This is a genomic window from Rhodobacter sp. JA431, assembly GCF_900217725.1.
Taxonomy (GTDB): Bacteria; Pseudomonadota; Alphaproteobacteria; order Rhodobacterales; family Rhodobacteraceae; genus Rhodobacter; species Rhodobacter aestuarii.
This window is the reverse complement of record NZ_OBMP01000002.1, coordinates 447,304-560,507: the sequence shown is the minus strand read 5'-3', so window position 1 is coordinate 560,507 and position 113,204 is coordinate 447,304. Positions and strand designations below refer to the sequence as shown.

General features: G+C 61.3%; 104 protein-coding genes, 1 tRNA gene and 1 riboswitch (2 of these 106 only partly in view). Of the genes, 65 read left to right on the top strand and 40 right to left on the bottom strand.

The genetic code is table 11. The features are described from left to right. From CRO18_RS06390 to CRO18_RS06340, 11 genes are all read left to right on the top strand, one after another. Positions 1-210, top strand: partial view of a Fe(3+) ABC transporter substrate-binding protein gene (locus CRO18_RS06390; protein WP_097081467.1) — the 3' end only. The gene continues 804 nt to the left of window position 1, outside the view; 210 of the gene's 1,014 nt are visible here — the last part of the coding sequence; the start codon falls outside the window, past its left edge; the stop codon is at positions 208-210. A gap of 13 nt (positions 211-223) precedes the next feature. After that, entirely contained in the window at positions 224-1,924 is a 1,701-nt protein-coding gene (locus CRO18_RS06385; protein ID WP_097081466.1) for an iron ABC transporter permease, read from the top strand. Positions 1,925-2,121: 197 nt separating this feature from the next. Next, complete coding sequence (locus CRO18_RS06380) at positions 2,122-2,889, top strand: SDR family NAD(P)-dependent oxidoreductase (protein ID WP_097081582.1); 768 nt, start codon at positions 2,122-2,124, stop codon at positions 2,887-2,889. A 57-nt stretch (positions 2,890-2,946) separates the two neighbouring features. Then, positions 2,947-3,726 carry a crotonase/enoyl-CoA hydratase family protein gene (locus CRO18_RS06375; protein ID WP_245826402.1) on the top strand — a complete coding sequence of 260 codons (780 nt, stop codon included), beginning with the start codon at positions 2,947-2,949 and terminating at the stop codon, positions 3,724-3,726. Positions 3,727-3,801: 75 nt separating this feature from the next. Beyond that, on the top strand, positions 3,802-4,851 hold the full coding sequence (locus tag CRO18_RS06370) for a TRAP transporter substrate-binding protein (RefSeq protein WP_249275998.1): 1,050 nt from the start codon (positions 3,802-3,804) through the stop codon (positions 4,849-4,851). Next, entirely contained in the window at positions 4,848-5,381 is a 534-nt protein-coding gene (locus tag CRO18_RS06365) for a TRAP transporter small permease (RefSeq protein ID WP_097081465.1), read from the top strand. Before CRO18_RS06370 ends, CRO18_RS06365 begins: the two co-directional genes overlap by 4 nt. Next, entirely contained in the window at positions 5,381-6,700 is a 1,320-nt protein-coding gene (locus CRO18_RS06360; protein WP_097081464.1) for a TRAP transporter large permease, read from the top strand. Before CRO18_RS06365 ends, CRO18_RS06360 begins: the two co-directional genes overlap by 1 nt. A gap of 12 nt (positions 6,701-6,712) precedes the next feature. Then, positions 6,713-7,201 (top strand): MarR family winged helix-turn-helix transcriptional regulator, encoded by a 489-nt coding sequence (locus CRO18_RS06355; RefSeq protein WP_097081463.1) that lies wholly within the window; start codon positions 6,713-6,715, stop codon positions 7,199-7,201. Next, positions 7,198-9,027 (top strand): feruloyl-CoA synthase, encoded by a 1,830-nt coding sequence (locus tag CRO18_RS06350; RefSeq protein WP_249275997.1) that lies wholly within the window; start codon positions 7,198-7,200, stop codon positions 9,025-9,027. Before CRO18_RS06355 ends, CRO18_RS06350 begins: the two co-directional genes overlap by 4 nt. Before the next feature lie 7 nt (positions 9,028-9,034). Next, a complete protein-coding gene (locus tag CRO18_RS06345) occupies positions 9,035-9,910 on the top strand; it encodes an amidohydrolase family protein (protein ID WP_097081462.1) in 876 nt (291 codons plus the stop codon). Then, complete coding sequence (locus CRO18_RS06340) at positions 9,907-11,556, top strand: acyl-CoA dehydrogenase family protein (protein ID WP_097081461.1); 1,650 nt, start codon at positions 9,907-9,909, stop codon at positions 11,554-11,556. Before CRO18_RS06345 ends, CRO18_RS06340 begins: the two co-directional genes overlap by 4 nt. A gap of 22 nt (positions 11,557-11,578) precedes the next feature. On the opposite strand, the gene CRO18_RS06335 is transcribed toward CRO18_RS06340, so the two are convergent. Then, positions 11,579-12,013: a MarR family winged helix-turn-helix transcriptional regulator gene (locus tag CRO18_RS06335; RefSeq protein ID WP_097081460.1), complete on the bottom strand. Its 435-nt coding sequence runs from the start codon at positions 12,011-12,013 to the stop codon at positions 11,579-11,581. A gap of 149 nt (positions 12,014-12,162) precedes the next feature. On the opposite strand from CRO18_RS06335, the gene CRO18_RS06330 reads away from it, so the two are divergent. The 9 genes from CRO18_RS06330 (at position 12,163) to CRO18_RS06290 (ending at position 20,251) form a co-directional block, all read left to right on the top strand. Beyond that, positions 12,163-13,239, top strand: coding sequence for a cupin domain-containing protein (locus tag CRO18_RS06330; RefSeq protein ID WP_212710059.1), 1,077 nt, complete (start codon positions 12,163-12,165; stop codon positions 13,237-13,239). Positions 13,240-13,334: 95 nt separating this feature from the next. Continuing rightward, positions 13,335-13,808, top strand: a complete 474-nt coding sequence (locus CRO18_RS06325; protein ID WP_097081459.1) for a maleylpyruvate isomerase N-terminal domain-containing protein — start codon at positions 13,335-13,337, stop codon at positions 13,806-13,808. A 12-nt stretch (positions 13,809-13,820) separates the two neighbouring features. Further along, positions 13,821-14,516: a fumarylacetoacetate hydrolase family protein gene (locus CRO18_RS06320; RefSeq protein ID WP_097081458.1), complete on the top strand. Its 696-nt coding sequence runs from the start codon at positions 13,821-13,823 to the stop codon at positions 14,514-14,516. Continuing rightward, positions 14,513-15,160 (top strand): maleylacetoacetate isomerase, encoded by a 648-nt coding sequence (gene maiA / locus CRO18_RS06315; RefSeq protein ID WP_212710058.1) that lies wholly within the window; start codon positions 14,513-14,515, stop codon positions 15,158-15,160. Before CRO18_RS06320 ends, maiA begins: the two co-directional genes overlap by 4 nt. A 44-nt stretch (positions 15,161-15,204) precedes the next feature. Next, the gene (locus CRO18_RS06310; RefSeq protein WP_212710056.1) at positions 15,205-16,191 is read left to right on the top strand and encodes a TRAP transporter substrate-binding protein; all 987 of its coding nucleotides are present in this window, start codon (positions 15,205-15,207) and stop codon (positions 16,189-16,191) included. After that, positions 16,188-16,682 (top strand): TRAP transporter small permease, encoded by a 495-nt coding sequence (locus CRO18_RS06305; protein ID WP_097081457.1) that lies wholly within the window; start codon positions 16,188-16,190, stop codon positions 16,680-16,682. Before CRO18_RS06310 ends, CRO18_RS06305 begins: the two co-directional genes overlap by 4 nt. Further along, positions 16,679-17,941, top strand: a complete 1,263-nt coding sequence (locus tag CRO18_RS06300; RefSeq protein ID WP_097081456.1) for a TRAP transporter large permease — start codon at positions 16,679-16,681, stop codon at positions 17,939-17,941. Before CRO18_RS06305 ends, CRO18_RS06300 begins: the two co-directional genes overlap by 4 nt. 76 nt (positions 17,942-18,017) lie before the next feature. Beyond that, the gene (locus CRO18_RS06295; protein WP_097081455.1) at positions 18,018-19,229 is read left to right on the top strand and encodes a 3-hydroxybenzoate 6-monooxygenase; all 1,212 of its coding nucleotides are present in this window, start codon (positions 18,018-18,020) and stop codon (positions 19,227-19,229) included. Positions 19,230-19,510: 281 nt separating this feature from the next. Next, entirely contained in the window at positions 19,511-20,251 is a 741-nt protein-coding gene (locus tag CRO18_RS06290) for a hypothetical protein (RefSeq protein ID WP_143128604.1), read from the top strand. 64 nt (positions 20,252-20,315) lie between these two features. On the opposite strand, the gene CRO18_RS06285 is transcribed toward CRO18_RS06290, so the two are convergent. From CRO18_RS06285 to CRO18_RS06225, 12 genes are all read right to left on the bottom strand, one after another. Beyond that, on the bottom strand, positions 20,316-21,248 hold the full coding sequence (locus tag CRO18_RS06285) for a glycosyltransferase family 2 protein (protein WP_097081453.1): 933 nt from the start codon (positions 21,246-21,248) through the stop codon (positions 20,316-20,318). Positions 21,249-21,459: 211 nt separating this feature from the next. After that, entirely contained in the window at positions 21,460-21,876 is a 417-nt protein-coding gene (locus tag CRO18_RS06275; protein WP_249275996.1) for an acetyltransferase, read from the bottom strand. A 189-nt stretch (positions 21,877-22,065) separates the two neighbouring features. Continuing rightward, the gene (locus tag CRO18_RS06270) at positions 22,066-23,178 is read right to left on the bottom strand and encodes a glycosyltransferase (RefSeq protein WP_097081450.1); all 1,113 of its coding nucleotides are present in this window, start codon (positions 23,176-23,178) and stop codon (positions 22,066-22,068) included. Beyond that, positions 23,178-24,155 carry a glycosyltransferase family 1 protein gene (locus tag CRO18_RS06265; protein WP_170952571.1) on the bottom strand — a complete coding sequence of 326 codons (978 nt, stop codon included), beginning with the start codon at positions 24,153-24,155 and terminating at the stop codon, positions 23,178-23,180. The genes CRO18_RS06270 and CRO18_RS06265 overlap by 1 nt, the downstream gene beginning before the upstream one ends. 93 nt (positions 24,156-24,248) lie before the next feature. Then, complete coding sequence (locus CRO18_RS06260) at positions 24,249-26,174, bottom strand: acyltransferase family protein (RefSeq protein ID WP_097081448.1); 1,926 nt, start codon at positions 26,172-26,174, stop codon at positions 24,249-24,251. Further along, on the bottom strand, positions 26,171-26,785 hold the full coding sequence (locus tag CRO18_RS06255) for a hypothetical protein (RefSeq protein ID WP_143128603.1): 615 nt from the start codon (positions 26,783-26,785) through the stop codon (positions 26,171-26,173). The genes CRO18_RS06260 and CRO18_RS06255 overlap by 4 nt, the downstream gene beginning before the upstream one ends. A 97-nt stretch (positions 26,786-26,882) precedes the next feature. Beyond that, on the bottom strand, positions 26,883-27,722 hold the full coding sequence (locus CRO18_RS06250) for a sulfotransferase (RefSeq protein ID WP_097081446.1): 840 nt from the start codon (positions 27,720-27,722) through the stop codon (positions 26,883-26,885). Further along, the gene (locus tag CRO18_RS06245; RefSeq protein ID WP_097081445.1) at positions 27,719-28,765 is read right to left on the bottom strand and encodes a glycosyltransferase; all 1,047 of its coding nucleotides are present in this window, start codon (positions 28,763-28,765) and stop codon (positions 27,719-27,721) included. Before CRO18_RS06245 ends, CRO18_RS06250 begins: the two co-directional genes overlap by 4 nt. Beyond that, entirely contained in the window at positions 28,762-29,712 is a 951-nt protein-coding gene (locus CRO18_RS06240; protein ID WP_097081444.1) for a hypothetical protein, read from the bottom strand. The genes CRO18_RS06245 and CRO18_RS06240 overlap by 4 nt, the downstream gene beginning before the upstream one ends. Then, positions 29,709-31,220: a hypothetical protein gene (locus tag CRO18_RS06235; RefSeq protein WP_097081443.1), complete on the bottom strand. Its 1,512-nt coding sequence runs from the start codon at positions 31,218-31,220 to the stop codon at positions 29,709-29,711. Before CRO18_RS06235 ends, CRO18_RS06240 begins: the two co-directional genes overlap by 4 nt. A 141-nt stretch (positions 31,221-31,361) precedes the next feature. Continuing rightward, the gene (locus CRO18_RS06230; protein WP_170952569.1) at positions 31,362-32,291 is read right to left on the bottom strand and encodes a sulfotransferase; all 930 of its coding nucleotides are present in this window, start codon (positions 32,289-32,291) and stop codon (positions 31,362-31,364) included. Further along, positions 32,288-33,637, bottom strand: a complete 1,350-nt coding sequence (locus tag CRO18_RS06225) for an oligosaccharide flippase family protein (protein ID WP_097081441.1) — start codon at positions 33,635-33,637, stop codon at positions 32,288-32,290. Before CRO18_RS06225 ends, CRO18_RS06230 begins: the two co-directional genes overlap by 4 nt. Before the next feature lie 498 nt (positions 33,638-34,135). Here CRO18_RS06225 and CRO18_RS06220 point away from each other — a divergent pair, with 498 nt between their 5' ends. Both CRO18_RS06220 and CRO18_RS06215 read left to right on the top strand, forming a co-directional pair. Next, positions 34,136-35,008 (top strand): EamA family transporter, encoded by an 873-nt coding sequence (locus CRO18_RS06220; RefSeq protein ID WP_097081440.1) that lies wholly within the window; start codon positions 34,136-34,138, stop codon positions 35,006-35,008. Between the two features lie 92 nt (positions 35,009-35,100). Then, a complete protein-coding gene (locus CRO18_RS06215; protein ID WP_097081439.1) occupies positions 35,101-36,750 on the top strand; it encodes an FMN-binding glutamate synthase family protein in 1,650 nt (549 codons plus the stop codon). Positions 36,751-36,770: 20 nt separating this feature from the next. Here CRO18_RS06215 and CRO18_RS06210 read toward each other — a convergent pair whose 3' ends face one another. Further along, positions 36,771-37,649 carry a LysR family transcriptional regulator gene (locus CRO18_RS06210; RefSeq protein WP_097081438.1) on the bottom strand — a complete coding sequence of 293 codons (879 nt, stop codon included), beginning with the start codon at positions 37,647-37,649 and terminating at the stop codon, positions 36,771-36,773. Between the two features lie 103 nt (positions 37,650-37,752). On the opposite strand from CRO18_RS06210, the gene choX reads away from it, so the two are divergent. Then, positions 37,753-38,697, top strand: coding sequence for a choline ABC transporter substrate-binding protein (choX, locus tag CRO18_RS06205; RefSeq protein ID WP_212710055.1), 945 nt, complete (start codon positions 37,753-37,755; stop codon positions 38,695-38,697). A gap of 39 nt (positions 38,698-38,736) precedes the next feature. Further along, entirely contained in the window at positions 38,737-40,251 is a 1,515-nt protein-coding gene (gene betC, locus CRO18_RS06200; protein WP_097081437.1) for a choline-sulfatase, read from the top strand. 44 nt (positions 40,252-40,295) lie between these two features. Here the strand turns inward: betC and CRO18_RS06195 are convergent, their stop codons facing one another. The 4 genes from CRO18_RS06195 to CRO18_RS06180 all read right to left on the bottom strand — a co-directional run bounded on the left by CRO18_RS06195 (position 40,296) and on the right by CRO18_RS06180 (position 45,668). Beyond that, positions 40,296-42,218, bottom strand: a complete 1,923-nt coding sequence (locus tag CRO18_RS06195; RefSeq protein ID WP_097081436.1) for an alpha/beta hydrolase domain-containing protein — start codon at positions 42,216-42,218, stop codon at positions 40,296-40,298. Between the two features lie 299 nt (positions 42,219-42,517). Continuing rightward, positions 42,518-42,591, bottom strand: a tRNA-Gly gene (locus CRO18_RS06190). A 49-nt stretch (positions 42,592-42,640) separates the two neighbouring features. After that, positions 42,641-44,665, bottom strand: a complete 2,025-nt coding sequence (locus CRO18_RS06185; RefSeq protein WP_097081435.1) for an ASKHA domain-containing protein — start codon at positions 44,663-44,665, stop codon at positions 42,641-42,643. 160 nt (positions 44,666-44,825) lie between these two features. After that, the gene (locus CRO18_RS06180; RefSeq protein WP_097081575.1) at positions 44,826-45,668 is read right to left on the bottom strand and encodes a MoxR family ATPase; all 843 of its coding nucleotides are present in this window, start codon (positions 45,666-45,668) and stop codon (positions 44,826-44,828) included. Between the two features lie 238 nt (positions 45,669-45,906). On the opposite strand from CRO18_RS06180, the gene dksA reads away from it, so the two are divergent. Together dksA and CRO18_RS06170 are read left to right on the top strand one after the other, a co-directional pair. Further along, a complete protein-coding gene (gene dksA / locus CRO18_RS06175) occupies positions 45,907-46,329 on the top strand; it encodes an RNA polymerase-binding protein DksA (protein WP_076483174.1) in 423 nt (140 codons plus the stop codon). 136 nt (positions 46,330-46,465) lie between these two features. Further along, positions 46,466-47,608, top strand: coding sequence for an FAD-dependent monooxygenase (locus CRO18_RS06170; RefSeq protein ID WP_097081574.1), 1,143 nt, complete (start codon positions 46,466-46,468; stop codon positions 47,606-47,608). Between the two features lie 24 nt (positions 47,609-47,632). Here CRO18_RS06170 and CRO18_RS06165 read toward each other — a convergent pair whose 3' ends face one another. Further along, the gene (locus CRO18_RS06165; RefSeq protein ID WP_097081434.1) at positions 47,633-48,868 is read right to left on the bottom strand and encodes an Hsp70 family protein; all 1,236 of its coding nucleotides are present in this window, start codon (positions 48,866-48,868) and stop codon (positions 47,633-47,635) included. A gap of 79 nt (positions 48,869-48,947) precedes the next feature. After that, positions 48,948-49,043, top strand: a riboswitch (TPP riboswitch). A 52-nt stretch (positions 49,044-49,095) separates the two neighbouring features. Here CRO18_RS06165 and thiM point away from each other — a divergent pair. From thiM to CRO18_RS06135, 6 genes are read left to right on the top strand one after another with little or no spacing between them, the layout of a single operon-like run. Then, the gene (gene thiM, locus CRO18_RS06160) at positions 49,096-49,899 is read left to right on the top strand and encodes a hydroxyethylthiazole kinase (RefSeq protein WP_097081573.1); all 804 of its coding nucleotides are present in this window, start codon (positions 49,096-49,098) and stop codon (positions 49,897-49,899) included. Further along, entirely contained in the window at positions 49,896-50,504 is a 609-nt protein-coding gene (gene thiE, locus CRO18_RS06155) for a thiamine phosphate synthase (RefSeq protein ID WP_097081433.1), read from the top strand. Before thiM ends, thiE begins: the two co-directional genes overlap by 4 nt. Continuing rightward, positions 50,504-51,301: a bifunctional hydroxymethylpyrimidine kinase/phosphomethylpyrimidine kinase gene (gene thiD, locus CRO18_RS06150; protein ID WP_097081572.1), complete on the top strand. Its 798-nt coding sequence runs from the start codon at positions 50,504-50,506 to the stop codon at positions 51,299-51,301. The genes thiE and thiD overlap by 1 nt, the downstream gene beginning before the upstream one ends. A 1-nt stretch (position 51,302) precedes the next feature. Further along, positions 51,303-52,226 (top strand): ABC transporter substrate-binding protein, encoded by a 924-nt coding sequence (locus tag CRO18_RS06145; RefSeq protein ID WP_097081432.1) that lies wholly within the window; start codon positions 51,303-51,305, stop codon positions 52,224-52,226. Further along, positions 52,223-52,921 carry an ATP-binding cassette domain-containing protein gene (locus CRO18_RS06140; protein WP_097081431.1) on the top strand — a complete coding sequence of 233 codons (699 nt, stop codon included), beginning with the start codon at positions 52,223-52,225 and terminating at the stop codon, positions 52,919-52,921. The genes CRO18_RS06145 and CRO18_RS06140 overlap by 4 nt, the downstream gene beginning before the upstream one ends. Further along, on the top strand, positions 52,918-53,634 hold the full coding sequence (locus CRO18_RS06135) for an ABC transporter permease (protein WP_097081430.1): 717 nt from the start codon (positions 52,918-52,920) through the stop codon (positions 53,632-53,634). Before CRO18_RS06140 ends, CRO18_RS06135 begins: the two co-directional genes overlap by 4 nt. Here CRO18_RS06135 and xth read toward each other — a convergent pair whose 3' ends face one another. The 4 genes from xth to CRO18_RS06120 form a co-directional block, all read right to left on the bottom strand. Continuing rightward, the gene (gene xth, locus CRO18_RS06130; RefSeq protein ID WP_097081429.1) at positions 53,635-54,414 is read right to left on the bottom strand and encodes an exodeoxyribonuclease III; all 780 of its coding nucleotides are present in this window, start codon (positions 54,412-54,414) and stop codon (positions 53,635-53,637) included. Positions 54,415-54,474: 60 nt separating this feature from the next. Further along, the gene (locus tag CRO18_RS18580) at positions 54,475-54,711 is read right to left on the bottom strand and encodes a hypothetical protein (RefSeq protein ID WP_143128602.1); all 237 of its coding nucleotides are present in this window, start codon (positions 54,709-54,711) and stop codon (positions 54,475-54,477) included. 332 nt (positions 54,712-55,043) lie between these two features. Continuing rightward, positions 55,044-55,283 (bottom strand): hypothetical protein, encoded by a 240-nt coding sequence (locus CRO18_RS06125; RefSeq protein WP_076483183.1) that lies wholly within the window; start codon positions 55,281-55,283, stop codon positions 55,044-55,046. Positions 55,284-55,346: 63 nt separating this feature from the next. After that, positions 55,347-55,559, bottom strand: coding sequence for a hypothetical protein (locus CRO18_RS06120; RefSeq protein WP_076483184.1), 213 nt, complete (start codon positions 55,557-55,559; stop codon positions 55,347-55,349). A 179-nt stretch (positions 55,560-55,738) separates the two neighbouring features. Between CRO18_RS06120 and CRO18_RS06115 the strand changes: the two genes are divergently transcribed. Continuing rightward, the gene (locus CRO18_RS06115; protein WP_076483185.1) at positions 55,739-57,334 is read left to right on the top strand and encodes a peptide chain release factor 3; all 1,596 of its coding nucleotides are present in this window, start codon (positions 55,739-55,741) and stop codon (positions 57,332-57,334) included. A gap of 234 nt (positions 57,335-57,568) precedes the next feature. Continuing rightward, a complete protein-coding gene (locus tag CRO18_RS06110) occupies positions 57,569-58,099 on the top strand; it encodes a hypothetical protein (protein ID WP_076483186.1) in 531 nt (176 codons plus the stop codon). 40 nt (positions 58,100-58,139) lie between these two features. Here the strand turns inward: CRO18_RS06110 and CRO18_RS06105 are convergent, their stop codons facing one another. Further along, positions 58,140-59,300 carry a deoxyguanosinetriphosphate triphosphohydrolase gene (locus tag CRO18_RS06105; protein WP_097081428.1) on the bottom strand — a complete coding sequence of 387 codons (1,161 nt, stop codon included), beginning with the start codon at positions 59,298-59,300 and terminating at the stop codon, positions 58,140-58,142. Positions 59,301-59,372: 72 nt separating this feature from the next. Between CRO18_RS06105 and CRO18_RS06100 the strand changes: the two genes are divergently transcribed. Both CRO18_RS06100 and CRO18_RS18575 read left to right on the top strand, forming a co-directional pair. After that, the gene (locus tag CRO18_RS06100) at positions 59,373-59,714 is read left to right on the top strand and encodes an iron-sulfur cluster assembly accessory protein (RefSeq protein ID WP_097081427.1); all 342 of its coding nucleotides are present in this window, start codon (positions 59,373-59,375) and stop codon (positions 59,712-59,714) included. Between the two features lie 63 nt (positions 59,715-59,777). Then, positions 59,778-61,097, top strand: a complete 1,320-nt coding sequence (locus CRO18_RS18575; RefSeq protein WP_143128601.1) for a hypothetical protein — start codon at positions 59,778-59,780, stop codon at positions 61,095-61,097. A gap of 341 nt (positions 61,098-61,438) precedes the next feature. Here CRO18_RS18575 and CRO18_RS06090 read toward each other — a convergent pair whose 3' ends face one another. Beyond that, positions 61,439-62,434 (bottom strand): Hint domain-containing protein, encoded by a 996-nt coding sequence (locus tag CRO18_RS06090; protein ID WP_076483190.1) that lies wholly within the window; start codon positions 62,432-62,434, stop codon positions 61,439-61,441. Between the two features lie 148 nt (positions 62,435-62,582). On the opposite strand from CRO18_RS06090, the gene CRO18_RS06085 reads away from it, so the two are divergent. Further along, positions 62,583-63,362: an SDR family oxidoreductase gene (locus CRO18_RS06085; protein WP_097081426.1), complete on the top strand. Its 780-nt coding sequence runs from the start codon at positions 62,583-62,585 to the stop codon at positions 63,360-63,362. A gap of 136 nt (positions 63,363-63,498) precedes the next feature. Continuing rightward, entirely contained in the window at positions 63,499-65,022 is a 1,524-nt protein-coding gene (locus CRO18_RS06080) for a hypothetical protein (RefSeq protein ID WP_097081425.1), read from the top strand. 8 nt (positions 65,023-65,030) lie between these two features. On the opposite strand, the gene CRO18_RS06075 is transcribed toward CRO18_RS06080, so the two are convergent. The 3 genes from CRO18_RS06075 to ccmI are packed head-to-tail and all read right to left on the bottom strand — an operon-like array spanning position 65,031 to position 67,277. Further along, positions 65,031-65,261, bottom strand: coding sequence for a DUF1289 domain-containing protein (locus CRO18_RS06075; RefSeq protein ID WP_097081424.1), 231 nt, complete (start codon positions 65,259-65,261; stop codon positions 65,031-65,033). Continuing rightward, the gene (gene ruvX, locus CRO18_RS06070) at positions 65,251-65,736 is read right to left on the bottom strand and encodes a Holliday junction resolvase RuvX (protein WP_076483194.1); all 486 of its coding nucleotides are present in this window, start codon (positions 65,734-65,736) and stop codon (positions 65,251-65,253) included. Before ruvX ends, CRO18_RS06075 begins: the two co-directional genes overlap by 11 nt. After that, the gene (gene ccmI / locus CRO18_RS06065; RefSeq protein WP_097081423.1) at positions 65,733-67,277 is read right to left on the bottom strand and encodes a c-type cytochrome biogenesis protein CcmI; all 1,545 of its coding nucleotides are present in this window, start codon (positions 67,275-67,277) and stop codon (positions 65,733-65,735) included. Before ccmI ends, ruvX begins: the two co-directional genes overlap by 4 nt. 235 nt (positions 67,278-67,512) lie before the next feature. Between ccmI and CRO18_RS06060 the strand changes: the two genes are divergently transcribed. The 7 genes from CRO18_RS06060 (at position 67,513) to CRO18_RS06030 (ending at position 74,191) form a co-directional block, all read left to right on the top strand. Further along, positions 67,513-68,757, top strand: a complete 1,245-nt coding sequence (locus CRO18_RS06060) for a sarcosine oxidase subunit beta family protein (RefSeq protein ID WP_076483196.1) — start codon at positions 67,513-67,515, stop codon at positions 68,755-68,757. Between the two features lie 78 nt (positions 68,758-68,835). Then, positions 68,836-69,159 carry a sarcosine oxidase subunit delta gene (locus CRO18_RS06055; protein WP_076483197.1) on the top strand — a complete coding sequence of 108 codons (324 nt, stop codon included), beginning with the start codon at positions 68,836-68,838 and terminating at the stop codon, positions 69,157-69,159. Then, positions 69,156-72,110: a sarcosine oxidase subunit alpha family protein gene (locus CRO18_RS06050; RefSeq protein ID WP_097081422.1), complete on the top strand. Its 2,955-nt coding sequence runs from the start codon at positions 69,156-69,158 to the stop codon at positions 72,108-72,110. The genes CRO18_RS06055 and CRO18_RS06050 overlap by 4 nt, the downstream gene beginning before the upstream one ends. Then, complete coding sequence (locus tag CRO18_RS06045) at positions 72,103-72,654, top strand: sarcosine oxidase subunit gamma (RefSeq protein WP_097081421.1); 552 nt, start codon at positions 72,103-72,105, stop codon at positions 72,652-72,654. Before CRO18_RS06050 ends, CRO18_RS06045 begins: the two co-directional genes overlap by 8 nt. 265 nt (positions 72,655-72,919) lie before the next feature. Then, positions 72,920-73,240: a hypothetical protein gene (locus tag CRO18_RS06040; RefSeq protein ID WP_097081420.1), complete on the top strand. Its 321-nt coding sequence runs from the start codon at positions 72,920-72,922 to the stop codon at positions 73,238-73,240. 60 nt (positions 73,241-73,300) lie between these two features. After that, positions 73,301-73,480: a hypothetical protein gene (locus tag CRO18_RS06035; protein WP_097081419.1), complete on the top strand. Its 180-nt coding sequence runs from the start codon at positions 73,301-73,303 to the stop codon at positions 73,478-73,480. Between the two features lie 111 nt (positions 73,481-73,591). Then, a complete protein-coding gene (locus CRO18_RS06030) occupies positions 73,592-74,191 on the top strand; it encodes a superoxide dismutase (protein WP_097081418.1) in 600 nt (199 codons plus the stop codon). Positions 74,192-74,291: 100 nt separating this feature from the next. Here CRO18_RS06030 and CRO18_RS06025 read toward each other — a convergent pair whose 3' ends face one another. Then, entirely contained in the window at positions 74,292-75,656 is a 1,365-nt protein-coding gene (locus CRO18_RS06025) for a tryptophanase (protein ID WP_097081417.1), read from the bottom strand. A 210-nt stretch (positions 75,657-75,866) separates the two neighbouring features. Here CRO18_RS06025 and rarD point away from each other — a divergent pair, with 210 nt between their 5' ends. Next, positions 75,867-76,751: an EamA family transporter RarD gene (rarD, locus tag CRO18_RS06015; protein WP_097081415.1), complete on the top strand. Its 885-nt coding sequence runs from the start codon at positions 75,867-75,869 to the stop codon at positions 76,749-76,751. Between the two features lie 41 nt (positions 76,752-76,792). Here the strand turns inward: rarD and CRO18_RS06010 are convergent, their stop codons facing one another. Beyond that, positions 76,793-77,365, bottom strand: a complete 573-nt coding sequence (locus CRO18_RS06010; RefSeq protein ID WP_097081414.1) for a TIGR00730 family Rossman fold protein — start codon at positions 77,363-77,365, stop codon at positions 76,793-76,795. A gap of 117 nt (positions 77,366-77,482) precedes the next feature. Between CRO18_RS06010 and CRO18_RS06005 the strand changes: the two genes are divergently transcribed. The 6 genes from CRO18_RS06005 to CRO18_RS05980 all read left to right on the top strand — a co-directional run bounded on the left by CRO18_RS06005 (position 77,483) and on the right by CRO18_RS05980 (position 85,751). Next, on the top strand, positions 77,483-78,781 hold the full coding sequence (locus tag CRO18_RS06005; protein ID WP_170952567.1) for a LysM peptidoglycan-binding domain-containing protein: 1,299 nt from the start codon (positions 77,483-77,485) through the stop codon (positions 78,779-78,781). A 168-nt stretch (positions 78,782-78,949) separates the two neighbouring features. Further along, positions 78,950-80,794: an ABC transporter ATP-binding protein/permease gene (locus CRO18_RS06000; protein ID WP_097081571.1), complete on the top strand. Its 1,845-nt coding sequence runs from the start codon at positions 78,950-78,952 to the stop codon at positions 80,792-80,794. A gap of 112 nt (positions 80,795-80,906) precedes the next feature. Next, on the top strand, positions 80,907-81,551 hold the full coding sequence (locus tag CRO18_RS05995) for a tetratricopeptide repeat protein (protein WP_143128600.1): 645 nt from the start codon (positions 80,907-80,909) through the stop codon (positions 81,549-81,551). Positions 81,552-81,634: 83 nt separating this feature from the next. After that, positions 81,635-82,915, top strand: a complete 1,281-nt coding sequence (locus CRO18_RS05990; protein WP_097081570.1) for a PQQ-like beta-propeller repeat protein — start codon at positions 81,635-81,637, stop codon at positions 82,913-82,915. A 61-nt stretch (positions 82,916-82,976) separates the two neighbouring features. Continuing rightward, entirely contained in the window at positions 82,977-84,482 is a 1,506-nt protein-coding gene (gene der / locus CRO18_RS05985) for a ribosome biogenesis GTPase Der (protein ID WP_097081411.1), read from the top strand. A gap of 108 nt (positions 84,483-84,590) precedes the next feature. Beyond that, positions 84,591-85,751, top strand: coding sequence for an amidohydrolase (locus tag CRO18_RS05980; protein ID WP_097081410.1), 1,161 nt, complete (start codon positions 84,591-84,593; stop codon positions 85,749-85,751). Here the strand turns inward: CRO18_RS05980 and CRO18_RS05975 are convergent. From CRO18_RS05975 to CRO18_RS05965, 3 genes are all read right to left on the bottom strand, one after another. Next, positions 85,748-87,820, bottom strand: a complete 2,073-nt coding sequence (locus tag CRO18_RS05975; RefSeq protein WP_097081569.1) for a sensor histidine kinase — start codon at positions 87,818-87,820, stop codon at positions 85,748-85,750. The two genes, CRO18_RS05980 and CRO18_RS05975, sit on opposite strands and share 4 nt — an antisense overlap. A 185-nt stretch (positions 87,821-88,005) precedes the next feature. After that, entirely contained in the window at positions 88,006-88,725 is a 720-nt protein-coding gene (locus tag CRO18_RS05970) for a Bax inhibitor-1/YccA family protein (protein ID WP_076483211.1), read from the bottom strand. Between the two features lie 145 nt (positions 88,726-88,870). Next, complete coding sequence (locus CRO18_RS05965) at positions 88,871-89,830, bottom strand: NADPH:quinone oxidoreductase family protein (RefSeq protein ID WP_097081409.1); 960 nt, start codon at positions 89,828-89,830, stop codon at positions 88,871-88,873. Between the two features lie 372 nt (positions 89,831-90,202). Here CRO18_RS05965 and CRO18_RS05960 point away from each other — a divergent pair, with 372 nt between their 5' ends. From CRO18_RS05960 to CRO18_RS05950, 3 genes are all read left to right on the top strand, one after another. Next, positions 90,203-90,565: a helix-turn-helix domain-containing protein gene (locus CRO18_RS05960; RefSeq protein WP_076483213.1), complete on the top strand. Its 363-nt coding sequence runs from the start codon at positions 90,203-90,205 to the stop codon at positions 90,563-90,565. 82 nt (positions 90,566-90,647) lie between these two features. Then, positions 90,648-91,469, top strand: coding sequence for an inositol monophosphatase family protein (locus CRO18_RS05955; RefSeq protein WP_097081408.1), 822 nt, complete (start codon positions 90,648-90,650; stop codon positions 91,467-91,469). A gap of 28 nt (positions 91,470-91,497) precedes the next feature. Then, entirely contained in the window at positions 91,498-92,835 is a 1,338-nt protein-coding gene (locus tag CRO18_RS05950) for an 8-oxoguanine deaminase (protein ID WP_097081568.1), read from the top strand. A 62-nt stretch (positions 92,836-92,897) separates the two neighbouring features. Here CRO18_RS05950 and guaD read toward each other — a convergent pair whose 3' ends face one another. After that, a complete protein-coding gene (guaD, locus tag CRO18_RS05945) occupies positions 92,898-94,184 on the bottom strand; it encodes a guanine deaminase (RefSeq protein ID WP_097081407.1) in 1,287 nt (428 codons plus the stop codon). Between the two features lie 128 nt (positions 94,185-94,312). Between guaD and mgtE the strand changes: the two genes are divergently transcribed. From mgtE to CRO18_RS05915, 6 genes are all read left to right on the top strand, one after another. Continuing rightward, entirely contained in the window at positions 94,313-95,692 is a 1,380-nt protein-coding gene (mgtE, locus tag CRO18_RS05940) for a magnesium transporter (protein ID WP_097081406.1), read from the top strand. After that, positions 95,689-96,249, top strand: a complete 561-nt coding sequence (locus CRO18_RS05935; RefSeq protein ID WP_097081405.1) for a 5-formyltetrahydrofolate cyclo-ligase — start codon at positions 95,689-95,691, stop codon at positions 96,247-96,249. Before mgtE ends, CRO18_RS05935 begins: the two co-directional genes overlap by 4 nt. Before the next feature lie 57 nt (positions 96,250-96,306). Then, positions 96,307-97,122 carry a TIGR00282 family metallophosphoesterase gene (locus CRO18_RS05930; RefSeq protein WP_076483218.1) on the top strand — a complete coding sequence of 272 codons (816 nt, stop codon included), beginning with the start codon at positions 96,307-96,309 and terminating at the stop codon, positions 97,120-97,122. A 93-nt stretch (positions 97,123-97,215) separates the two neighbouring features. Next, positions 97,216-99,000, top strand: a complete 1,785-nt coding sequence (locus CRO18_RS05925; RefSeq protein WP_097081404.1) for an SLC13 family permease — start codon at positions 97,216-97,218, stop codon at positions 98,998-99,000. Positions 99,001-99,008: 8 nt separating this feature from the next. After that, positions 99,009-99,380 (top strand): hypothetical protein, encoded by a 372-nt coding sequence (locus CRO18_RS05920; RefSeq protein ID WP_097081403.1) that lies wholly within the window; start codon positions 99,009-99,011, stop codon positions 99,378-99,380. Positions 99,381-99,484: 104 nt separating this feature from the next. Beyond that, entirely contained in the window at positions 99,485-100,225 is a 741-nt protein-coding gene (locus CRO18_RS05915) for a YebC/PmpR family DNA-binding transcriptional regulator (RefSeq protein WP_076483221.1), read from the top strand. Between the two features lie 159 nt (positions 100,226-100,384). Here CRO18_RS05915 and CRO18_RS05910 read toward each other — a convergent pair whose 3' ends face one another. Then, on the bottom strand, positions 100,385-102,232 hold the full coding sequence (locus CRO18_RS05910; RefSeq protein ID WP_097081402.1) for a TRAP transporter large permease subunit: 1,848 nt from the start codon (positions 102,230-102,232) through the stop codon (positions 100,385-100,387). 1 nt (position 102,233) lies between these two features. Next, complete coding sequence (locus tag CRO18_RS05905; RefSeq protein WP_076483223.1) at positions 102,234-102,806, bottom strand: TRAP transporter small permease subunit; 573 nt, start codon at positions 102,804-102,806, stop codon at positions 102,234-102,236. A 558-nt stretch (positions 102,807-103,364) separates the two neighbouring features. Here CRO18_RS05905 and CRO18_RS05900 point away from each other — a divergent pair. Both CRO18_RS05900 and ilvN read left to right on the top strand, forming a co-directional pair. After that, the gene (locus CRO18_RS05900) at positions 103,365-105,110 is read left to right on the top strand and encodes an acetolactate synthase 3 large subunit (RefSeq protein ID WP_097081401.1); all 1,746 of its coding nucleotides are present in this window, start codon (positions 103,365-103,367) and stop codon (positions 105,108-105,110) included. A gap of 79 nt (positions 105,111-105,189) precedes the next feature. After that, a complete protein-coding gene (gene ilvN / locus CRO18_RS05895; RefSeq protein WP_076483225.1) occupies positions 105,190-105,759 on the top strand; it encodes an acetolactate synthase small subunit in 570 nt (189 codons plus the stop codon). Between the two features lie 47 nt (positions 105,760-105,806). Here ilvN and CRO18_RS05890 read toward each other — a convergent pair whose 3' ends face one another. Further along, positions 105,807-107,093, bottom strand: a complete 1,287-nt coding sequence (locus CRO18_RS05890; protein WP_097081400.1) for a DUF3422 family protein — start codon at positions 107,091-107,093, stop codon at positions 105,807-105,809. A gap of 200 nt (positions 107,094-107,293) precedes the next feature. Here CRO18_RS05890 and CRO18_RS05885 point away from each other — a divergent pair, with 200 nt between their 5' ends. Together CRO18_RS05885 and CRO18_RS05880 are read left to right on the top strand one after the other, a co-directional pair. Beyond that, positions 107,294-108,430, top strand: coding sequence for a metallophosphoesterase (locus CRO18_RS05885; protein WP_097081399.1), 1,137 nt, complete (start codon positions 107,294-107,296; stop codon positions 108,428-108,430). After that, positions 108,427-111,081 carry an ATP-binding protein gene (locus tag CRO18_RS05880; RefSeq protein WP_097081398.1) on the top strand — a complete coding sequence of 885 codons (2,655 nt, stop codon included), beginning with the start codon at positions 108,427-108,429 and terminating at the stop codon, positions 111,079-111,081. Before CRO18_RS05885 ends, CRO18_RS05880 begins: the two co-directional genes overlap by 4 nt. Positions 111,082-111,118: 37 nt before the next feature. Here CRO18_RS05880 and fghA read toward each other — a convergent pair whose 3' ends face one another. The 3 genes in view from fghA to CRO18_RS05865 are tightly spaced (at most 17 nt apart) and all read right to left on the bottom strand, a layout consistent with a single transcriptional unit that may run on beyond the window. Beyond that, complete coding sequence (gene fghA / locus CRO18_RS05875) at positions 111,119-111,949, bottom strand: S-formylglutathione hydrolase (protein WP_097081397.1); 831 nt, start codon at positions 111,947-111,949, stop codon at positions 111,119-111,121. 10 nt (positions 111,950-111,959) lie between these two features. Then, positions 111,960-113,069, bottom strand: a complete 1,110-nt coding sequence (locus CRO18_RS05870) for an S-(hydroxymethyl)glutathione dehydrogenase/class III alcohol dehydrogenase (RefSeq protein WP_097081396.1) — start codon at positions 113,067-113,069, stop codon at positions 111,960-111,962. A 17-nt stretch (positions 113,070-113,086) separates the two neighbouring features. After that, positions 113,087-113,204: the final stretch of a metal/formaldehyde-sensitive transcriptional repressor gene (locus tag CRO18_RS05865; RefSeq protein WP_097081395.1), read on the bottom strand. 149 nt of this gene lie beyond the right edge of the window; only the last 118 of its 267 coding nucleotides appear in the window; its start codon lies off the right edge, out of view — the gene reads right to left on this strand; its stop codon occupies positions 113,087-113,089.

The window sequence follows — 113,204 nt, the reverse complement described above, 5'->3', positions numbered from 1 at the left end:
GTGAAGCTGCTGGAATTCCTCACCTCCGACGCGGCGCAAAAAATCTATGCCGAGGCGAATTTCGAATACCCCGTGAATGCGGGGGCGGCAGTGTCGCCGGTGGTGGCGTCCTTTGGCCCGCTTGCGATTGATCCGTTGCCGTTGACCGAAGTTGTGGCCAACCGCAAGGCGGCCAGTGCCCTTGTGGAACGGGTCGGCTTCGACAACTGAGGTCGTTCAGATCATGGCCGCGACCGATCTGATGCAAAGCCTGCTCCCGCGCAGAAAATCCCGCCCATCACTGGGGGGCGGGCGCCATTGGGTCTGGGGCAGCGGGTTCGTCGCGGCTTTGGTTCTGGCCCCTGTTCTCGCGCTGATCTGGCAAGCGCTTCAGGGTTCTGACGGGCTTTGGGCGCATCTTTGGGCCTATGTGCTGCGGCCCGCGCTGGGGCAGACCACGGTCTTATTGCTCGGTGTCGGGCTGATTGTGATCGTGCTGGGCACCGCATTGGCATGGCTGGTTGCGGCGCATGACTTTCCGGGCCGCAAGGTGCTGGATTGGGCGCTTTTGCTGCCGCTTGCCGTGCCCAGTTACATCATCGCTTTTGTCTATCTCGAACTGCTGCATCCGCTTGGCCCGGTGCAAGAGCTGCTGCGCGCGATTCTTGGTTATGATAACCCGCGCGATTTTCGCCTACCCGATATCCGCTCCATGCCCGGGGCCATCTTGCTGCTGGGGTTGGTGCTTTATCCTTACGTCTATCTGCCGGTGCGGGCGATGTTTGCGATGCAAGCGGCGGGGCTTCTGGAGGCGGGGCGGATGCTGGGCTGCACGCGCACGCACCTGTTTGCGCGCCTTGCCTTGCCGCTGGCGCGCCCTGCCATCGCGGTGGGCGCCAGCCTTGCGCTGATGGAAGCGCTCAATGACATAGGGGCCTCTGAATTTCTGGGCGTGCGCACGCTCACCGTCTCGATCTACACCACATGGGTGACGCGGTCAGACCTGCCGGGGGCGGCACAGATCGCGCTGGTGATGCTGGTCGTGGTAGCCGCTTTGGTGGCGCTCGAACGCTTCGCGCGGCGCAAACAGCGCTTTGCGGGGGGCGCGCAGCGGATACGCCCGCTGGTGCCGGAACGGCTGACGGGTCTGCGCGGTTGGGCGGCACTGTTGCTTGGCGCGCTGCCGGTGGTTCTAGGCTTTGGCGCCCCGCTTTTTTGGCTGTTGTCAGAAGCGGTTGGGCGCATCGGGGAGGCGGGCATTTCCCCACAGCTTTGGGCCGAGATGCGCGCGACGCTTGGCTTGGCTGCGGCGGCGACGGCGGCGGTTCTGGCGGGCGGCATGGTTGTGGCCTTTGCCGCGCGGCTATGGCCGGGGGGCACCACCGCGACATTGGGCCGGTTGGCGAGCCTTGGCTATGCGATGCCGGGGACCGTGGTGGCCTTGGGCGTCTTGGTGCCCGTTGCGGGGCTGGATCGGATGATTGATCAGGGCGCGCAAATGCTTTTGGGCTTTGGCACCGGGCTTGTGCTGATCGGCTCCGGCGCGGCCTTGGTCTATGCGTATGTCGTGCGGTTTTTGGCGATGTCTGTGGGTGGGATCGACAGTGGCTTTGCGCAAATCCCCCGCGCGCTGGACCATGCCGCGCGCAGCCTTGGCGATGGGCCCGGGGCCAGCCTGCGGCATGTGCATTTGCCGCTTTTGCGGCCCGCGCTCGTGGCTGCCGCCCTTTTGGTCTTTGTCGATACGATGAAGGAGCTTCCCGCGACGCTGCTGTTGCGCCCGCTGGGGGTCGAGACGCTGGCCACCCATCTTTACAGCGAGGCCGCGCGCGGCACCTATGAAGATGGCGCGATCGCCGCGCTTGCCATTGTCGCTGCCGGGATTTTGCCGGTCATTGCACTGGCGCGCATCGGCCGCCGCAATGGTGCGGGGCGCAGGCCGTAGGCGTGCGGCCTCGGGCCCTCTACCAGTGCTGCCGGCGGGAAGTTCGATCCACAGCATCCATGCCTTTTGAGCCGTGCTGAGACGACATCCCTGTCCCTGATTGCCGCAAGACACCGCGCGAAAGCTCTTTCCAAAGTGTCTTGACATAAAGAGACGCATACTTATTGTTATTAACTGTAACAGTTTTGGTGGTGACGATGTTTGCAGGTTTCGAAACAGCACTGGTCACGGGCGGAGGCAGCGGCCTTGGGCGTGCGACGGCGCAACGGCTTGCCGCCTCAGGGTGCCGGGTCGCGGTTTTGGACCGATCCGAAGAACAAGCCGCTGCCGTGGCCGCCGAGATTGGCGGCGTGGGGCTGACGGCAGATGTGTCATCCTCGTCGAGTGTTGCGGACGCCTTCGCCGAAGTGACAAAGGCGTTTGGTGCTGCTCCTAGGATCGTTGTGAATTGCGCAGGGATCGGCACCGCTGCGCGGATTTTGCCGCGAGACGGAGCTCTGCCGATCGCGCTTTTTGAGCGCACGCTGAAGGTCAATTTGCTTGGCACCTATATCGTCATGAGCCATGCGGCGCAGGCGATGGCCCAGCTTGATCCCGTTGGGAGCGATGGCGCGCGCGGGGTGATCATCACAACCGCCTCGGTTGCTTGGCAAGATGGCCAGATCGGTCAAGCGGCCTATGCCGCGTCCAAAGGGGGGGTGGCGTCGCTGACCTTGCCCGCCGCACGAGAATTGGCCCGGCTTGGCATTCGCGTCATGTCCATCGCGCCGGGGCTTTTCGAAACCGCGATGACTGCAGGCCTGCCAGATGAGGCGCGCGCGGCGATCTCTGAATCCATCCCGTTTCCGCAACGCCTTGGCGCGCCAGAGGAATTTTCGCGCCTGGTCACGCAGATCGTTGAAAATCCATTTCTCAATGGCGAGGTGATCCGGCTTGATGGCGCAGTGCGCCTTGCCGCGCGCTGAATGCCGTTTGCGACCGTTTTCCGGCCGCAGCCTCAACACCCATAAGAAGGACAGACCATGAACCGCCCCATGACCCGCCCACTTCTGGACATCGCCCTTGAGGGGCCAATCGCCACGTTGACGATGAACCGCCCGGGCAAACGCAACGCGATGTGCGACGGGCTTTTGGCCGAGATTGAGGCGTTTTTTGCGACCCCGCCGAAGGGCTTGCGCGCGATCATCTTGACCGGAACCGAGGGCCATTTTTGTTCCGGGCTGGACCTTTCAGAGCATGTTCAGCGCGACGCCGAGGGAACGATGCGCCATTCGCGCAACTGGCATCGCGTCATGGATATGGTGCAATTCTCGGGTGTGCCGGTGGTTTCTGCACTGTTTGGCGCGGTGATCGGCGGCGGGCTTGAACTGGCGACCGCGACCCATGTGCGGGTGGCGGAACCCTCGACCCGGTTTCAGCTGCCCGAGGGGCGGCGGGGCATCTTTGTGGGCGGTGGTGCCACGGTCCGGGTGGGCCGGATCTTGGGGGCCGATCGGATGTGCGAAATGATGCTGACGGGGCGCAGCTATAGCGCCGAAGAGGGGCTGCGGCTTGGTCTTGCGCATTATCTGGTTGGTGAGGGAGAGGCTTTGGCCGAAGCGCGCCGCTTGGCCGAACGCATTGCCGAAAACGCCCAGCTTTCGAATTTCATGATGATCCAAGCGCTCTCGCGGATTGACGATATGCCGCGCCAAGACGGGCTTTTTGCCGAAAGTCTTTGCGCTGCGGTCTCGCAGACAAGCCTTGATGCCGAAGAGGGGCTGCGCGCCTTTCTCGAAAAACGGTCGCCGAAGTTTAGGTAGGTCCGGCCTCGGGGAGGGGCACGGCTACCGACCGCTCGGCTTGGGAGGGCCGGGCGTCATTGAAGGGAGGACAACATGACCACGGGAATGACCCGTCGCGGGATGCTCGCGACGTTTGGCGCGGCATTGGCCACGCCCGCCTTTCTCCGCCGCGCGGCCGCCGCGGAGGTGACGCTGCGGCTCCACCATTTCATGCCCGCGATGACCTCGACCCAGACCCAAGTGTTTGAACCTTGGGCAAAAGAGCTGGCCGAGGCCTCGGACGGGCGGATCGAGGTGCAGATTTTTCCCTCGATGCAGCTTGGCGGCAAGCCGCCGCAATTGGTCGATCAGGTCCGGGGGGGCACCTGCGACATGGCTTGGACGCTGACCGTCTATACGCCCGATCGCTATCTGGTGGCCGAGACCCTGTCTTTGCCCTTCATGGCCACGAGCGCCAAGCAAACCTCTGCGGCGATGCAGAGTTTGATGAGCGAATTTGGTCAAAACGAATATCGGGGCGTGAAGCCGCTGGCGTTCCATACCCATGCTGCGGGCAAGTTTCACATGTCGAAAGCGGCAGTTATGGGGGCGTCGGATATGAAGGGCTTGCGGGTGCGCAGCCCCAATAAGACGACGGGCGATCTCTTGGCGCGCCTTGGGGCGGAGCCCGTGTTCTTTCCGGTGACCGAAATGGTCGTGGGGCTTTCAAACGGGGTCATTGATGGCTGCTGTCTCCCCTATGAGGCTGTTCCCGCGCTCAAACTGCATGAGCTGACGCATGAACATTCGGCCGCCGCTTCCGGGGCGCGGGGGCTTTATACCAACACCTTTGCGCTGGTGATGAATGAGCGGGTCTATGAACGCCTGCCCGATGATCTGCGCGGCGTGATTGATGCCGCCTCGGGGCCGGTGTTGTCGGACCGGATGGGCAGCAATTTCGACACCTCCGAAGAGGTTGGGCGGCAAGCGGTGCTCACGGCGGGCAATGCTATCCACGAGATCCCCGCAGAAGAGATTGCTCGCTGGCGCGAGGCTGCCGCGCCGATCCATGAAGACTGGACCCGCAAGCTGGAACAAGCCGGGCTGGATGGCCCCGCCATCATGGCGCGTGCCAATGCGCTTTTGGACGGGTCCACGTTATGACGCAGGCAGACACAATCTATGACGTGCAGGCGCCGCCCTTGCGGCGCTCTCTTTGGCAGCTTTGCACCCTATCGGCGGGACTGGGTGGGGCGGCAATTTTTGCCGTTTCGCTCGGCGTCACGACTTCGGTCGTGATGCGCAATCTGGGGCTTGGCGGTTTGCGCGGTGATTTCGAGATGACAGAGATCGCCAGCGCGGCCTGCGCCAGCCTGTTTTTGCCTTTGTGCCAGTTGCGGCGCGGGCATGTGATGGTTGATCTGTTCACAGGCTGGTTGCCCCGCCGCGCGCGTTTGCCGCTGGATGGCGTTTGGACGCTGCTCTTTGCGCTGTTTTGGGCGGTTGTGGCCTGGCGGCTCTGCCTCGGGCTTGAAGATATGCGCGCCTATGGCGATCGCACCATGCTTTTGGGCGTGCCGGTCTGGTGGGTTTATTGTCCCGCCATCTTTGGCACCGGGCTTTCCGCGCTTGTGGCTTTTGATAGCGCGCTTTGCCTGCTGCGCGGGCGCGAGCCGCAAACGGAGTGCGCGTGATGGATCAGACCCTGATCGCGCTGGTGATGATTGCCGCGATGCTGACAGCCGTCTTTTTGCGTGCGCCGGTGGCGCTTGCGATGGGTGGAATTGGCGCGGCTGGCTATATGGCGCTCTCTAGCTCGCCCGCGCTTTTGAGTTATCTTTCATCGGCTTGGCCGGACAAGTTCATGTCCTATGAGCTCGCCATCGTGCCGCTTTTCATCCTGATGGGGAATATCGCCACGCGCACGGGCATTTCGGCACGTATCTTTGCCGCCTCAAACGCTTGGATTGGGCATTATCGCGGCGGGCTGGCCATGGCTTCGGTCGCGGGCTGTGCGATGTTCGGTTCGATCTCGGGTTCCTCGCTGGCGACGGCTTCAACCATGGCGCGGGTGGCTTTGCCCGAAATGAGCCGCAGCGGCTATTCGGGGGCGCTGGCGGCCGGTTCGCTCGCCGCAGGGGGAACGCTTGGCATCCTGATCCCGCCTTCGGTGGTGTTGATCATCTATGCGATGCTGACCCAGCAAAACATCGTCAAACTGTTTTTGGCCGCGACGATCCCGGGCACATTGGCGGTGATCGGCTTCACGCTGGCGATCATGGTCTGGGTGCGGCTTTTCCCCGAAGAAGGCCCGCGCCACGCGCGTGCCTCGTTCAAGACCCGGCTGCGGGCCTTGGCGGGCGTGTGGTATGTGGTGGCAATTTTCGGCGGTGTGCTGGGTGGTATCTATGGCGGGCTTTTTACCCCCGCCGAGGGCGCCTCGGTCGGGGTGGTGGTGATCGCTTTGGCCGGCGTTCTGACGCGCTCGCTTGGCCCCAAGGTGCTGCTCGACTGCCTGATCGACACAGCTGTTTCTTCCGCGATGATCTTCGCCATCGTCTTTGGCGCCGATCTGTTCAACGTCGCACTGACCTTGTCGCGCATGCCGGTCGCGCTCGCGGATTGGGTGGGGGCGATGGGGCTCGGTGCGATGACCGTGCTTATGCTGATGATCGTCTTTTATCTTGTGATGGGCTGCGTGATGGACAGTCTGTCGATGATTTTGCTCACGGTGCCGGTCTTCTTTCCGACCGTGATGTCGCTCGATTTTGGGCTGACGCCCGAGGCGCAGGCGATCTGGTTCGGCATTCTAACGCTCGTGGTGGTGGAACTGGGCATGATCACGCCCCCTGTTGGCATGAACCTTTTCGTCATTCGCGCCATGTCGCGCGAGATTTCTTTGGGCCAGATCTTCCGCGGCACGACCCCCTTCATCGTGTCAGAGTTCAGCCGGATTGCGCTTTTGGTGGCTTTCCCGGGGCTGAGCTACTGGCTCGTGCAAATTATGAATTGAAAGGACCGCTGAATGAAACGCATCAAAACAAGCCCCGCCTCGGCCCCCGCGCTAAAGGATGCGAACCTGCGCAGGTTCATGGGCTACAATATGAAGCGCGCCTATCTGACGATTGATGCCGGGCTGCGCCCTGTGCTGGAGGGGCTTGGCCTGCGACCGGCCACCTTTTCGGCCTTGGCGGTGATTGTCGATAACCCGGACATCACCCAGACCATGCTGGGCCAAGCGCTGCATATCGAGCGCTCGGGCGTGGTGCTGATCGTTGATGATCTGGAAGCCGCCGATCTGATCTCCCGCAACAAGGTGGAAGGCGATCGCCGCTCTTACGCTTTGCGACTGACCTTGAAGGGCCGCAAGCTTTGGGCGCGTGCGCGCCAAATGGTCGAAGATCATGACAATCTCATTCTCGCGGGCCTGAGCCCGCAAGAGCGGACTTTGCTCAAAGACCTGCTCAACCGCATCGAGACCGCCCCCCTCGCAGAACCCGGAGAAACGACATGAATATCGTCACTCAGAACTGCACGCTCTCTGACGCCCATCTGCCGCATAGTGTCCGGCTCGAGTACCGCGACGATGGCGCGATGATCTTGCGTTCCGCGCATGCGCTGGACCCGTCGGTGGCCTCAACCGGGGATTGGCTGCACCGCTGGGCCGCCGTGACGCCGGACCGGGTGTTTTTGTCTGAACGCGCGGGCGCGGGATGGCGCGAACTGACCTATGCGCAGGTCTTGGCGCATGTCCGGGCGATTGGTGCGGCGCTCTTGGCGCGTGGGCTTGATGCGAAAACCCCGATCGTGATCCTATCCGGCAATGGCATCGACCACGCGCTGATCGCCTTTGGGGCGCAATATGTAGGCGTGCCGGTCGTGCCGGTGGCCGAGCAATATTCCCTGATCCCCGAGGCCCATTCGCGGCTGAGCTATGTCTTGCGCAAGGTGCGCCCGGCGATGGCCTTTGTGGAAAATGCAAAAACCTTCGCCGCGGCCTTGGCGCTGCCCGATCTGGATGGGGTTGAGATCGTCGCCTCCCAAACCGAAGGCGCGGGGCGGGCCGTCACGCCCTTTGCCGATCTGCTGTCGGCGGAGCCGGATATTGGCCTTGATATCGCCCATTCAAAGGTTGGACCGGAGACGGTGGCCAAGATCCTTTTTACCTCGGGCTCATCTTCCGATCCGAAGGGGGTTTTGACCACACAGCGGATGATGTGCGCCAATCAGGCCCAGATTGCCTCGGTCTTGCCGTTCTTGAAGGCCCGCCCGCCGCGCATTCTGGATTGGCTGCCTTGGAACCATGTTTTTGGCGGATCGCACAATCTCAACATGATGCTGGCCAATGGCGGCACGCTTTGCATTGATCACGGCAAACCCACCTCTGCTGGCTTGCCGACCACGCTCGCCAATATCCGCGAGCGGATGGGCACGATGTCCTTCAATGTGCCGGTTGGCTATTCCATGCTGGTGCATGAGATGGAGCAAGACAAAGCCCTGCGTGAGGCGTTTTTCCAAGACCTCGATCTGATTTTCTACGCGGGCGCGTCGTTGCGGCAAGAAGTTTGGACCCGGTTGGAAGACTTCGCACGCGAGGTGAGCGGGCGTGTGCCGTTGATGATTTCAAGCTGGGGCCTGACCGAAACCGCCCCCGCTTGCGTCATGCTGCATGAGCCGGTCACGCGCTCGGGCCTGATTGGTGTGCCCTTGCCGGGGGTCGAGGTGAAGCTCTTGCCCGACCCGGATCTGCGCTGCGAAATTCGGGTGCGGGGCCCCAATATCATGCCCGGCTATTTCGAAGATGCCGAACGCTCTGCCGCCGCTTTCGATGATGAAGGGTTCTTTGTCACCGGCGATGCGGTGCGCTTTGTCGATCCACAGCACCCTGAGCGCGGGCTCGTCTTCGATGGACGCGTGTCAGAAGATTTCAAACTGACCACTGGCACGTGGGTGCAAGCGGGACGGCTGCGGATGGAGGCACTCGAACAGTTGCGCGACCTTGTGCAGGATGTCGTGATTTGCGGCCATGACCGGGGTGAGATCGGGCTCTTTATCTTCCCCAAGCCCGATCATGTTCATGGCGACAACACCTCGGAAGGGGCGGTCATTGACCCGGTTTTGCAAATCGAGATCGAGGCCGTGATGCGCGAAATGGCCCGAAAGGCGACGGGGTCGGCCAAGCGCATTTCACGCGCCCTGATCTTGGCCGAGCCGCCCTCTCTCAAGGATGGTGAGGTGACCGACAAGGGCTCGCTTAATGTGCGCAAGATCATCACCCGCCGCGCCGATCTGCTGGAGCGGCTTTATGACAACGAAGATCCCGGTCTGATCCGGGTGTGAGGCTGACATGCTCGATTTTACCAATATCCGCGCGATCGACTTTCATACCCATGCCGAAGAGCCCTGTGGCTGCCACGATGATGATGGCTATGACGATCTGCAATCTTCGATGGCGCAATACTTTGGTGCGCCTTGGAACCACCCGCCCACAATCCCGCAAACCGCCGCGCATTATCGTGCGCAAAACATCGCTGCGGTGATCTTCCCCGTCGATGCCGAACGCGAGACCGGCTATCGGCGATATCGCAATGAAGAGGTGGCCGAACTGGCGGCAGAGCATTCTGACGTGCTGATCCCCTTTGCCTCGATTGACCCGCATAAGGGCAAGCTTGGGGCGCGCGAAGCCCGTCGGCTGGTGGAAGAGTTCGGCGTGCAGGGTTTCAAATTCCATCCAACGATGCAGGGCTTCTTTCCCAATGATCGCTTGGCCTATCCGCTTTACGAGGCGATTGCCGAAACCGGCAAGCCCGCGCTGTTCCATACCGGGCAGACCGGCGTTGGCTCTGGGATGCGCGGCGGCAACGGGATGCGGCTGAAATATTCCAACCCGATGTATATCGACGATGTGGCGGTCGATTTCCCAGATATGCCGATCATCTTGGCGCATCCCTCTTTCCCGTGGCAGGAAGAGGCGCTTTCGGTGGCAACCCATAAGCCCAATGTTTGGATTGATCTTTCCGGTTGGTCGCCGAAGTATTTCCCCGAAATCCTTGTGCGGTATGCCAATACGCTTTTGAAGGATCGGATGCTTTTTGGCTCTGACTGGCCGATGATCGCGCCCGAAAAATGGCTTGATGCTTTTGAAAAGGCGGGCTTTCGCGATGATGTCCGGCCCCGCATCCTCAAGGATAATGCGCTCAAACTGCTGGGGGCCGCGCCATGACCTCGTTTTCAGCTCCGGTGGAAGATATTCTTTTCGCGCTAGAGGTGGCGGGCGCGCTGCAATTGCCCGAGTGGGATGGCGATCTTGCGCAAGCTGTGCTCGATCATTTCGCCGCTTTTGCGCAAGGCGAGATCGCGCCGCTCGATGCGCTCGGCGATGCGCAAGGGTGCCGCCTGGAGGCGGGGCAGGTGCGCATGCCCGATGGCTTTGGCCATGTCTACGCCAATTACGTGGACCAAGGCTGGCACGCTCTGTCTTTGCCAGAGGCGCTGGGCGGGCAGGCGGCGCCCGCGCCCCTCAGCGGCGCTGTGTCAGAGATTTTTGCGGGGGCCTGTCATGCGCTCGAAATGGTGACGGGCCTTGTGCCGGGGGCCGCGCGCGTGTTGCTGCGTTTCGGATCAGAGGCGCAGCAGGCCAAGCATCTGCCCGATCTCGCTTCAGGTGCAGCGCTGGCGACGATGTGCCTGACCGAACCCGGCGCGGGATCAGACCTTTCGACCATCCGCACCCGCGCCAAGCGCGAGGGGGAGGGCTGGCGGATCACTGGGGAGAAGATTTTCATCTCGGGCGGGGGGCAGGATATGTCTGAGAGCATCCTGCATCTGATTTTGGCCCGTACCGGTTCAGTCGAGGCGGGGGTGAAGGGATTATCGCTGTTTCTTGCGCGCTCTGGCGGGGCCTTTGGGGCGAATGGGATCGCGGTGGCCCGGCTTGAGGAAAAGCTTGGCCTGCATGCCTCTCCGACCTGCCATATGGTGTTTGACAACACGGCGGCGGAATTGATCGGGGAAGAGGGGGCGGGTCTTACCGCTATGTTCACGCTGATGAACCATGCTCGGTTGGACGTGGCCTTGCAGGGCGTGGCCCATGCGGCGCGGGCGCATCGGATCGCCTTGGCACATGCGTTGGAACGCCAGCAGGGCCGCTGCCCCGATGGCAGCCCCGCGCGGCTGGTAGATCATGCCGATGTGCGCCGCATGTTGGATCGACAACGGGCGCTTGAACTGTCTAGCCGGGCCATGTGCCAGTTGGCGCTGGTCGAAATGGCGCGTGGCACCCGGCCCGAATTGCTTGAGTTCTTGACGCCGCTTGTCAAAATTGCCGCGACCGAGGCTGGAATCGAGGCGGCCGATCTCGGCATCCAGATCCTCGGAGGCTATGGCTATTTGACCGAATATCGCGTGTCGCAAACGTGGCGTGATGCCCGGATCACCTCGATCTACGAGGGCGCGAATGGCGTGCATGCCGGTGCCTTGGCGGGACGATTGTTGCGATGGAAGGGTGGGGCTGCGGCCACCGCTTTCGCAGAACTTGTGTGTGACTTGGCGCCAGAGGTCCCGGAGGTCATGCAAAAGCTCGCGCAGTGGCGAGAGATGCGCTCCGAACTGCTGATTGCGTCAGATCCCGGGGCACAGGCGTGGGAATTTGCCCAGTTCTCCGCGCGGCTGCTCCAAACAGCCTTGTGGCATCGCATGGCGATGATGGCCGATCACGCTCACGATCCTGCGGAAATCCGCCGTCTGGCGGCGCAGCATCTGCCCACGTCTTCAAAAGGCGGGCGAGGTGTCGCGGTGGAACGTGCCCCGGAAACGGTCATGCTTTCCTGCCCCCATGCGACACGGGCGGTTTGGCCTGTGATCCTTTGACAAAACCGCGACGGTGCCGATTTTACGAGGCGTCGTCGCGGTGGATTGCTTTGGTTAAAAGCGCGTTCAGTTGCGCGCGCTCCGCCGCATCAAGATTGTCGAGCATCTGATCTTGTGCCCGCCGCACTGCGGGCCAAACCGTGCGCAAAAGCGCCGCCCCGCGTTCGGTGAGCTGTAGGTTGCGGGCGCGTCGGTCGGTTTTTGACACGCTGCGTTCAACCAGCCCGCGCGCTTCGAGCCGCGCAACCACGCCGCCGATCGTCACCCTGTCATAGGCAATTGCGGCCGCCAAGGTGGCCTGCTCGATCCCGGGTTTGCGCTCAAGCGTAGCCAGCGCCGCAAATTGCACCGGTGTCAGGTCGAACCCCGCTGCCTGCGTCTCTGCCGTAAAGGTCGCCACCGCCTGCTGTTGCATGCGGCGGATCAGGTGGCCGGGCAGGGTTTTGATCGTTTCCATCTTTTCCTTTTACGGCATGGGGTTGTGCGGCTCAAGCAAAGGCTGATGCGAGACAAATACGATGACTAAGATTCATCATTATTGACACGTATACTTATAATTAGCACACTTACAAATATCGAATCGTCTTGGTTTAGGGAGGACCGACGATGCAAAACGCCATGCAGCCGGCGGAAAGTCCGGCGCTGCGTCAGCTTTATTCTGATTTCAAAACACAGCATCTGAACCCGCTTTGGACCCAGCTTGGGGATCTGATGCCGCGCCATCCACGCCCAAAAGCGCAGGCCCATCTGTGGAAATGGGCCGATCTTTATCCGCTCGCACAGGCTTCGGGAGAGCTTGTGCCGGTGGGCCGGGGCGGGGAGCGGCGCGCCATTGGGCTCGCCAATCCGGGGCTGGGCGGGGAAGCGTATATTTCGCCAACCCTCTGGTGCGCGATTCAATATCTTGGCCCGAAAGAGACCGCGCCGGAACATCGCCATTCGCAAAATGCGTTCCGCTTCGTGGTGGAGGGCGAGGGGGTCTGGACGGTGGTCAATGGTGATCCGGTGCGGATGTCGCGCGGCGATTTTCTGCTCACTCCGGGGTGGAACTTCCACGGCCATCACAATGAGACCGATCAGCCGATGGCTTGGATCGACGGGCTCGATATTCCGTTTTCATTCCAAAATGATGTGGGGTTCTTTGAATTTGGCTCGGATCGGGTGACCGATTACGCCACGCCGCAATATTCACGGGGCGAGCGGCTTTGGTGTCATCCGGGGCTGCGCCCGCTTTCGCAGCTTGCCAATACGGTCTCGTCGCCGATTGGGGCCTACCGTTGGGACTATACCGATGCCGCGCTGAGCCAGCAGTTGCTTTTGGAAGAAGAGGGGCATCCGGCGACGGTGGAGCAAGGCCATGCAGCGGTGCGATATGTGAACCCGACCACCGGCGGCGATGTGATGCCAACGATCCGGGCCGAGTTCCATCGCCTGCGTCCGGGCATCGAAACGCCGACCCGGCGCGATGTGGGCTCGACGGTGTTCCAAGTCTTTGAAGGGCGTGGTGCCGTGGTTATGGGCGGGGTAACGCATCAACTTGAAAAGGGCGATATTTTCGTGATCCCGTCTTGGATCGCATGGTCGCTTCAGGCCGAGACGATGCTGGATCTCTTTCGCTTCTCGGATGCGCCGATCATGGAGCGGTTGAATTTTGACCGCAGCTTGATCGAAGAAACGCCTTGATCATGGCGGGCGATTTGGACATGGCCCGCGCCGCGTTGATCGCGCGGTAAGGGACAGGTGCGCGTTATCAGGCGGCCACGGCTCCCGCGCGGGCCTTGGAACTGGCCCGGTTTGGCACGGCCTATTTCGCGCGGCGGCTCAATGCGCTCGAAGATCGGGCATTGGGGCAAGCCTCAGCGCGCGCGGGGTGGAGCCGGGCGCGGGTGGTGGCTTCGGTGGCGCTACAGGCGCGCGAGATTGCGCAACTGGTTGAGGCCGCCAGCGGGCAGAGACCCGAGGATTGGGCCGAGACCGATCTCGCCGCGCTGGAACTGGCCGAGACCTTGCCGCCGCGCGCTCTGCGCCATCTCTTTGCCCATGCTGCGGTGCATCTGGAAGTGGTGTGGCGCGATCTGCCTGCGGATGCTTGGGCCGAAACGGTCCAGCTTTCCACCGGGGCGGTCGGGATCGCGCAGACACCTAAATTGCGCGCCGAGGTGCTTTGGCTTGGCGCGCTTGATCTCGCCAATGGCGCAAGGCTGCGCGACCTGCCCAAGGATCTTCAGGCCCAAGGCCTGCCCGAGCATTGAAAGGATACCACGATGACCAACCTGTTCCCGTCTCCCGAATGGCCCACTGTGCCGGTTTTGGGTGAAGGCGCCGCCTATCCGGTGCATCGGATCTTTTGTGTGGGGCGCAATTATGCCGCCCATGCCGCCGAGATGGGCGTGGCGGTGGACCGCGAGGCCCCATTTTACTTCACCAAATCCGCGCTCACCACCACGGCTTCGGGGGCCACCATCCCCTATCCGCCGGGGACCGAGAATTTTCATTATGAAATGGAACTGGTGATTGCCATCGGAGCGCCCCTTTTCAAAGGTGACAAAGCCGCCGCAGCGGGGGCGATTTATGGCTATGCCTGCGGGCTCGATATGACGCGGCGCGATTTGCAGCTTGAGGCAAGGGCGAAACAGCGGCCATGGGATTTGGGCAAAGATGTCGAACAATCGGCCGTTTTCGCCCCAATCACAAAGGCCGCCGCCGTCGGGCCGATTGGTGGCCAACGGATTCATCTCTCCGTCAATGACGAAATCCGGCAAGATGCGAAGCTCGACGATCTGATCTGGAAGGTCGAAGAGATCGTCTCCCATTTGTCCCACTACTATCACCTTGCGCCGGGCGATTTGATTATGACCGGCACACCCGCAGGCGTGGGTGCCGTGGTCGCGGGCGATGTGATCAAGGGCGGTATTGACGGGCTTACCCCCGTGGAACTGGTGATCGGAGCGGCAACATGATCAAGGTTCACGGCTATTTCCGCTCATCAAGCGCCTATCGGTTGCGGATCGCCTTGAACCTGAAGGGCGTGGAAACGGACTTCACTTCGGTGCATCTGCGCAAAGACGGCGGGCAACAGAAAACCCCGGCGTTTCGGGCGCTGAACCCACAGGCTTTGGTGCCGGTGGTGCAAGAGGGGGATTTCCGGCTGACGCAATCGCTCGCCATCATCGAATGGCTTGATGAAACGCAGCCCGGCCCCAAGCTTATGCCCGAGGACCCGAACCTGCGCGCACAGGTCCGTGCCTTTGCTCAGGTGATCGCTTGCGATGTGCATCCGCTACAAAATCTGCGCGTGCTGGACTATCTCAAAGCCAATTTTGAGGCCGATCAGGCCGCGCTCGATGCTTGGTGTGGGCGTTGGATTCGCGATGGATTGGCCGCATGTGAGGCGCTTTTAGAGCAAGGCCCCGAGCACCCGTTTTGCTTTGGCGATCACCCGAGCCTTGCCGATATCTGCCTTGTGCCACAGGTCTTTTCTGCGGCGCGCTTTGGTGTCGATATCGCCGATTTGCAGCGCATCAACCGTATTTCCAGCGCCTGCGAAGCGCTGCCGGCCTTTGCACAGGCCCATCCAAAAAATCAGCCGGACCGAGAGGATTAGGGAGAGCCCCTCGCTCCGCAGGCCGTCATACAGGGAGGAGAGCTATGACATTTGCCAAAGTAAGCCGCGCCACAATTTTGGCCGCGTTGATGAGCACGGTCGCGCTTGGCGCGCAGGCGCGTGAATTGCGCATGGGGGTGATCACGCCGCCAAGCCATGTCTGGACCAAGGTAGCCAATCGCATTGCGGAAAAACTGCCCGAAGCGACCGAGGGAGGTCTGACGCTCGCTGTCTTTCCGGCCGGGCAGCTTGGCTCGGAACAGGAGATGTTTCAGCAAATGTCAGCGGGGCTTTTGGATGCCGGTCTGATGACCGCCGCCATCACGAGCCTGCGCGCCCCGTCGATGCAGGGCTGGTTCACACCCTATCTTTTTGCCGATGTGGGCGAAGCGGTGCAGGCGTCAAGCCTGCCCGCCGCGCAAGCCATGCTTGATGAGCTTCAAGCCGCGAACCTGCATGGCATGGGCTATACGTTTGCCGGGATGCGCCAAATCCTGATGAAGGACGCCGCAGCCCAGTCAGTTGCGGATCTGAGCGGCCAGAAAATTCGCATCGTGCCCTTTCCGGCGATGAAAGTTTGGTGGGGGGCAATTGATGCGGTGCCGACACCTGTGAACCTGACCGAAGTCTATCAAGCCTTGCAAACTGGGCTGTTGGATGGGATCGACATCGACCTTGATGCGCTCGTCGGGCTGAAATTTGACGAGGTGGCAAAGGGGCTGACGGTCACCAATCACATGGCCTTTCCCTCGGTGATGATGGTCTCAAACCCGACTTGGATGAGCCTCTCGTCCGAAGAGCAGGCGGCTTTCACCGCAGTGGTGGACGAAGCGCTTGCTTGGGGCGCGGATCAGCAGGTGGAGGCCGAAAAGGCCAATTTGGCGGCGCTCGAAGGCAAGCTTGAGATCGTGCATTTGGCCGACGGTGCCGCGGTTTTTGCCGCAGCCAATGACGCCGTGGCGCAAAGCTTCGCGCAATATCCGCTGATCGCGCAGTTTCAGGCCGAAGTTACCGCGGAGCAAGGCAAGTGAGCCTCTTTGGCACGCTTTCTGACGTGCTGGTCCAGTTAGAACGCTGGGCCAGCCGCGGGCTTGTGGTGCTGTTCGTGGGGCTTATCGCCGTGAATGTGGCGATGCGCTATCTCGCGGGGCGGCCCCTTGTCTTTGCCGAAGAATTGGCGGCGATTTTGCTTGTTTGGCTGACCCTTGTCGCGGTGTCGATTTCGATCCGCGACAAGGCCCAGATTGGCGTCACGCTTTTGCTCAATATGCTGCCGCGTCGGGTGCAAATGTGGGTCGATCTGCAGATCTGGGCGCTGATCGCGATCATGCTGGCGCTGTTGCTGCAAGCGGGGCTTGGCTGGGTCACCTCGCCCTCGGTGGGGTTTGAGCAGGTGATCACCACAGGCTGGGCGAAGGCTCCGTTCTTTTGGATCTTTCCGATCTTCTGCCTGACGGCGCTGGTGCATGTTTTGGCGCATCTGAGCACGGCAGTCGCGGCCTTGCGGGGGGCATCCGCATGACCGGGGCTGTTTTTCTGGCACTGATGCTGACCGGAATGCCCATCGCTTTCGTGCTGATTGGCGCGACGCTGGCCTTTGTGGCCTTGACAGGTAACACACCGATCTTGAACGCGATCCCGCAGATCGCCTTTGGCTCGGTGGAAAATTTCGATCTGCTCGCGATCCCGCTTTTCGTTTTGTTGGGCGAGATCATGAATGAAAGTGGCCTGACCCGGCGGATTATCTTGGCGGTGCGGGTCTGGCTGACGCGCTTGCCGCATAACCTTGTGATCGTGAACCTGATCTCCAACCTTGCGCTGGCGGCAATCATGGGCTCGGCGACGGCACAGATGGCGGTGATGAGCCGCGTCGTGGTGCCGGAAATGGAGCGTGATGGCTATGATCGCGGCTATGCGGCGGCGCTCACGGCCTCGGCCGGGCTTTTGGGGCCGATCATCCCGCCCTCAATGGTGTTCATCATCTATGGGGTGATCGCGCAGGTTTCGATTGCCGATATGTTCACCGCGGGGATCGTGCCGGGGATCACCCTTTTCGTTCTGATGATCGGCATCGCGTTGTGGCAGGCGGGGCGCAACCATGTGCCGCCGCCCGCAGAGGCGGGGCAGGTGCCTGTGTCTCGCTGGAAGGCCACCTTGCCGGGGCTCGTAACGATGCTGATCCCGCTCAGCATTGTGGGCGGCATCACCGCTGGCGTCTTTACCCCCACAGAAAGTGCGGCAGCGGCAATTGTTTTGGCGCTGATCTTTGGTGCGCTCGTGTTTCGGGAATTGCCGCTGCGCGCGATCCCGAAAATTCTTGATCGCACCGTGTCCAACTCGGCCATCGTGCTGTTTTTGATCATGACCGCCAAGGTCTTTGGCTGGGTTCTGACCTATAATCAGGTGCCCCAAGCGGTGGCGGCCTTCATCACGGGGCTGTCCGATGATCCGACGATCTTCATGCTGTTGATCATGCTGGCGCTGACCGCTGTCGGGATGTTCCTCGACGGGATCGCGGCGCTGATCATCCTCACGCCCATCCTTTTGCCGGTTGCCGTTGGCCAATATGGGATCGACCCGATCCAGTTTGGCGTGATGATCTCGCTCACCTTGGTGCTGGGGCTGCTGACCCCGCCTGTCGGTACGGGGCTTTATATCGCGGCCGCGCTTTCCAAGGTCACGATCATGCGGCTTTCACGCTTGGTGCTGCCCTATGTCGGCGCGGCGGTCTTTGTGATCCTTGCCACGATCTTTTTGCCTTGGATGGTCCACCCGTTTTAAGGCGGGCCATCCTCACACCACCCATCCCATCATCATCAGGGCCCGACCCCGTCGTGGCCACAGGAGGAGACTTGCCATGACCAAAGACCTTCCCATTTTGATCGCCGGGGGCGGCATTGGCGGTTTGGCCGCCGCCATTGGCCTTGCGCAAAAGGGCATTGCCACGCTGGTGCTGGAAAAAGCGCATCAGCTTGGCGAAATTGGTGCGGGCATTCAGCTTGGCCCAAATGCCTTTCACGCGTTTGATTATCTGGGCGTGGGCGATGCCGCCCGGTCGCTTGCCGTCTATATTGATAATCTGCGGCTGATGGATGCAATCTCGGGCAGTGAGATCACCCGCATCCCGCTTGATGAAGCGTTTCGCACCCGCTTTCGCAACCCCTATGCGGTGATCCACCGGGGCGATCTGCACGCCGCCTTTCTGCACGCTTGCGAGGCGCATCCGCTGGTGAATTTGCGCACCTCGGCCGAGGTGGTGGATTACGACCAAGATACCACAAGCGTCACGGCAACGCTGGCCTCAGGCGAACGGCTGCGCGGTGCGGCACTGATCGGGGCAGATGGGCTTTGGTCCAAGGTGCGCCAAAAGCTGGTGGGCGATGGCGCGCCGCGCGTTTCGGGCCACACCACCTATCGCTCGGTGATCCCCACCGATGACATGCCCGAAGATCTGCGCTGGAACGCGGCGACGCTCTGGGCCGGCCCAAAGTGCCATATCGTGCACTATCCGCTCAAGGGCTGGAAGATGTTCAACCTTGTCGTCACCTATCACAATGATGCGCCAAGCCCCGAGGCCGCCGTGCCAGTGGACCATGACGAGGTACGCACTGGTTTTGCCCATGTCGCGCCCGTGGCACGCCAGATCATCGACCGCGGCCAGAATTGGAAGCGCTGGGTGCTGTGCGACCGTGACCCGGTGACAAACTGGATCGACGGGCGGGTGGTGCTTTTGGGCGATGCGGCGCATCCGATGCTGCAATATTTCGCGCAAGGGGCCTGTATGGCGATGGAAGATGCTGTCGCGCTGGCGCACTGCCTAGATCATCACGCCGGGTTGGATGCGGCTTTTGCCGAATATCAACGCCTGCGCGCCTTGCGCACCGCACGGGTGCAACTCCAGTCGCGCGAAATTGGCCAGCATGTCTACCACCCCGCGGGAGCCCACGCGGCGCTGCGCAACGCAGTTATGAGTTCGAAAACTCCTGAAAACTGGTATGACATCGTCGATTGGCTCTATGGCTCAACCGGGCTTGAAGGCGCGGTTTCCGCCGAAAGTCACGCCGCTTGAGCCGATGAAATCGGCCTGTCTCGACAGTAGCCCGTCTCGACAGTGGATTGAGAACAGGATTCACCCTGGCTGTGGTGAGAGCCAGGGTGATGATGCGCCTTACTGTTTGAGGCATAACCGCTCATTCTGTGTTCTTTGTTGTTCTCAAGGGGCTTCGCGCGTAGGTTGAATGCCGTTGGTGTTGCTAAAAACCGTGCACCACAGACTTTCCCTGCTTTGCCGCAGCTATCGCGGTCGTGCTGGAAGATTTTCCAATGACCTCAAGCATAAGGGCGCGAATGATGAGCGTTGATTTCATGGATCAAAAAGAGGCCGCCTTGGCGCTGGCCGAAACCGTGCGTGTCGACTTGGTCGGGGCGCTGACGGAAACGGCCTTGGCCCGTTTTGCGGATTTCGACCTAAGTGATGATGCAGCAAAAGCTGCGGCACAAGCCATGGCGAGTGCCGAGCTTTCGCTGGCACTGGGGGGCGGCGTTGCCGAGGCGCTTGTGGCGCCTGAGGATTTGGGGGCCGCTGAGGCTTGGAATGCTGAAATCGGGGCACAAATTGCCGCCTATGCCGCCGAGGAAGGCTTGGGTGAGGTCGCGCTTGAGAGTTTGGTGGTCGACGCGCTGGAAACCGGGCTGTTGGCGATTGGGAATGTGCCTGAGGGCGATGTTCCGCTTTGGGCGGGGCCAAGCGAAACCTGGCAAAATCTCGCCCGCCCGGTGGGCGACACAGACCCGCCCGGCGGCACTGGGATCAAGCCGGTATATGACGAGGCCGCCCACCCGGTGATTGGCGACACCAGCCTCGTTCTTGATGCGATGGCCGAGGATTTCTTCGTCTTTTTCGAAACCAGTCTGGCCGAAAGCGGGGGTGAGAGCGACTTTGTGGACTTTGAAGGGCTTAGGTCCGTCGCGGATCATTGGGCGCAAACCGTCTGGGTCGCTTGCGCGGAAGAGGGCGCGATTTCGGAAACCTTCTGGGCGGATTTGATTGAGCCGTTCTCAAGCGTCGTTTCCGGGGCACTTGAGGGGTAGTGTGCGGTCGAAAGTTGGTCTGGCGCCGCCGGCGACGAACAGTCTTCACTGCCTCGGTGCGTGTTCAGCACGCGGCTTTTGGGACCGCATCGCCGGAGGTTTCCAGGTCGATATTGAGGACATCGCGGATCGCGGTCACCGCATCGACCGCGTTTTCGCGCATGTAAAGCTCCACCTCATAGAGCTTGGTATCGACAAGATACCGATACCAAAACCCCTGAAGCACGTGGAACGCGGTCCCGGCGCGACCATCAAGGAACCCAAACCGCAGCACGTAGCGGTGCAAGAAATAGGCGAAGGCTCGCAACCCGCCCGGCAGTTGCGCATAAATATGCTCTTTGAACCAGCGTTTTAGCCCCGCCTGCTGACGCCCGCGTAGGTCTGCCATGGTTTCATGCGGCATGAAGTGGTATTTGAGGTTGAGCAGATCGACAACCTCGCGCCCGGCATAGGCGTTGTGTTTCTCGGTCCACCAGGTGAGTGAATTGCGGTTGTCGTCGATAATCTCGCCGCTGAAATTCGCTGTCTCTCCTTCGACGAGAATGTGCTCATCCATCCAGCGGTTCTCGCAGCGCCCCTTGCCGCGCCGAAACAGCCGCAACAGATGGACGGGGAACACGCCACCCCAGCGGATCGGCTGACCCATGAAATTCATTCGCCGCGCGACATAGACACCATTGACCGTGCTTTCGAGATTGGGAAGGTGTTGCGCGATTTGTGTCGCAAGGGGGGCGGTTACGAATTCATCGGCATCGAGCCGCATGATCCAATCCGTCTCCGGGGGCACATGGTCGATGGCCCAGTTCATCTGCGTCGCGTAATTGAGCCAAGGATTGGTCAAAACCTCCGCGCCTTTTGCCTGCGCAAGTGCAACCGTGCCATCGGTCGAACCGCAATCCACCACAAGGACGTGCTGCGCGATATCGGCTACCGAGGCAATGCAGCGTTCAATATGGCGCGCTTCATTCTTGGTCAGGATCACCACGGTTAGCCGCATGTCGCTGCCTCCTTCTTTGGGGAGCCCAAGAGGCGCCGGATGAGAAGGGGCACCCGACGGTCTGCGATATCCGAAATGAACTGTGCGGCGACATCCCCCGCAGCCAGCGTGCGGATCACATCCACTAGGATGCGCAGTTCCGGCGATAGGGACCGAGACAGCACAATCTGCGCGATGGCGTTTGTGGTTTGGGGCATCTAGACCGCTCCGCTCAAGGGACCGAGGGCTGCGTTCGGATCACGCGGGCCGGATTGCCCACAACGATCGTTCGGGGGGCGACATCGCGCATCGCCACGGCGCGTGCGCCGACGATAGCTCCAGCGCCGATGGTGACACCGGGGCCAACAAAAGCATCCGCGGCAATCCACGCATCTTGCTCAATCTTGATCGGCGGGCGGATCAATGGGCGGTCCGGTTTGGAAATGTCATGGCTGCCAGCGCAAAGATGGGCGCCTTGTGAAACGGTTGCGCGGGGGCCAATATAGATCGCTCCAAGCGCGTAAAGGATGGCGCGGTCCCCGATGGCGGCTGTTTCGCCAATCTCAATGTTCCAAGGCATGGTGATCCGCACAGTCGGGTAGATATGTACGCCTTCAGCGATCTTTGCGCCAAACAAGCGCAATATCATGCGCCGCCAGCCCCATAACGGGCGGGGCAGGAGGCAGGCGAGGGGCCAAACAACGGCCCAAAGCACGCGGGCGAGTTGGGCTCTTCGGCTCCATTTCCGGCTTTTTCGGTTGCCTGCGATGTCAAGCTTGGGGACGTTATCTATTCCGGTCATGATGTGTACCCCCAGCGTGCCAAGCTTTCTGCGCGATCATGTCGGACCTCGCACGGAAGCATAAAAACCGACCATATCTTGTGCGATGTGGTCCCAGCCAAAGGCGCTTCGTGCCCAGTCTCGGCCTGATTTTCCCATTTGGGCCAGTTGCTTTTCCGGCAACGAAAGCGCGGCGTGTAATGCCTCGGCCAGCGCATCTGGCGTCGGATCGACCCACCAACCACAGCCCCGTTGGGGAAGCTCTGCCCAAGGCGCCCCGGTGCTGGCCAGAACTGGGGTGGCACAAAGCAGCGCTTCGGGGACGGTGAGCGCGAAATTCTCCGTGAGAGAGGGCAGGGCGAAGAGCCTTGCATCAGCAATCGCCAGATCGCGCGCTTCGCCATATTTGGCGGTGCCGATTGATGCGCGTTGAAGCTTTAGGTCCTCAATCAGTTTGCGTAGAAACTTGCCATAACCGTCTGGGTCTGGTCCGGCGATCTCAAGCTGCCACCCCGGAAAGTGAGCCTCGACCTGGGCCCAAGCCTGCAGCAGCCGATCATACCCTTTCACGGGATGCAGCCGCCCGATTGCGATGACTTTATGGGCACGCGTCGCGAGATCAGGTAGCGTCACGCTTGTGTCTTCAACACCATTCGGCACCACGGCCACCGACACGTCTCCGCAAAAGGTGCGGATGTCTCTGGCCTCGGCTGCGGAGGTTGCGTGATAGCCCGCTGCATTTGCAAAGCACCGATCTTGATAGAGTGCCCGCACAACGCGTTTGCGTCGCTTGGAGTAGCTCAAAGCGGCCGGGGCCAGCATGCCATGCGGTGAGATCACAAGTGGCCGCTTTGTGCGTTCAGCCCAAGTGGCCGCAATGGCAGAAGAATACATCCATATGCCGTGCAAATGCAGCAGATCCGGTGCGAAGTTCATGAGCGCTTTGCCCAAGGCGGGGGTGAAGCCGAAATTACTGGGGCCATAGCACTCAAAAACTTCGGCAGGGGCGCCCTTCCAATGCGTCGCATCCGTCGCCCAGGTCGCATCGCTGATGCCAAATACCTTCACCTCATTGCCCTGTCGCGCAATCCCGCCCGACAGGCCTTCTATCACTTGTCGTACACCTGATCCCTGGCGTGACAACTGCCCCGCAAGAAAGGCCACGCGCATCACTTTGCCTCCTGTGCCACGCGGCGATAAATCGCGGCATAGGCCTCGGCGGCGCGTTGTGGGGTGAACCGGGTGACATTCTCGAACCCAGCCTCCACCAAACGCGCGCGCAGGGGGGCATCCGTGATCAGCTGCTCCACAGCGGCCCGGATCGCGGCGCGATCTTCTGGATTCACTGTCAGTGCTGCGTCCCCCGCGACATCTGACATCGGGGAGCGGTTCGATGTGATGACAGGGCGGCCAACCGCCTGTGCCTCAAGGATCGGTAGGCCAAACCCCTCAGACAGGGAGGGGAACACCAAAATATCTGCCTCTGCATAGGCCGCCGCCAGTTCCGCATCGGTTAGGTCATGTCGTGAGATCACCTCGACATACTGCCGCAAGCGCGCAAGCCGATCTTCGGGCAGGCGCCCAATCACCTCCAAGACCACTGGCAATCCCGCAACGGCTTCGGCGACGCGGTCAACGTTCTTATGCGGTGCGGTGCCAATCATCAGCAGGCGCGGTTTCGCGGCGAAGGGCTTCTCGACACGCGGCATGACTTTGGAGAGGGGGTTCTCAATCACTTCAACCTGCGCCGGATCGATTTTGAGCCAGCGCAAAAGCTGCGCCTTTCCCGCTTCGGAAACGGTGGTAATGGCCGCGGCCTTTTGCCCGGGGAGGCGGATCCAAATCAGCCAGAGAATGAAACGCTTCAGCCCACGACTACGGTCAAGAAATTCGCAATCATGGACCGTTAGAACCGTGCGTTTGCGGGGCAAGAGCAGCGTCAAAAAATGTGCATCCCCCGTCATATGAATGACCGCCGCTTTGCGGGTGGTGCGCCATGCGTGAATTATCGCCATAATTCGAGGCAAAACTCCTACGCTTGGGTAGGGAGACATTGCCAAGGTCGGGGAGATGTCCTTGGGCAGATGCGCGACGATCGTATCAAAAACCGCTTCAATCGAGAAGCCGCGCTCCTTCGATGCGCGCATCAACAATGTGACGGGAAGCGGGGAGGTCATAGGAAGCTGCCTTGCATCACGATGTGCATTGCATCGTTCCTTTCTTTGCGGTTTTCACACTTCTCATGGCGCACCTTCTTTGCGGGTTGCCCAAAGCGGTCCCAACCATTCGGTTTCGCGGATTTGGCGTCCTATCGCCATGGCGCCTTGAAGCGAGAGGTGCCCGTAATCGGTATAGATGGCGTGGCCGTCTTCGGTCAGGGCAGGGCATGCCATTTCCGAAATATCACAAAGCAAGGGGGTCTTATCTAAGTAAGGTATCCCTGCATTTTGCGCGACTTCTGCTAAACGGGCATTTGTTTCAAAGACTTGTGGTCGGCGGGCGGCCCAAAGCCGATGTGCAACATCTTCCGTGTCAAGGGCGCCGTGCTTGGCCATCCGCCGCAATAGCATTGGCGGTTCGGGTGCGTATTCTACCGTATTACCGGCGATCGCGACTGTTTTGCCCATCGTTTTGAGACGGGCGATGAAAACCGGCAAATAAACGGAGAACGTGCCGTCTTCTAAAACCCAGCGCTTGGTGAGTAAAACGGCATCTGCTTCTTTTAGCAACGGTCCGGCTCGTTTGACCAATTGGCGAAAGCATTGCTCCGGTGTGGTCGGCTCAAACCGAGCATTCACACGGTAAGTACAGGCCCCGCCCATGGTTACGCGCCGCACCGAAATATTTTCAGGGCCATCGGTAAGATACAACGCATTGAACAAGTCTTTTGCGTGGGAGTCTCCGACCAGCAATATCCGCTGCGCCGCATCTTTCGGAAAATGCGTCAAAGCCTGCGCCAGATCAGGGTTTTCTAGCACGGTGCTCCATGTCAAGGCGCGTTCTTGCTCGGTATTGATCAGCGCATCCGTGTAAAGGATCGGCGCGAGACGAGAGCGCCCCATGTTATATTCAATCGTGCCAAGGGTTCCGACCATAGACAGCGCCAGCGCTGTCGAGACCGTAAACGCGATAAAGGGCTTGAGCGGAAGCTGGCGTCGGAAGGGGCGCTCGACATAGCGCCAGCTTGCCCAAGCAAGGGCAAGACTTGCGCCCGAGAGCGCCAAGAAAATCGGTGTGCCGGAGGCCAAATCGAAGCGCAGGCGCGCAAGTGCGAAAAGTGGCTGGTGCCAAAGGTAGGCGGAATAACTGACGAGCCCAACCCAGACCGCCACGGGGTTGGCGAGCAGTGCACCAGAAAGCCCGGTCGCGGAACCAAAAAGCACCACCAGCGCGGCCCCTATAACGGGCGCCAGAGCGAATAGGGATGGAAAGGGCGTGCTTGCATCCAAGAAGACTATCGACCCAAGGATCAGGACGATCCCGACAACGACCAAGCTTTGGTTTTCGTGCCGCCTACCGTGCAGATGAGCAAACGCACATAGCGCGCCTGTGAGCAACTCCCACGCCCGAAAGGGAAGCAGATAGAAGACGCCAATCGGATGCCCTCGCACCATCATCTCTGTCAGCGTCAAGCTGACTGCGGTCAAGGCGGCAAAAACGATAAGACTGCCCCGCACCTTGAGCAAGCGCATCGCGCCCCAGAGCAACGGCGGGAAGAAGATGTAATATTGCTCCTCAATGGCGAGGCTCCATGTGTGGAGCATGGGCTTGAATTCGGCAGAAACATCGAAATAGCTGCTTTGTTGCCAAAAGAGGATGTTTGACACGAATCCCAGCACCGCAAGCAGGCTTTTGCTGAAATCTGCATAAAGCGGCGCGGTCATCCACGCCCAAGCAAAGGGCAGGGATGTCAACATCACGACGAAGAGGGCAGGCAAGATGCGGCGGGCGCGGCGTTCATAAAACCGTAGGATCGAAAAATTCTGCTCGGCGATTTCGCGCAGCAAGATGCCCGTAATGAGATAACCAGAGATCACGAAGAAGACATCGACCCCAATATATCCCCCTGAAAATACCGTGAAGCCTGCATGAAACAAGATCACTGGGATCACGGCGATGCTGCGTAGGCCGTCTATTTCGGGGCGATAGGCGAGGCGCGTGCTCATCTCTTGGCGCCCCCCGGCGGTGCATAGCCAAATTGCGAGACCATGAATGGGTCGCTGTCGGCCACCAGTTTGAGGGTTGCCTCATCATAGTAGCTTTCCGCCTTTCTGCGGCGGGAGGCGTTGATGCGGTCTCCGCGTAAAATGTCTGCGGTGATTTCCGGGCGTCCGATGCGCGCAAAGACATGCGCCAAATCTTCTTCCAGGCTTTCGGTGCGGATCAACATCGACACCGCGCAATTGCGCGCAAAAAACGGGGCAATGTCTTCGGGGCGGCGGATCGCGTCTGCATAGGCGCGCCATGTGGCGACCGGAGTGAAGACGGATAGGAAGCGGTAGGTGTAAAATCCCGCAAATTCTGCCAATGGCCGCGTGGCATAGTCTGCACCCAACAAGCGGCGGCCCTTGGCGGATAGCAAGGCTGTGAGCCAGCGCCGAAACCGCACTGGGTCATGTGGATCGGCATAGACGTCGTGCCAGAACGCTACATCACGCGTTGCATGGGCACGAAGGTCTTGAAGTGCGCGGCCCCAACCTGCAGGCCCGCGCCAAGCCGTACCAATGACCAGTCGCTCGCCGGATTCAAAATCAAGCGCGCTATGCTTGTCCTCCATTCGGCCCCTGAGATGCTCCATAAACAGAGCGGCAATATGGGTGCCCGCAGCCTTCTGCAGTTGAAGAAAAATCAGATCGTCAGAAATGGACATGATCTCAGCCTTCCCATGCCCATAGGTTTGGGGCGCGACCAACACGTTCCAAGAACGCCCGCGAAGAGGCTTCATACCGTGCGCGGAAATAGGCTTGGTCCTCGGTGCTCCAGACCGGGCGAGAGATTTCTTGCGTGGTGGAGAGTGCTTCGCGCAGCCGAGATTTGACGCTGTCAGGCAGCATCAAGCTCAGGTCCATGTAGAGTTCGAGTTCGCGCAGTTTCCCAAGCCCATACATGAACTTGCGCCCCCGTGCCGATTGACCGTGACGGGTGTCTGTGTCGAAGGCAAAGTGCTCATCAACGCCGAGGAAGGTGCAGATCTTGCTCAGGACGGTAGAGGGGTCTTTGCGCAAATCCTCATAGAACAGCACAAGAATATTCTCGGCACCGAACCGCGCGGCATAGCGCTCATAGCAGCGCAAATACATATTTTTGTCGGCATGTAGGGGGTCATTTCGGATGAACTCCGCGAAGGGCACTACCGTGAAATTACTGCGCTGCATCCAATCGCTTTCGGTGCGGGCGGCGGGATGGCGGGTGATATAAATAAGCTTGGGGTGGCCGAGCGTTGCCGCGATCCGTTCTATGGTCTGTGGATAGCTTTCGGTCGCGGAATAGGAGTTTGAGGCTTCACCGCGCACGCGCCGCCCCTCTTTGCCCGTATAAAGCTTGCGATACCAATCTAGGCCACGCCGAAATACATCGTCTTGCGAAAAGAACGAGGGTTCCTTGATCGCGGACATACCGATTTGCGGATGCTGGTTGAGGTAGGACCAAAGCGAGGTCGTGCCGCATTTCCCGGCGCCGATGATCAGAAAGTTGGGCAATCTGGGGTCGGTCATGCGATGGCTCCTTCGGTCGGGCTTAAGATGGCCTCATCCAACCAGTCGGTGATCCGGGCGAATTGTCTGGCGGTGGCGTAGCCTGACGATTGGCAACGGGCTTGGCCCGCCTGGGCGATAGCCTGACGGGCCGCATCATTTGCCAGATAGTGCACAATCTTTTCGGTCAGTTCGGAGGGGGTGGAAAAGAAAGCGGCCTCGCGCCCTTCTTCGAACAAAGCGGCATGGTCTTCGGTGCGTTCAGCCAAGAGCATCGTGCCCATCGCGGGGATTTCAAAGCTACGGGTCGTGGTTGTCTCTGGCACGCGTTTTGACAGAAGGCCGATGGCAATTTTTGCGCGCCCAAGCGTGCGTGCGTAATCAGGGCCGTACAGGCCGGGCCCCTTGACCACAGATCGTGCCCAAGCATGGCGTTTGGCGTAATCCGGCCATCCCGGCCCCCAAATCGCGAGCGGCGCCGCTTGTGCTGCCTCCTTCAACATGCGGGCGTAATGCGGTTGGCAATGCCCGAGAAAGACGACGTCCAAGTCGCGTTGATTGGTGGCTAGCTTTGGGTCGATGCGAGGGCCATAGCCTTGATGGATCAGCAAGGTCTGGCGCGCACCCTCGCGTGCATAATCTGACAGTTCAAAATTTTTCGTTGTCACGAGCAGGTCGTAGTCCGCGATCGCGCGATAGAATTCACGCGAACGGTTGTCCGCAAAACCGGCGTCGGGTGTGTAGTGAATGGCGATTTTTTTGCGCGATGCGGCTTTGAGGGCACGGAGAGTGGCCGCGTGAAGCACGGTGCCTTTGTCCACCACAACTACATCAAAGCCTCCTTGCATGGCGCGCATGCGTAGCGCCTGATTGAGCCCTGAAACCGCCGGTCCGATTTGCCAGCGCGCGGTGAGGCTTCGTAAGACGCGTGGTCCCGCTTCGCGCCAAGGCAAGGTGTTGAACCCTTCGACAGCGTAGCCCTGTGCCTCAAAAATCGCGATCCGGTCGCGCCCGTTGCCGCCCTCGCGAAGATTGCCGATATAGAGGATCTGCGCTTTGCTCATCTTGCGCTCCTTCCATGCGCGAGTGCCGCCTCGAACGCGCGTTCAAGCGCCTGAGCCGTCGCACCACCGGCCTCAAACAGGTCTTCCTCGATCCCCAGATCGCGTGCCGCGCGCAGCCATGCGGGATGGATGCGGCCATCGGCATTGCCGTGCGAACTGCGCGTTGCCGCGACATGGGATAGGTTTGGCGAGAGATCATGCCAGCCAGCCGCATCGAGCAGTCGCTGCACCTCGCGTGCCGGGGTGGTGCTAAATTCGGACAAGGTCACGATCAGGGGGCGAGAGGGGCCGTCGCGCAGAAATTGATAGGAGGCGAGGTTGCTGCCCCACCAAAACGCCAACAGCTTCACATAGGCTGGCGCGTGTTTTAGGTCTTCAATCGGTAGTGTGACGGCGCCCCAAAGGGGATGATTTTGTCTCAAGGCCTCGGCTATGATCGTTTCATAGTGGTAATTGTCGAACAGGCCTTTGCGAAAGAAGAAGCTCTGCTGGCGCCAGACATCCATCACGCGTTTGCGCCATGTGCCGCGCCCCGAAGGGCGCAGATGTGCCGTAACCCAACTAGCCGGGTCGCGGAGCAAAAGCACAAAAAGAATGTCCTGCGGATTGGCACAAAGGGCCGGTAACCGGTTCCAACAGCGCACCACATCCATTGCCACACGTGGCGCGGCTGCTTGCAGCGTTTGCATCCAGATGATTTCCGCTTCAGACGGGCTGGCTTCGAGTTCGCCTATCGGCGAAATGGCCACTGGCTGTGATCCCGATTGTTGTAAGAACGTGGCGATTTCTGGCCAAGTGCCTTTCGGGTTCTCGCGTGCTCCAGCCGCAAGCTGTGGGTGGAAGGGTTCGTCGAAGGCAGCGACCTCGGGGAGGTTGCGAAAGCTTTGCCAAAGGGCGGTTGTCCCCGAGCGCCGCAAGGCGGAGATTATGAGGGTTGATTTGCTCATGCCGCGACCCTCGGTGGCGGCGCACCGCGTCGCAGCGCCTGAGCTTTTCCGATATCACCCAAGATGCGATAGAGTAGGTAGACCACGAAGCAGTAGGCAAAATAGACGGGCAGCCCCGCGAGAAACCCGTTTTGGAAAAATGCCGTCATCGAGGTCGCCCCCATCTGCACCCCTAAGATAGCGGCGGGCAGGTAAAGATACCGACCCGCACCGAGCTGCATCAGGGTCATGCGGGTCATCACCGCGAAAATCACACCGACGCAGGCCGACCACAGAAACACCCCAAACCAGCCGAACTGCCAGTACCCGTCGGCAAAGACTGTGACACCGACCTTTGTTTGGTTGTCGGGGTTGCCGCTTACAATGGCGTTGAACGCTTGTCCGGGGCTTGGGAGGGGGGGGTTGTCCGGCCAAAGGATGCGCGGAACCAAGTAAACTAAAATGTTGGTGGTGAAGGTTGACGTATTGCCGCTGTCGTAAAGCTCCATTGCGGCAGCCTGCGGACCCGAATAATTCAGCCGCAACCACCATGTTTCAACGCCGATCTGGGCCTCAGGAAGCAGGTCGTCCACGTTTGTGGTCGAAATGCCGGAGGCCAACAATATCTGAAATCGATCTCGGAGTGTTAAAACCTCAGAATGCTCCTGAGCATCACTGGCTGCCCAACGGGAGATCGCATTAATATTTTGTAGCGAAGCAAACAAAAGCATTGCTGCCACAATCCAAAGGGCGAGCCTCCGGAAAGAGCGATGACCAATAAAGGCGCCAATGGCTGGCATGATTATGGTGAGCATTACCGCTTTTTTGGAAAATTCCGGGAAGGCGAGTAGTAAATGCCACGGCCAAATCATCCAGAATAAAAGTTTCCATCGGTTGCTGCCTTGGGCGGCCAGCATCGCGACCAAAGCAAAGCCAATATCGGGTAAATACCGCAGATTTCCTATCATGCCTGGGACTGAAAATTTCAACGTGCCGTAGACCGAAGGCATGATCACGAGGTGATTTAGAGCCAATCCCGTGATTAGGAGGATCATTGTCACTTTGCGTAGATTGATCACTGGGCGGTATCGGACCGCTTTTGCGTAGCGCGGAAGAAGCAAAACAATCGCGATGAGGGAAATAGCGATCCCGCTACTCGACAAAAGGCCAGTGCGCAGAACCTCTTCTGGTGTCGTGGCGTAGATTGAGTTGGCAAGAAAGCGGAGCGTCGCATCACTCGCAAGAAAGCTCGACATCGGGCCAAAGCCGAAAAAAAGTGCGCTCGCTGCCGCGTAAGCCACCAAGGGTGTAAAGAGGAGCTGTGTATCTGCGCGCATCAAGCTATGCGCCGCGCGCGCGCCGATGAAAGTAATTCCCCCCAACCCGATCAGGCTCATATTGCTGGCTGTCGCATCGTTACAGCCACCGGCCGCACAGGTGAAATTGGTCACCAAAAACCAGCCAAGCACCAGGAGCATGCCGATCAGCCACTGCTTGAGCGCACTGTTTATGATCGGCCAGTCGATCAAGAGACCGCCTCGAGTGATGCAATCGATTCATTGGCCCACGATTGATCGGCCTCGACGCCTCGCATTTCCAAGGCGGCTTGGGCATCGCGGGTACCCAATGCCACGATAATTTGTGCTTCACGCAAAGCTCGGGTCATGGAGTCAGGCTTCCTCTGTTTCAGCCCGATGGGCGCGGTGCAACTTGAAGTCAGGCCATGGGAGGGTCTCACGCCCTAGAAGGCGCGCAAGGTTCGAGACGTCTTCGGCAAAGGTTTTCGCGAGTTCTTTTCGTACGCTTGCGGCAGAATTGGTTTGAGCAATAGGCTTGCTGTTCAATGCCTCTAACATGCGCAGTATGCCCGTCCCTTGCGGCGTTATTCCGACCACTTCAAGTGCCCGATAGACGGAGCGTCTTGCCCGACTGCTGGCACTTTTCAGTCGCGCAGAGCGATAAGATTTGCGAATATTTTGGGGGGCATAGCTGTCCATACGGTGCGGCGCGAGACCGAGAAAAGACAAAACTTCCTCATGTGCTGCAGCTGGGTCGTTTTTCATGTTTTCTTCAAGGAGCTGAACATGGATGTCTTCTGCGGGGAAGGCATTACGCCAACGCGCCAAATGCACGCTGGGCTGCCCCCAAAAACGGTAATCAGTGAGGCGATCTCCAAGGGCCGCAGGGCCGCGTGACCAGGCGCGCTCAAAATTCGGTTCGCGTTCTCTGCCTTGGCGTAGGTTTTGTGCGTGCATGGCAATGGCCAGATCCACTGGGTTGCGCAGCATGACAATCAGTTTGATCCGTCCGGCATGGGGGGAGAGCGCGCGCAGGGCGGCCTCCGAATAAAGGTATTTCGGTGTCGATTCCCCGGTCATCTTCCCGGCGGCGTCTGGCGGGCACAGGCGATCAAGATATTGCTTTAATGTGCGAATTGCGCCGGGATGCCGACTCAATTCCAATATATCCGGCGAGAAGAACCCTGGTTCTTTCACCGGCAAGTATGTGTCGGGATGCGCTTGCAACCACGAAAACAAGCTCGTGGTTCCGCATTTGGGTGCGCCAAGAATGAAAAAATCCGGGAAGCGCTCTTGTGTCATGGCGTCATCCTTTGAAAGACATCGGTGCGCATCCCCAGCACGCGGCGGGCGATGAACCATTGTTGCGTTTGCATCGCAATGGTCGTGATCGCGGTTGCGATGGCTGCGCCCATCGCGCCCCAAAGCGGGATGAAGGCGAGGTTCAAGACCACGTTCACCACAGCCGAATACGCGGCTGCCCGCGCCGCCAGCTTGGCATGTTTCGTGACTTGTAGTGCCATACCAACCAAGCCGCAGGCGGAACTGAAAAGCGCGGCTAGCGAGAGCATCAGGCACGGCGCCCAGGAGCCTGTATAATCCGGCCCGAAAATCCGTATCAAAGCCGGTTTGCCGAAAGCTGCGAACACCAGCACAAAAATCGCTGAAGCCGCGAACATGACACGGCCCACCTTGATAAAGTGACGCTGCATCGCCGCTATATCCCCTTTGGCGAAGGCTGCGGCAATTCGGGGCGCGGAGAGTGACCGCAGGATTTGCATGATAAGCATTGAAATAACCGAGATCTGCGCCGCGATACGGTAAAGCCCCACCTCTGCCGGGGTTGCGATGATGCCGAGCATGAAGATGTCGGTGTTGTTTTTGAGGATCGTCGTGGTCGAAATCGCGGTGAGTGGGAGCAGGGCCATAAGCCATTCGCGATTATGGATTTCCGCACCGGTATTGATGCGCGCAGGCAGGTTGCGCCGCATCAGTGCAAAGCTCAGCAAGATGGCGGCTAAGGTCGCGCTCAGTTGTAGCCCAAGAACCCCCGGCGCGCCGTAAGGCCAGACCCATGCACCAAGCGTGATCACCAAAAATACCATCAGTGTCGGCCGGAACAATTGCTCGCCGAGCCCGCCCAATACGACCTTTTGATGCCCTGATAGGATGCCACGCTGCACCTGCTGCCAACTGAGCGCGGGGACCAGCAAAACGACCAAGGCGACAACGATACTTTCCTTTGGGTCCCACGGCCAAAGACCGGTTTTTTGCCCAAGCCACCACGCTGCCGCCGCCAAAAGAGCCAAGGTGAGGCTCACCAAGCCCATCAAACGATACCCCCACTGGCTCAGGCCAGCGCTCACGGCGGGTGTATTTTTTGCCTCTGCAATGGCGATCTCGCGCATCAATAAGGTAGGAAGGCCACCTGTAAGCGGGAGCGCCAAGAGCGTGGCGACACTGATCGCAAAAGCGAAAATCCCGAATTCCGTGACACCGAGCCCACGCGAAAGAAGCGCTGTTACGATCAGGCCCATCCCAACCGAGGCAAAGCGAAGTGCGGTCAATCCCACCGCCCCGCGCAGGTATTTCCCGCCGCGTCCCAGCAGGCCAATCGTATTATGTACCGTTGCTGGCGTTTGAAACATTCATATCCTGTGCGTCTGATCGATTGATCTGCGTCCTAGGCCACACAGGCTCGCACCCAAGCCAAGGCATAGAACCGCATCTCCGAAACATCTATTTGGATGGAATCGCGCACCACCTTTGCGATTCAATAGCTTAGATAAGTTCGCCTTCAGGTTGAATTTGAATTTATACCGATTTTCGACGATTTGTCACTAGAGCGCGGGGCCGAGAGGCTGGGCAGATCCACGGTTATTCCCGCGCGAATTGACGCATCATCCCCTCTGGGGGGCGCTTGCGGGGTCAGCACTCTGAGATTGAAGTTGCCCTTATCGGCCCTTCCCGCATAGGCTCCATTTATCGACTGAGTGGCAACTAGGGTTCCGGGCACAGTGCCGCTGGACCGAGCGTTGCAGAGACCGGGGTGTTCCCGGCTGCACCCAAGGGACAAAAGCCCAGGGGAGGAGACGTCGAGATCAACCGCGCCATCGCCGCAATGGTGGGCGCAAAAGGGGGTCTCTATGACGCTTACCTCATTGCTTCTTGTTGTGCTTGCCGCATTCATCCATGCCGGTTGGAACCTGCTCGCCAAACGCGCTGCCTCGGCGGGGCCGGTTTTTGTGCTCGCCTTTAGTTTGATTGCTTGGGTGATCTATACGCCTTGGGTGGTTTGGCTGATTTGGCGGGGCGGCTTTGCGCTCAGTTGGACGGGGGCGGGCGTTTTGCTCGCCAGTTCGGTGCTGCATCTGGGCTATAACCTATGCTTACAGCGCGGCTATCAGCGGGCCGATCTTTCGGTCGTGTACCCCGTGGCGCGCGGCACCGGGCCGATGCTGTCCACCCTTGCCGCCTTTGTGGTTTTTCGCGAGCCCCCAACCAGCGCGGGTGTGGCGGGGCTGATCGCTGTGGTGGGCGGCATTGTCCTGATTGCCACGCAAGGCAACATCGCCGCCTTTCGCCGCCCCGAGGGGCAAGCGGGCGTGCGCTGGGGCCTGGCGACGGGCGGCTTTATCGCCAGCTACACGGTGACAGATGCTATGGCGGTGAAGATGCTGGGCATTGCGCCTGTTGTGCTCGATTGGGTGTCGAACCTGCTGCGGGTTCTCATGCTGTTGCCAATGGTGCTTGCGAACCCCGCGCGGGCGCGCGCTGCGATGCGTGGGCATTGGATCACGGCGCTGGGCGTGGGGATTTTGTCGCCGCTGTCTTACATTTTGGTGCTGACTGCGCTCACCCAAGGCGCGCCGCTGAGCCTTGTGGCGCCAATGCGCGAAATGTCGATGATGGTGGGCGCATTGATGGGGATGCTGATCTTGCGCGAAACCGTGGGGCGCTGGCGGCTGATTGGCTGCGCGGTGTTGATTGGCGGGGTGATCTTGCTCTCTCAGGGCTGATCTTGCCACGCTCTGTGCTTGTTTCGAACCCAAAGCCGTGGTTCCAATGGGGCGAGCCGTTTCAACCGCCAAACGGGAGCCGCGCGCCTACCATGACCAACCTGCGCCTCAACGCCCGCTATATTCCCTTTGCCGCTGCGCTTTTGCTGACCCTGCTCTCTGCCGTGACCTTGCTGTTCACTGGGTCGGCTTGGGTGCTTTTGGTGTTTTTGCTCGCGGCTGGCTTCAGCGCGCTTGGGGTCTATGACCTGCGCCAGCCGCGCCATGCGATTTTGCGCAACTACCCGATCATCGGCCATTTGCGCTATATGATCGAAAGCGTCGGGCCGGAGTTTCGGCAGTATTTCTTTGAATCCGACCGTGACGAAGTGCCGTTCAGCCGGGAAATTCGCGGCCTTGTCTATCAGCGCGCCAAGGGGGTGGAAGATAAACGCCCCTTTGGGACGGTGGAATCCGTCTACGCCTCTGGTTTCAACTGGCTCACCCATTCGATTGTGCCGAAAACGATCAAGGATAGCAATTTCCGGGTGACGATTGGTGGGCCGGATTGCACGCAGCCCTATGAAGCCTCGATCTACAACATCTCGGCGATGAGCTTTGGGGCGCTGTCGGCCAATGCAATTTCCGCACTCAATCGCGGGGCGAAGGCGGGCGGTTTTGCCCATGACACGGGCGAGGGGGGCATTAGCCGATATCACCGTGAAGGCGGCGGCGATCTGATCTATCAAATCGCCTCGGGCTATTTTGGGTGCCGCAATGAGGATGGCAGCTTTTCAGCCGAAAAATTCGCGGCCCAAGCGCGCGATCCGCAGATCAAAATGATCGAGGTGAAACTGAGCCAAGGTGCAAAGCCCGGCCATGGCGGGATGCTGCCAGCCTCAAAAATCAGCCCCGAAATTGCCGAGGCGCGGGGCATTCCGATGGACCGAGATTGTGTCTCGCCCGCCGCGCATTCGGCCTTTTCCAGCCCCCGCGAATTTATGGGCTTTATCGCGCAATTGCGCGAACTCTCTGGCGGTAAGCCGGTGGGGTTCAAGCTGTGCATCGGCCATCGGCGCGAGTTTATGTGTTTGGTCAAAGCCATGCTGGCAACCGGTATCGCGCCCGATTTCATTGTGGTTGATGGCAAGGAAGGCGGCACCGGGGCGGCGCCGCTTGAGTTTGTGAACCGGGTCGGCATGCCGATGCTGGAGGGGTTGCATTTCGTCCACAACACCCTGCGCGGGGCGGGGCTGCGGCGGCGTATCCGCATTGGGGCAGCGGGCAAGATCGTCTCGGCCTATGATATTGCGCGCGCCATGGCCTTGGGCGCGGATTGGTGCAATTCCGCGCGCGGCTATATGTTTGCGATTGGCTGCATTCAGGCGCAGTCGTGCCATACCAACCGCTGCCCGGCGGGCATTGCGACGCAAGACCCGAAACGGATGCTGGCGCTGGATGTGGGTGATAAAACCGCCCGTGTGACGCGGTTTCACAAAAACACGTTGCATGCTTTGGGCGAATTGGTTGGGGCGGCGGGGCTGTCGCATCCATCGCAATTCCTGCCTTATCATTTTATGTTCCGTAGCAAGAACAATGAGTTCCTAGACGGAAATGAAGTCTTTGAAGACCTGCCGGAGGGGTTCTTGGTCGATGGCTCGGATCATCCAGATTTGCAGGTCTGGTTGGATCGCTGGACCCGCGCCAGCCCCGAGACCTTTGTGGCGGAGCGGATGCCGAAAAACCGCTATGCCCTCTCATAAAGCGTCTTGATCGGGGCGCTTTAACGGGCGCTTTCCTCAAGCAAAAACGTTCGCAAATGTGCGGCGGCAGGGTCGTGCGCGCCGTGCTGCACCAGCAGATAGCCTTGATCGGCATTGGTGAGCGAGGCTCCGGCTTCCACCAGCATCTTGCGGCTTAACATCGAGTCGATCAGCCCGCGCCAGCCCAAGGCCACACCTTGCCCCGCGAGCGTTGCCTCGATCACCAGCGAATAGGTGTTGAAATGAAGCCCGCGTTCTTGCGCATCTGGCCGCGTTTTGCCCGTTTCCGACAGATAGCGCGTCCAGTCGAACCATTTGGCCGGGGCGAGGGTGCTATCAAGATGGATCAACGGTGCACGTTCAAGCGCCGTGCCATGGGCCTTGGCAAAGGCGGGCGTGCAGACAGGGACCACGCATTCGCTCAGCAACAACTCACACGGGCCTTCGATCTGGTTGAGCGCGCCAAAAATAACCGCCGTATCGCCGGGGCATAGGTCGCGCAGTGCGGTGTGCTGGGTGGCAATGACCTGCAATTCAAGATCGGGGAACCGTTCCCGAAACCGATGCATCCGGGGAATGAGCCAAAGCGCCGAAAAGGCGAAATCGGTGTAAAGCCGCAGCACCCGCTTGGCCGGATTTTGGCGCAACTCCCGCGCCAGCATGTCGACCTGTGCCACCGCCGGGGTGAGAATTTCGGCCAAGCGGCGCCCCGCCTCGGTCAGCTCTGTGCCGCGATGTACCCGGCGCAAAAGCGGCACACCCAACTCGTTCTCGGCGCGGCGCATTTGGTAGCTGACAGCCGGTTGCGTGAGGCTAAGCTGCCGCGCCGCCGCCGACAGGCTGCCGCGCGCCGCCACCTCGACAAAAACCCGTATCCATCCAACGTCAACTGGCCGCATGATCTATAAAAGCCCTTTATGGCAGGCATGAAGAAAACCATGCTTCACAAGGTCGCACATCCTCCATTTTCTTAACGTCATAAATAGCCAACAGGGAACCCCAATGACCATGAAATTCCATGCGCACGGCCTTGCGGCCGCCTCTGTGCTGTGTGCGCTTACCGGCCTTGCCCATGCCGATGAACCCTCTTGCGCGGCGATCAGGCTCTCTGATCCGGGTTGGACCGATATCACCGCCACCAACGGCGTGGCCAGCGTGGTGACTGAGGCGCTGGGCTATGCGCCCGAGGTGCGCACGCTTTCGGTTCCAATCGGCTATGAGGCGATGAAAACCGGCGATCTTGATGTGTTCTTGGGCAATTGGATGCCTGCGCAACAGCATTTCATTGATGATCTGACGGCAGCGGGCGCGGTCGAGATTCTGGGCCAAAACCTTGCCGGGGCCAAATTCACCCTTGCCGTTCCAAGCTATATGGCCGCGCAAGGTGTTGCGGATTTCGCCGATCTGGCCGCGCATGGGGATGCGTTTGATCACAAGATTTACGGCATCGAATCTGGTGCGCCGGCCAATGCCAGCATCCAGAAGATGATCGACACCAATGACTTCGGGCTTTCGGGCTGGTCTTTGGTTGAATCGGGCGAACAGGCGATGCTGGCGCAGGTGGAACGTGCCGAAAAAGCAGGCGAGGGCATCGTTTTCCTTGCGTGGGCACCGCATCCGATGAACACCGCGCATGAATTGACCTATCTTTCGGGCGGGGACGCCTATTTCGGCCCCGATTACGGCGGGGCACAGGTTTACACGCTGGCCCGCAAAGGTTGGTCTGAGGCCTGCCCGAATGCAGCGAAACTGTTCACGCAGATGCAGTTCGAACTTGAGATGGAAAACACGCTGATGGGCGGAATCCTTGACGGGACGGATGCGAAAGTGGCGGCAACCGCGTGGTTGAAGGCGCATCCGGAAGCGATGGACCCTTGGCTTGAGGGTGTCACCACGCTTGAGGGCGCGCCCGGTGCGGATGCGGTGAAAGCGGCTTTGGGTCTTTGACCTTAGCAAATGCAAATCAGAAAACAGGCCAGACCAGATATGACCCAGCCGAATATTCTCATCTTGATGGTGGATCAGTGCAACGGAACGCTGTTTCCCGATGGTCCGGCCCCGTTTCTGCATGCCCCCAATCTGAGCGCGCTTGCCGCGCGCTCGGTGCGCTTTGCCAATACCTATACCGCGAGCCCGCTTTGCGCGCCGGGACGCGCCTCCTTCATGTCCGGTCAGTTGCCGTCGCGCACGCGGGTCTATGACAATGCTGCCGAATTCGCGTCTGACATCCCGACCTATGCGCATCATCTGCGCCGGGCGGGCTATCACACCGCGCTTTCGGGCAAGATGCATTTCGTCGGCCCCGATCAGTTGCACGGCTTTGAAGAACGGCTCACCACCGACATCTATCCCGCCGATTTCGGCTGGACGCCGGATTACACCAAACCCGGCGAGCGGATTGACTGGTGGTATCACAACCTCGGTTCGGTCACCGGGGCAGGGGTGGCCGAGATCTCCAACCAAATGGAATATGACGACGAGGTTGCCTACAATGCCACGCGCAAGCTTTATGACCTGTCGCGGCGGCTTGATGATCGGCCTTGGTGCCTGACCGTCAGCTTTACCCATCCGCATGACCCCTATGTCGCGCGGCGCAAGTTTTGGGATCTTTACGAAGATTGCCCGGAGCGCGACCCCGAACTGCCGCCGATCCCGTTTGAAGACATGGACCCGCATTCGCGCCGCTTGATGGAAGCCAGCGACTTCCGCGCTTTTGAGATTACGCCCGAACATGTGCGCCGCGCGCGCCAAGGCTATTTTGCCAATATCTCTTACATTGATGAGAAGATTGGCGAAATTCTCGATGTCCTGAAGCGCGGGCGGATGGAGGAAAACACCATCATTCTGTTCGTCTCTGACCACGGCGATATGCTGGGCGAGCGCGGCTTGTGGTTCAAAATGAACTTCTATGAGGGCTCGGCGCGCGTGCCGATGATGATCGCGGCACCGGGTTGGGCGCCCGCGCGGATTGAGGCGCCTGTTTCGACGCTGGATGTTGTGCCAACGCTTGCCGGGCTTGCGGGGCTCGATATTGCCGCGCTCGCGCGCTGGACCGATGGCGAAGATCTTGCGCCGCTTGTTGCAGGCACGGGCACACGCGGCCCGGTGCCGATGGAATATGCCGCAGAAGGCTCGATTGCGCCGCTGGTCGCTTTGCGCGACGGGCGTTGGAAGCTGACGCTGTGTGACGCTGACCCGCCGATGCTGCATGATCTGGACAGAGATCCGCAGGAGCGCAGCAATCTCGCCATGGATGCCGATCACGCCCCCGAGCTTGATCGTTTGACACGGATGGCGAAAGCGCGCTGGGATCTGGCCGCTTTCGATACCGCCGTGCGCGAAAGCCAAGCCCGGCGCTGGGTGGTCTATGAGGCGTTGCGCAATGGGGCCTATTTCCCGTGGGACTACCAGCCGCTGCAACGCGCATCAGAGCGTTACATGCGCAACCATATGGATCTGAACGTCTTGGAAGAAAACCAGCGCTACCCGCGCGGGGAGTAAGCATTCTGCGCGCGCCAAGTGGATGGCGCGCGCAGCTTTTGGGCTTAGTTGCCCGGATAGGCCGGGGCGGCGGAGATCACCATCTCCCGGTCGGCTTCCAGCAGAAGGCCCTGCGCGATCAACGCATCTGCGGCTTCTTTCAGTTGCGCGTGATAAGCGGCCGCATCAGCATAACGCGCGCTCACCGGCGCACGGCTATCAGCGTTCGAACCGGTTTCGGGGAAGGCCAGATAGCTGCCCGTCGTGCCGCAAAGTTCGCCCCCGGCAAAGCCTTCTTTGCGCAGGTTCCACCCCAGATAGCTGCCGAGCGGTACCGCCATCGGCAGCTCATGCACGCCGCCAATCGGCATGCCATCGGCATCGACTTTCGGCACCAGCACTTCATAGGCGCCACCGGCTTTCGGCGGTTGCACGCTATAGTCACGCACTTCCAAACCATTGACTGGCGGTTGTGGGCGGGTGCCGTTGATCATCGGCATTTCCGCGGCATCGGCGGCCACCAATTGATCGCGACCGGCCGGATAGACCGAGGCGGGCGGTTCTTTGCCCTCCAAGACCCAGTCCTTCATCGCCACCGTCAAAGCGCGCATCGTCGGCTCTGCGCTCAGCGGGTTGGTCGGATAGGCGCAAGTCGCGGCCTCTTTCGAAGCGGCCCCCCAAACGCTGAAATGCGGCGCGCCAGAGATCAAGAACAGCCGCACATTTTCCGGCATGGTCAGCGCCGTGCCATCGGGGGCGGTCGAAACGAGCGAGCCGCGCGCCTGCCAGAACTCGGTCGACGTGTCCGATTGGATTACTTTCGGGCAGGTGTTGGTTTCGGAGCAGGCCGTCAAGATGCTGCCGGTTTGCCCGCTCACCGGGTCGATCATATCGACATAGGTGAAGGGGAACTGATCGCCCGGCATGTCATGGTCTTCATGCTGGCGCGAATAGCGCCCCGGTTGCGCGAAGGAATAGTTCACGAAGGTTTTGCGCGCACCCGCGATATGCGCCATCACGCCATCAAAGACCGGCTTGCCATTCGCATCGGCGTTGAAGCCTTGATAGACGAAATCGCGCGAGAACCGCCCCGATTGCGAGATTCCCATATCAATCGTGTGCTCGATCGGCCCAACAGGCACCTCGATCCCCTCAGGTCCATTGCCGCGCAGGAAAGAGACTAGATCGGCCACCGCAACGAAGCCAAGCCCGTTGGGCAAGGAGCCTTTCGCGGGGTAAATGAACTCGTAGATCGCGCCCGCATCATAGCCCGCCGGACGGGTGATTTCGATCGTGTTCTCATCGACATAGCGGAACGTCAGCCCCTCGGGCGTGGTGCGTTCATCGCCCGCTTTGGCGCGCACGGTCAGCGTGGCTTTGGCCGGGTCCAGATCGGCGGCCGGATAGCTTAGCTTGCCGGTGCTGACAGCCTCATCCTTGTCAAAGATATATTCCTCACGCGAGGGGGCGGTGAAATCGGAAATCACCGGCGCGCTCATATGGGCGAGGTTTTCGGGAAGCCCCGCCTGCCAGCCGCTCCAGACCACGGTGAAGCCTTGCTGCATCAAGAACCCGTCGCCCGGATCGTCGATGGTGAAATCTTTGCCGATCTTTTGCACCGAGTTCAAAAGCCCGAACGACAGGTTCCGGCCACGGTTCGCGACCTCATAAAAGATCGTTTTGGCGCCTTTGTCGGCGTCAACGGGGGCGAGGATCGTCACGGTAGACGAAAATTCAACCAGGCCATCGGCGTTCACCGGCGCTTTGTCGAGATCGACGATCTTCGCGCCACGTTCCGATTTCGGGTCCAAGGTGAAATGGGCGATCGCATCGATACGCTCATAAGCGCCCACATCACCAAACACTCGGCCATCATAAGCCGGCGCGCGGCTGAGGATGTCGAGGCCACTCACCTCGGCCAATGCCGGGAGCGGCAAAACCGTTGAGGCGAGCGCAAGCCCTCCGAGAACTCGGGTTCGATACAGCATAGCTGTCTGTCCTACTATTATTTTGAGGGGAGACATGCCAAACCCTGAATTCGGGAATGTATTTTTATTTATCAGGGTATTAGGCGGCATGGTGCGACATTGCTACGCCTCGTTGCGACGCGAGCACCAGTCCGTTTTGCGACAAAAACGCCGCCCGGACATTATGTCGCAATCGGGCGAGGAGGGCGTTTTCTGCGCGGTAACTTGGGGCGGGGCACGCCGGACAAGCGCAGTCCTGCGCGCTCAAAGCGCCCTAAAAGCCAAAGCCGAAGGGGGTTTTCTATTATCATCGGATGAGATGGAGCGGGTGAAGGGAATCGAACCCTCGTCTTCAGCTTGGGAAGCTGCGGCTCTACCATTGAGCTACACCCGCATGAGCGCCCAGATATGCCAAGCATCCGGGCGCGTCAAGCATTGTTGCGCTATCCGCGACGCCGTCTGCGGCCACCGCCTTCGGGCGCGCCGCCTGCGTTAAAGCCGACATCGGGCAGGGTGACGACTTTGGCCAGTTCTTCAAACGGTGCGGTGGCGTGCGGGATCGCATTGGCGGCCACAAAATGCTCTTGGAAGCGCGGCTCAATCGCGGTTTCAATTTTCACGATGCGCTGCACCTGCGCCTCAATCGCTCGGCGTGATTTGCGCGAGCACAAAGCCATCCGCGCGCCTGTGCCGGCCGCATTGCCCGCCGAGGTGACGGCCTCAAGCGGCACATCGGGGATCATGCCCAGCACCATCGCGTGTTTGGGGCTGATATGTGCGCCAAAGGCCCCGGCCAGAACGACCCGGTCCACCTTATCAACGCCCATTTCATCCATCAGCAGCCGCGCACCCGCGTAAAGCGCTGATTTGGCGAGCTGAATCGCGCGGATATCGCCTTGGGTGACGGTGATGCGGGGCCCGTCTGGGCTGGCGTCATGGATCACATATTCATGTGTGCGCCCGGTTGCGCAGCAGCGTGCCGTGCCCACCTGTTCGGCCGAACCAATCAGACCCGATGGGTCCAAAATCCCGGCAATGCGCATTTCGGCCACGGCTTCGATGATGCCAGAGCCGCAAATGCCGGTGATGGTGGGCGTGCCAAAAGCCGGGTCATCGGACCAGAAGTCATTGCCGATGATGCGGAAGCGCGGTTCCTTCGTGGCGGGATCAATCTCGATACGCTCAATCGCGCCCGGTGCTGCGCGCTGACCCGAGGAGATTTGCGCCCCCTCAAAGGCAGGCCCGGTGGGCGAAGAACAGGCCAGCACGCGCTCTTTGTTGCCGAGCAGAATTTCGGCATTGGTGCCCACATCGACAATCAGCGACAAATCCTCGCGCGCCTCGGGCGCTTCGCACAAAGCCACGGCGGCGCAATCGGCCCCGACATGGCCCGCGATCAGCGGTAAAATATAGGCGCGCGCGCCGGGAGCGAGGGGGGCAAGTCCAATATCGGCGGCGTGCAGATCGAGCGCCTCATTGGTGGCCAGCGCAAAGGGCGCTTGGCCAAGCTCGACCGGATCAATGCCCAAGAGCAAATGGTGCATGACCGGGTTACAAACCACGACCGCTTCCACAATATCGCCACGCTCCACGCCCGCTTCGGTGGCGAGTGTCTCGGCTAGGCTTCCCATGGCCTCTTGCACGGCACGGGTCATTTCTTCCGCGCCGCCTTCGTTCATCATCGCATAGGAAACGCGGCTCATCAGGTCTTCGCCGAAGCGGATTTGCGGGTTCATTAGCCCCGAAGAGGCGAGCACCCGCCCATCATCCAGCGCCACCAAATGCCCCGCGATCGTGGTGGAGCCCAAATCAATCGCCAGCCCGTAAAGCGCCGCCTCGCGCAGGCCCGGATAAACCGCGACAAGCCGCGGCGGGGTGCCATTGCCGGCCTCGTTCACTGCCGCGCTGATTTGCCAATGACCCTTGCGCAGCACCTTTTGCAGTTGTGCCAAAACCGGCAGACCGGCTTGCAAGCCCGTCAGACCAAATTGCGCCGCAAGTGCCTCAGAAAGCCGCTCAAAATCGCCCTTCGGTTCATGCATCGAGGGTTCGGGCACTTCGATGAACAGGGTGCGCGTGGCCGGGTCCATCTCCATCACCCGTTCCGAGGCGCTTTTGCGGATCACCTGACGGTGCACTTGGCTCTCGGGGGGGACGTCAATCACTATATCGCCTTGGATGCAGGCCTGGCAGCCGAGCCGCCGCCCTTCTTTCAAGCCGCGAATACGGTCATAGCGCGCCTCGACGGCGTTGATCGGGCTCAGCGCATCTTCGCCCACATGCAGCCCGTGTTTGGGGAACTCGCCATAGCCCGGCGCGACTTGGCATTTCGAGCAAATACCGCGCCCGCCGCAGACGGAATCAAGGTCTACCCCCAAAGCGCGCGCTGCCGCCAAAACCGGCGTGCCTTTCGCCACGCGACCGCGCTTGCCCGAAGGCGTGAAAATCACCAATGCATCGTCCGACATCGCCGCACTCCCCGTTTGCCCCCTCGTTCTAGGGCAGGGCGCGGCGAAGGCAAAGCCCCGCTGCGACAGCGTGCCGCGGCTTTGCGGCATCTTTGCATGTGAAGCGCAGCGTTTGGGGAGGCTGCGCGCCCAAAATCGTTCGCCGAGCCCTGTGCTTGGCTTAGCGTCCTTGGCGGCGGGCCATGAAGGCGAGCCGTTCAAAAAGCTGCACGTCTTGTTCGTTTTTCAAAAGCGCGCCATGCAGCTTGGGCAGCATATTGGCCGGATCAGCTTTGAGATCTTCGGGCCCCAAATCCTCGGCCAAAAGCAGTTTCAGCCAATCCAAAACTTCTGAGGTGGAGGGCTTTTTCTTTAGTCCCGGCGTCTCGCGGATTTCGTAAAACTGGGTCAGCGCCGCGCTCAACAGCGCCTCTTTGATGCCGGGGAAATGCACACCCACAATCGCGCGCAGGGTCTCGGCATCCGGGAAGCGGATGTAGTGGAAAAAGCAGCGCCGCAAAAACGCGTCGGGCAGTTCTTTTTCGTTGTTTGAGGTGATGATCACGATCGGGCGATGCACCGCGCGGATGGTTTCGCCGGTCTCGTAGACGTGGAATTCCATCTTATCGAGTTCTTGCAACAGATCGTTCGGAAACTCGATATCGGCCTTGTCGATCTCGTCGATCAACAGCACCACTTTGCCTGTGGCTTCAAAGGCTTGCCACAGCTTTCCCTTGCGGATGTAGTTCTTTACATCATTGACGCGCGCATCGCCCAACTGGCTGTCGCGCAGCCGCGAGACGGCATCATATTCGTAAAGCCCTTGCTGCGCTTTGGTAGTGGATTTGATCGCCCATTCGAGCATCGGCAGGCCGAGCGCTTGTGCCACTTGCCGCGCCAGTTCCGTCTTGCCGGTGCCTGGTTCGCCCTTGACCAAAAGTGGCCGTTCCAGCGCCACGGCCGCATTCACCGCCACCACCAGATCGGGGGGCGCAACATAGCTGTCGGTCGAGGAAAATTGCACGGAACCGGTCTGCACGGGCGCCTCCTGAAGAATGAGCGCAAAGCCTAGCCGCGCCTTGAAAATGGCGCAAGCGTTCGGCGTCTGCTCGCTTTCTGGGCAATGCAGAAATCATGCCGCGCTTGCACAACTGACGGCAATGGGGGCGTGACAACCCGCCTCGTCTGGGGTATGGGAGCGGCCAAGCGGCGCCGGGGGGGTGACGCCCCCTACGACCGAGGGCAAAAAATTGAGTGAAGCGATGAAAGCCGAAACATTCCTTCCCGACGATTACCGGCCGGCGGAAGACGAGCCGTTTATGAATGACCGCCAGCTTGAGTATTTCCGCCGCAAGTTGCAGGCGTGGAAAGCCGAGCTTCTGGAGCAATCACAAGAAACGCTGGATGGCTTGGCCGAGTCGGCGCGCAACGTGCCTGATCTGGCCGATCGCGCCTCGGAAGAGACCGACCGGGCGCTTGAATTGCGCACCCGCGACCGCCAACGTAAGTTGGTCACCAAGATCGACGCGGCATTGCGCCGCATCGATAATGGCGAATATGGCTATTGCGAAATGACCGGAGAGCCTATCTCTCTGAGACGTCTCGATGCTCGGCCGATCGCCACGATGACGCTCGAAGCACAAGAAAAGCACGAGCGCCGCGAGCGCGTGCATCGCGACGACTGAAGCCGGACCAACGGGCCCGGGTGAGGGCCTGATACGGCAACACGAATTGCAGACAGGTCTCACCGGTGCCCGCAAGGTGCCGGTGTTTGCATTTGGGAGGGCGCGGGCGGTGCTGATCGGACGACGCGTAACAGTGATGGGGGCGGGGATCGCCGGGCTCGCCGTGGCGCGGGCCTTGGCTTTGCGCGGCGCGCAAGTCACCGTTTTGGAACAAGCCGATGCGATCCGCGAAGTGGGCGCTGGCATTCAGGTCTCGCCCAACGGCGCCAAAGTGTTGCGCGCTTTGGGGCTTGGCGATGCGCTGGAAACCACCGGGCCGCGCTGCGAGGCGGTGGAACTGCTGGATGGCGAAACCGGCAGCCGGGTGATCCGCATGGATCTGGCGAAGTTGCGGCCGGGGGCGGAATATCGCTTCGTGCACCGTGCGCGATTGATTGAAATTTTGGCTCAAGGCGCGCGCGAAGCGGGCGTAGAGATCAAACTTGGCTGCAAGATCGAAGATGTCGATCTGGCCTCGGGCAAGCCGAAACTGCTCACCGCACGCGGCGAAACGCTAGAACCTGATCTGCTGATTGGCGCGGATGGGCTGCATTCGCGGGTGCGCCGCGCGCTCAATGGCGAGTCGCGCCCGTTCTTCACGCATCAGGTGGCGTGGCGCGCTTTGGTGCCCAGCACGGATGATGAACCCAGAACCGCGCAAGTGTTCTTGGGGGCAGGCAAGCACCTTGTGACCTATCCGCTTGGGCGCGGTTTGCGCAACATCGTGGCGGTGGAAGAGCGCTGGCGCTGGGTCGAAGAAAGCTGGAACATGCGCGACGACCCGCTGACGATGCTTGCGGCGTTCGAGGAATTCTGCCCGCAGGTGCAAGACTGGCTTGAGGCGATCAAAGAGCCATGGCTCTGGGGGCTGTTTCGTCACCCGGTCGCGCGGGTCTGGCAAGGCCGGGGCGCGGTGATTTTGGGCGATGCGGCGCACCCAACGCTGCCGTTCCTCGCGCAAGGCGCGGTGATGGCGCTGGAAGATGCTTGGGTTTTGGCGCAGGCGCTTTCAAAGCATGACAGCGATGAGGTGGCCTTGGGCGTTTATCAATCCATGCGCGCGGGGCGCTGCAAGGCGATTGTCGAAGCCGCGAACCAAAACGCGCGCAACTATCACCTGTCGGGCTTCCAGCGCACTTTGGGCCATGCGGCCTTGCGCGCGGCTTCGCTGATTGCGCCGGGCCAAGTGCTCAACCGCTACGACTGGGTGCATGGCTACGACGTGACGACCGAGATCTAAGTCGGTTTGGGGGCCGCTTGGCCCTCAACCTTCCGCAATCGCGCGCGCAAGCCCATCAATCACTGCCGTAAAGGCGGCCCCACTTTCAAGTGTGGCGGCGGGGCAGAGCGCTTGCGCTTCTTCCCCCACCAGCCCCATCAGGCTTGAGCCGCCGACGAGGATGACCGCGCCGACTTGATCAGGCGTCACCCCGCCAAGGGTGAGCGTGTCGCGCAAAGCCTCGGCCAGTTGCGCGCGTGGGCGCGAAAGCGCTTCGGCCATCGAAGCGGCGCTGATATCGGCATAAAGCCCGCGCTCAATCTTACCCATGCGGATCATCGCGCCGGGCTTGCCCGCATTCGCCTCGATCTTGCCGCGCTCCACCGCAAAGGCCAGATCATGGCCCAACTCATCTTCCAACACGGTCGCAAGCCGCCCCACGGCGCGGGCATCCACGGCCAGCTTCACCATCTTCGCCACGGCGCTGCGCGTTTCGCGGGTGTATAGGAACGGGATCTTCGCCCAAGTCGCCAGATCGACAAAAATATCCGCGGGCATCGGCAGAAGCTCAGGGCCAAATTCGCGCCGCAATTGCCCGCCTTGACCAAGATGCACCATCGCATGGTCGAGCGAGATCGCCCGGTCAAAATCGGTGCCGCCGAGCCGGATGCCGTGGCTGGCCACAATTTCCACGCCTTCGGGCGCGCTACGAAACAGCGAAAAGTCAGAGGTCCCACCGCCAATATCGACGATCAGCCCCAGTTGACCTTCGGGCAGGGCGGGATTGGCGAGCGCTGCGGCCTCGGGCTCAAAGCGAAAGCGCACCTCTTCAAAACCCGCCGCAAGGTAACAGGCGCGCAGATCTTCCTCGGCTTGCGCATCGCGGGCGGGGTCGGCGTGAAAATGCACCGGGCGACCCGAAAGCGCGCGGGTGAAAGAGCGCCCGGTTTCCGCCTCGGCGCGTTTTTTCAGCGCGACCAGAAATTCGGTCACCACCTGCGCCAGCGTGCGCCGCTTGCCGCCCACAAGCCGCGATTCATGAAAAAGCCGCGTGCCCAGCACCGATTTCAGCGCCCGCATATAGCGGCCCTCTTCGCCCTCAATCAGCGCGGTCGCGGCGGCAGAACCAATTTGCATCGCGCTCTTATCGTCGGGAAAGAACACCGCCGTGGGCAGAACATCGCCGCCCGGTTCCAGCGCGATGCGGCGCGCCGCGCCCGCCTCCCAGACCGCAACGGCAGAGTTTGACGTGCCAAAGTCGATGGCGAGCGTGTGGTCCATGAAAGCCTCCCGAGCAAGCAGCCCCGGCGCGTAGCCTGTTTTCTGCCGCTGGACAAGCCTTGCGCGCCGTGCATAGTGGGCACCGCGACAGGGGCGTCCGGGCGACCGGGCTGAGAAGCACCCTTTGAACCTGAACCAGATCATGCTGGCGTAGGGAGTCCGCAAACCGGCTTGCGGCCTTTTGCGCTGCGCTGCCGGTTCGGTCTCCTGCGTCTGTGGAGACCAAAATGGCACAAAGCGAACATCAAGATTGGGGGCAGCACCTTGCCCAAATGCGGGCCACGGCACCGCTTGTTCATAACATCACCAATTTCGTGGCGATGAATGTGATGGCGAATGTGCAATTGGCGATTGGGGCCTCGCCCGCGATGGTGCATGCGCTCGAAGAGGTGGAAGAGTTCGCTGCGCTCGCCCCGGTGCTTACGGTCAATATCGGCACGGCTGATGGCGCTTGGGCGGCCGGAATGTTGCGCGCAGCCAAGGTGATGGCGCTGCACACGCGGCCTTGGGTGCTGGACCCGGTGGGGGTTGGGGCCACCGCGTTCCGGCAAGAGCTGTGCGCGGGGTTGCTCGCGCTCAAGCCCACGGTGATCCGGGGCAATGCGTCGGAAATTTTGGCGCTGGCCGGGCAGGGCGGGCAGGCGCGTGGGGTGGATGCGGGCGATGGCGTCGCTGCCGCAGAGGCCGCCGCGCGGGACCTCGCGACCCGCACTGGCGGTGTGGTCGCGGTCTCTGGCCCGGTTGACTTTGTGACCTCGCCCAAACGGGCGGCGCGGGTGGCAAACGGCCATGCGCTGATGCCCCGCGTCACCGCTTTTGGGTGTTCGCTGAACGGGGTGATTGGCGCGTTTTTGGCTGGCCAGCCCGCGTTTGAGGCGACGGTGGCGGCGCTTGCTTATTACGGGCTTGCCGGGGAGCAGGCGGGCGCCAAGGCGCAGGGGCCGGGCAGCTTTCAACCCGCGTTTCTTGATGCGCTTGCCGCACTCACACCCGAGGAGCTTACCACGGGCGCAAAGGTGCAAATGCTATGAGCGGGCCGATTTATGTGATCACCGACCCCGGAGCGCCCTTAGATCTGGCCACCCAAGCCCGCGCCGCCGCACTTGGTGGGGCCGCTTGGGTGCAGTTGCGCGACAAGACCGCGTCGGATGCAGATCTGTTGGCGCTTGCCCGCCAGCTTTTGCCCGAGATGCGCGCTTTGGGCGCGACGCTTGTGATCAATGACCGGGTCGAGGTCGCCATCGCCGCCGGGGCAGACGGGCTGCACATCGGGCAGGGCGATGGGGATGTGCAAGCAATTCGCGCCCAAATCGGCCCGGATATGATCTTGGGGCTTTCTATCGAAACGCTCGATCAGGCGCGCGCGCTGCCGCCGGGGGTGGATTACATCGGCGCGGGGCCTTTGCGCGCCACTGCCACCAAGCCCGATGCCGCCGCCCCGATTGGCTTTGATGGGCTGGCGCAGATCGCCCGCGCCGTTTCGGTGCCTTGCTACGCAATCGGCGGGCTGGGGTTGGCGGATATCCCCGCGCTTAAAGCGACAGAGGTGGCGGGGATGGCGGTGGTTTCTGCCGTCACCCGCGCGCCCGACCCGCAAGCCGCGACCCAAGCCCTTTTGCAAGAATGGAGCCTGTGATGATCCCCAATATTCTTTCCATCGCGGGCTCGGACCCCTCGGGCGGCGCGGGCGTTCAGGCCGATATAAAGGCGATTTCGGCCAATGGCGGCTACGCGATGGCCGCGCTGACCGCACTCACCGCGCAAAATACCCAAGGCGTGCGCGCGGTGGATTTGGTGCGCCCCGAAATGGTCGCGGCGCAAATCGCTGCGATCCGCGAAGATATCCGCATTGATGCGGTGAAAATCGGCATGCTCGGCACGGCAGAGCTGATCTCCGCCGTGGCTGAGGCGATCAAGGGGCTCAGCGTTCCCGTCGTGCTGGACCCGGTGATGGTGGCCAAAGGCGGGGACAGGCTCTTGGCGGCAGAGGCCGTGACCGCGCTGCGCGAAGTGATGTTACCGCGCGCCACGGTGATCACGCCGAACCTGCCCGAGGCAGCGGATCTTTTGGGCTGTGCGGTCGCGCAAAGCCGGTCCGAAATGCGCGATCAGGCGCGCGGGCTGCGGGTGATGGGGGCGCGGGCGGTTTACCTCAAGGGCGGGCATCTGGGCGGCGAGGCGAGCCCGGATTTGCTGCTTGATGGCTCTGGCGAGACATGGATCGAGGGCTTGCGCCTGCCCACCGCCAACACCCACGGCACGGGCTGCACGCTGTCTTCAGCGCTCGCCACCCAGCTTGTGCGCGCGCCCACGCTGATCACCGCCGCCCGCGCCGCGCGCGCCTATACCCACCGCGCGATTTGTGCGGCTGATGGGCTCTCAGTGGGCCACGGCCATGGCCCGCTAGATCATTTCTTTGCTGCAAGAGGCTGATATGAAAAACGTTTTAATCTTTGCGCTGGCCCTGTGTGCGGCGCTTCCGGCACGAGCGAATGAGCCGCTGACCGTGATGCTAGATTGGTTCGTGAACCCCGATCATGGGCCGATCATCGTGGCGAACGCGCGGGGCTATTTTGCTGAGGCTGGGCTGGATGTGACGATTATCCCGCCCGCAGACCCAGCCGACCCGCCCAAAATGGCCGCCGCCGGGCAGGTGGATATCGCGGTGAGCTACCAGCCGCAGCTTTATCTGGCGCATGATGTGGGGCTCACCCTCAAACGCGTCGGCACGCTGATCAATAGCCCGCTTTATTGCGTGATGATCGATGCGGCGGGGCCGGTGCAAAGCATGGCCGATTTGAAGGGCCGCAGCATTGGCTTTTCGCTCGCTGGCATTGAAGAGGCTTTGCTGCACCGGATGTTGCGGTTCAATGGTGTCGACCCGGCGCAGACCACGCAGATCAACGTCAATTTCGCGCTGACGCCGGCGCTCGTCGCGGGGCAGGTCGAGGCCGTTTCGGGCGCGTTTCGCAATTTTGAACTGCATCAAATGGCGGCAGCCGGGCATGAAGGGCGCTGCTTCTTGCCCGAGGAAAACGGCGTGCCGCCCTATGATGAGCTGATCTATGTCGCGCGCGCTGATCTGGCGGGAGATGCGCGCATCAGCCGGTTTTTGGCCGCCACCGCGCGCGCCGCGCAAGAGATTGCCGCCGATCCAGCGCAGGGCTGGGCGGATTTCAAAACCCACGCGTCTGAACTTGACGACCCGCTGAATGCCAAAGCCTGGGAAGATAGCTGGCCGCATTTTGCGCGCGATCCCGTGGCGCTCGATGCTGAACGCTATGCTGCGTTTGGGGCCTTTCTGGCGGACAGCGGTTTGATTGCGGCGGCCCCTGCGGTGGAGGCGATCGCGCAATGAGCCTTGCGGGGCTGCAAGGCCGGGTGATGCTGGGGGACCGGGTTTTGGTCGAGGCGCTTGACCTGCGCCTTGATCGGGGCTGGACCTGCCTCCTTGGGGCCTCTGGCGCGGGAAAATCGACGCTTTTGCGGCTTTTGGCGGGCCTGCCCACAGCGGCGCGGCTTGAGGGCACCCGTCACGCGCCCGCGCTGATTGGCTGGATGGCGCAAAGCGATCTGTTGCAGCCGAGGCTTAGTGTCTTGGGGAACTTGCGGCTGATGGCGCGGTTGCGCGGCGAAAGCCTGCCCCCGGTGCGGGCGAAGGCACTTTTGGCCGCGGTGGGGCTGGCCGGGCGCGGGGCGGCTTACCCGGCGGACCTTTCTGGCGGCGAGCGGCAGCGGCTTGCGCTTGCCCGCACGCTGGCCGAAGACGCGCCGCTGGTGGCGCTCGATGAGCCGTTTTCCGCGCTCGACGTTCCCACCCGTGCGATGATGCATGACCTCGCCCATGCGCGGCTGGCGGGCCGCGCCGTGGTGATGGTGACGCATGACCCGCAAGAGGCTTTGCGTCTGGGCGACCGGATTTTACTGGTGCGCGCCGGTCGGCTGGAGGAATTGCCCGCGCTTGCTGGCCCGCATCCGGTGGATTTGGGCGACCCGGCGCTTGCCCGCGCGGCGGCGGCTTTGGTGGGGCAGATGCGGGGGGCGGTGGCATGAGCCGGGTGTGGCCCGTTTTGCTGCCGCTGATCGCGTGGCAGGTGCTCACCAGCTTTGGCCTTGTGGCGCCCTTTATTCTGCCCGCGCCGCTGGCTGTCGTTCGCACCCTCTGGGCGGAGGTCGGGCTGATTGCTCCCCATGCATTGGTCACGCTGAGCGAGGTCATGGTGGGCTTGGTGCTGGGCCTTGCCCTTGGTGTCAGCCTTGCGCTTTCTATGGCGCTTTCGGATTTTCTTTCAAAGCTTTGCGGGCCGTTGCTCAGTGCCAGCCAAGCGCTGCCGGTCTTTGTGCTCGCCCCTATCCTCACGCTTTGGCTCGGCTATGGCGCGGGGCCAAAGGTGGCGATGGTGGTGCTGTTGGTGGTCTTCCCCGTCGCCTCAGGCCTTTATGACGGGCTTTGCGCCACGCCCGAACCGGTGCGCGATCTGGCCCGCATCACCAAGGCGCATCCGCTGCGTGCGCTGTGGTGGCTGCGGCTGCCGCACGCGCTGCCGCAGCTTGGGGCGGGGCTGCGCATTGCGGTGACCTATGCGCCCACCGGCGCGGTGATTGGCGAATGGGTCGGCGCCTCCAAGGGCCTTGGCTATCTGATGCTGATGGCCAATGCCCGGATGCGCACCGAATTGATGTTTGCGGCCCTTCTTGTGATCGTCGCGATGACGCTGGTTTTGAACCTTGCCACCAGCCGCATCTTGCGCCGTTTTGGGATGTGATCAGGCGTTCAGATCAATCCAGATCGGCACATGGTCAGAGGGTTTCTCGCCCCCGCGCACCTCTTTATCAATGCCGACTTCGCGCAGAAGGTCCGCCGCTTGCGGGCTCAGCAGCAGATGGTCGATACGGATGCCATTGTTGCGCTGCCATGCGCCCGCTTGGTAATCCCAAAAGGTGTAATGCCCCGGCCCTGCCACACGGGTGCGAAACGCATCGGTCAGCCCCAGATGCAAGAGCCGCCGAAAGGCTGCACGGGTCTGCGGCAAGGCCAGCGCATCTTCGCGCCACGCCTCGGGCTTGGCGGCATCTTCATCTTGCGGAATGACGTTGTAATCGCCCAAGAATACAAGCGGTTCTTCAGTGGCGAGCAGGGTTTGCACCCGCGCGCGCATCCGCGCCATCCACGCCAGCTTGTAGTCATATTTCGGCCCCGGCGCGGGGTTGCCATTGGGCAGGTAAAGCCCGCAAATCCGCACCGCGCGGTCGCCCACAACGGTGGCCTCAATCCAGCGGGCTTGCACATCCTCATCGTCACCGGGCAGGCCACAGACCACATCTTCAAGCGGGAAGCGGCTCAGAAGGGCGACGCCGTTGAAGCCCTTTTGCCCATGGGTGACGATTTGATAGCCCAGCCCATCCAGCACCTCATGCGGGAAGGCCTCATCAGTGGATTTGATCTCTTGGAGCGCCACCACATCGGGCTCGGCCGCTTTCAGCCACGCCGGAAGGGCCTCAGCGCGCGCTTTGATACCGTTGATGTTGAAGCTGGCGATCTTCATGCGGGCCTCCCTTTGCCCCTTGATAGGGGGCGGGGCCGCAGAAGGGAAGTGCGCGGCGGCTTAGAAGGCGCGGCGCGGGGTCGAACGGCGGGTGGGCGTGTTGGTGCGGCAGCAGCGATCATGCGGATCGGTCAGATCAGCGCAATCCCAGCTGCGGTTCTCCAAGCAGCAGGCGCGGCTGTCGAGATGATCGGCACGGTCTCGGGCGGAGAATAAGGGCACCCCGCAATAGGGGCATAATACGGTTTCACGGGCCGCAGTGGCGGCAGTGACAGTGGTCGTCTGAGCCCTTCCCATGGCGCACTCCTTTCACGGATGCGTGAGCATGCGCCCCGCATCCAAACGCCACAACGTGTTCCTCCAAGCACGCAGGGCTAACCTGTCTCAGTTTGAGCCATAAGTGTGAATAAATCTATGATCGGGATCAATAGGCCTTTTTCGCACGCGTCAATCCCGCGCGCGACATTCGCGCCCGGGGGCAAAAATACAATCATCGCGAAGGTTTAAAGGGGGCCGTCGCGCAAAGCGACGCCCCGTGCTGCGCACAACGCGCGCACAAAGAGCGATTCGCATTCCCTCAAGGCCTCGCAAATTGCGGGGCGCGCGTCAGGGGCGGTGCCTTTGCCGAGCTAGGCGCGCTCGTGGTCGTGGCGGGGCTCAAACGCCTCGTCATCCGCGCCCGGCCCATCAAACCCACGCGGATAGGGGTAGGGCCAAGGGTCTTTCCCCTCGGCCTGATGGCAGCAGACTTTCAAGGTGAGATGGTCGCGGAAATCCTTGCGGTAAATCAGCGGGGCCCCGCAATAGGGGCAGGTGTGTTCCTCAAACTTGCCAAAAGGTAATTCGCGGTCAGGCGAACGGCTTGTCATGGTCTCCTCCCTCAAACGGGGCGCATCCCGTCTGCCAGGATGCGCCCAATCTCGCGCAGCGGCTCAATCGCCGCGATAGCCTTTCTTATAGGCGGCCTTTTCTTCTGGGCTCATGTGGCCATAGCCGTCATCGCTTGGCATGCCGCCCTTGCCGTTTTGATAGCCCTCCCGGCGTTCACGGCCCTTACGTTCGGCATCTTTGACGTTTTGGCGCTTGGCGGTATCCTCCTGCATCACGCCCAGCCCACCGTATTCGCGATAGTCGTCGTCTTGCATGGCTTTGCCTCCTCCTGAAGCGCTGCCTGCGGAGCACTGCCCCTTAGGCAGCATCTTTCAATCTTAGCGCGAGTCGTTTCCCGCACTATGACGCGGATCAAGGCAAAGGCCCAATTGTGACAGCTTTTGCGAGAATCGGCCCCATTGCCCCGCGCGCGGCCTTGCGGTAAAGGCGCGCCATGAGCAACGCACCCGTCCTCCCGCCCGAAATCGCCCGCCGTCGGACCTTCGCGATCATCTCGCACCCCGACGCAGGCAAGACCACGCTGACCGAAAAGTTCCTGCTTTTCGGGGGCGCGATCCAAATGGCGGGTCAGGTGCGGGCCAAAGGCGAGGCGCGGCGCACGCGCTCGGACTTTATGAAGCTCGAACAAGACCGGGGTATCTCGGTTTCCGCCTCGGCGATGAGCTTTGAGTTCCGCAACTATCGCTTCAACCTTGTCGACACCCCCGGCCACAGCGACTTTTCCGAAGACACCTATCGTACGCTCACCGCCGTTGATGCCGCGATCATGGTGATTGACGGGGCGAAAGGGGTGGAAAGCCAGACGCGGAAGCTGTTTGAGGTCTGCCGTCTGCGCGATCTGCCGATCTTGACCTTCTGTAACAAGATGGACCGCGAAAGCCGCGACACGTTCGAGATCATCGACGAGATCCAAGAAAACCTCGCCATTGATGTGGCGCCCGCCAGCTGGCCGATCGGGCAGGGGCGTGACTTTCTGGGCTGCTACGATATTTTGCACGACCGTCTTGAATTGATGGACCGGGCGGACCGCAACAAGGTCGCCGAAAGCATCAAGATCGAGGGGTTGGACGACCCCAAACTGGCTGAGCATGTGCCCGCCGAACAACTCGCGCAATTGCGCGAAGAGTTGGAAATGGCGCGTGAGTTGCTGCCCAAATTCGACCGGCAAAGCTTCCTTGAAGGGCATCTGACGCCGATCTGGTTTGGTTCGGCGATCAACAGCTTTGGCGTGAAGGAATTGATGGACGGCATGGGGGAATATGGCCCCGAGCCGCAGCCGCAACGCGCCGCCGAACGCCAGATTTCGGCGGAGGAGAAAAAGGTCACCGGCTTCGTCTTTAAAGTGCAGGCGAATATGGACCCCAAGCACCGCGACCGGGTGGCTTTTGTGCGCCTTGCTTCGGGCCATTTTACCCGTGGCATGAAGGTGATGCATGTACGCACCGGCAAACCAATGGCCGTTTCCAACCCGGTGCTGTTTTTGGCTGCGGACCGCGAATTGGCTGAAGAGGCATGGGCCGGCGATATCATCGGCATCCCGAACCACGGGCAATTGCGCATCGGCGACGCGCTGACCGAGGGCGAGAAGCTGCGCTTCACCGGCATCCCGTCCTTTGCCCCGGAGCTCTTGCAATCGGTCCGCTCGACCGACCCGATGAAGGGCAAGCATCTTGAAAAGGCGCTGATGCAATTCGCCGAAGAAGGCGCGGCCAAGGTCTTCAAGCCCGCAATTGGCTCGGGCTTCATTGTCGGTGTGGTCGGCGCGCTGCAATTTGACGTGCTCGCCAGCCGGATCGAGATCGAATACGGCATCCCGGTGCGGTTTGAGCCTTCGCAATTCACCTCGGCGCGCTGGGTGCAGGGGCCAAAGGATCTGGTCGAAAAGCTCGTCAACGTGAACAAGCAGCACATCGCCCATGACCATGATGGCGACATTGTCTTCTTGACCCGCCTGCAATGGGACATCGACCGCGTGACCCGCGACTATGAAGGCGTGAAGCTGAGCGCGACGAAGGAAATGATGCAGTAGGGCAAGGCGTCACGGAAATTTTTCCTGACTGCCTTATTTTCTATATTTAGACCGTGCAAGAGTGGGGCCAATTAAAGGGGCGTCATATCGCCTTATTTTATTCATGGCGCTTCTGTGTATTGGTGCACGCGACGCGGTACTGTTTAGGGTGACAGATTTATGCTTAAGGCGTTACGGGATTTGGTTCATGCCTGTTTGTTGAGCGAAAGTATTCGGCGAGCGGATGTTGATGTGATGTTGTGTCTCGCGGAATCCGATCCAGAAGCCTTGCCGCCGCGCGTTTTGGCACTTTTGCATGAATTTGAGACACAGTTTGATCGCAATCCGGCGGAGCGGAGTGAATACCTCCTGCGATTGTCGCGGATGCTGGAAACGGCGCATGCGCTTTTGCGCCGCCACAGTGCGCTTTATCTGACGCCGCGCTTTTCCATGGTTGAACAGGTGCAAGCGCGCGCAAAAGACCTTTGTGAACAATTGCGCTTGCATGTTCAGCAGTTGCCGTGGCTGGATCAGCGCCATCGCCGTCGCCTGCTCGACCGGATCGCCGCTTGCGAGTTGGAGGTGATGCGCGACCTCGGCGTTCTGGATGTGATCCGGGGCGGCAGCGCCGATCTTGACGAGGTTTTCACCGCCCTGCATTGCGAAGATGCGCAACTGCGTGCGTTGATGAGCGAACTGGAAAGACTTGCGCGCGACGCGACCTTTGAGGTTGCGGTGCTGGACCCTGTCACGCTGCCGCCGCAAGACTTGCCATCCCTGGCTTGAGAAAGGCGCGGTTTTCGGACGCGCCTTTCGCTGGCGGGATTTAGGCGCTTTCCACCAGCCGCGTGTATTCCTGAATCGCGAACCGATCCGTCATGCCGGCGACGTAATCCAGCACCACGCGGGCAATCTCGGTTCGGCCTTCTTCATTGCCTTTGGCCAGTGCCTTCGCCACATCTTCTTGCCAATCATCTGGCAGCAGCTCGGGGCGCTCCAAAAACAGCGGGAAGAGCGCATTGACCATCCCCGTCACCCGTTTGCGTTCCACCACCACGGTGGGCGCGCGATACATGCGGGTGAAAAGGAAGCTCTTGATCGCTTTGATGTTTTGATAAAGCGGTTTGGAGAAGCGAATGATCGGCCCTTGCATGTTGCGGATGTCATCGACCGATTGCGGCTGCAACGCCTCCAACCGGTTGCGCGCCACCGCGATCACGTCTTCCACCATCACCCCAAAGACGCGCCGCAAAGCCTCGTGCCGCCGCCGCATTGGGTCCAGCCCGGGATAAAGCTTGTCGACCGTGGCGAAGCATTCCCCCAGCACCGGCAGTTCGCACAGATCGGCTTCGGTAAAGAGCCCCGCGCGCAGGCCATCATGCAGGTCGTGGTGGTTGTAGGCGCAATCATCGGCCACCGCCGCCACCTGTGCCTCCGCCGAAGCATTGGTGCCAAGCTCCAAATCCCACATCCCGTTCACGCCCGCCAAAGCATAGTTCCACGGCGGATCGACCGGGCCATTGTGCTTGGCGATGCCCTCCAGCGTTTCCCATGTCAGGTTCAGCCCGTCAAAATCGGCGTAATGGCGCTCCAGCTTTGTCACAATGCGTAAAGCTTGGGCATTGTGATCAAAACCGCCATAGGGCTCCATCAAAAGCGCCAAAGCATCTTCGCCGGTATGGCCAAAGGGCGGATGGCCCAAATCATGCGCCAAAGCCACCGCCTCGGCCAGATCGGTGTTGAGCCCCAACGCCCCCGCAATCGTGCGCGCCACCTGTGCGACCTCAATCGTATGGGTCAGCCGGGTGCGGTAATAATCGCCCTCATGTTCCACAAAGACTTGGGTTTTATGCTTGAGCCGACGAAACGCCGAGGAATGGATGATCCGGTCCCGGTCGCGCTGAAACGGCGTGCGAAAGGTCGAATAGCTTTCCTCATGAAGCCGCCCCCGGCTTGCTTGCGGTTGGCACGCATAGGGTTGCAGCATCCTTCACCTCGCCTTGTCGTGGGCCCATGTCCTTCCTATACTTATAGTCAGCCCAACGACAGGTTCCAGCCCATGCTTTTGCCCCCCAAAGTGACCCCCCGCGCCTTTGAACGCCTTGCTGCCATCAATGCCAAAGAGCCCGCGCCCAAAGCTTTGCGCGTGGCGGTGGAGGGCGGCGGCTGCTCTGGCTTTCAATATGATCTGAAACTAGAGGCGACAGCGGCCGCGGAAGATCTGGTGATTGTGGGCGAGGGCGATTTGGCCGCGCAAAAAGTGCTGATCGACCCTGTGAGCCTGCCGTTTTTGCAAGATGCGGTGATTGATTACACGCAAGAACTGATCGGCGCGCGGTTTGTGGTGCAAAACCCGAATGCGACGAGTTCTTGCGGCTGTGGCATTTCCTTCTCCATGTAACGCCCCGCTTGCCCCAAAGCCCAACCCCCGCCAAACTTGACCCAAGCGGCAAGGGGTGGGCGCATGGTGCAGGCGCGTGAGATTAAAGACAGAGAAACGCTGAGTGCGTGGCTGAAGGCGCGGCCCGAGGAAACGCGTCAGCTCGAGGCAGTAACGCTTGCCCATCGCGCGGCGATGCGCGTGTTGCCGCTGTTCGTCTTCCGATTGGGGGAGGATTGGGCGCGCAAACGTGATTTGACAGCCCTGCCAGTCTTGCGCTGTGCTTTGACCTCGGGGGCCTATATGGCGCACCCGGCCCCGGAGATCAAAAAGGCTGCCTCCGCCGCCGTCTCCGCCGCCGTCTCCGCCTTCTACTCCGCCGACTCCTTCTCCGCCGCCGCCGTCTCCGCCGCCGTCTCCGCCGTCTACTCCGCCGAATCTGCCGACTCCGCCGCCGACTCCGCCGCCGACTCCGCCGCCGACTCCGCCGACTCCGCCGCCGACTCCGCCGCCGTCTCCACCGCCGCATGGGAGGCGATGCTGCAGGATGTTGCTGCGATTGAGGCGGGGGACTTGCCGCGCTCCGCCCCTCTTTGGGCCGATCAAGAACCAGATTGGTTTGAGGAGGCATGGCAAGCTGCCCAAGGCTGGTTCTCTACAAACCTCGGCCATGATTTCTGGATCCGCTGGTATGAAGCCGCAGTCGCGGGCCGCCCGCTGACCGGCGATTGGGAAAGTCACGCGCAGCTTTTGACCGATCTTGCGCTGATTGCGGATGAGGATCTTGCGCTGATTGCGGATGAGGATTGGAAACAAGGCGCGGAGCATGTCGCGGCGCTGATTGCGGAGATTGAGGCGCGGTATCGCAACAAACGGGACATGGTTGTGCAGCCGGTTTCGCTCGAACTCTCTGTGGTCGAAGTTCAAAAAGCCATTAAGGTCAACCGCCTGACATTGCCGCCGACTTTTGATGCGATTTATGGCCAGATCGACCTAGAAATACGTCGCTTGCAGGGGATCAACTGCTGGTCCTCCGATGAAGAATGCGAGGAGGCGCGCGCCCTGATCCGCCGCTTGACCGCAATGGCAGAGGCAGTGCAAACGCTGCGCCAATCGGTTGAGGAGGCCGCGACGGAACCTTCTTTGCCAGAAGCCGAGCAAACCAAGTCTTTGTTGGAACTCTATGCGGGCCATTTGAAAAGCTGGCCGCGCGATAATGCCGCCGACATTACAGATAGCGTTTGGCGGCTTGGGCTTTCCGGTCTCTCTGTTGCGGGGTTGACCCTGTGTGGGGTGCCAATGGTTGCGGCAACCGGCTTGGCTGGCGTTCTCTTCGGCGGCAAGAAACTGGCAGATGCCGTGAAGGCGGCATCCGATGGGAAGTCGCTGATGGGCGGGAGTTGAAGCGAGACTTGGCGCGGGCGATCAGCCCGGGCCGCGCCCGACCCCGTGGGGCTTCGACCATTCGGTGCTGAAAACGCTCCACTGGAGCGTTTTCCGGGCGCACCTCACCCCACATGGGCGGGCGCATTGCACCGTTTCAAACAGAACTGACGGCCCAGTTATTGGCCCCATAAACTGCCCAGCACACCTGTTTTAAAGCGCCCACGCCGGGTCGGGCGCGGCCCTCTCTCCCCACACAAAAAAGTCCTTCCCATTCACCTTGGCACAAATATCTGCGGGGTGAATTGGGCGTAGCCCAAGAGGGGGCGGCGAGCCCCCTTCGCGCGGCCTCCCAAGCGCCGTCAGTCTTTTTTGCGAAACAGCGCCTCGCGGCCCACCATATCCAGCAGGTCTTTGCCCGCCTCGGTGCCAAAATGGGGCGTGTGGGTCAGATCGGGCAGACGGGCGCGGATTTCGGCGGTCAGCTCCTCGGGCATCAGGCTCAGCGTCGCCTCGCTCACCTGCAGGCTTTCGACCGGCACGCCCTCGGCGTAGACGATTTCATGATGGTCAAAGACCAGCGCATAGTAATCGACATAGCCGCCTTCGCGCCGCCAGACATGCTCGCCATCGACAAGGTGCTTTGCCTGCACCAGAATTTCGGCGGTGTCGCCCAGCCGCCGCTCGCCGCGCCGATACAGAAACACCCGGTGATGCGGGGCGACGACCAGATCGCTTTCATTGCCCAACGTGCCCGCCGAAATCACCACCGGTGCAAAGCTGCCCAAAGCGCGGAGCGTGGTTTTGGCCACGAGCCGCACCGGTTGCGGGCCGTTGTCGCGGGTGAGCACACGCTCACCGGGGGTGAGCGTCTCAATCGGGCGCTGCGCGCCGCCCGCCATGGTGATCAGCGTGCCGGTGGTAAAAGCAATGCAGACAAGGTCGGACAGCCGCACATCGCCCGGATCGTCGGTCGCCTCCAAGAGCGTGTAATCCACCCGCGGGATGATCGGCGAGAGCGGCAGCGCATAGAATTGATGCGCCTCTTCGTGGTGGATCAGCAAGATATCCACCGTGTCGCCCTCGGGCGTGATCATCACATGCCGCGCCACAAGGCGGATTTGCTCGCCCGCTTGGCCCACCTCGGAGCCCGGGCAGATGATCTGTCCGGCGTCAGGGTCGGCAGAGAGCAGCAGCCGCAGCGGTTTGGCATCGCGGTCGAGTTGATAAACGTCGCCCGGCTCGCTGAGTGCCGCAAGGTCCAGCGCATCGCCATGATTGGCGCCCGAGGTGACCCAGATCAGGTCCGCCTCATAAACATGGACAACCTGCGGCGGCAGGTGGGGCGAGGAAGTCATGGCTGCTCCAGCACGTCAGGCACGGTGCCTTTGGCGGTGTTTCTTCTGTTTCGGTTAATCAGCGCCTGCCCATAGGTCAAGATAAACCGACTTTCGGGGTGGACGCGGGGGCGCGGCGGCTTAGTTGGGGCGCAAACAGGAGGGATCAATGGATCTGGGATTGAGCGGAAAACGCGCGATTGTCTGCGCGGGCTCCAAAGGGCTGGGGCGCGGCTGCGCGGAGGCTTTGGCGGCAGCGGGTGTTGAGATCGTGCTCAATGCCCGTGGGGCAGAGGCGCTGGAGCAAACCGCCGCCGAGATTGCGGCGGCCTATGGCGTGACGGTCACGCCCGTGGCGGCCGATATCACCACGCCCGAGGGCCGCGCCAAGGTGCTTGAGGTCGCAGGTGCCGTGGACATTTTGGTCAACAATGCCGGCGGCCCGCCTGCCGGGGTCTGGACAGACTGGGATCACGCCGATTTTCTGGCCGCGATCGAGGCGAATATGCTCTCCCCCATCGCGCTGATGCAGGCGCTTGTGCCCGGCATGCAGGCGCGGGGCTGGGGGCGGGTGGTCAATATCACCTCGGCGGCGGTGAAAGCGCCAATTGCGCAGCTTGGCCTGTCCAATACCGCGCGCACGGGGCTCACGGGCTTTGTCGCGGGCATGGCGCGGCAGGTGGCGGGCTCGGGCGTGACGGTGAACAACCTGTTACCCGGCATTCACGCGACCGACCGGATGGTGACGCTCGATGGCCCTGTGGCGAAAGCCGAAGGGATAAGCCTTGAGGAAGCCGCCGCCAAACGCGCCGCCGCGATCCCGGCGGGGCGCTATGGATCGCCTGCGGATTTCGGCGCGGTTTGTGCCTTCCTGTGTTCCGCGCAGGCCGGCTTCATCGTTGGGCAAAACATTTTGGTCGATGGCGGGGCTTCAAATCAAACGATTTGAGACAGTTTGGGGCGGCAAAACCGCCCCTATGCCTTTCGTTTAACGCCGTCTTGGGGTTTCCTTTGGGGTGCGTTTCGCAGAAATATCCATAACCCGTCGCCCTATGCGCCTCAGTCCGGTTTCAAAAGATTTGGCAATGAAAACGTCTCGGCTTCTCTTCGTTGGCGCGTTTGGTGCGCTTCTGTCGCTCGCGCTGAGCATTGCCTATCTGCGCCTTGGATTTGCGCAGATTGACGGGCGCTTTTTGCCCGATGACACCTATTATACGCTCTCCATCGCGCGGAACCTGTTTGAAGGCCGGGGCCTTAGCACGGATGGGATTATTCAGACCTCGGGCTTGCAGCCACTGATCGTGTTGTTTGAACTGCCGCTGTTTTTGCTGTTTTCGGACCCGAAAACGCTGGTGCTCGGGGCGGTGGTTGTCTCGGCGGGCTTTGGTGCGCTGACGGCGGCCTTGGCGGGGATGCTGGCCGCACGCGAAAGCAGCACGCTTTGGCCGGGTCTCGTGACGGCGGCACTTGTTGCTGTTTCGCCCGGGCTTTCTGGCAACGCACTCAATGGGCTGGAAACCTCGCTCGCGGCTGCGCTGCTGCTCTGGGTGCTTTGGCTGGTGCAGGGAACGGACGGGCAGGGGTCTTTTGCGCGTGCCGCAGTCATTGGTGGCGTTGCGGGCGCGGCACTTTTGGCGCGGATTGACAGTGTGCTTTTCCTGCTGCCAGCCGGGCTATTGGGGCTTTCCCGGCTTGGGGTCTTGCGCACCGCAGTCGTGGCCTTGGTGGCGGCGGTCGTTGTGCTGCCTTGGGTGCTTTACTGCCTGCGCTTCGGCGCGCCAGTGCCCGAAAGTGGCGCCGCAGTGCGCCAAATCGTGGAGTTTCATCACACGATTGAAAAACTTGGCCCGATGATGGGGCTCAACCGGATTGGGATCGCCCTTGATACGCTGCTTTCGGATCGTGTTTTGGGGATTGGTGCCGTCATCGTTCTGGGCAGCTTGTTGGCGGGGCTGGCGCAGCTTTGGCGCGCACGGGCCATGAATCTCGCTGGCGTCCTTGCGCTTTCGGGGTTGCTTTATCTGGGGTTCTATCTGTTCTATTTGCCCGCCTTTTGGTTCTTTGATCGCTATTTGAACCCGGTTTTGCTGTTTTCGACGATCTTGCTGGTCCTCACCTTTGCCGCGCATGCAGAGGGCCGGGCAGGGCGGGTCGTTGCTGCACTTGCGCTTGGGGGTGTTTTGATCGCGATCAGCGCCTCAACCCATCTGCGCGTGCTTTCCGCCCCGATGATGTTGCGCACCGATCGGGGGTACACGCGGCAGGTGGAAGGCATTTTGGACCAGCTTCCCGCAAACGCGGTCTTGGCGGCGATGCAATCCGGGGCCTTAGGATGGTGGGCGGGAAGTGCGCCCTATGCGGAAAAGCACATCCGGGTCATCAATCTTGATGGCGTTGTGAACCGCGCCGCGAAAGAGGCTATTGGGGCGCATCGGTTGGGCGATTATCTCGCGCAGATTGAGGCGACCCATTTTGCCGATTGGCCCACAAACGTTTTGATGCTGAACACCTATCTGGGGGCCGCGCCAAAGGCGCGTCTGGGCGATAAGGTCTTCTCAGGCCATCTCGGCGAGAGCTTCGATCTCTATGCGGTGGTTCCGGGCGCGTAAGCGTTCTCTTACTCGCTTTGCCGGGCCGCACGCCCGCCGCGGCGTTTGGCAAGGCGGGGCGCGCGGGCGGGCAGTTCTGCCATGATCGCGCGGCGTTCTTCGGGAGAAAGCACCGACCATTGGCCGATTTCATCCAAACTGCGGTAGCAGCCGATGCAAATCCGTTCCTCGCGGTGGATTTGACACAGCTTCACGCAGGGGCTTTCAATCTCGTCACGTTTCCAGACGTCATCCGTCATTGGCCTGTCTCCGAAGGTGCCCGAGCCGGTCGAGCGCGCCTTGCAAGATAAAGCCCGCAGCCACATGGTCCACCAATTCGGCGCGACGTTTTCGAGATAAATCCGCCTCAAGCATCGCGCGTTCGGCCGCGACGGTCGACAAACGCTCATCCCAAAAGGCGATCGGCAGTGGCGTGAGCTTTTCAAGGTTGCGCGCAAAGGCGCGGGTGGATTGCGCGCGCGGGCCCTCGGAGCCATCCATATTCATTGGTAGGCCGAGCACCAGCCCGACAATTTCGCGCTCCTCCACGATCTTTAAAAGCTCCGCCGCATCAAGGGTGAACTTTTGCCGCCGGATGGTGCGCAGGGGCGTAGAGATTGAGCGCAACCCGTCAGAGATAGAGACCCCAAGCGTCTTGGTACCAAGGTCGAGCCCCGCCAAACCGCCAATGCGGGGCAGGGCGGTGGCGAACTCTTCGATGCTAGCACAGATCATTCGCTTACCCCGGCGGATTTGGCAGCGGCTTCAAGCGCGGCAAGGGCTTGCGCATCCTCGGCCAAAGCGGCACGGGCTTTGGCGAGCATCTCTTTCGCCTCATCCGTTTTGCCGATGGTGGAGAGCGCGCCAATCGCGCGGGTCCATTCCTCCACGCTGCCGCCTTCTTCGTTGAGGCGGGTCACGAGGCGCTCGACCATGCCTTCGATCATCGCTTGGCGATCCTCGGCGCTCATTTCGCCTGCGGCTTGCACCTGCTCGGCGCTTGGGCCAGGCATCATCGGCGCGGCAGGGGCGGGGTCTTCCACTTTTTCGCCCAAGGGCGTGGCAGCGGCGGCCTCAATCCGGGCAAGATCTTCGGTGCGGTTGACAAATTTCTCGCGCGCTTCCCCGGCAATCGCCTCGGCGCGTTCTGCCTCGCCAATGATCCGCAAAGACGAGATCAGTTTTTCCCAATCGTCGATCGTGCCGCCTTCATTCGCCATGCGCGCATTGAGCGCCTCGACCATGCCGCGCACCATTTGCGCGCGCTCTGCCGGGGGCATATCTTGCGCGGCGGCCAAATCTTCGGCGGTCGGGCCGCGCGGCACCGGCATCGGTGCGGTGTAATCATCCTCGCCCGCCAGCCATGCAAGCGCGTCGATATTTTGCATGATCAGCGGCACCCAAGGATCTTCGGGGGCCGAGACGCGCAAAGCTGCATCCCACAGCCGAAACGCACGGTCTGGGCGCTGGTTTTGCCCCATCATCAGACCAAGGTAGAAAAGCGCGCGCGCATTGGTGCGGTCTTTGTCGAGCGCGGTGGCAAAGGCGGCTTCGGTCTCGGGGGTAATGATGCCTTGGCCTGCCGCGATGAACATGAACTCGCCCAGACGCGCGTAATCTTCTGCGGTGGCGCTGTCGCCTTTGAGCGCGATCAACCGCCGTTGTGCCTCCCATCCGGCATGATAATTGCCGACCTGCATCTCGTTCACGGCGAGAAGGTCAAGCCCGCGAATATCGTTGGGGCGATCTTGCACGGCTTTGCGCAGGCGCTCCATAAGCTCTTGGAACTCTTGCGGAACCTCCGGCATCGGGCCGCGCTCGGCCAAGGCGACCTTTTCCGCCTCTTCTTGCGAGGGGCGGCTTGTGTAGCTGTCATTGGCCGCCGCAATGCGCTTCGCCATCGGCTCATCGGGCATGCCATTTGCCCCCAGCCAATCATAAAGGAAGAAGGTGCCCGCAAGGGCGGCAACCACAATCCCAGCCATCGCAACGGTCAACCCGCGCGGCGCTTGCCCGCCCGCTTGCACCATTGCGGCTTGCGCGGCGCGATCTGCTTCGAGCAGGCGGCGCGAGATTTCGATTTTCAGCCGATTGGCCTCTTCTGGCGCCAGCACGCCGCGCGCGCGGTCTTTCTCCACCTCGGCCAATTGCGTGCGATACACCTGCATATCTTGCACGGCGGCGGGCACCTCGGCCCCGCGTGGGCGCAAAAGTGTGATCGCAAGGGCAAAGGCGATGGCAGCCACCAAAGTGGCGCAGATGATCCAGAACAGCATCGGGTCTCCTCTTCTCCGCTTTCCCCTTAGCGGTTTCGAACCGTTCCAGAAAGAGCCAAGCGCGCGGGGCGCTCCTCACAGCCCCGTTCCTCACAGCCTCGTGTTCATGCTGCACGTGCAATGTCGCTTTTTTCTCTCGGATGCCGCTTGAGGGGGGCTTTCGGGGGGCAGGGAGGTTCATCTAAGAAAAAACATGCGACAGAGTCGCCACTGCTTCCCAACCCAGAGAGGGCCGATGAGACGTTATTCGATCTTCGCCGTTGCGCGCGAGGCGCTGCGCTACCATTCCGGATGGGAAAAGGCATGGGCATCGCCTGAACCGAAAAAACGCTATGACGTGATCATCGTCGGCGCGGGTGGCCACGGGCTGGCCACGGCTTACTACCTTGGCAAGGTGCATGGCATCACCAATGTGGCCATCATCGAAAAGGGCTGGCTTGGCGGCGGTAACACGGGCCGCAACACCACGATCATTCGCTCGAACTATCTGCAAGATCCGTCGGCGGCGATCTATGAAAAGGCGCGCTCGCTTTACGAAGAGCTGAGCGCTGACCTGAACTACAACGTCATGTTCAGCCCGCGCGGCCTTTTGATGCTGGCGCAGTCCGAACATGAGATGCGCGGCTATAAGCGCACCGTGTATGCCAACAACCTGCAAGGCGTCGAAACCCGCTGGATCGAACGCGATGAGGTCAAGAGCCTCGTGCCGATCCTGAACATCGACGGGCCGCGCTACCCGGTTCTGGGCGCGCTTTATCAAGAACGCGGCGGCACCGCGCGCCACGATGCGGTGGCGTGGGGCTACGCCCGCAAATGCTCCGCAATGGGCATGGATATCATCCAAAACTGCGAAGTGACCGGCGTGCGCACCGCGCGCGGCAAGGTTGTGGGCGTGAACACCACCAAAGGTGAGATCGACTGCAACAAGCTCGCCATGGTCGTTGCCGGCCATTCGAGCGTTCTGGCCGAAATGGCGGGCTTCCGTCTGCCGATCGAATCTGCCGCGTTGCAAGCTTGGGTGTCTGAGCCGATCAAACCGACCATTGATGTGGTGGTCATGGCGAACCTCGTGCACGGCTACATGTCGCAATCCGACAAGGGCGAATTGGTCATTGGCGGCGGCACCGACGGGTTCAACAACTACACCCAACGCGGCTCGTGGCACCATGTCGAGCAAACGACCCGTGCCTTGGTGGAAACCTTCCCGGTGATCTCGCGGCTCAAGATGCTGCGCCAATGGGGTGGCATTGTGGACATGACCGGTGACCGCTCGCCGATCCTGTCGAAAACCCCGGTCGAGGGCATCTATGTCAACTGCGGCTGGGGCACCGGCGGCTTCAAGGCGATCCCGGGTTCGGGCTATGCGATGGCGGAACTTGTCGCCAAAGAATACTCGCCCTTGGCCGCCGATTTCAGCCTCAAACGCTTCAAAGAAGGCCAGTTCATCGACGAGAGCGTTGCCGCCGGGGTGGCGCACTGATGCTGTGCTGCAACCCGACTTCTTTCCACTTTGCCGGGGCGCAAAACCCGGCGCGCGTCATCAAGAAGGCCCGCTGACATGCTGACACTCACCTGCCCCTGTTGCGGCGTGACCGTCGAGGAGACCGAATTGGCCCCCGGCGGCGAGGCGCATCTGAAACGCTTTGGCCCCGGCTCGTCGGACGAAGAGTTTGAAACCTATATGTTCGCCCGCAAAAACCCCAAAGGCGTGCATTTTGAACGCTGGCGCCATGCCTATGGCTGCGGCAAGTGGTTTTTGACCGCGCGCTGCACCGCCACGCTTGAGGTTTTTGGCTCCTATCCGGCGCAAACGACCGAACCCCCCGCCGAGCTGATTGCCAAAATCAAAGAAAAACGCCCCGGTTGGGAGGGCTACAAATGAGCCAACGTCTGAAAACGGGCGGCCGTCTGGTTGACCGCTCGAAGGAACTGACCTTCACCTTCAACCATTCCCGCTACAAAGGCTATGAGGGCGACACGCTCGCCTCGGCGCTGCTCGGGGCTGGCAAATCGCTGTTGGGCCGCTCGTTCAAATATCACCGTGCGCGTGGGCTTGTGGCCTCGGGCGTGGAAGAGCCGAACGTGCTGTTGAACCTCGGCAAAGGCGACCGGCTGGAGCCTGATCAGCGCGCCACCACCACCGAGCTGTTCAACGGTGCCGTGGCTTCGAGCCAAAACCACTGGCCGACGCTCGCTTTCGATGTGGGCGCGATCAACGATTACGCCTATCGGATGCTGCCCGCGGGCTTTTACTACAAGACCTTCATGGTCTCCACTTGGGCGTGGCACAAACTCTTTGAGCCGATCGTGCGGCAAGCGGCGGGTCTTGGCGCTGCGCCGACCAAAGCCGACGCGGACCGCTATGAACAAGCCTATGCCTATTGCGACGTGCTGGTTGCGGGCGGCGGTGTTGCAGGCCTGATGGCGGCGCTGAAAGCGGCGGCAGAGGGCAAACGCGTTCTCGTGGCCGAGCAAACCGCGCATTGGGGCGGGCGTGCACCCGTCGATGGCGGCGAGATCGAGGGCATGGACCCCGAGGCTTGGGTGAAGAAAGCCCTCGAAGCCCTTGGCAAGATGGACAATGTCCGTTTGATGACCCGCACGATGGTGGCGGGGCTTCATGACCACGGCTATGCGATCCTTTACGAACGTGTGGCTGACCACACCCCGGGAGATGGCCGTCCGCGCCACCGGTTGTGGCGTGTCCGTGCGGGCCTGACCAAAGTCGCTTCGGGTGCGATTGAACGCCCGCTGGCGTTTGCGGGCAACGATGTGCCGGGCGTGATGCTCGCCTCTGCCGTGCGCGATTATATCGTCAACTGGGCGGTTTCTCCGGGCAAGGAAATCGTGGTTGTGACCAACAACGACGACGCCTATCGCACCGCGCTTTGTGCGCTTGATGCCGGGCAAAAAGTCGTTGCCGTGATCGACGCGCGCGAAATGGCCAATGGCGCGCTCGTGCAAGCGGTCAAAGAGCGTGGCGTGAAAGTGCTTGAAGGCCATGCGATCTCCAAAGTGCGCGGCAAGTCGGGCGTTGTGGCGGTGGAAATCTGCCGTCAAAACGGCACCGGCAGCGTTGAAGATGTGCTGGGCTGCGATTGTGTGGCGATGTCGGGCGGTTGGTCGCCGGTCGTGCACCTTTATTCGCATTCGGGCGGCAAGGTGATGTGGGATGAAGCGGGCGCGATGTTCCGCCCCGATCCGGCCCGTCCGCCGGTGGGCGACAAAGGCCAGCCGATTGCCGAAGTGGTCGGTTCCGCCAATGGCGCGCTGACGCTTAACGCGCTTTGCGCCGAGGCTGGCATTGCAGGTGGTGCGGAAGAAGAACACCCGATCACCCCGGTTTGGATCATGCCCGCCAAGGCTGGCAATGATCTGAAGTTCAAATCCTTCCTCGACTTCCAAAACGACGTGAAGGTTTCGGACGTGCAATTGGCCGCCCGCGAAGGCTACGCCTCTGTTGAACATACCAAGCGCTATACCACGCTTGGGATGGCCACTGACCAGGGTAAGCTGAGCAATATCAACGGTCTGGCCGTGCTTTCTGATGCGCTTGGCCAAGCCATTCCGCAAACCGGCACCACCACCTTCCGTCCGCCCTACACGCCGATTTCCTTCGGCGCGGTCACCGGCGAAGCGCGCGGCGAAATTTTCCAACCGCTGCGCAAAACGCCGATGCATGGCTGGCACGAAGCGCATGGCGTGCATTGGGAGCCGGTGGGCCTGTGGCGCCGCCCCTATACCTACCCGCGTGCGGGCGAGGGGCATCGCGACAGCGTCAACCGCGAAATCGTCAACACCCGCACCAATGTGGGCCTGCTTGACGCCTCGACGCTTGGCAAAATCGTCGTCAAAGGGCCCGATGCCGGCAAGTTCCTCGACATGATGTATACCAACATGATGTCGACCCTGCCGGTCGGTAAATGCCGCTATGGTCTGATGTGCTCGGACAACGGCTTCCTGATCGACGATGGTGTTGTCGTGCGCTTGGCCGAAGACACTTGGCTGTGCCACACCACCTCGGGTGGGGCGGATCACATCCACGGCCATATGGAAGATTGGCTGCAATGCGAATGGTGGGATTGGAAGGTCTATACCGCCAACCTGACCGAGCAATATGCGCAAATCGCCGTGGTCGGCCCGAAAGCGCGCAAGCTGCTTGAGAAACTTGGCGGGATGGACGTCTCGAAAGAGGCGCTGCCCTTCATGACCTTCAAAGAAGGCGAGCTTGGTGGCTTCCCGGTGCGGATCTATCGGATTTCGTTCTCGGGCGAGCTGTCCTATGAAATCGCGGTCCCCGCGAATATGGGTCTCGCGCTTTGGGAAAAACTGAACGAGGCCGGGGCCGAGTTCAGCGCCATGCCTTACGGCACCGAAGCTCTGCACGTGATGCGCGCCGAAAAAGGCTTCATCATGATCGGCGACGAAACCGATGGCACGGTGATTCCGCAAGACCTCAACCTTGGCTGGGCGATTTCCAAGAAGAAGGAAGACTTCCTTGGCAAGCGCGCGCAACTGCGCACCCATATGGCCGACCCGGATCGGTGGCGGCTTGTGGGGCTTGAAACGCTTGATGGCACGGTGCTGCCCGATGGCGTTTATGCCGTGGATCAAGGCGTGAACGAGAACAACCAGCGCAACGTGCAAGGCCGCGTGACCTCCACCTACTATTCGCCGATGCTGAAAAAAGGCATCGCGATGGGGCTGGTGAAACACGGGCCGGAGCGGATGGGCGAAGTGCTTGATTTCCCCGCCGATAATGGCGTGGTGATCCAAGCGCGGATCGTCGATCCGGTGTTCTACGACAAAGCAGGGGAGAAAGCCGATGTCTAAGGCCGTTTCTGCACTGAACGGGCAATCCCACACCGGCTTTGCCACTGTCACCGAGGCGGGTCTGAAGGGCATGGTCACCTTGCGCGCTGATCTGGGCTCCAAGGCGCTTGCCAAAGGGCTCAAGGCGCTGGGGCTGAAGGTGCCCGCGCAACGCGCCATCGTGACCGAAGGCGCCCGCTCGGTGGCTTGGATGAGCCCGGATGAGCTTTTGGTGCTGTGCGGCTATGAAGAAGCCGCACAAGTCACCGCTGATCTGGAAAAGGCTTTGGCCAAGGAACATGCGCTTGTGACCAACGTGTCGGATGCCCGCGCGATGTTCACCGTTTCAGGCGCCAAAGGCGATGAAGTGCTGATGAAGCTCTGCCCCATCGACTTTGAAACCCTTGAAGCAGGCGAGATGCGCCGCTCGCGTGCGGCGCAAGTGCCCGCCGCCGTCTGGCGTTCTGGCCCCGAAGAACTCAGCGTGATCTGCTTCCGTTCGGTGGCCGGTTACATGATGGGCCTTTTGGAGGTTTCGTCGCGCAAAGGTGGCGAGATCTACTAAGCCGGGCAGGGGGTTTCCCCCTGTTTTCAAGCGAGTGTCGGGTGAAAATCGCTCGGGCACAGATTTGGGGGGCTTTGCCCCCCTTTTTGCTTGCGCGTCCCAAAGGCGGGTGGAACAAAGGCCGCGCACTTTGTTGGAGTATTCGATGTTTAAGCCCATTTTCGCGTGTGTTGCTGTACTTGCCTGCCTCGCGTCACCTGCATTTTCCAAATCACCGCGCCCGAGCTTCAAAGCACCACCCGGCGGCAAGCTGATCAGTTGTACGATGACCCAGCGCCCGCGCGGGAACTGGATTCAGCCTGAGATTTTTGTGGTGGTCGATAAGTCTGGCAAGACCGTGGCCTATGATCCCGTCATTGCGCATGTGCATGGGCAACCCGTCACTGCTCGCATCACCGTCGATAACGCCCGTCGGACAACCTATGCCTGGACCGTCAAGGGGGCGCGTGACAGCGGCAGCCAATATGCGCCCTACCTCGATTACAAGCTCACCATCGTCAAAGCGACGAACCGCGCCAGCCTGTCGATGATCCCCCGCGGCTTTTCCAATACCTTTCGCGGCGAAGGGGCCTGCCGCGAAGAATGAGGCTGCGACATTGCAACTCCCCCCGTTTCACGCGACACTATGTGAAACGGGAGACCACTCATGGACTATTCAAAATCAGGCGGCGTGAAGCCGGGCCAAAACGCGCCGCGTCACGCCGAGCACAATGCCAAAGGCTCGGCCAAGAACCCCTTTGGCAAGGGCGCGGACAAGGCGGATCTGCTGGCGCGGATGAAGGCGGCGGCTGCGGCGCGCAAGACCACAGAAGACGACATCGGCTAATGTGCACCTAAGGCCCGAGGGCTGTGCAGAATTTATCCGCTGCTTGCCCTTGACCTTGGCGCTTTCGGTGCTTCATTTAGTCGCAACAGAACCGAAAAAAGGATCAATCCAATGGCTTTTGAACTTCCCGATCTTCCCTATGCCCATGATGCGCTTGCTGGTCTGGGCATGTCGGCGGAAACGCTCGAATACCACCACGACCTGCACCACAAAGCCTATGTCGATAACGGCAACAAGCTGATCGCGGGCACCGAATGGGAAGGCAAATCGGTCGAAGAGATCGTCAAAGGCACCTATGCCGCGGGCGCCGTGGCGCAATCGGGCATTTTCAACAACGCGTCGCAGCATTGGAACCACGCCCAGTTTTGGGAAATGATGGGGCCGGGCGGCAAAGTGATGCCGGGCGAGCTGGAAAAAGCGCTGGTCGAAAGCTTTGGCTCGGTTGAGAAATTCAAAGAAGAGTTCGCCGCCGCCGGTGCCGCGCAATTCGGCTCGGGCTGGGCGTGGCTGGTGAAAGACACCGATGGCGCGCTGAAAGTCACCAAGACCGAAAACGGCGTGAACCCGCTGTGCTTTGGCCAAACCGCTTTGCTTGGCTGCGACGTGTGGGAGCACAGCTACTACATCGACTTCCGCAACAAGCGCCCGGCCTACCTTACCAACTTCCTCGACAAGCTGGTGAACTGGGAAAACGTCGCCTCGCGTCTCTGAGGCACCGAAATAACCTCCGGAAAGACGAAACCGGCCCCGTTTGGGGCCGGTTTTATTTTGCACGGGTTCGAATGCTTGGCCCGGGAACCGGTTCCCGCCCTTAAAGCTTTTCGAAACGGCAGGTGAAGTGGCGCATCAGTTTCGGCTCTTTCACGATCTTATAGCCGCGCAGGCTGTCTTTCGCGGCTGCCACCTCTTCAAAGGCCTCGACGATGTAATCGGCATGGCTTTGCGTATAGGTGCGGCGCGGGAAGGCAAGGCGCACCAAATCCATCGCGGCGGGCTTTTCTGACCCATCGGGCTGGCGGCCAAACATCGCGGTGCCAATCTCACAAGAGCGAATGCCCGCAATTTCATAAAGCGCCACGGCCAAAGCCTGACCGGGGTATTGCAGCGGCGGAATATGGTCGAGCCACGCGCGCGCATCAATAAAGACCGCATGCCCGCCCGCCGGTTTCACCACCGGAATGCCCATCGCATCAAGCCGTTCGACGATGTATTCATTGGTGCGGATACGGTAGCGCAGATAATCTTCTTCCACGATCTCGCTCAGACCTTGTGCGAGCGCATCCAAATCACGCCCCGCAAGCCCGCCATAGGTGACAAACCCTTCGGTGCGGATCAGGTGCCCGCGCGCTTGCTCGGCCAGATCATCATCATTGAGCGCGAGCCAGCCACCAATATTGCCGAACGCGTCTTTCTTGGCCGACATCGTCATGCCATCGGCCACGGCAAAGCAATCGCGCACGATCTCGGGGATGGTGCGATCGGCTTGCCCCTCTTCGCGGCATTTGATGAACCACGCGTTTTCGGCAAAGCGGCAGCCATCAATGATGAAGGGCTTGCCAAAGCGATGCGCAAGCGCAGCCACGCCGCGAATGTTTTCAAGGCTGACCGGCTGGCCGCCGCCCGCATTGTTGGTGATGGTCAGCATCACCACCGGCACGGCATCACCATGCTCTTGCAGGTAAGCTTCGAGCTTGCCCAGATCCATATTGCCTTTGAACGGGTGCAGGCTTTGCGGGTCTTTGCCCTCGGCAATCACAAGGTCATCGCCTTGCGCGCCCGAAGCCTCGATATTGCCGCGCGTGGTGTCAAAATGGGTGTTCGACGGGATGCATTTGCCCGCGCCCCCAAAGATCGAAAACATGATCGCTTCCGCCGCACGGCCTTGGTGGGTGGGGATCACATGTTTGAACGGCATCAGGTTCTTCACCGCCGCTTCAAAGCGGGTGAAGCTGGGCGAGCCGGCATAGCTTTCATCACCGCGCATCACCGCCGCCCATTGGTGCGAAGACATCGCGCCAGTGCCGGAATCGGTGAGTAGGTCAATCAGCACATCGTCGGAATGCAGACCAAACAGGTTATAGCCAACCTCCGCCAGCATCCGCTCACGCTCGGGGCGCGAGGTCAGGCGGATCGGCTCAACCGATTTGATGCGAAAGGGTTCGATGATCGTTTTCATCACGGGGCTCCTGAAATCGACCCCGTCAGACTCGTGGCAACCATTGCACGATGGGGCCGAAGCGCCGCGGTTGCCCGGATATAGCCGGACCGCGCTCAGCGCCCAAAGGGGTTGCGGGGTGAAAAATGCCACCCGGCGCAGCTTTGGTCAAGTCGCGCTTGACGGCGCCGCAAGGGCGGGCTCTTAAGCGTTTTGACGCAGGAGAAAGCGATGCAAGAGACCACCAAAGGCTTTTGGGCGATTGTTGCGGCCTGCGTGGTTTGGGGGCTGTCGGGCATCTATTATAAGGCGCTCTCTGAGGTGCCCCCGACCGAGGTCTTGGCGCATCGCACAATCTGGTCGGCGGTCTTTTTGGGGGCGGTGGTCGCGGCGCAGGGTCGGGGCGCGGTGCTTTGGGCGGCACTGAGAAGCCGCGCTGTGCGGGTGCTGCTGATCGCCGCCGTTGTTATTTCAATCAACTGGTTTGGTTTCATTTGGTCGGTGCAAAACGGACATGCGGTCGAAGCCTCGCTGGGCTATTACATCTTCCCGTTGGTCGCCGTGGCTTTGGGCATGGCGGTCTTTGGTGAAAAGATGGGGCGCGCCCAAGGGGTGGCTGTGGCCATTGCCGCCGTTGCGGTGGGTTACCTCACATGGGCCTTGGGCGCGGCACCGTGGATTGCGCTTCTGCTCGCGGGCACCTTTGGGCTTTATGGGCTGATCAAAAAGCGCATCGACGTGCCGCCGGTGATCTCGGTTTTGGCCGAGGTGGTGATTTTGGTGCCGCTTGCGGTGGGGCTCCTCGCGGCGAAGCATTTTGGCTGGTTTGGTCTGCCGCCCCATTCCGGGGCCTTTGGGCAAAGCCTCAGCCATTCGGTGATGCTGGCCTTTTCCGGCATTTTGACCGGCGGGCCTTTGATGCTCTTTTCCTATGCGGCGCGGCGGGTGCGCATGGCCACTTTGGGGCTGGTGCAATACCTTAACCCCACGCTGCAATTCCTTGTGGCGGTTGTGGTTTTTGCCGAACCCTTTACCGCGGCCCATGCGGTCGCCTTCCCGCTGATTTGGGGCGCTTTGGCGCTTTATTCCGCCGCCAGCCTGCGCCGCAAAGGCTGAGCTTGCGGGGGCAGCGCCCCAGCACCCTTTGCGAGAGGCGTTTAGCTAAAAGCGGTGTCTAGCGCGGTTTCCAGCGCCTCGACCGTGTCGATCACTTGCACCATGTCCAAAAGGCTCGCGCTGGCAAACCCCTCCGCCACCACATGGTCATTGAGCGCCAAAAGCGGGTTCCAATAGCCCCCGGTGTTGAGCAGATAGATCGGCTTTTCATGCAGCCCGATCTGGCGCCACGTGAGCACCTCGTAAAACTCATCCAAACTGCCCGCGCCGCCGGGCAGCACCACCACTGCGTCGGAATTCATATGCATGACCTTTTTGCGCTCATGCATGTTTTCGGTGACGATGAAAGTGTTCAGATCGCGCTTGCCGACCTCAAGGCGAAACAGATGTTCGGGGATCACGCCAAAGGTCTCGGCGCCAGCCTCTTGTGCGGCGCGCGCGACCTCGCCCATCAGCCCCACATCGCCTGCGCCATAAACCAGCCGCCAGCTGCGCCGTGCCAGCATTTGCCCGGTGGCTTGGGCGTCATTGGTATAGGCGGCGCGGGTGCCGTGGCGCGAGCCGCAGAACACACAGACCGAACGGGCGGGTTTGACGGGGGAGGAAGCACTCATCTGACGGTCCTTATGGGAAAATTCGACTTTGGCGGGAGTTGCTTTCCTTCGTGATACCGGGTCAGATGAGCGCACTCAAGCGGCGGGTGGCTGCCAAGACGAAGAAGGATGCGCGCGATGTCCGAAGGTGGAATTCGGGGCGGGGCTTGGCTCGGCGGGGCTAGCGCGCTTGTGCTGGCGCTCGCGGGCTATGGTTGGTGGAGTTTTTCCGGGCGCGATCTGACGCCCGCGCCCGCACCTGAACCCAAGCTGGCCATGCCGGAGGCGGTCACAGAACCCGCCGCCGTGCCCGCGCTTGCGGTGGAGCCTGCGCCAGAAATCGAGCAAGAGCCTGTCGTTGAAGCTGAGGCTGCGCGCGAGGCTGTGGCGCCCGCGCCCGCGCCCGTTGTGGCGGAAGATGTGCAGCCGGACCCAGAGCCCACCCCGGTGGCCCGCTATGATGCTTTGCGCGTCACACCCGAAGGGGCACTAACTTTGGCGGGCACCGTTGCCCCCGGTGCGCAGGTGGAATTGCTGCTTGAGGGCGCGGTGATTGAGACGGTGACCGCCAACGCCACCGGGGCCTTTGCCGCGCTTGTTGATATTGACCCTTCTGCCGAACCGCGTGCGCTGCAGATCCGAGTGACCGGGGCGAATGGCGTTGCGCAAGTGGCGGGGGAAAGCCTGACCGTTGCGCCAAGCCCGCTTGCCCTTGCGCAGGCGGCTACCGAGGCGGGCGCGGCCCCTGACGCCGTGGCCGAACAGGTGGAAGCCGCGCAGGTCTTGGCCGAAAAGCCGCTGGTCACCGATGCTGAGACCGGTACCACGCGGGTTCTGGCGGGCGCGGCCGTCGATTTGGTGATCGACACGCTGGCTTTCGCGCCCGACGGCACGATCACGCTTTCGGGCCGGGGCGCGCCCGAGGCGGCGCTATTGCGCGCCTATATCGACAATGCCGAGGTCGGGCTCTTGCAGGCGGGCAGCACGGGGGATTGGTCGATGCGCTTGCCTGCCGCCGCTGCCGGGCCGCATAGCCTGCGCGTCGATGCGCTGGATGCGGCTGGCAAAGTGCTCGCGCGTGCCGAACAAGCCTTTGAAGGTGTGGCCCCGCCGGTGTTGGAGGCGGCCCTTGCCCCGATGCCCGATCTGCCGCAAGCGAGCGCCATGCTCACCACCGGGCCGCCGCAACCCGAGACGGTTGCAACCGCCGCGCCGCAGCCTGAGACAGCCGAGGCCCCTGCGGCCCAAGCTTCGCCTGCCTCCGGGCCGCCGCGCACCCGTGCTGTGACGATCGCGGCGGGCAACACGCTTTGGGCGATTGCCGGGGCGACCTATGGCGACCCCTATCTTTACGTGCAGATATTTGAGGCGAACCGCGACCAAATCCGTGACCCCGACCGGATCTATCCCGGGCAGGTCTTTACGCTGCCCGAATAGGCGCGGCCTATGCGCGTTGGTTTTGCCTTGGGCAAACCGCGTGCCGTTGCGGGCTGTGGGCCGTGGCCGCGCCCACTTGGCACTGGACAATCCCGCCACGGCTTTTAGGTTGCCCCCCGCAGGGGCCTGACCCCGACTCCCTTAAAGATGTTTTGGAAGGAGGGGCTGATGCCGCCCTCTCAGATTACGCAAGCTGGCAAGATGGACAAATCCGAGCGCGCGCGCGGTTGGCGCACAATTCGCTCGGTCGCGCCGTATCTGTGGCCCGCCGATCACCCTTGGGTGAAGAAGCGCGTGATGATTGCGATGGCGTTTTTGATCACGGCCAAGATTGTCGCGGTCTGCACGCCCTTCCTTTACAAAGCGGCGGTGGACAGCCTTGCGGGCGAGGGCCGCTCGGAAGCCTGGCTCTTGCCGCTGGGCGCGATTGCGCTCACCGTGGCCTATGGCGTGGCACGGCTGATGTCGGTTGGCTTTGGCGAATTGCGTGACGCGGTCTTTGTGCGCGTGGCTCAACGCGCGCTTCGCCAATTGGCGCTTGAGACCTTCCAACACATCCACGCGCTGTCCTTGCGCTATCACATCACCCGCAAAACCGGGGGGCTGTCGCGCATTGTCGAGCGTGGGGTGAAGGGCGTCGACTTCCTTTTGCGCTTCATGCTGTTCTCGGTCGGGCCGCTGATTTTGGAACTGACGCTGGTCACGCTGATCTTTGCCTTCTTGTTTGACTGGCGCTATGCGCTGGTCGTTGTTGGCACGATTTGGACCTATGTCACCTACACGTTCCGCATCACCGAATGGCGCGTTTCGATCCGCAAAAAGATGAACGAGGCCGATAGCGACGCAAACCAAAAAGCGATCGACAGCCTGCTGAACTTTGAAACGGTGAAGTATTTCGGCGCCGAAAAGCGCGAGGCAAAGCGCTATGACGCCTCGATGCACCATTATGAACAAGCGGCGGTGAAAACCGGGCAAAGCCTTGCCGCGCTCAATGCTGGCCAAGCGCTGATCATTACCACCGGTCTTGTGGCGGTAATGGTGATGGCGGGGCTAGAGGTGCAAGCGGGCACGCTCACCGTTGGCGATTTCGTGATGGTGCAGGCCTATATGATCCAAATCACCATGCCGCTTGGGTTCCTTGGCACGGTGTATCGCGAAATTCGCCAAGCTCTTGTCGACATGGGCGAGATGTTTGATCTGCTGCACCAACCCGCCGAGATTCAAGACGCGCCGGATGCCAAGCCGATCAAGGTCACGGGCGGGGAAATCCGTTTTGATAACGTCGATTTCGCCTATTATCCGGATCGTCCGATCCTCAAAGGGGTGACGCTGCCGGTGGGCGCGGGGCAGAAGGTGGCGCTGGTTGGCCCCTCTGGCTCGGGCAAATCCACCATTGGGCGGCTCTTGTTCCGCTTCTATGAGGTGACGGGCGGCGCAATCACGATTGACGGACAAGACCTGCGCTCGGTCACGCAAGAAAGCCTGCATGAGGCGATTGGCGTGGTGCCGCAAGACACGGTGCTTTTCAACGACACGATCCGCTACAACATCGCCTATGGCAAGGCCGATGCCACGCAAGAAGAGATTGAGGCCGCGGCGAAAAAGGCCAAGATCCATGACTTCGTGATGAGCTTGCCCGAAGGCTATGAGACCCAAGTGGGCGAGCGCGGCCTGAAGCTTTCGGGTGGGGAGAAGCAACGCGTCGGCATTGCGCGCACGCTGCTCAAAGACCCGCCGATCTTGCTTTTGGATGAAGCGACCTCGGCGCTTGATACCCAGACCGAACGCGACATCCAAGAAAGCCTTGATGCGATGGAACGGGGCCGCACGGTGATTGTGATCGCGCACCGGCTTTCTACCATTGTTGATGCGGACCGGATTGTGGTGCTCGAACAGGGTGTGATCAGCGAAGAAGGCACGCATGAAGAGTTGCTCGCACGCGGCGGCCGCTACGCGGGCATGTGGGCGGTGCAAAAGGCCGAAGAAGAGGCCGAGGCGGAAGCCGCCGAATAAGCGAAAGCGTGTCGGGGCAGCGCCCCCGCTTGCGGCGGTTCAGGGCATTTCCTGCCCTTGGCATTGGTGCGCCCTTGCGTATAGATAGGGCAAAGATCAGGGAGCCTTGAGCGTGCACGACAGCGACAGTTTCATCGACGAAGTCACCGAAGAAGTGCGGCGCGACCGGTTGTGGACGCTGTTTCGCAAATATGGCTGGATCGGCGTTGTCGCGATTTTGGCGCTGGTGGGCGGTTCGGCCTATGTCGAATGGCAAAAGGCTACCGCCAAGGCCGAGGCTGAAAGCTTTGGCGATGCGGTTTTGGCCGCGATGCAGACCGAAAACCCCGGCGAGGCTTTGGCCGGGATTTCGGCCGTTGGTCCGCAAGAGGCTTTGGTGAAATTGCTCACGGCTGCGCAGGCCGCCGAAGATGGCAAGCCCGAAGCCGCGCTTGCGGATTTGCGCGCCGTTGGTGCCGATACGAGCTTGCCCGACAGTTTGCGCCAATTGGCGCGTCTGAAGGCGGTGCTGGTGGCTGGGGATCTGATGAGCGCCGATGAGCGTGCGGCAGAGCTTGAGCTTTTGGCCAATCCCGGTGCGCCGTTCCGCCTCTTGGCGATGGAACAACAAGCGCTTGCAGCGGTGGCGGCAGGCGATACCGACGCCGCGCTGGCCAAGGCACGCGAAATTCTGGCCGAGGATGGCGTCACCTCGGGCTTGCAACAACGCGCGACAGAGTTGATTGTGGCGCTGGGCGGTGACCCGGCGGCGGCCTAAGGCCAAACGTGCGGGCAGGCAGGAACAAGAGCGGGGAGAGTGCCGTGAAGCGGATTGCGGGAATTGCCATTCTGGGCGCGGCCATGGCGCTTACGGCCTGTGAGCGTGAGGTGCATCTGGAAGGCGAGCGGCTTGATCCGCGCGCGGTGCTGGGGGATGGCGGCGGGGCAGAGCCCGCAAGCGCGCTTGAGGCGGCCCGTCCGATTTCGCTTCCCGCAGTCGTTGCCAATGCGGATTGGCCGCAACGCGGGGGCAGTGCATCGCATGGGCTGATGAATGCTGCCATCGGGCAGGGGCTGACGCATGTCTGGTCCGCGCCGATCGGGCAGGGGCAATCGCGCCGCTACCGCATTGCCGCCGCGCCTGTGGCGGCGGGTGGCAAGGTCTTCACGCTTGATAGCCGCGCGCAACTGACCGCGACCGCAACCTCGGGCGCCACGGTCTGGGCGACCGATATCGCCGCGCCGGGCGACCGCGATGATGATGCAACCGGTTCGGGTCTCGCCTATGCCGATGGTCGGATTTACGCGACCACGGGCTTTGCCGAACTCGTCGCCGTGGATGCGGCCAGCGGGGCGGTGGTCTGGCGGCAAAAGTTTGATGCGGGCATTGGCGGTGCGCCCACCGTGGCCGATGGCTCTGTTTATGTGCTGGCGCGCGATGGCTCGGCTTGGGCGATTGATGCGGCTGATGGCAAGGTGCAATGGCAAATGGGCGGCGTGCCGGGCAAAGCGGGCATGTCGGGCGTTTCGGCCCCGGCGATTGCTGGCAAAACGGTGATCTTCCCCTTTGCGACGGGCGAGATGGTCGCGGTGGATCGTGCCACTGGCGCGGGCGTGTGGCGCGCGCGGGTTGTGGGCGGGCGCACCGGGCGCGGCTATACGATTGTCTCTGACCTGACCGGCGATCCGGTCGTGGTTGGCAATACCGTCTATGCGGGCTCTTCTGCGGGGAAACTTGGTGCCTTTGATGCCACGAGCGGCATGCGGCTTTGGGGCGCCGATGAAGGCGCTGTAAGCCCGGTGCAAGTTGCTGGCGGCTCAATCTTCCTGATCTCGGATGAAGGCAAGCTAATGCGTCTCGATGCGTCGACGGGCGAAACGATCTGGTCCGAAGACCTGCCCTATTTCGTCAAAGACAAGATCAAGCGCCAAAACGAGATCCATGTGAACCTTGGCCCGGTATTGGCGGGGGGAAAGCTGTTTGTTGTCTCCTCTGATGGGTTGTTGCGCAGCTTCGATCCGGCTAATGGCGCGCTTATCGGGCAGGCCGAAATCCCCGGCGGGGCGGCGACCGATGCGATCGTGGCGGGCTCTACCCTTTATGTCGTTTCGCGCACGGGGCAATTGCACGCTTTCCGTTGAGGGAAAATCCGTGTAAGCGGGCGGCTTCACGCGCGGCTTTTGGCCGCGACAGGAGCATGACATGAGCTTTACCCTTGCCATCGTAGGCCGCCCTAACGTTGGGAAATCGACCCTTTTCAATAGGTTGGTCGGCAAGCGGCTGGCGCTTGTCGATGATACGCCCGGTGTGACCCGCGATTTGCGCGAGGGCGATGCGCGGCTTGGCGATCTGCGTTTTGTGGTGATCGATTCGGCCGGGCTGGAGCTTGCAGAGGATGACAGCCTGCAAGGCCGGATGCGGCGGCTTACCGAGCGCGCGGTGGAGGAAGCGGATATCTGCCTCTTTCTCGTCGATGCGCGGGTGGGCGTGACCCCGGCCGATGAGATTTTTGCCGATATCCTGCGCAAGAAAAACGCCCATGTGATTTTGGCCGCGAACAAGGCCGAAGGCGCGGCGGGCGATGCGGGCGCTTTGGAGGCTTGGGGTCTTGGCCTTGGCGAGCCCATTCGTATTTCTGCCGAACATGGCGAGGGGTTGGACGATCTTTACGACGTGCTGCGCCCCTTGGCCGATGACTTCGCCGAGAGAAACGTCGCGCATATGCCCGAAGTGGATGTGACGCTTTCCGAGGAAGAAGCCGAGGAAGACGAAAGCGCGGTGCCGATGCCGACCGAGGCACGTCCGCTTCAGCTTGCTGTGATTGGCCGCCCGAATGCGGGCAAATCGACCCTGATCAACAAGATCATCGGTGAGGATCGTTTGCTCACCGGGCCAGAGGCGGGCATCACCCGCGACGCGATTTCGGTCTCGACGAAGTTCATGGGCACGCCGATGCGGATCTGGGACACCGCTGGCATGCGCAAAAAGGCCAAGGTCTCGGGCAAGCTCGAGAAACTCTCGGTCGCCGATGGCTTGCGCGCGGTGCGCTTTGCCGAAGTGGTCGTGGTGCTTTTGGATGTGAACATTCCCTTTGAGGTGCAAGATCTGCGGATCGCCGATTTCGCCGAAACCGAGGGGCGTGCCGTGGTTGTGGCCGCGAACAAATGGGATCTTGAGGAAGACAAACCCGAGAAGCTCAAAGAGCTGCGCGAAAATTTTGAACGCCTGCTGCCGCAGTTGCGTGGCGCGCCTTTGGTCACCGTTTCGGCGAAAACCGGCAAGGGGCTTGATCGGCTGCATAATGCGATCTTGAAGGCCTATGAGGTGTGGAACCGCCGCGTCTCCACCGCAAAGCTGAACCAATGGCTGATCGCGATGACCGAGGCGCACCCGCCGCCCGCACCGGGCGGGCGCCGCATCAAGCTGCGCTATATCACCCAAGCGAAAACCCGCCCGCCGGGGTTTGTGATCAAGGCGACCCATACCGACCAGATCCCGGAAAGCTATGGGCGCTATCTGGTCAATGGGTTGCGCGCTGATTTTGACATGCCCGGCACGCCGATCCGGATTTACTTCCGAGACCAAGGCAGCTCCAACCCCTATAAGGATCGCAAAAAGTCGATCCCTTCGCGGCTGACCAAGCACGTTGAGAAGAAAAAGCACACCGCGCGCAAAGAAAAGGGCCTGCCCTCCAAGCCGAAAGGCTAAACCGGGCGCCCTTGGCGTGATCTGAAAAGCGCAAATCTGTCTCCTTCTCCGCCCCTTGCCGGGGCGGATGGGGCTGGTATCGTGGCACGGTCCAGACCGGAGACCCGAATGTGCGCCGACATCCTTGATCCGCAAGCCCTTGAGGCCCTGACCGCATGGCGGCGCGCGCGGCATGCCGCGCCCGAGTTGTCTGGCCATGAGGTGGAGACCGCGCGGCAGGTTTGCGCGGCCTTGCAAGAAACCCGCCCCGATACGTTGCTGTCTGGGCTTGGGGGCAATGGGGTGGCGGCGGTTTATGAAGGCGCGGTACCGGGGCCGAGTGTGATGATCCGCTGCGAGTTGGACGGTTTGCCGATTGCAGAAATTGGTACGCATCCGCACCGCTCAACCGTGCCGGGGCAGGGGCATCTGTGCGGGCATGATGGCCATATGGCGATTGTGCTTGGCGTGGCCCGCTGGCTGGGCATGCATCGGCCCGCGCGGGGGCGCGCTATCTTGCTTTTTCAGCCCGCCGAAGAAGATGGCTCCGGCGCTGCGGCGGTGTTGGCCGATCCGAAATTTGCGCCTTTGCGCCCCGATCTGGCTTTGGCATTGCACAATTATCCGGGGCTGCCCTTGGGCGCTGCGGTGGTGCGCGATGGGGTGGCCCATTGCGCCTCGCGCGGCATGAAGATCGTGCTTGAGGGGCGCACAGCGCACGCCGCGCAGCCCGATTTGGGGCTTTCGCCGGGGCCGGTCTTGGCGCGGCTGATCGAGCGGTTGCCGGGCCTTAGTCAGGGGCACAGCCCGGAGGAAGCGGTTTTCGCATTGGTCACGGTCACCCATGCAAGCCTTGGCGCGCCAAGTTTTGGCATTGCGCCGGGGCGGGCGGAGCTTTGGGTGACTTTGCGCACCCGCACAGATGCGGGGATGCAGCAACTGACCGAAGCGGTCGAAGAATTGATTGCCGCAGAAGTGACCGCCGCGGGGCTGCGTTCACAGCACGAATGGCATGACGTGTTTCGCCATTGCGAAAACGCGCCCGAGGCGGTGGCGGTGTTTACCCGGGCGATGCAGGCGGCGGGCATCCCCGCCACCGATCTGGATCTGCCGATGCGCGCCTCGGAAGATTTTGGCCGATTTTCGGACCTTTGCCCGGCGGCCATGTTGCTTTTGGGCGCGGGGGAAGGCTGCGCGCCGTTGCATGCGCCCGATTACGACTTTCCCGATGCACTGATCGAGCCGGGGGTGGCGCTGTTCACTGCCGCCTTGCGCGCGCAGCTTTTTTAGGCGCGCGGCACGCGCAGGGTGAAGGTGGTGCCTGCGCCCGGCGCGCTTTCGAAGCTCAGCCCGCAGCCGCTCATTTCGGCAAAGCGGCGCGCCAAGGCAAGCCCGACGCCTGCGCCGTCAATGGTGCTGTTTTCATGGCCAAGCCGCTGGAACGCCTCAAACACCGTTTCATGGTCTTCGGGGGCGATGCCGATCCCACTATCGGTGACGCGGATCGCCAGATCGTTGCGGCTCTCTTGATCGAACGAGACTAGGACCGCCCCGCCCTCAATATTGTATTTCACCGCATTTGAGATCAGTTGGTCGAGGATGCGGACCAACACTTCGCTGTCGCAGCGCACTTGGGGCAGGGTGTCGGGCGCTTCAATGCGCATCGTAAGCCCCATTCGCGCCGCTTCGGGGGCCATCACCTGCAAGGCGGTTTCGACAAGCGGCAGCACGTCAATCGGTTCAGCTTTCAACTGCATGTCTTGGCGTTCAAGCCGGCTGAGATCGAGCACCATCTCCACCAGCCGCACCAGCGTCCAGCCCGCTTTGGAGATCGCTTTCACCTGTGCGAGCCGCGCCCCGTCAAGCCGCTGCCCGGCAGAGCCTTCCAGCAGATCGGCGTAGCCAATGATCGCGGTCAGCGGCGTGCGCAACTCATGGCTCATCGCCGATAGAAAGTCTGATTTCGCTCGGTTCACCGCATCAAGCTTATCGCCCATTTTTACCAGATGCTCGGCCACGCGTTGCAATTCAGTGATTTCCGATTGCCCGGGATCATCAAGCGTGCCGCCTTGGGCAATCACCGCCATCCGGCCTTCAAACGCATTCAGCGGCTCGGCAACGCGGTCGCTCATCTTCTTGGAGCGGCGCCAAAGCACGGCAAAAAAGATCGCATAGAAGATTACCAAAATGCCGACCATCGTTTGGCTCACGAAGGACAATTGACTGCGCAAAGACGTGGATTCCGTCAAGATGCGGTCTTCATGGGTCAGCACCAAAAGCTGCCAATTCGGCCCGGCAACGGTCGACCACGCCGCGAACATCGGGTCATCAAGCGTGATGCGGCGCAGTCCTTCGGCCTCGGCGCGCATGTCTTTGGCAAGCCCGGAAAGCATATGCTTGGTGAAGATGTTGAACTCTGCCGGTTTGAACGTATCGGCCAAGATCGCTTCTTCATATTTGTGGCCAACCAATTCGGTCAGCCCAAGGTCGCTTTCGCCCTCGGGCGGCAGCGCAAGGATCGTCCCGTCGCGCCCCACCAAAACCGCATAGCCATCGCCGGGCAGCGCGATATTCAGCACGCGCTCAACAATCGTGCCAATGGTGACGTCAATCCCGACCACGGCTTCGAGCTTGTCTGGGCCATAGACTGGCGCGATGGATGACACCATCCAGCCACCGCCTGCCGGGTCGACATAGGCATCGGTCCAGACCGGTTGGCGCTCCGGGTTATGGGCGGCATCGGCCTCGTAATAGAAGTTGTAGCTTGGGATATCCATTTTCGGCGCATAGACGCCGCGCACGTCAAACCACGGATAGATCCTGTTATAGCTGTCCCATGTGTTGAGATAGATCTGCGCGATCAGCGGATCGGCCTGCTGGATCGAGCGCATCAGCGGGTCAAGCGGCACCGTGCGCCAGACCTTCTCTTTCTCGGCAGGGCCCACGGGCACAAAGCCAGAATAAAAGACTGCCGAGCCGCCATTATCCGCGGTGGTGACAAAGGCGCCCTCTGCGGTCATCGCGTGACGGCCCTTTTCGGCGGCGCTGACGGTCGCGGGCGTGGCAAGCGCGCGCCCGGTTTCTTCGGCATAGACTTTGGTCAGGGCCGAAATCGCATCAAGCCGATGGGCGATGATATTCGCCTCGCGCGTGGCAGCATCGCGCAGCCCGTCTGAAGAAATTTGCGTGATGGCGGCAGCGGAGCGCTCATAGACCACCTGATTGGTGGCCCAGTAGATCGAGAGAAACCCGAGTTCGATCAGCAAAAGCGGGACAAGTGCCGCGCGCACATAGGCGCGCCACAACCATGTCTTCAGAGGCACCGGCGCCGGTGCCCTTGCCTTGCCAAACAGTCTCACGCGCACCCCCTGCGCCCCCAAGCCCTACCTAGTCCTCTTGGGGCTAGCACGAAAGAGTCGCTAAAGTATGGATGGGGTCGGCGGCCAATCTGTCGCAATTACAACAATTCAAAAAGGCTTCTGCCCAAAGAAAAAGCCCCGTGCGGACACGGGGCTTTCCGGAGGTGCTGCGGGGAGGCGCGTTGTTATTCGCGGTTGCCCAGGAACTGCAGCAAGAACATGAAGAGGTTCAGGAAGTCGAGGTAGAGCTGCAAAGCGCCCAAGATCGCCGCCTTGCCAAGGAAGTCGGAATCGCTGTGGGCGAGTTGCAGATAGGTGTTTTTGATGTTTTGCGTGTCGTAAGCGGTCAGACCGGCAAAGATCAGCACACCCAACACCGAGATTGCAAATTGCAGCGCGCTCGAGGCGATGAAGATGTTCAGGATCGAGGCGATCACCAGACCGACAACGCCCATCATCAGGAACGAGCCAAACGCGCTCAGGTTGCGCTTCGTGGTGTAGCCGTAAAGCGAGAGCGAGGCGAAGGCGATTGCGGTCACCAAGAAGGTCTGCGCGATCGAAATGCCGGTATAGGCTTTGAAGATGAAGCTGATCGACAGGCCCATCAGCGCCGAATAGCCAATGAAGACCATTTGCGCGGTTTGCGTCGACATTTTGTGGATCATCGCGCCGAAGGCAAAGACAACGGCCAGCGGCGCCAGCATCACCACCCATTTGATCGGGGTGCCGAAGATCGCGGCAATCAGTTGGTCGTTGGTGCCCACGCCAAAGGCGACCGCACCGGTGATCAACATCGCCAGCGACATCAGCCCGTAGACTTTGTTCATGTGGGCGCGCAGCCCCTCGTCGATGCGGGCCGCATTGCCCGCGACCGATCGGGCGCGCATGGTATTGAAATCAGCCATCGAGTGCCTCCTTGAAGATCATGGCGGAGCTTGTTCGGCACCGCTTCAGGGTGTCATTTGGGAAAGGCGGGGGCAGGTTTCAAGAAGTTTCCGCCGGATTTTGGCGCCAATTTTCCCGTCTTTTGCCCCGACCTTGCGGCAGTCGTCACCGCATCGTGACGACAATCTTTCCGGTGGAGCGGCGCGTGCGCAGCATCTCCAACGCCTCTTCCACCTGATCGAGCGGGAAGGTGGCGGAAATATGGGGCTTTAAGCTGCCATCTGCGGCCAAAGCGAACAACTCTTGCATCGAGCGGCGCAGCGCCGCGGGGTCCAGTTTCAGATAACCGCCCCAATAAAGGCCGTGGATCTCAAGGTTCTTCACGAGCGCGTGATTGAGCTTTAGCTCGGGCTGTTCGCCACCCGCAAAGCCAATCACCAAGAACCGTCCGCCGGGTCTCAGCGCGCCAAAGCCCGCCGTGCCCAAGGCGCCGCCCACCGCGTCATAGACCACATCCGCACCGCCAAGGTCTTTCAGCGCGGCCTTCAGATCGGGCGTTTCGGCATCCAGCACCTCCGCCGCGCCTGCGGCTTTGGCGACGGCGAGCTTTTCCAGCCCGCGCGCCACCGCAATCACCCGCGCGCCCATCCGCGCGCCAATTTCCACCGCCGTCAGCCCCACGCCGCCTGCCGCGCCCAGAACCACAAGCGTTTCCCCCGGTGCCAGCCGCGCGCGCTGGGTGAGTGCGAGATGCGATGTGCCATAAGCGATTTGAAAAGCGGCTGCCGTTTCAAAGCTGATCGTTTCGGGCAGTACGGTGCAGCGCGCCTCTGCAAACACACCCGCCTCGGCCAGCCCGCCTTGCCCGGCATAAATCGCAACCCGCGTTCCGGGGGCAAGCGTTGTGTCCGGCCCGGCCGCGGTGACCGTGCCTGCCGCCTCAAGCCCCAGCACGAAGGGCAGGGGGGGCGTATCTTGATACTTGCCCGCACACATCAAGAGATCGGCAAAGTTCAGCCCGCAAGCGGCGATCTCTACCGCCACTTCGCCCGGTCCGGGGGCGGGCAGGGGGCGGTCTGTCAGCCGCGGCGGGGCGTCATGGGCGGTCACTTCATAAGCGCGCATTGGGTCCGGTTCCTTGCTCTTATGGTGACGATAACGGTGCAAAGGCGTTCCGACCAGCCCCGATGGACTGCACTGTCTGGTTCAGGGTGAGGCGACTGCGGGGGGTGTCCGAATCAACCTGTGCGAGAATGCAAAAGTGACGCGAGGGTAGTTGCAGCTTGCATTGCAACTTGCAAAACATCTTGCGGATGAAAGGCTTTTCGGCGGTGCGCCTTTGGGCTGTTTACGATGTTTGATTGACAAACCGGGTCAATCAGCGCCAACTTTTGGTCTAGTAACTATCTTTTTTGCTAGGTTTTTGTGTTTGATGCCGAACTCTCTTTTTTCGTCGTGTTATTCTGAGGACCGAAGTGATTTTCCGGGGAAGTGGGAATGAAGCATCCAGTTGATGTCCATGTGGGCAAACGTATCCGTCATCGCCGCTGGATGGTGGGGGTAACGCAACAACAGCTGGCCGATAAGGTTGGCATCAAGTTTCAGCAGATCCAAAAGTATGAAACCGGGATGAACCGCGTTTCAGCTTCGCGGCTGTGGGATATCGCCGATGCGCTTGACGTGCCGGTGTCGTTCTTCTTCGAAGGGCTTGCGGGCGAAGAGCCCGAGGCCAGTAGCAGAGAAGGCGATCTTTTCTCCGACAAAGAAGCCTTGGCACTGGTGCGGTCGTATTACGCGATCCCGGAAGAACAGCGTCGTCGCCTCTTTGAACTCGCGAAGGTGCTTTCGAACGTGGCTTGATCCGCTGCGGCCGAAAGGTTTTAAGAACGGGGAGCGGAAACGCTCCCCTTTCTTTTTGCCCACTCGCTTTCGGAGTTATCTCATGCCGCATGCGTTCTCTTTGGCTGAACAGGCCGATCTCCTCTCCACCGCAGAGGCATTGGCCGAGGCGGCGCGGGAGGCGACGCTGGCGCATTTCCGCCCGCAAGGCGGGATCGGGGCGGAAAACAAGCTCACAAGCGGCTTTGACCCTGTCACCGTGGCCGACCGTGCCGCCGAAGCGGCGATGCGCGAGATTTTGGCCACCCGGCGCCCGCAAGACGGCATCTGGGGCGAGGAATATGGCGTCACCAAAGGAACCTCCGGCTTCACTTGGGTGCTTGATCCGATTGATGGCACGCGGGGCTATTTGTCGGGCACGCCCACTTGGGGGGTGCTGATCGCGCTGTCTGAGGAAGGGGAAAGCAAACCGGGCGCGCCGCTGATGGGGGTGATTGATCAGCCCTATATTGGCGAGCGTTTTGTGGGCGGCTTTGGCACGGCGCGGGTTACTGGCCCGATGGGGCAGGCCGAGTTGCGCGCGCGGGCGGGGGGAGATCTTGCGCAAGCGGTGCTGTTTTCCACCTTCCCCGAAGTCGGCACGGCTGAGGAAGGCGCGGCTTTCGCGCGGCTCGCCAAACAGGTGAAACTCACCCGCTACGGCACGGATTGCTATGCCTATGCGCTTTTGGCGGCGGGGCAGATCGACCTTGTGGTGGAAGCGGGGCTGCAACCCTATGACGTGGCCGCGCCGATTGCGGTGATTGAGGCCGCAGGCGGCCTTGTCACCGATTGGGCCGGCGGCCCTGCTTACGAAGGGGGCCGGGTGCTCGCCGCCGCCAATGCCGAAATTCACGCCGCAGCTATGGCGGTTTTGCAGGGCTGATCCGCCCGCCGAGATCAAGGAGACCGCGATGCGTGAGGTTTTGATCCAAGGCGCCGAGGTCGTGGTGACGATGGATGGCACCCGGCGCGAGCTTAAGGGCGCCGATGTGCTGATCCGGGGCGGGGTGATTGCCGCCGTGGGCGAGGGGCTCACCAGCAAGGGGCAGGTCGTCTCGGCCAAGGGCTGCGTGGTCACGCCCGGTTTGATCAACACCCACCACCATCTTTATCAAACGCTCACCCGCGCGGTGCCGGGCGGGCAAGATGCGTTGCTTTTTGGTTGGCTCAAAACGCTCTATCCAATCTGGGCGCAGATGGGGCCAGAAGAGATCCATGTCTCGGCGCTCACCGGCTTGGCCGAGCTTGCGCTGTCGGGTTGCACGCTCAGCTCCGATCATCTCTACCTCTACCCCAATGGCGCGCGGCTCGATGATACGATCGCGGCGGCTGATGACATTGGCCTGCGTTTTCATCCCACACGCGGCGCGATGAGCATTGGCGAAAGCGCCGGTGGTCTGCCGCCCGACAGTCTGGTGGAGCGTGAAGCGGCCATTTTGGAAGATTGTATCCGGGTGATTGACGCCCACCACGACCCGCGCGCGGGCGCGATGGTGCGTGTGGGCGTGGCGCCCTGCTCGCCGTTTTCGGTCAGCCGCGAGTTGATGCGCGATGCGGCTCTGCTCGCGCGCGACAAAGGCGTGATGCTGCACACCCATCTGGCGGAAAATGACGAAGACATCGCCTATAGCCTGCATCACTTCGGGTGTCGCCCCGGCCAATACGCCGAGGATTTGGGTTGGACCGGGGCCGATGTCTGGCACGCGCATTGCGTGAAGCTTTCTAGCGAGGAAATCGCGCTTTTTGCTCGTTCGCTCACCGGGGTGGCGCATTGCCCCTGTTCGAACTGCCGCCTTGGTTCGGGCATCGCGCCGGTGCGAGCGATGCGCGATGCGGGGGTAAAGGTGGCGCTCGGTGTCGATGGTTCTGCCAGCAACGACGCGGGCAATCTGATCGGAGAGGCGCGCCAAGCGATGTTGTTGCAGCGCGTACAAAATGGGGCCGATGCCATGTCGGTGCGCGAGGCACTGGAAATCGCCACTTTGGGCGGCGCGCAGGTTTTGGGGCGGTCTGATCTGGGCAGCCTACAGCCCGGCAAACGCGCCGATCTGGCGATTTGGGATGTGTCGGGCCTAGAGGCCGCAGGGGCTTGGGATCCGGTCGCCGCGCTATTGCTCGCGGGCCCCACACGCGTGAAGCATCTCTTTGTCGAGGGGCGGCAGGTGGTGGCGGAAGGCCAAATCACCACGCTTGATCTGCCCCGCGTGATCGAACGGCACAACACTTTGGCACGCAAACTCGCCCGCTGACCGCCCCTTTCTTCTTGGCCGAAATACCTCGGGGGTCCGGGGGCAGCGCCCCTGGCTTGCGCTCAAACTTGCCGCTGGCTCGCCACCCAAACCGCGGCAATCGCCCGGTCATCGCCCATCATGATGGTGGGGAAGAGGCTTTCCCAAAAATCCTCCGCCCGCGCCACGCGCTGCGCGATGACGGGGGTGGAGGCGAGATCAAGCGCGATCAGATCGGCCTCCATGCCGGGCGCAAGGTTGCCCACACGCTCCTCGATCCGCAACAGCCGCGCCGCGCCCGTGGTGGCCAAATACCAAAGCTGTGCGGGATGCAGCGCCACGCCGCGCAGTTGTGCCACCTCATAGGCCGCCGCCATCGTGCGCAGCATCGAGAAGTTGGAGCCGCCGCCGGTATCGGTGGCAAGCCCCACGCGTAGCCCCGCGCCCGCCAGCCCCGCCGCATCAAAAAGCCCCGAGCCGATGAAGGTGTTGGAGGTTGGGCAATGCGCCAGCCCCGCGCCCACCTCGCGCAGCCGTGCAACCTCGCGCGGCTCAAGGTGGATCGCATGGCCGTAAACGCCATTTTCCCCAAGTAGACCAAAGGTTTCATAGGTGTCTAGGTAGTCCCGCGCCTGCGGGTAGAGGCTTTTCACCCAAGCGATTTCATCGACCTGCTCGCTCAGATGCGTTTGCATCAAGCAATCGGGATGCTCGGCCCACAGGCTGCCCAAGGCCAAAAGTTGATCGGGGGTCGAGGTAGGCGAAAACCGGGGCGTAATGACGTAAGACAGCCTGTCGCGCCCGTGCCAATGCTCTAAAAGCGCCTTGCTTTCGTCATAGGCCGCTTGCGCGGTATCGCGCAGGCCGTTTGGCGCGGTGTCGCGGTCCATGCAGGTGCGGCCCGCAAGCGCGCGCAGGCCGCGCGCCTGCGCCTCGGCAAAGAACGCCTCGACCGAGGCCGGGTGGATCGTGGCATAGCTGCACATCGAGGTGGTGCCATGCGCGAGCGCCAAATCGAAATAGGTGCTTGCCACCGCCGCCGCATAGGCCGGGTCGGCAAAGCGCATTTCCTCGGGGAAAGTGTAGGTGTTGAGCCAATCAATCAACCGCTTGCCCCAACTCGCAATGATCGCGGTTTGCGGGTAGTGGACATGGGTATCAATGAAGCCCGCCGACAGAAGCTTGTCGCCCATATCGGTCATGGTGGCCTGCGGGTAGCGCGCGCGCAACGCCTCGGCGGTGCCCACATCCGCAATGCGCCCCTCTTCAATGGCCACAGCCCCGCGCCGTTCATGCCGCGCGGCGCTTGCGCCTTCCACCATCGGATCCGCAGCAAACCACAGCACCTGCCCGAAGATCAGCTCGACCATCTTATGCTCCTTATTCTTCCCCCCATGCTAGGGTGCGCTCAAGACTTTGCCAATCTCGCCTTTTGTGTTGCGAATGGCTCGTTTAAGGTGCCCCCAAGCCGAGACAAGCCATTTCAAGCGGGGGCGGAATGACGGAAGAGCGGACAGAAGACGATTTTGAAGAAGACTATGCGCTGTCTGGGGACTTGGTTGAACAGGTTCTGGCGGCGACGGAGGCACAAGACGCCCCCCTTCTGACAGAGCTTCTGGAACCGCTGCACCCTGCTGACATTGCCGACCTTCTGGAACAGGTGGGCTCGCATGATCGGCGTGAACTGCTTCGGCTTTATGGCCCCGAGATGGACGGGGAAATCCTCACCGAGATCGACGAATCGATCCGCGAAGAGGTGATCGAACAACTGCCGGCCGAAATTCTGGCCGAGGCGGTTCGCGAACTTGATTCCGATGACGTGGTCGACCTGATCGAAGATCTGGAAGAGCCGCAGCAGGAAGCCATCCTTGAGGCGCTCGATGAAAGCGATCGGGCGGCGGTTGAGCAATCGCTCACATGGCCGGAATATTCGGCGGGTCGCTTGATGCAACGCGAGGTGGTGACCGCGCCCGCGCATTGGACTGTGGGCGAAGCAATTGATTTTCTGCGTGCCGAGGAATGGTTGCCCGATCAGTTTTACCATGTCGTGCTGGTTGACCCCGGTCATCATCCGGTGGGCTATGTCACCTTGGGTAAGGTCTTGGCCTCAAAGCGCGATGTGGCGCTGGCTTCGATCACCGAAGACAGTTTCCGCACCATCTGGGCGCGTCAAGAAGAGGCCGATGTCGCCTATGCGTTCAACCAATATCACCTGATTTCTGCGCCCGTTGTGGATGATGACGACCGCCTTGTCGGCGTGATTACCATCGACGATGCGATGAACGTGCTTGATGAAGAGCACGAAGAAGACATTCTCCGCCTTGCCGGTGTGGGCGATGAAAGCTCGATCTCGGACAGTGTGGCCGAGACCGTGCGCCAGCGCCTTCCGTGGCTGATGGTGAACCTTCTCACTGCGATCATCGCTTCGGGGGTGATTGCGCTCTTTGAGGGCACGATTGAGCGGCTCGTTGCTTTGGCGGTGCTGATGCCGATTGTGGCTTCGATGGGCGGCAATGCGGGCACGCAAACGCTGACCGTGGCGGTGCGGGCACTTGCCACCAAAAGCCTGACCGAAAGCAACGTATGGCGGGTGATCCGACGCGAGGCGGTGGTGGGCTTTGCCAATGGCGCGGTCTTCGCCGCTGTGATGGGGGCTGTGGCTTGGGTCTGGTTTGGGGCGCCCGAATTGGGCGTTGTGATCGGCGTGGCGATGGTGATCAATCTTTTCGTCGCAGCACTTGCGGGCATTGCTGTGCCCTTGGCGCTGGAGCGCTTGGGGGCAGACCCTGCGCTCGCCTCGGGCACCTTTGTCACCACGGTCACCGATGTGGTGGGTTTCTTTGCCTTCTTGGGGCTGGCGGGGCTGGTGCTGCTATGAGCGATTTGATCGAATTAAAAGCGGCCGCCCGTAAGCAAGCTTTCGCCCGCCGCAAGGAAGCCTTTGCTGCGGGGCAGGGCTGGGCGTGCCAGCATCTGACCGCGGCGCTGATGCGCTTTGGCCCTGCTCCTTTGGCGGGTTACATGCCGATCCGCACCGAGATCGACCCGCGCCGGGTGATGGAGGGGCATTCCGGCCCCGTGGGCGTGCCAGTGATTTTGGGGCCGGGACGGGGGCTTATTTTCCGCAAATGGACCGCCCAGACCCCGCTGATTGAAGGCGAATATGGCGCGGCGATCCCGCAAGACGGGCCAGAGATTACGCCGCGAGTGCTGATTGTGCCGCTCGTCGCGTTTGATCGGCGCGGCTATCGGCTTGGCTATGGCGGCGGCTTTTATGACCGCACACTTGAGGCGCTGCGCGCCAAAGGGCCCACCACGGCGATTGGCTATGCCTTTAGCGCGCAAGAAATCGACGAAGTGCCGATTGAGCCGACCGATCAACCGCTGGATCTTATTGTTACGGAAAACGGCCCGATCTGGCCGCGCGGGGCCTGACCTCCTGCGCTGCCAATACCCTTGCTTTTGGGCCGCCCTTGGGCCTATGGGAAATTCATGAAAATACTTTTTCTTGGCGATGTGATGGGGCGCGCTGGGCGCGCGGCGGTGGTCGAGCAGCTTCCTCGGCTGCGCGAGGAATGGCGGCTCGATTTTGTGGTCGTCAATGGCGAGAATGCCTCGGGTGGCATGGGGCTGACGGGCGATCATGCGCGGGTGCTGTTGGCGGCGGGTGCCGATGTGGTGACGCTCGGCGATCATGCCTTTGACCAAAAAGACATGCTGCGCTTTATCGAAAGCGAGCCGCGGGTGATCCGCCCGCTCAATTTCGCCAAGGAAGCGCCGGGCAAGGGCGCGCGGCTCTTTGAAGATCGGCGCGGGCGCAAGGTGCTGGTCACCCAAGTGCTGGGCCAAGTCTTCATGAAGCGCGCTTTTGACGACCCGTTCTCGGCGATGGATGCTGTATTGCGTGCGCACCCCTTGGGCGGGCAGGCGCAGGCGATCTTGGTCGATGTGCATTGCGAGGCGACCTCGGAAAAGATGGCGATGGGCCATTTTTGCAATGGGCGCGCAAGCCTTGTGGTTGGCACCCATACCCATGTGCCCACCGGCGATGCGATGATCCTCTCTGATGGCACCGGCTATCTGACCGATGCAGGCATGTGCGGCGATTATGATTCCGTCATCGGCATGGAAAAGGCCGAACCGATGCGCCGCTTCATCACCGGGATGATGCGCGAGAAATTCAGCCCTGCACGCGGCTCGGTGACGCTTTCGGGCGTTTACATCGAGACCGATGACAAGACCGGGCGTGCAACGCGCATTGTTCCGGTGCGCCAAGGCGGGCATCTGCAGCAATCTGCGCCAGTTTGAGCTTTGATCTGTTTTTACGTGACGGCTGTGACGATGCGGGCTTGCCGGGCGCATTGGCGCTTGTAGTATCGCCCCGATGAACAGAGGTGCGCGATGATCGACCTTGGACTGAGCCAGACCATGGAAGCCTGGCTGACCCTTGCGCTTGTCGTGGGGATGCTTGTTCTTTTCATGCGCGAGACATTTGCCACCGAAGTGACCGCGATTGGCGGCGCGGCGGTGCTGCTGATGCTCGGCATTGTGCCCTACAAAGAGGCGACGGCGGTGCTGTCAAACTCGGCCCCATGGACCATCGTGATGATGTTCCTGCTCATGGGGGGGCTTGTGCGCACCGGCGCGCTGGATTGGCTGACACGGCTTGCCGAAAAGCATGTCGATGACCGCCCCGTTATTGCCGTGATGGCGATTTTTGCTGCGATTGCCGCCGCTTCGGCGTTTTTGAACAACACCCCCGTGGTGGTGTTGATGATGCCGGTGATGATGGCTTTGGCGCGCCGTATTGGGGTCGCGCCCTCCAAATTCCTGATCCCGCTCTCTTATGCGGCGATCTTGGGCGGCACTGTCACCTTGATTGGCACCTCGACCAACCTGCTTGTCGATGGCGTCGCACGGCAAAAGGGGATGGAGCCTTTCACCATGTTCGAAATCTCGGGCATGGGGCTGGTGCATGTGCTGGTGGGCGGCGCTTACATGCTGCTGATTGGGCGGCATCTTTTGCCTGATCGCACCTCGATGGGGGCGCTCTTGGGCGACAAGCGCAAGATGAAATTCTTCACCGAGGTGGCTTTGCCCGAAGGCTCCGGCCTCATCGGTCAGCCGGTTCTGGAGGCGGAACTTTTCAAGCGCGAAGGCATGCGGGTGATCGACGTTTTGCGCGGCGATGCCTCGTTGCGGCGCGATCTTGCGGGCGCGGTCTTGGCCGCTGGTGACCGTGTGGTTTTGCGCACCGAAATGGCCGAATTGATGAGCCTGCAGCAAAACACCGATCTGCGCATGGTGGATAAGCTGTCTTCGGTGCAGACCGAAACGGTCGAGGTGCTGATCTCGCCCGGTTGCCGGATGATTGGCCGCTCGCTTGGCGAACTGCGCCTGCGCCGCCGTTACGGTGTTTATGTGCTCGCGGCGCATCGGCGGAACCAAAACATTGGCCGCAAGCTGGATGATCTGGTGGTGGTGGTTGGTGACACGCTGCTGCTTGAGGGCGCGCCCGAAGATATTGCGCGCTTGGCGGCGGATATGGATTTGGTCGATGTCACAAAGCCCACGATCCGCGCGTTTCGGCGCACCAAGGCCCCCATCGCCGTGGGGGCGATGGCCGCCGTGGTGGCGCTTGCCGCTTTTGACGTAGCGCCGATTTTGCTTTTGGCCACGCTGGCGGTGGCGGTGATTTTGCTTACCCGCGCGATTGACCCCGATGAGGCATTTTCCTTTATCGAAGGGCGGTTGATGGCGCTCATCTTCGCCATGTTGGTCGTGGGGGTGGGGCTGGAACGCTCGGGCGCGGTGCTGTTGCTCGTTGATGCGGTCGCGCCCTATCTGCAGGGGCTTTCGCCGCATCTGACGCTTTTTGCCGTGTTCTTGCTTGGCTCGGTGCTGACCGAGTCTGTCTCCAACAATGCCGTTGCGGTTATTTTGACGCCAATCGCGATCCAACTTGGCCAGTCCTTGGGGCTTGATCCGCGCCCGCTGGTGGTGGCGGTGATGTTCTCTGCTTCGGCCTCTTTTGCCACGCCGATCGGCTATCAGACGAACACGCTTGTCTATGGCCCCGGCGGCTATCACTTCTCCGACTATCTAAAGGTCGGCGTGCCGCTGAACCTGCTCCTAGCCATTGTCGGCACATTCGTTATCCCGTTGATCTGGCCGCTCGTGCCCTGAGGTATCCTATGCGCTCCTTTCTTCTTCTGCCCGCTGTTGCTTTGCTGTCTGCCTGTGCGCTGCCGGGCGCCGCACCGCTTGCGCGCCCCGATCATGTGAGCTTGCTGGAAAACCAACTGACCGTGGTTTTGACTGATGGCAGCCGCTGTGGTGCGAACAGTGCTGCGATGCCATCGGGCATGCTAGAGGGCTGTTCAACTGCCTATGATTATGCCGTTGAAATGAAGCGCCCGGTTTGGGTGCAGGGGGCGGAGGCTTTCCTTGAACCCTATGCGGTGATCACGCTCACCCGCCAAGAAGATGGGCGGCGGTTTGTGTTTGAAACGCCAAAAGCTGGCGAAGATAAGCCCGTGCCAAATTACGGCACGACGTCGCAATAAGCGCACCTGCGGGGCCAATCTGCTGGGGCGGCGCTGCGCCGCTTGCGATGCCCGGCTGCACTGGCTATAGAAGCCGCCAAACCGATAGTGCGACGGAGACGGGCATGGCAGGCCATTCCAAATGGGCGAACATCCAGCACCGCAAGGGCAAGCAGGATGCAATCCGCTCGAAAATGTTCTCGAAGCTGGCGAAGGAAATTACCGTCGCCGCGAAAATGGGCGATCCCGACCCGGATAAAAACCCGCGTCTGCGGCTTGCGGTGAAGGCGGCCAAGGCGCAGTCGATGCCGAAAGACGTGATCGACCGCGCGATCAAAAAATCGCAAATGGGCGATGCGGCGGATTACACCGAAATCCGGTATGAGGGTTACGGCCCGAACGGGATTGCGATCATCGTCGAGGCGCTGACCGACAACCTCAACCGCACCGCCTCCAACGTGCGCAGCTACTTCACCAAATCGGGCGGCAATATGGGCCAAACCGGTTCGGTGAGCCACGGCTTCGACCGCGTGGGTGAGATTTCCTATCCGGCCTCGGCGGGCGATGCGGACACGGTGATGATGGCCGCGCTTGAAGCCGGTGCCGATGACGTGGAAAGCGACGAAGAAGGCCACTGGATCTATTGCGCGGTGGAGAACCTTTCGGAGGTGTCCGAGGCGCTTGAGGCGGCTTTGGGCGAGTCGACCGAATCCAAGCTGATCTGGAAACCGCAGGTTTCGACCGAGGTGGATCTGGAAACCGCGCAAAAGCTGATGAAGCTGATTGATGCGCTGGAAGAAGATGATGACGTGCAAACGGTGACGCATAACTTTGACGTCCCCGAAGACGTGGCTGCGCAGCTTTAAGCGCCGCTCATCTGCACCACTGTTTAAGGCGCCCTTTGTGGCGCCTTTTGCTTTTGGGGGCGGTGGCGTCGCCACATACTTTAACTGCGGGAAAAGATCTTCCGCGTGCATCGGCACCAAGCGAAATGAAAACGGCGGCCCGAGGGCCGCCGCTTTGCTTTAGTTTCCGATTGGGGCGCCGCCCAAGCCCATGGGGGCGGGGATGCCGAGGCTTGCGCCACCGCCTTGCGGCGGCTGTTGCGGGTTGCCTGTCGGTGCGCCCAGACCCGGCGGCGGACCACCGAGCGAGGGAGCCCCAAGGCTCAGCCCACCGCCCGGCGCGGCCGGTTGCCCACCAATCGGCGGCAGCCCCATGCCACCCGGTGCACCCAGACCACCACCAAGGCCGGGCATCCCGGGCAGGGTGATCTCGACATTGCTCACATCGACGGGATTGCCTTTGTAGTGCATCACCATCTGCGGGAAGGCGATCACCACCGCGATCATCACGATCTGGATGAACACAAACGGAACCGCGCCCCAATAGATTTGCGAGGTCTTCACCGGATCGGTCAGCTGTCCTGTCACCTTATCCACATAAGGATTTTTCGGCGCGACAGAGCGCAGGAAGAACAGGGCAAAGCCAAACGGTGGGTGCATGAACGAGGTTTGCATGTTCACGCCCAAGATCACCCCGAACCAGATCAGGTCGATGCCCAGCTTCTCGGCTGCGGGGGCCAAAAGCGGCACGATGATGAAGGCCAGCTCGAAAAAGTCGAGGAAGAAGGCGAGGAAGAAGACGAGCAGGGAGACAACGATCAAGAAGCCCATCTCACCGCCCGGCAGCGACACCAGCAGGTGTTCCACCCAAAGGTGACCGTTCACCCCGTAGAAGGTGAGCGAGAACACCCGCGCGCCCAAAAGGATGAACATCACAAAGGCAGAAAGCCGGGTGGTGGCGGCAAGCGCCTCGCGCACCACATGCATGCTGAGCCGCTTTTTGACACCCGAGAGGATCAGCGCCCCCACCGCGCCCATTGCGCCACCTTCGGTCGGCGTGGCCACGCCCAAGAAGATGGTGCCAAGTACAAGGAAGATCAGCGCCAGCGGCGGGATCAGCACGATCACCACTTGCTGCGCAAGGCGGCTCATGCGGTTGAGATGCGTGCCTTTGTCGATCAGGGCGATGACATAAATCACCACCACGGCCAAAGCGGCCGCCAGAATATCGGCGTTTGAATCGCGCGCGTCGGGCACATGCAGCCAGTTATAGGTGGCAAAGAAAGTGGCAATGCCAATCGCCAGCACGACGAAAAGCGAGGTGACGCCAGAGCCCAGCGTGCGCGCCTCTTTCGGCAGGGCCGGCATGGCGGCAGGGCGCACAATCGACATCACCGCCACGTAGCCAAGGTAGATGCCCGTCAGCACAAGGCCGGGGATCAGCGCGCCTTTGTACATATCGCCCACCGAGCGGCCAAGCTGGTCGGCCAGAACGATCAAGACGAGCGAGGGCGGGATGATCTGTGCCAGCGTGCCAGAGGCGGCAATCACCCCCGAGGCGATGCGCCGATCATAGCCGTAACGCAGCATGATCGGCAGCGAGATCAGCCCCATCGCGATCACCGAGGCCGCAACAACGCCGGTGGTCGCCGCCAGAAGAGCGCCCACAATAATCACCGCATAGGCAAGCCCGCCGCGCACCGGGCCGAAAAGCTGGCCGATGGTATCCAGCAGGTCTTCCGCCATGCCGGATTTTTCCAGCACGATCCCCATGAAGGTGAAGAAGGGAATGGCTAGGAGTGTCTCGTTACTTAAGACGCCCCAGAACCGTTCTGGCATCGCGTTGAGCAAAGGCCAGCTGAGGTTGATCGAGCCGCCCGAAAGCGGGGCCAGTTCAACACCAATGATGAAGAAGACAAGACCGTTCGCCGCGAGCGAAAATGCCACCGGATAGCCCAGCAGCAAAAACACGATAAGCGAGACGAACATGATCGGTGCCATGTTCGTGGCAATGAGTTCCAAAAGCATCTCAGAGCCCCTCTTCTTCGACCAGCGCCTCGGCAGTGCCGTGGTGACCGGTATAGGTGTGAGGATCTGCAATCAGCCCACGCATGATCGCGATTTTCTTGATGATCTCAGAGATGGCTTGCAAGAAAAGCAGCCCAAAGCCGATCAGCAAGAGTGACTTTGCCGGCCACAAGATCAGCCCGCCCGCGTTCGTGGACATTTCCCCCGATGTGAAGGAGCGCAGCACGAAGGGCGTCAGCATATAAAGCATCAAGCAGATGAAGGGCAGCAGGAAGAAGACATGGCCAAAAAGGTCAATCCAGTGCTGCACCCGGCGCGAGAAGGCGCCATAGACGATGTCGATCCGGATATGCTCGTTTTGCTTGAGCGTATAGGCCGCTGCCAGCAAGAAAGCCGCGCCATACAAATACCATTGTGCCTCAAGCCATGCGTTCGATGAGGTGTTGAACACCTTGCGCACGATGGCGTTGGTGGCCGAAACCAGCACCGCCACCAGAATGAGCCAAGCGACTGACTTTCCGATGACTTCGTTGATGCGGTCGACGGCCCGTGACAGAGCCAGCAAAGCGCCCATCGTCTCCTCCCCTTCCAATGCCCTTTATCCCCATAAGGGGCTGGGCTGTTCCTGCCGGGTGCGCGCAGGAAAAGCAAGGAATTCGGCCCTCGGCGGTTCGATTTCCTGACCAATCTTGCAGAATTTTCGCCTCTAAGTGGTGTCGGGGCACGGCACCGGCCAAAATGGCAGCATCTTCCCTAAGGGCAAAGGGTGCGCCGCAGCGACTCGTTTGTAAACCATGGATGGAAAAGGGCCGAATCGAGCCTGTTTGCCTGTGGGTGACTTGCGAAAATGTCACCGATTTGCCGATCTGCGCAATTTTTGGAACGCTTTACCCTTTGGCGCGACATTATATTCAGTGTTTTGCCGTTGACGCCCCCAAGGGCACCCCCTAATGTCCGCCCCAATAGAGGCGAAAGGATCAGCGATGTTCGCGCTTGTGGTCGTAGTAGGGAATTGGCGCATGGGCCGGTAACGGTTGACCATTTTGGTTCCCATGTGCCCTCGCCGATCACGCGGGGGCTTTTTGTTGGCGAAGGCACGGGGTGAAACGGACCCCGGAAAGGACGGATAAAGATGTCGCGGCAGATGACCGGCGCGGAAATGGTGGTGCAAGCGCTAAAGGATCAGGGGGTCGATACGATCTTCGGCTATCCCGGTGGTGCGGTATTGCCGATCTATGACGCGATCTTTCAGCAAAACGACATCAAGCATATCCTTGTGCGCCACGAACAAGCCGCCGTGCATATGGCCGAGGGGTATGCCCGCTCGACTGGCAAGCCGGGCTGTGTGCTGGTGACCTCTGGCCCAGGCGCCACCAATGCTGTGACCGGCCTCACCGATGCACTGATGGACAGCATTCCTTTGGTGGTCTTTTCGGGGCAGGTTCCGACCTTCATGATCGGCACCGATGGCTTCCAAGAAGCCGATACGATTGGCATCACGCGGGCCTGCACCAAGCATAACTGGCTGGTGAAAGACCCGGCGAAGCTGTCGGAAACGATCCACCAAGCCTTCCATGTCGCGACCTCTGGCCGCCCCGGTCCGGTGCTGGTGGATCTGCCGAAAGACGTGCAATTCGCCTCGGCTGAATATACCGGGCCGAAAACCGCGCGCACCGAGCATTATCAGCCGAAGGTCAAAGGCGATCTGGACGCGATCACCAAGCTCGTTGAGTTGATGGAAAAGGCCGAACGCCCGATCTTTTACACCGGCGGCGGCGTGATCAACTCGGGCACCGGTGCAAGCCAGCTTCTGCGTGAAGTGGTGGATGCGACAGGCTTCCCGATCACCTCGACGTTGATGGGCCTTGGCGCTTACCCGGCCTCCGGCAAGAACTGGCTTGGGATGCTGGGCATGCATGGTCTTTATGAGGCCAACCTCGCCATGCATGACTGCGATCTGATGATCAACCTTGGCGCGCGGTTCGATGACCGCATCACCGGGCGCGTGGCCGATTTCAGCCCGCATTCGATCAAGGCGCATGTCGATATTGATGCCTCGTCGATCAACAAGATCATTCAGGTCGATCTGCCGATCTTGGGCGATATTGGCCATGTGCTGGAAGACCTGCTCAAGGTCTGGAAAGCGCGTGGGCGCAAGGTCAACAAAGAGGGCCTTGGCAAGTGGTGGCAAAAGATCGACGAATGGAAGAAGGTGCGCTGCCTGAGCTACACCAATTCCGACACGATCATTAAGCCGCAATATGCGCTGCAACGGCTTGAGGAACTCACCAAGGGCCGCGACCGCTACATCACCACCGAAGTGGGCCAGCACCAAATGTGGGCGGCGCAATTCTTGGGCTTTGACGCGCCGAACCGCTGGATGACCTCGGGCGGCTTGGGCACGATGGGCTATGGCTTCCCGGCCTCGATCGGGGTGCAAATCGCCCATCCCGAAAGCCTTGTGATCAACATCGCGGGTGAAGCCTCGTGGCTGATGAACATGCAAGAAATGGGCACCTGCACCCAGTTCCGCACCCCGGTGAAACAGTTCATCTTGAACAACGAGCGCCTTGGCATGGTGCGGCAATGGCAAGACCTGCTGCATGGCGGGCGCTATTCGCAAAGCTGGTCGGAAAGCCTGCCGGACTTTGTGAAATTGGCCGAAGCCTTTGGCTGGAAGGGCATTGTGGTCAGCGACCCGAAAGAGCTTGATGACGCGATCATGGAGATGATCGAATACGATGGCCCGGTGCTGTTTGATTGCCTCGTTGAGAAGCATGAAAACTGCTTCCCGATGATCCCGTCCGGCAAGCCGCATAATGACATGCTGCTTTCGGCCGATGCCGAGGCCTTCCGCGGCGGCGCCGCGCTGGTGTGACAGAGCCGGGGGGCGCTGCCCCCCGGACCCCCCGGGATATTTCCGGCAAGATGAAAGATATTCGGAAGGGAGAGGGCACATGGCCGCTCTGAACATCAAAAAAGGCTCCACCAGCCATTCCGCCTATGACCTGCGCGACACCCACTCGGATGTGGAACGCAGCCATACGCTGGCGGTGATTGTGGAAAACGAACCGGGCGTGCTGGCGCGCGTGATCGGGCTGTTTTCGGGTCGGGGCTATAACATCGACAGCCTGACCGTGGCCGAGATCGACCATAAGGGCCACCGCTCGCGCATCACCATCGTGACCCGTGGCACCGAGGCAGTGATTGAGCAAATCCGCGCGCAGCTGGGGCGGATCGTGCCGGTGCATGAGGTGCATGACCTCACCACCGAGGCCTCGGCCGTGGAACGTGAATTGGCGCTCTTTAAGGTCGCCGCCACGGGCGAAAAGCGCGTTGAATCGCTGCGTCTGGCCGATATCTTCCGCGCCAATGTGGTCGATAGCACGCTTGAAAGCTTTGTTTTTGAGATCACCGGCACGTCGGAAAAGATCGACGCTTTTGCGGAACTGATGCGCCCCTTGGGGCTGGTCGATGTTGCCCGCACCGGGGTCGCGGCGCTCGCGCGTGGCGTTGGCAACCTTTAAGCGCCAAGGCTCACCAGAATGCGAGAAGGGGGCCGCTGGCCCCCTTTTTAATGCCCGACGCTATTGCGGATCCGCCGCAGTGCCAGCCAGACAATTGCCACCACAAAGGGCGTGAGCCCCGCGACGGCCATTTCTTTGGAAATGCCCACTTCCTTGGCGATCGGGTAAACGGCATAGGCGGCAAGGCTCACCGCATAATAGCTGATCGCCACAACCGAGAGCCCCTCGACCGTGCGTTGCAGACGCAATTGCAGATCGGACCGGCGGTCCATGCTTTCGAGGAGTTTTTGGTTTTGCGCTTGGCGCGCCACATCGACCCGCGTGCGCAGCAATTCCCCCGCCCGCGCGGCGCGTTCGACCATTGCGTTCAAACGTACCTCAGCCGATTTTACCGTCCGCATCGCCGGGTCATAGCGGCGCATCATGAACTCTTCGAACTTCTGGCGGCCATTGAACCGGCTTTCGCGCAGCACCTGCACGCGGTCATGCACAATCGCCTCATAGGCATTGGTGGCCGAAAACCGGAACGTGTGGGTGACGGCGAGGCTTTCGAGTTCGGTTGAGACTTCAAGCAGGCGATGCAGCGTATCCTCTGCCGGATGAGCATCGTCTTTCATACTATCCACAAGCGCGCTCAGCTCCGGCTCCAGCGCATTGAGCTTGGTGGTGAGTTGGCGCGCGCGGCCAAGGCCCAGCATCGAAACGGCGCGATAGGTTTCTATCTCGCACAGTCGCTGCACAATCCGCCCGATGCGGCCTTGCCCGGTGCCGGGTTTGGCAAAAAGCGCAAAGCGCATCAGCCCCGCCGGGTCGATCCGAAAATCGGTCGCGACAACGGCGGTTTCATCCAAAACCCATGCGCAAACAAGGCTTTCGGGTACGAACCAGCTTTCCACCGCGGGCAAGATTTTCATCGGATCTGCGGGCAGTTCTTCAATCCGGATCGAGACCGCCGCAATCCGCCGCCCCGGCGCGGCTTTCATCCATGCGGGCGGAAAGACCTCGGCCTCTGCCGGGTCAAATGGGCGCTCTGACACGCCGGGCGCATGTGCCAGATAGGTGGTGAATTCGGTGTGGCTTTCCCATTTGAGCACATGGCGGCCAATTTCGCCGGTGTAATGCGTCGCGCCTTCGGGCGGCACAGCCCCGCCCGCGCGGGTCAACAGGTCAACGAGATGGTCATGGTCTTTGCTGCGGTCGCGGTTGGCCGCATCTTTGGGTTCTTTGAACGCCAGATAGATCACATGCGCGGGCGCACCCACCGCCGGAAACGGGCGGGCGTGCAATTCGTTCACCAGCGCATAGCGCAGCGGGTGGTCATCATTGGGGGTCAACGCGGGCCTCCGGTCCGATGCGGGTCAAGTTTCACCTAGCCTAGCATGCGCAGGGGACAAGCAAAAAACGTGTGAGGCTTGGGGCTTGCGGCATAGGGGCGCATGAGACGCGGCGAGAATGGCGCAAATTGCGGGCGTGGTGTTGACCCTTGCGGCGGCTTCGTGCAGCGATGGGGCTCTTGGCTCTGACAGGATTTCCCATGGCGTTCAGTTTCCTACATGCATCCGATTTGCATTTGGGCAAACCCTTTGGCGGCTACCCCGAGGCGATCCGCAACCGCCTGCGCGAGGCGCGCCACGGCGCGATTGCGGCGCTTGCGACGGCGGCAAGGTCTGGGCGCGCGCGTCATGTGCTGCTTGCGGGCGATACCTTCGATGCCGAAACCCCCGCGCCAGAGACCCTGCGCCAAGCGCTTTCGGCGATGGCGGAGGAAGCTGACATTGCTTGGACGCTTCTGCCCGGCAACCATGACAGCTTGGCCGCAACTGAGCTTTGGCGGCGCATTGCTACGGAAGCGCCCGAGAACCTGCGCGTGCTCACCTCGCCCGACCCCATCGTCCTTGCAGGCGGCGTTTATGTGCTGCCCGCGCCGTGCACCCAGCGCCGCCCGGGCCGTGATTTGACCGAGGCAATGTCTGCCCCCACGCCAGAGGGCGCTGTGCGCATCGGGCTGGGCCACGGTGCGATCACCGATTTTTCCGGCGGTGAAAGCTTGGCCGAAGAGGGGGGCGCCGGGATTATTCCGCCCGATCGTGCCGCGCGTTCGGGGCTTGACTACCTTGCCCTTGGCGATTGGCATGGGCAGATGCAGGTCGGGCCGCGCACATGGTATTCGGGCACGCCGGAGCCGGATGGTTTCAAGCATGATCTGGCGGGCGGCGCGCTCTTGGTGAGCCTTGATCGCCCGGGGGATCCGCCTGATGTCACGCCGATGGAAACCGGGCAGCTGCGCTGGCATGGGCTGTCTTTAGAGATGCTGCCGGGGGAAGACACGACGGCGCTTTTGGATCTGATGCTACCCGGATCGCGGCGGCGTAATCACTTGGTCAAGTTGGTGATTTCTGGGCGGCTGCCCTTGGCCGAACGGGCCGCTTTGGAGGCGGAACTGGCCCGGCTTGCGCCCGAATTTGGCTGGTGGGCGGCGGATCTTTCGCGCCTTGGGGTGGAGGCTTTGCCCGAAGACCTGGACCAGATCGACCGCGCCGGGGCTTTGCGCCAAGCGGCCGAGGTGCTTTTGGCGGAAAGCGGGGATTTGGCGCTGTCGCAAGCGGATCGTGACGTGGCGGCGCGCGCGCTTGCCCGGCTTTATGCGCTTTCGCAAGAGGTGCAGGCATGAAACTGCGCGCGATTGAACTCTCCAACATCCGCCGCTTCGCGGGGCAACGTGCGCGGCTCTCTGGGCTGGGCGATGGGCTCACGGTGCTCTCTGAGCCCAATGAATTTGGCAAATCCACCTTTTTCGACGCGCTGCATGCGGTGTTTTTTGAACGTCATCGGGCCTCTGGCGCGGCGGTGAAAAGCCTGCGCCCACATGCGGGGGGCGCGCCGGAAGCCAGCGTTGAGGTGGAATTGCCCACGGGGCGTTACACGATCTTCAAACGCTGGCTCTCGCGTCCGCAAGCGCGCATCACCGAGGCGGGCGGGCGGATCATCGCGCAAGATGATGAGGCAGAGGCGTGGATTGAAGCGCTGATGCAAGATGGCGCCGGGTCTGGCGGGCTTGCGGGGCCGTCTGGTCTTGTCTGGGTGCGCCAAGGGCTGTTGGGGCTTGAACCCGAGGGCACGAGTGCAGACGAAAGACGCGCCCGCGAACGCGGGCTCAACACCCGGCGCGATTTGCTCTCGTCCGTGGCGGGCGAGATCGAGGCGATGACCGGCGGGCGGCGCATGGATGCCGTTGTGGCGCGGGTGGTTGAAGATCTCGCCCCCTTGGTCACCGCGACCGGTAAGCCGAAATCGGGCGGCGCTTGGGCGACAGCCTTGGCGGAGGTGGAAAGCCTTGCCAAAGAAATTGCCGAGTTGCGCCCCAAAGCCGAGCGTCTTTCTGGCGATTTGGCGCGGCGTGGTGAGGTGCAACGCCAGATCGCGCGGCTCACCGACCCGGCGGAAGCGCAGGCCCGTGCGGAGGCGGTGAAGGCCGCGAAAGCCGCCTATGAGGCCGCGCAGGCCCATGCCGCGCAATTGGCCCAAAGTGAAACCGCCCTGCGCCTTGCGCAAAACGAGGAAGCGGCGGCAAACGGAGAGATTTCGCGTCTCACCCAGCTTCAAGCGCGGCTCACAGAGTTGGCGCAAGCGCGCGATGCGGCAGAGACAAAAGCCGAAGCGGCGCGCCAAAGGGCGGAAGAGCTTGCTGGGCGCGAGGGGGCCGCGCGGCAAAAGGCAGAGGCCAGCGCGCATATTTTGCGGGACTTGCGCGCGCGTCTTGGTGCCGCGCAAAAGGCGCAGCTTGCCCGCGCGGCTGCGGCGCGCGCCGAGGCGCTGGCAGGCCAAGTCAAACGCGCCGAGAGCCTGCAACAAGAGGCCGAGCAGATCACCGCGAAATTGGGGTTGATGCGGATCTCGCCCAAAGCGCTGCAAGCGGCGGAAGAGGCGCAAGCGGCGCTGGATCGCTTGACCGTTCAGGCGGAATTGCAAGCGGTGCAGATCAGCGCCCACCCCACGGGCGGGGGCCAAGCGCTGCTGGAGGGCGTGCCTTTGGGGGCGGGGCCGCATCCGGTGCTTGCGGCCTGCGAGATCACCTTGCCGGGCTTTGGCAGTCTGTATCTGGACCCCGGCGCCAAGCGCGGCGCGGAAACCGCGCAAAGGTTGGATCAGGCGCGGGGCGCGCGCGATGCGGCGCTGGCCGCTTGTGGGGCAGAAAGCCTGTCTGCGGCGCGCCACTTGCTGAACGAGGCGCAAAGGTTGCGCGAGGCGCTCAAGCAAATCACCGCCAGCTTGGCCGATGTTGCGCCCAAAGGGGCGGAATCTTTGCGCGCCGATCTGGCCCGCGCGCAGGCAGAGGCTACGCAGGCACCGCAACAGGGGGCGGAGGAAGATATTCCCGCGCTGGAAGTGGCCCTTGCCCAAGCCGACGAAGCGGCGAGCACGGCGCAAGCCGAGGCCCGCACGGCGCAAGACCTTGCCAGCACCGCGCGCGAGGCGCGGGCCGGGGCGGAGGCCGCGCGGCTCGCCCAAAAGCAAGCGCATGAGGCCGCGCAGCAAGAGGCGGGCGATCCGCAAGTTTTGGCCGAACGGCTTGCTGCGCTACGGGCGGAGCTGCCGAAACGCGCGCAAGCCACGGCGGAAAAGGCGCAAGCACATCAGGTTCTTACCGCCGCCGCCCCCGATCTTGCGACCGCCGAGGCACGGCTTGCCCGTGCCACCAGCGCGGCCGAACAAGCGCGCCAAGAGGTGGAAGAGGGCCGCCGCCATCTGGCCGAACTCGACACCCGCATCAGCGTTTTGGCCGAAGAAGGGATTGAGGAGCGCTTGGCCGATCTGGAAGGCCGTCACCAAGAGGCCGAGGCCCGTGCGGGGCGTTACGAGGGCGAGGTGAAAGCGCTGATCCGGCTGCGCGTGGCGCTTGAGGCGGCGCGCAGTGCCGCGCGGGAGGCCTATTTTGAGCCGGTGATGCGCGAGTTGAAGCCGCTTCTGTCGATCCTGCATCCGGGGGCGGAGATCGAGATTGATGATCAAACGCTTCTGCCATCAATCCTGACCCGCGAGGGGGAGGCGGAATCGCTCGATATTCTTTCCGGTGGCACGCGCGAGCAATTGGCGATCCTGACCCGGCTTGCTTTCGCGCGGCTTTTTGCGCAGGCGGGGCATCCGGTGCCGGTGATTTTGGACGATGCTTTGGTGATGAGCGATGATGACCGGATCGAGGCGATGTTCACCGCGCTGCATCGTGTGGCGCGCGATCAGCAGATCATCGTCTTTACCTGCCGCCAACGCGCCTTTGCCCAATTGGGCGGGGCGAAAGCGCAGGTCACGGTGGAGGCGCTTTAAAAAAGGCGCGGCCCGAGGGTTCCCCGGGCCGACCTGTTTAGCCTTTCAACGCGGCCGCATGATGGGCGATGTGATCGCCGATGAAGCTTGCGATGAAATAATAGCTGTGGTCATAGCCCGGCTGGCGGCGCAGCGTCAGCGGATGGCCCAGGCGCTCGGCCTCGGCAGCAAAGATCTCGGGCTTAAGCTGATTTTCCAAGAACGGGTCCGCCTCGCCTTGGTCAATCAGCACCGGAAGCCGCTCGGAAGCGCCCGCCAAAAGCGCGGTCGCATCCCACTCGGCCCAAGTGGCGCGATTTTCGCCCAAGTAAGCGGTGAAGGCTTTCTCGCCCCACGGCACTTGAGTGGGCGCGACAATCGGCGAAAAGGCCGAGACGGCGGCATAGCGACCGGGGTTTTTCAGCGCGATGGTCAAAGCACCATGCCCGCCCATCGAATGCCCCATGATCGAGCGTTTGTCGGAGGCCGGGAATTCCGCCTCGATCAGCTTGGGCAGTTCTTCGGTGATGTAATCGTACATCTTGAAGTGCTGCGCCCAGGGGTCTTGCGTGGCGTTGAGGTAGAACCCCGCGCCTTGGCCTAGATCATAAGCCTCATCATCGGCCACATCCGCGCCACGGGGCGAGGTGTCGGGTGCCACCAAAATCACCCCATGCTGGGCGGCAAATTGTTGCGCGCCCGCTTTGGTGATGAAGTTTTGCTCGTTACAGGTCAGCCCCGACAGCCAATAGATCACCGGCAGCCGCTCCCCCGCCGCATGGGCGGGGGTAAAAACGGCAAAGCTCATCTCACAGCCCAGCACCTCGGATGCGTGCTTCCAGACCGTTTGCGCGCCGCCAAAGCAGGCGTGCGATTCAAGCCGTTCCATCTGCGCAGCCTCAGAACTTGATGACCGAACGGATCGACTTGCCTTCATGCATCAGATCGAAGGCGGTGTTGATCTCGTCAAGCGGCATGGTGTGGGTGACAAAGGGGGCCAGTTCAATCTCGCCCTTCATCGCATCTTCGACCATGCCCGGAAGTTGCGTGCGGCCCTTCACCCCGCCAAAGGCGGTGCCCATCCATTTGCGGCCGGTGACCAGTTGGAACGGACGGGTGGAGATTTCTTGCCCCGCCCCGGCCACGCCGATGATCACCGATTGGCCCCAGCCACGATGCGCACATTCGAGCGCCGCGCGCATCACGTTCACATTGCCAATGCACTCAAAGCTGTGGTCCACGCCCCAGCCGGTCATTTCCACAATCACTTGCTGGATCGGCTTGTCATAGTCTTTCGGGTTCACGCAATCGGTGGCGCCGAATTGCTTGGCCAGTTCAAACTTCTCGGGGTTGGTGTCGATGGCGATGATCCGGCCCGCTTTCGCTTGGCGCGCGCCTTGGATGACGGCCAGACCAATGCCGCCCAAGCCAAAGACGGCGACGCTGTCGCCCGCTTCCACCTTGGCGGTGTTGTGCACCGCGCCAATCCCCGTGGTCACGCCGCAGCCCAACAGGCAGACATGTTCGTGGTTGGCGTGTTCGTTGATTTTGGCCAAGGAGACTTCGGCCACAACGGTGTATTCCGAGAAGGTCGAGCAGCCCATGTAGTGGTAGATCGGCTCGCCATTGTAGGAAAAGCGGGTGGTGCCATCGGGCATCAGGCCTTTGCCTTGGGTGGCGCGCACGGCGACGCAGAGGTTGGTTTTGCCCGATTTGCAGAATTCGCATTCGCCGCATTCGGCGGTGTAAAGCGGAATGACGTGATCGCCCGGTTTCACCGAGGTGACACCTTCGCCGACCTCAACCACGACGCCCGCGCCTTCATGGCCCAAAACGGCGGGGAAGACACCTTCCGGGTCATCGCCCGAGAGGGTGAAGGCATCGGTGTGGCACACGCCCGTGTCGGTGATGCGGATCAGCACTTCACCCTTTTTCGGCGGGGCAACGTCGATTTCGACGATTTCAAGCGGTTTGCCGGGGGCAAAGGCAACGGCGGCACGAGATTTCATGAGGGGCTCCCTTCGGGTTACTTGAGATAGCTGCGCACAAGCGCCAGCAGTTCCTTGGTTTTCGCGCCCCCATCTCCCTCGGGGGCACCGAATTCATCGCGGACATGGGCTTCCAGCACTTCGGCCATCAGCCCA

What these genes read in the sequence shown, in the direction of transcription:
- CRO18_RS06385 (WP_097081466.1), top strand. Translation starts at nt 224, where the DNA reads ATGGCCGCGACCGATCTGATGCAAAGCCTGCTCCCGCGCAGAAAATCC.
- CRO18_RS06380 (WP_097081582.1), top strand. Translation starts at nt 2,122, where the DNA reads ATGTTTGCAGGTTTCGAAACAGCACTGGTCACGGGCGGAGGCAGCGGC.
- CRO18_RS06375 (WP_245826402.1), top strand. Translation starts at nt 2,947, where the DNA reads ATGAACCGCCCCATGACCCGCCCACTTCTGGACATCGCCCTTGAGGGG.
- CRO18_RS06370 (WP_249275998.1), top strand. Translation starts at nt 3,802, where the DNA reads ATGACCACGGGAATGACCCGTCGCGGGATGCTCGCGACGTTTGGCGCG.
- CRO18_RS06365 (WP_097081465.1), top strand. Translation starts at nt 4,848, where the DNA reads ATGACGCAGGCAGACACAATCTATGACGTGCAGGCGCCGCCCTTGCGG.
- CRO18_RS06360 (WP_097081464.1), top strand. Translation starts at nt 5,381, where the DNA reads ATGGATCAGACCCTGATCGCGCTGGTGATGATTGCCGCGATGCTGACA.
- CRO18_RS06355 (WP_097081463.1), top strand. Translation starts at nt 6,713, where the DNA reads ATGAAACGCATCAAAACAAGCCCCGCCTCGGCCCCCGCGCTAAAGGAT.
- CRO18_RS06350 (WP_249275997.1), top strand. Translation starts at nt 7,198, where the DNA reads ATGAATATCGTCACTCAGAACTGCACGCTCTCTGACGCCCATCTGCCG.
- CRO18_RS06345 (WP_097081462.1), top strand. Translation starts at nt 9,035, where the DNA reads ATGCTCGATTTTACCAATATCCGCGCGATCGACTTTCATACCCATGCC.
- CRO18_RS06340 (WP_097081461.1), top strand. Translation starts at nt 9,907, where the DNA reads ATGACCTCGTTTTCAGCTCCGGTGGAAGATATTCTTTTCGCGCTAGAG.
- CRO18_RS06335 (WP_097081460.1), bottom strand. Translation starts at nt 12,013, where the DNA reads ATGGAAACGATCAAAACCCTGCCCGGCCACCTGATCCGCCGCATGCAA.
- CRO18_RS06330 (WP_212710059.1), top strand. Translation starts at nt 12,163, where the DNA reads ATGCAAAACGCCATGCAGCCGGCGGAAAGTCCGGCGCTGCGTCAGCTT.
- CRO18_RS06320 (WP_097081458.1), top strand. Translation starts at nt 13,821, where the DNA reads ATGACCAACCTGTTCCCGTCTCCCGAATGGCCCACTGTGCCGGTTTTG.
- maiA (WP_212710058.1), top strand. Translation starts at nt 14,513, where the DNA reads ATGATCAAGGTTCACGGCTATTTCCGCTCATCAAGCGCCTATCGGTTG.
- CRO18_RS06310 (WP_212710056.1), top strand. Translation starts at nt 15,205, where the DNA reads ATGACATTTGCCAAAGTAAGCCGCGCCACAATTTTGGCCGCGTTGATG.
- CRO18_RS06300 (WP_097081456.1), top strand. Translation starts at nt 16,679, where the DNA reads ATGACCGGGGCTGTTTTTCTGGCACTGATGCTGACCGGAATGCCCATC.
- CRO18_RS06295 (WP_097081455.1), top strand. Translation starts at nt 18,018, where the DNA reads ATGACCAAAGACCTTCCCATTTTGATCGCCGGGGGCGGCATTGGCGGT.
- CRO18_RS06290 (WP_143128604.1), top strand. Translation starts at nt 19,511, where the DNA reads ATGAGCGTTGATTTCATGGATCAAAAAGAGGCCGCCTTGGCGCTGGCC.
- CRO18_RS06285 (WP_097081453.1), bottom strand. Translation starts at nt 21,248, where the DNA reads ATGCGGCTAACCGTGGTGATCCTGACCAAGAATGAAGCGCGCCATATT.
- CRO18_RS06275 (WP_249275996.1), bottom strand. Translation starts at nt 21,876, where the DNA reads ATGATATTGCGCTTGTTTGGCGCAAAGATCGCTGAAGGCGTACATATC.
- CRO18_RS06270 (WP_097081450.1), bottom strand. Translation starts at nt 23,178, where the DNA reads ATGCGCGTGGCCTTTCTTGCGGGGCAGTTGTCACGCCAGGGATCAGGT.
- CRO18_RS06265 (WP_170952571.1), bottom strand. Translation starts at nt 24,155, where the DNA reads ATGCGCGCATCGAAGGAGCGCGGCTTCTCGATTGAAGCGGTTTTTGAT.
- CRO18_RS06260 (WP_097081448.1), bottom strand. Translation starts at nt 26,174, where the DNA reads ATGAGCACGCGCCTCGCCTATCGCCCCGAAATAGACGGCCTACGCAGC.
- CRO18_RS06255 (WP_143128603.1), bottom strand. Translation starts at nt 26,785, where the DNA reads ATGGAGGACAAGCATAGCGCGCTTGATTTTGAATCCGGCGAGCGACTG.
- CRO18_RS06250 (WP_097081446.1), bottom strand. Translation starts at nt 27,722, where the DNA reads ATGACCGACCCCAGATTGCCCAACTTTCTGATCATCGGCGCCGGGAAA.
- CRO18_RS06245 (WP_097081445.1), bottom strand. Translation starts at nt 28,765, where the DNA reads ATGAGCAAAGCGCAGATCCTCTATATCGGCAATCTTCGCGAGGGCGGC.
- CRO18_RS06240 (WP_097081444.1), bottom strand. Translation starts at nt 29,712, where the DNA reads ATGAGCAAATCAACCCTCATAATCTCCGCCTTGCGGCGCTCGGGGACA.
- CRO18_RS06230 (WP_170952569.1), bottom strand. Translation starts at nt 32,291, where the DNA reads ATGACACAAGAGCGCTTCCCGGATTTTTTCATTCTTGGCGCACCCAAA.
- CRO18_RS06225 (WP_097081441.1), bottom strand. Translation starts at nt 33,637, where the DNA reads ATGTTTCAAACGCCAGCAACGGTACATAATACGATTGGCCTGCTGGGA.
- CRO18_RS06220 (WP_097081440.1), top strand. Translation starts at nt 34,136, where the DNA reads ATGACGCTTACCTCATTGCTTCTTGTTGTGCTTGCCGCATTCATCCAT.
- CRO18_RS06215 (WP_097081439.1), top strand. Translation starts at nt 35,101, where the DNA reads ATGACCAACCTGCGCCTCAACGCCCGCTATATTCCCTTTGCCGCTGCG.
- CRO18_RS06210 (WP_097081438.1), bottom strand. Translation starts at nt 37,649, where the DNA reads ATGCGGCCAGTTGACGTTGGATGGATACGGGTTTTTGTCGAGGTGGCG.
- choX (WP_212710055.1), top strand. Translation starts at nt 37,753, where the DNA reads ATGACCATGAAATTCCATGCGCACGGCCTTGCGGCCGCCTCTGTGCTG.
- betC (WP_097081437.1), top strand. Translation starts at nt 38,737, where the DNA reads ATGACCCAGCCGAATATTCTCATCTTGATGGTGGATCAGTGCAACGGA.
- CRO18_RS06195 (WP_097081436.1), bottom strand. Translation starts at nt 42,218, where the DNA reads ATGCTGTATCGAACCCGAGTTCTCGGAGGGCTTGCGCTCGCCTCAACG.
- CRO18_RS06185 (WP_097081435.1), bottom strand. Translation starts at nt 44,665, where the DNA reads ATGTCGGACGATGCATTGGTGATTTTCACGCCTTCGGGCAAGCGCGGT.
- dksA (WP_076483174.1), top strand. Translation starts at nt 45,907, where the DNA reads ATGAAAGCCGAAACATTCCTTCCCGACGATTACCGGCCGGCGGAAGAC.
- CRO18_RS06170 (WP_097081574.1), top strand. Translation starts at nt 46,466, where the DNA reads ATGGGGGCGGGGATCGCCGGGCTCGCCGTGGCGCGGGCCTTGGCTTTG.
- CRO18_RS06165 (WP_097081434.1), bottom strand. Translation starts at nt 48,868, where the DNA reads ATGGACCACACGCTCGCCATCGACTTTGGCACGTCAAACTCTGCCGTT.
- thiM (WP_097081573.1), top strand. Translation starts at nt 49,096, where the DNA reads ATGGCACAAAGCGAACATCAAGATTGGGGGCAGCACCTTGCCCAAATG.
- thiE (WP_097081433.1), top strand. Translation starts at nt 49,896, where the DNA reads ATGAGCGGGCCGATTTATGTGATCACCGACCCCGGAGCGCCCTTAGAT.
- thiD (WP_097081572.1), top strand. Translation starts at nt 50,504, where the DNA reads ATGATCCCCAATATTCTTTCCATCGCGGGCTCGGACCCCTCGGGCGGC.
- CRO18_RS06145 (WP_097081432.1), top strand. Translation starts at nt 51,303, where the DNA reads ATGAAAAACGTTTTAATCTTTGCGCTGGCCCTGTGTGCGGCGCTTCCG.
- CRO18_RS06140 (WP_097081431.1), top strand. Translation starts at nt 52,223, where the DNA reads ATGAGCCTTGCGGGGCTGCAAGGCCGGGTGATGCTGGGGGACCGGGTT.
- CRO18_RS06135 (WP_097081430.1), top strand. Translation starts at nt 52,918, where the DNA reads ATGAGCCGGGTGTGGCCCGTTTTGCTGCCGCTGATCGCGTGGCAGGTG.
- xth (WP_097081429.1), bottom strand. Translation starts at nt 54,414, where the DNA reads ATGAAGATCGCCAGCTTCAACATCAACGGTATCAAAGCGCGCGCTGAG.
- CRO18_RS18580 (WP_143128602.1), bottom strand. Translation starts at nt 54,711, where the DNA reads ATGGGAAGGGCTCAGACGACCACTGTCACTGCCGCCACTGCGGCCCGT.
- CRO18_RS06125 (WP_076483183.1), bottom strand. Translation starts at nt 55,283, where the DNA reads ATGACAAGCCGTTCGCCTGACCGCGAATTACCTTTTGGCAAGTTTGAG.
- CRO18_RS06120 (WP_076483184.1), bottom strand. Translation starts at nt 55,559, where the DNA reads ATGCAAGACGACGACTATCGCGAATACGGTGGGCTGGGCGTGATGCAG.
- CRO18_RS06115 (WP_076483185.1), top strand. Translation starts at nt 55,739, where the DNA reads ATGAGCAACGCACCCGTCCTCCCGCCCGAAATCGCCCGCCGTCGGACC.
- CRO18_RS06110 (WP_076483186.1), top strand. Translation starts at nt 57,569, where the DNA reads ATGTTGTGTCTCGCGGAATCCGATCCAGAAGCCTTGCCGCCGCGCGTT.
- CRO18_RS06105 (WP_097081428.1), bottom strand. Translation starts at nt 59,300, where the DNA reads ATGCTGCAACCCTATGCGTGCCAACCGCAAGCAAGCCGGGGGCGGCTT.
- CRO18_RS06100 (WP_097081427.1), top strand. Translation starts at nt 59,373, where the DNA reads ATGCTTTTGCCCCCCAAAGTGACCCCCCGCGCCTTTGAACGCCTTGCT.
- CRO18_RS18575 (WP_143128601.1), top strand. Translation starts at nt 59,778, where the DNA reads ATGGTGCAGGCGCGTGAGATTAAAGACAGAGAAACGCTGAGTGCGTGG.
- CRO18_RS06090 (WP_076483190.1), bottom strand. Translation starts at nt 62,434, where the DNA reads ATGACTTCCTCGCCCCACCTGCCGCCGCAGGTTGTCCATGTTTATGAG.
- CRO18_RS06085 (WP_097081426.1), top strand. Translation starts at nt 62,583, where the DNA reads ATGGATCTGGGATTGAGCGGAAAACGCGCGATTGTCTGCGCGGGCTCC.
- CRO18_RS06080 (WP_097081425.1), top strand. Translation starts at nt 63,499, where the DNA reads ATGAAAACGTCTCGGCTTCTCTTCGTTGGCGCGTTTGGTGCGCTTCTG.
- CRO18_RS06075 (WP_097081424.1), bottom strand. Translation starts at nt 65,261, where the DNA reads ATGACGGATGACGTCTGGAAACGTGACGAGATTGAAAGCCCCTGCGTG.
- ruvX (WP_076483194.1), bottom strand. Translation starts at nt 65,736, where the DNA reads ATGATCTGTGCTAGCATCGAAGAGTTCGCCACCGCCCTGCCCCGCATT.
- ccmI (WP_097081423.1), bottom strand. Translation starts at nt 67,277, where the DNA reads ATGCTGTTCTGGATCATCTGCGCCACTTTGGTGGCTGCCATCGCCTTT.
- CRO18_RS06060 (WP_076483196.1), top strand. Translation starts at nt 67,513, where the DNA reads ATGAGACGTTATTCGATCTTCGCCGTTGCGCGCGAGGCGCTGCGCTAC.
- CRO18_RS06055 (WP_076483197.1), top strand. Translation starts at nt 68,836, where the DNA reads ATGCTGACACTCACCTGCCCCTGTTGCGGCGTGACCGTCGAGGAGACC.
- CRO18_RS06050 (WP_097081422.1), top strand. Translation starts at nt 69,156, where the DNA reads ATGAGCCAACGTCTGAAAACGGGCGGCCGTCTGGTTGACCGCTCGAAG.
- CRO18_RS06045 (WP_097081421.1), top strand. Translation starts at nt 72,103, where the DNA reads ATGTCTAAGGCCGTTTCTGCACTGAACGGGCAATCCCACACCGGCTTT.
- CRO18_RS06040 (WP_097081420.1), top strand. Translation starts at nt 72,920, where the DNA reads ATGACCCAGCGCCCGCGCGGGAACTGGATTCAGCCTGAGATTTTTGTG.
- CRO18_RS06035 (WP_097081419.1), top strand. Translation starts at nt 73,301, where the DNA reads ATGGACTATTCAAAATCAGGCGGCGTGAAGCCGGGCCAAAACGCGCCG.
- CRO18_RS06030 (WP_097081418.1), top strand. Translation starts at nt 73,592, where the DNA reads ATGGCTTTTGAACTTCCCGATCTTCCCTATGCCCATGATGCGCTTGCT.
- CRO18_RS06025 (WP_097081417.1), bottom strand. Translation starts at nt 75,656, where the DNA reads ATGAAAACGATCATCGAACCCTTTCGCATCAAATCGGTTGAGCCGATC.
- rarD (WP_097081415.1), top strand. Translation starts at nt 75,867, where the DNA reads ATGCAAGAGACCACCAAAGGCTTTTGGGCGATTGTTGCGGCCTGCGTG.
- CRO18_RS06010 (WP_097081414.1), bottom strand. Translation starts at nt 77,365, where the DNA reads ATGAGTGCTTCCTCCCCCGTCAAACCCGCCCGTTCGGTCTGTGTGTTC.
- CRO18_RS06005 (WP_170952567.1), top strand. Translation starts at nt 77,483, where the DNA reads ATGTCCGAAGGTGGAATTCGGGGCGGGGCTTGGCTCGGCGGGGCTAGC.
- CRO18_RS06000 (WP_097081571.1), top strand. Translation starts at nt 78,950, where the DNA reads ATGCCGCCCTCTCAGATTACGCAAGCTGGCAAGATGGACAAATCCGAG.
- CRO18_RS05990 (WP_097081570.1), top strand. Translation starts at nt 81,635, where the DNA reads ATGGCGCTTACGGCCTGTGAGCGTGAGGTGCATCTGGAAGGCGAGCGG.
- der (WP_097081411.1), top strand. Translation starts at nt 82,977, where the DNA reads ATGAGCTTTACCCTTGCCATCGTAGGCCGCCCTAACGTTGGGAAATCG.
- CRO18_RS05980 (WP_097081410.1), top strand. Translation starts at nt 84,591, where the DNA reads ATGTGCGCCGACATCCTTGATCCGCAAGCCCTTGAGGCCCTGACCGCA.
- CRO18_RS05970 (WP_076483211.1), bottom strand. Translation starts at nt 88,725, where the DNA reads ATGGCTGATTTCAATACCATGCGCGCCCGATCGGTCGCGGGCAATGCG.
- CRO18_RS05965 (WP_097081409.1), bottom strand. Translation starts at nt 89,830, where the DNA reads ATGCGCGCTTATGAAGTGACCGCCCATGACGCCCCGCCGCGGCTGACA.
- CRO18_RS05960 (WP_076483213.1), top strand. Translation starts at nt 90,203, where the DNA reads ATGAAGCATCCAGTTGATGTCCATGTGGGCAAACGTATCCGTCATCGC.
- CRO18_RS05955 (WP_097081408.1), top strand. Translation starts at nt 90,648, where the DNA reads ATGCCGCATGCGTTCTCTTTGGCTGAACAGGCCGATCTCCTCTCCACC.
- CRO18_RS05950 (WP_097081568.1), top strand. Translation starts at nt 91,498, where the DNA reads ATGCGTGAGGTTTTGATCCAAGGCGCCGAGGTCGTGGTGACGATGGAT.
- guaD (WP_097081407.1), bottom strand. Translation starts at nt 94,184, where the DNA reads ATGGTCGAGCTGATCTTCGGGCAGGTGCTGTGGTTTGCTGCGGATCCG.
- mgtE (WP_097081406.1), top strand. Translation starts at nt 94,313, where the DNA reads ATGACGGAAGAGCGGACAGAAGACGATTTTGAAGAAGACTATGCGCTG.
- CRO18_RS05935 (WP_097081405.1), top strand. Translation starts at nt 95,689, where the DNA reads ATGAGCGATTTGATCGAATTAAAAGCGGCCGCCCGTAAGCAAGCTTTC.
- CRO18_RS05930 (WP_076483218.1), top strand. Translation starts at nt 96,307, where the DNA reads ATGAAAATACTTTTTCTTGGCGATGTGATGGGGCGCGCTGGGCGCGCG.
- CRO18_RS05925 (WP_097081404.1), top strand. Translation starts at nt 97,216, where the DNA reads ATGATCGACCTTGGACTGAGCCAGACCATGGAAGCCTGGCTGACCCTT.
- CRO18_RS05920 (WP_097081403.1), top strand. Translation starts at nt 99,009, where the DNA reads ATGCGCTCCTTTCTTCTTCTGCCCGCTGTTGCTTTGCTGTCTGCCTGT.
- CRO18_RS05915 (WP_076483221.1), top strand. Translation starts at nt 99,485, where the DNA reads ATGGCAGGCCATTCCAAATGGGCGAACATCCAGCACCGCAAGGGCAAG.
- CRO18_RS05910 (WP_097081402.1), bottom strand. Translation starts at nt 102,232, where the DNA reads ATGCTTTTGGAACTCATTGCCACGAACATGGCACCGATCATGTTCGTC.
- CRO18_RS05905 (WP_076483223.1), bottom strand. Translation starts at nt 102,806, where the DNA reads ATGGGCGCTTTGCTGGCTCTGTCACGGGCCGTCGACCGCATCAACGAA.
- CRO18_RS05900 (WP_097081401.1), top strand. Translation starts at nt 103,365, where the DNA reads ATGTCGCGGCAGATGACCGGCGCGGAAATGGTGGTGCAAGCGCTAAAG.
- ilvN (WP_076483225.1), top strand. Translation starts at nt 105,190, where the DNA reads ATGGCCGCTCTGAACATCAAAAAAGGCTCCACCAGCCATTCCGCCTAT.
- CRO18_RS05885 (WP_097081399.1), top strand. Translation starts at nt 107,294, where the DNA reads ATGGCGTTCAGTTTCCTACATGCATCCGATTTGCATTTGGGCAAACCC.
- CRO18_RS05880 (WP_097081398.1), top strand. Translation starts at nt 108,427, where the DNA reads ATGAAACTGCGCGCGATTGAACTCTCCAACATCCGCCGCTTCGCGGGG.
- fghA (WP_097081397.1), bottom strand. Translation starts at nt 111,949, where the DNA reads ATGGAACGGCTTGAATCGCACGCCTGCTTTGGCGGCGCGCAAACGGTC.
- CRO18_RS05870 (WP_097081396.1), bottom strand. Translation starts at nt 113,069, where the DNA reads ATGAAATCTCGTGCCGCCGTTGCCTTTGCCCCCGGCAAACCGCTTGAA.